153 protein-coding genes and 22 pseudogenes (1 of these 175 running past the window's edge) are annotated in these 105,716 nt (G+C 57.4%); 74 read left to right on the forward strand and 101 right to left on the reverse strand.

The annotated features are described in order from the left end of the window. Positions 1 to 1,347 precede the first annotated feature (1,347 nt). The 11 genes and pseudogenes from GKE73_RS00005 to GKE73_RS00055 all read right to left on the reverse strand — a co-directional run bounded on the left by GKE73_RS00005 (position 1,348) and on the right by GKE73_RS00055 (position 5,874). Positions 1,348 to 1,817, reverse strand: a pseudogene (locus GKE73_RS00005) (cyclic pyranopterin monophosphate synthase MoaC). 120 nt (positions 1,818 to 1,937) lie between these two features. After that, on the reverse strand, positions 1,938 to 2,075 hold the full coding sequence (locus GKE73_RS00010) for a hypothetical protein (RefSeq protein ID WP_230368585.1): 138 nt from the start codon (positions 2,073 to 2,075) through the stop codon (positions 1,938 to 1,940). A gap of 247 nt (positions 2,076 to 2,322) precedes the next feature. Continuing rightward, entirely contained in the window at positions 2,323 to 2,514 is a 192-nt protein-coding gene (locus GKE73_RS00015; RefSeq protein WP_230368586.1) for a hypothetical protein, read from the reverse strand. A gap of 13 nt (positions 2,515 to 2,527) precedes the next feature. Beyond that, a complete protein-coding gene (locus tag GKE73_RS00020; protein ID WP_312854525.1) occupies positions 2,528 to 2,614 on the reverse strand; it encodes a molybdenum cofactor biosynthesis protein MoaE in 87 nt (28 codons plus the stop codon). A gap of 328 nt (positions 2,615 to 2,942) precedes the next feature. Then, positions 2,943 to 3,164, reverse strand: a complete 222-nt coding sequence (locus GKE73_RS00025) for a MoaD/ThiS family protein (protein WP_230368587.1) — start codon at positions 3,162 to 3,164, stop codon at positions 2,943 to 2,945. Positions 3,165 to 3,535: 371 nt separating this feature from the next. After that, positions 3,536 to 4,306, reverse strand: a complete 771-nt coding sequence (locus GKE73_RS00030; RefSeq protein WP_230368588.1) for a molybdopterin-binding domain-containing protein — start codon at positions 4,304 to 4,306, stop codon at positions 3,536 to 3,538. Next, positions 4,303 to 4,440 (reverse strand): hypothetical protein, encoded by a 138-nt coding sequence (locus GKE73_RS00035; RefSeq protein WP_230368589.1) that lies wholly within the window; start codon positions 4,438 to 4,440, stop codon positions 4,303 to 4,305. The genes GKE73_RS00030 and GKE73_RS00035 overlap by 4 nt, the downstream gene beginning before the upstream one ends. A 38-nt stretch (positions 4,441 to 4,478) precedes the next feature. Further along, positions 4,479 to 4,925: a molybdopterin-guanine dinucleotide biosynthesis protein MobB gene (locus GKE73_RS00040; RefSeq protein WP_312854526.1), complete on the reverse strand. Its 447-nt coding sequence runs from the start codon at positions 4,923 to 4,925 to the stop codon at positions 4,479 to 4,481. Between the two features lie 15 nt (positions 4,926 to 4,940). Continuing rightward, complete coding sequence (locus GKE73_RS00045) at positions 4,941 to 5,309, reverse strand: GTP 3',8-cyclase MoaA family protein (protein WP_312854527.1); 369 nt, start codon at positions 5,307 to 5,309, stop codon at positions 4,941 to 4,943. Between the two features lie 68 nt (positions 5,310 to 5,377). Then, entirely contained in the window at positions 5,378 to 5,566 is a 189-nt protein-coding gene (locus tag GKE73_RS00050) for a hypothetical protein (RefSeq protein ID WP_230368590.1), read from the reverse strand. Positions 5,567 to 5,589: 23 nt separating this feature from the next. Next, positions 5,590 to 5,874, reverse strand: a complete 285-nt coding sequence (locus GKE73_RS00055) for a radical SAM protein (protein WP_230371363.1) — start codon at positions 5,872 to 5,874, stop codon at positions 5,590 to 5,592. A 586-nt stretch (positions 5,875 to 6,460) separates the two neighbouring features. On the opposite strand from GKE73_RS00055, the gene GKE73_RS25170 reads away from it, so the two are divergent. The 9 genes and pseudogenes from GKE73_RS25170 to GKE73_RS00090 all read left to right on the forward strand — a co-directional run bounded on the left by GKE73_RS25170 (position 6,461) and on the right by GKE73_RS00090 (position 9,959). Continuing rightward, a complete protein-coding gene (locus tag GKE73_RS25170; protein WP_376767400.1) occupies positions 6,461 to 6,616 on the forward strand; it encodes a hypothetical protein in 156 nt (51 codons plus the stop codon). Further along, positions 6,567 to 6,791, forward strand: coding sequence for a molybdate ABC transporter substrate-binding protein (locus tag GKE73_RS00060; protein WP_230368591.1), 225 nt, complete (start codon positions 6,567 to 6,569; stop codon positions 6,789 to 6,791). The genes GKE73_RS25170 and GKE73_RS00060 overlap by 50 nt, the downstream gene beginning before the upstream one ends. Positions 6,792 to 6,862: 71 nt before the next feature. Beyond that, the gene (locus GKE73_RS00065) at positions 6,863 to 7,000 is read left to right on the forward strand and encodes a hypothetical protein (protein ID WP_230368592.1); all 138 of its coding nucleotides are present in this window, start codon (positions 6,863 to 6,865) and stop codon (positions 6,998 to 7,000) included. A gap of 262 nt (positions 7,001 to 7,262) precedes the next feature. Further along, positions 7,263 to 7,840 (forward strand): annotated as a pseudogene (locus GKE73_RS25175) (molybdate ABC transporter permease subunit); the annotation flags it as partial. Between the two features lie 107 nt (positions 7,841 to 7,947). After that, positions 7,948 to 7,998, forward strand: a pseudogene (locus GKE73_RS24420) (hypothetical protein); the annotation flags it as partial. A 40-nt stretch (positions 7,999 to 8,038) separates the two neighbouring features. Beyond that, complete coding sequence (locus GKE73_RS00075; protein ID WP_280954649.1) at positions 8,039 to 8,587, forward strand: ABC transporter ATP-binding protein; 549 nt, start codon at positions 8,039 to 8,041, stop codon at positions 8,585 to 8,587. Next, a complete protein-coding gene (locus GKE73_RS00080; RefSeq protein WP_230368594.1) occupies positions 8,563 to 9,111 on the forward strand; it encodes a nitrogen fixation protein NifQ in 549 nt (182 codons plus the stop codon). Before GKE73_RS00075 ends, GKE73_RS00080 begins: the two co-directional genes overlap by 25 nt. Before the next feature lie 35 nt (positions 9,112 to 9,146). Further along, positions 9,147 to 9,677, forward strand: coding sequence for a LysR family transcriptional regulator (locus GKE73_RS00085; RefSeq protein WP_230368595.1), 531 nt, complete (start codon positions 9,147 to 9,149; stop codon positions 9,675 to 9,677). Between the two features lie 183 nt (positions 9,678 to 9,860). Continuing rightward, positions 9,861 to 9,959 (forward strand): TOBE domain-containing protein, encoded by a 99-nt coding sequence (locus GKE73_RS00090; RefSeq protein WP_230368596.1) that lies wholly within the window; start codon positions 9,861 to 9,863, stop codon positions 9,957 to 9,959. A gap of 35 nt (positions 9,960 to 9,994) precedes the next feature. On the opposite strand, the pseudogene GKE73_RS25180 reads toward GKE73_RS00090, so the two are convergent. Beyond that, a pseudogene (locus GKE73_RS25180) lies at positions 9,995 to 11,765 on the reverse strand (methyl-accepting chemotaxis protein); the annotation flags it as partial. 11 nt (positions 11,766 to 11,776) lie between these two features. Next, entirely contained in the window at positions 11,777 to 11,980 is a 204-nt protein-coding gene (locus GKE73_RS00105; protein WP_230368599.1) for a hypothetical protein, read from the reverse strand. 674 nt (positions 11,981 to 12,654) lie between these two features. On the opposite strand from GKE73_RS00105, the gene GKE73_RS00110 reads away from it, so the two are divergent. From GKE73_RS00110 to GKE73_RS00230, 25 genes are all read left to right on the forward strand, one after another. Then, the gene (locus GKE73_RS00110; RefSeq protein WP_230368600.1) at positions 12,655 to 12,897 is read left to right on the forward strand and encodes an ATP cone domain-containing protein; all 243 of its coding nucleotides are present in this window, start codon (positions 12,655 to 12,657) and stop codon (positions 12,895 to 12,897) included. Next, entirely contained in the window at positions 12,894 to 14,204 is a 1,311-nt protein-coding gene (locus GKE73_RS00115) for a ribonucleoside triphosphate reductase (RefSeq protein WP_230368601.1), read from the forward strand. Before GKE73_RS00110 ends, GKE73_RS00115 begins: the two co-directional genes overlap by 4 nt. 47 nt (positions 14,205 to 14,251) lie before the next feature. Further along, positions 14,252 to 14,674, forward strand: a complete 423-nt coding sequence (gene nrdD, locus GKE73_RS00120) for an anaerobic ribonucleoside-triphosphate reductase (protein WP_230368602.1) — start codon at positions 14,252 to 14,254, stop codon at positions 14,672 to 14,674. A gap of 17 nt (positions 14,675 to 14,691) precedes the next feature. Further along, the gene (gene nrdD, locus GKE73_RS00125) at positions 14,692 to 14,880 is read left to right on the forward strand and encodes an anaerobic ribonucleoside-triphosphate reductase (protein WP_230368603.1); all 189 of its coding nucleotides are present in this window, start codon (positions 14,692 to 14,694) and stop codon (positions 14,878 to 14,880) included. After that, positions 14,861 to 15,583 (forward strand): anaerobic ribonucleoside-triphosphate reductase activating protein, encoded by a 723-nt coding sequence (locus tag GKE73_RS00130; protein WP_230368604.1) that lies wholly within the window; start codon positions 14,861 to 14,863, stop codon positions 15,581 to 15,583. Before nrdD (GKE73_RS00125) ends, GKE73_RS00130 begins: the two co-directional genes overlap by 20 nt. A 218-nt stretch (positions 15,584 to 15,801) precedes the next feature. Continuing rightward, positions 15,802 to 16,533, forward strand: a complete 732-nt coding sequence (phnF, locus tag GKE73_RS00135) for a phosphonate metabolism transcriptional regulator PhnF (protein ID WP_230368605.1) — start codon at positions 15,802 to 15,804, stop codon at positions 16,531 to 16,533. Between the two features lie 132 nt (positions 16,534 to 16,665). Further along, the gene (locus GKE73_RS00140) at positions 16,666 to 16,935 is read left to right on the forward strand and encodes a hypothetical protein (RefSeq protein WP_230368606.1); all 270 of its coding nucleotides are present in this window, start codon (positions 16,666 to 16,668) and stop codon (positions 16,933 to 16,935) included. 9 nt (positions 16,936 to 16,944) lie between these two features. Next, a complete protein-coding gene (locus tag GKE73_RS00145) occupies positions 16,945 to 17,430 on the forward strand; it encodes an extracellular solute-binding protein (RefSeq protein ID WP_230368607.1) in 486 nt (161 codons plus the stop codon). Next, positions 17,427 to 17,678 carry a type 2 periplasmic-binding domain-containing protein gene (locus GKE73_RS00150; protein WP_230368608.1) on the forward strand — a complete coding sequence of 84 codons (252 nt, stop codon included), beginning with the start codon at positions 17,427 to 17,429 and terminating at the stop codon, positions 17,676 to 17,678. The genes GKE73_RS00145 and GKE73_RS00150 overlap by 4 nt, the downstream gene beginning before the upstream one ends. Before the next feature lie 75 nt (positions 17,679 to 17,753). Next, the gene (locus GKE73_RS00155; protein WP_230368609.1) at positions 17,754 to 17,963 is read left to right on the forward strand and encodes an HD domain-containing protein; all 210 of its coding nucleotides are present in this window, start codon (positions 17,754 to 17,756) and stop codon (positions 17,961 to 17,963) included. A 120-nt stretch (positions 17,964 to 18,083) separates the two neighbouring features. Beyond that, the gene (locus GKE73_RS00160; RefSeq protein ID WP_230368610.1) at positions 18,084 to 18,311 is read left to right on the forward strand and encodes a hypothetical protein; all 228 of its coding nucleotides are present in this window, start codon (positions 18,084 to 18,086) and stop codon (positions 18,309 to 18,311) included. A gap of 39 nt (positions 18,312 to 18,350) precedes the next feature. Then, the gene (locus GKE73_RS00165; RefSeq protein WP_230368611.1) at positions 18,351 to 19,136 is read left to right on the forward strand and encodes an ATP-binding cassette domain-containing protein; all 786 of its coding nucleotides are present in this window, start codon (positions 18,351 to 18,353) and stop codon (positions 19,134 to 19,136) included. A 33-nt stretch (positions 19,137 to 19,169) separates the two neighbouring features. Further along, positions 19,170 to 19,469, forward strand: a complete 300-nt coding sequence (locus tag GKE73_RS00170; RefSeq protein WP_230368612.1) for a hypothetical protein — start codon at positions 19,170 to 19,172, stop codon at positions 19,467 to 19,469. A gap of 38 nt (positions 19,470 to 19,507) precedes the next feature. Then, a complete protein-coding gene (locus tag GKE73_RS00175) occupies positions 19,508 to 19,858 on the forward strand; it encodes a hypothetical protein (RefSeq protein WP_230368613.1) in 351 nt (116 codons plus the stop codon). Continuing rightward, positions 19,777 to 20,721 (forward strand): ABC transporter permease subunit, encoded by a 945-nt coding sequence (locus GKE73_RS00180; protein WP_230368614.1) that lies wholly within the window; start codon positions 19,777 to 19,779, stop codon positions 20,719 to 20,721. Before GKE73_RS00175 ends, GKE73_RS00180 begins: the two co-directional genes overlap by 82 nt. Positions 20,722 to 20,729: 8 nt before the next feature. After that, positions 20,730 to 20,885 carry a hypothetical protein gene (locus GKE73_RS00185; RefSeq protein WP_230368615.1) on the forward strand — a complete coding sequence of 52 codons (156 nt, stop codon included), beginning with the start codon at positions 20,730 to 20,732 and terminating at the stop codon, positions 20,883 to 20,885. Positions 20,886 to 20,925: 40 nt separating this feature from the next. After that, positions 20,926 to 21,129: a hypothetical protein gene (locus GKE73_RS00190; RefSeq protein ID WP_230368616.1), complete on the forward strand. Its 204-nt coding sequence runs from the start codon at positions 20,926 to 20,928 to the stop codon at positions 21,127 to 21,129. A gap of 80 nt (positions 21,130 to 21,209) precedes the next feature. Then, positions 21,210 to 21,995: a 2-aminoethylphosphonate--pyruvate transaminase gene (locus GKE73_RS00195; protein WP_230368617.1), complete on the forward strand. Its 786-nt coding sequence runs from the start codon at positions 21,210 to 21,212 to the stop codon at positions 21,993 to 21,995. A gap of 63 nt (positions 21,996 to 22,058) precedes the next feature. Beyond that, positions 22,059 to 22,310 carry a hypothetical protein gene (locus GKE73_RS00200; RefSeq protein WP_230368618.1) on the forward strand — a complete coding sequence of 84 codons (252 nt, stop codon included), beginning with the start codon at positions 22,059 to 22,061 and terminating at the stop codon, positions 22,308 to 22,310. A gap of 11 nt (positions 22,311 to 22,321) precedes the next feature. Next, positions 22,322 to 22,831, forward strand: coding sequence for an HAD family hydrolase (locus GKE73_RS00205; RefSeq protein ID WP_230368619.1), 510 nt, complete (start codon positions 22,322 to 22,324; stop codon positions 22,829 to 22,831). After that, a complete protein-coding gene (locus GKE73_RS00210; protein ID WP_230368620.1) occupies positions 22,818 to 23,132 on the forward strand; it encodes a hypothetical protein in 315 nt (104 codons plus the stop codon). Before GKE73_RS00205 ends, GKE73_RS00210 begins: the two co-directional genes overlap by 14 nt. Then, on the forward strand, positions 23,129 to 23,389 hold the full coding sequence (locus tag GKE73_RS00215) for an FAD-dependent oxidoreductase (protein ID WP_230368621.1): 261 nt from the start codon (positions 23,129 to 23,131) through the stop codon (positions 23,387 to 23,389). Before GKE73_RS00210 ends, GKE73_RS00215 begins: the two co-directional genes overlap by 4 nt. Continuing rightward, complete coding sequence (locus GKE73_RS00220) at positions 23,383 to 23,841, forward strand: hypothetical protein (protein WP_230368622.1); 459 nt, start codon at positions 23,383 to 23,385, stop codon at positions 23,839 to 23,841. Before GKE73_RS00215 ends, GKE73_RS00220 begins: the two co-directional genes overlap by 7 nt. Continuing rightward, a complete protein-coding gene (locus GKE73_RS00225) occupies positions 23,829 to 24,149 on the forward strand; it encodes an FAD-binding oxidoreductase/lyase (RefSeq protein ID WP_230368623.1) in 321 nt (106 codons plus the stop codon). Before GKE73_RS00220 ends, GKE73_RS00225 begins: the two co-directional genes overlap by 13 nt. Beyond that, a complete protein-coding gene (locus GKE73_RS00230; RefSeq protein WP_230368624.1) occupies positions 24,142 to 24,510 on the forward strand; it encodes an FAD-dependent oxidoreductase in 369 nt (122 codons plus the stop codon). The genes GKE73_RS00225 and GKE73_RS00230 overlap by 8 nt, the downstream gene beginning before the upstream one ends. Before the next feature lie 189 nt (positions 24,511 to 24,699). On the opposite strand, the gene GKE73_RS00235 is transcribed toward GKE73_RS00230, so the two are convergent. The 28 genes and pseudogenes from GKE73_RS00235 to GKE73_RS00345 all read right to left on the reverse strand — a co-directional run bounded on the left by GKE73_RS00235 (position 24,700) and on the right by GKE73_RS00345 (position 39,952). Beyond that, positions 24,700 to 24,981 (reverse strand): Crp/Fnr family transcriptional regulator, encoded by a 282-nt coding sequence (locus GKE73_RS00235; protein WP_230368625.1) that lies wholly within the window; start codon positions 24,979 to 24,981, stop codon positions 24,700 to 24,702. Further along, complete coding sequence (locus tag GKE73_RS00240; protein ID WP_230368626.1) at positions 24,935 to 25,270, reverse strand: Crp/Fnr family transcriptional regulator; 336 nt, start codon at positions 25,268 to 25,270, stop codon at positions 24,935 to 24,937. The genes GKE73_RS00235 and GKE73_RS00240 overlap by 47 nt, the downstream gene beginning before the upstream one ends. A gap of 278 nt (positions 25,271 to 25,548) precedes the next feature. Beyond that, positions 25,549 to 26,040 (reverse strand): cytochrome D1 domain-containing protein, encoded by a 492-nt coding sequence (locus GKE73_RS21890; protein WP_312854317.1) that lies wholly within the window; start codon positions 26,038 to 26,040, stop codon positions 25,549 to 25,551. Further along, positions 25,947 to 26,402, reverse strand: a complete 456-nt coding sequence (locus tag GKE73_RS21895; RefSeq protein ID WP_312854318.1) for a cytochrome D1 domain-containing protein — start codon at positions 26,400 to 26,402, stop codon at positions 25,947 to 25,949. Before GKE73_RS21895 ends, GKE73_RS21890 begins: the two co-directional genes overlap by 94 nt. Next, entirely contained in the window at positions 26,338 to 26,649 is a 312-nt protein-coding gene (locus tag GKE73_RS21900) for a cytochrome D1 domain-containing protein (protein ID WP_280954650.1), read from the reverse strand. The genes GKE73_RS21895 and GKE73_RS21900 overlap by 65 nt, the downstream gene beginning before the upstream one ends. Beyond that, a complete protein-coding gene (locus GKE73_RS00250; RefSeq protein WP_230368627.1) occupies positions 26,630 to 27,091 on the reverse strand; it encodes a c-type cytochrome in 462 nt (153 codons plus the stop codon). Before GKE73_RS00250 ends, GKE73_RS21900 begins: the two co-directional genes overlap by 20 nt. Continuing rightward, entirely contained in the window at positions 27,088 to 27,879 is a 792-nt protein-coding gene (locus GKE73_RS00255; protein WP_230368628.1) for a hypothetical protein, read from the reverse strand. The genes GKE73_RS00250 and GKE73_RS00255 overlap by 4 nt, the downstream gene beginning before the upstream one ends. Then, positions 27,792 to 28,292: a radical SAM protein gene (locus tag GKE73_RS00260; RefSeq protein ID WP_230368629.1), complete on the reverse strand. Its 501-nt coding sequence runs from the start codon at positions 28,290 to 28,292 to the stop codon at positions 27,792 to 27,794. Before GKE73_RS00260 ends, GKE73_RS00255 begins: the two co-directional genes overlap by 88 nt. Positions 28,293 to 28,362: 70 nt before the next feature. Beyond that, positions 28,363 to 28,764, reverse strand: a complete 402-nt coding sequence (gene ahbB / locus GKE73_RS00265; RefSeq protein ID WP_230368630.1) for a siroheme decarboxylase subunit beta — start codon at positions 28,762 to 28,764, stop codon at positions 28,363 to 28,365. Between the two features lie 2 nt (positions 28,765 to 28,766). After that, positions 28,767 to 29,390 carry an Lrp/AsnC family transcriptional regulator gene (locus GKE73_RS00270; protein WP_230368631.1) on the reverse strand — a complete coding sequence of 208 codons (624 nt, stop codon included), beginning with the start codon at positions 29,388 to 29,390 and terminating at the stop codon, positions 28,767 to 28,769. Further along, positions 29,380 to 29,748 carry a siroheme decarboxylase subunit beta gene (gene ahbB / locus GKE73_RS00275; protein ID WP_230368632.1) on the reverse strand — a complete coding sequence of 123 codons (369 nt, stop codon included), beginning with the start codon at positions 29,746 to 29,748 and terminating at the stop codon, positions 29,380 to 29,382. The genes GKE73_RS00270 and ahbB (GKE73_RS00275) overlap by 11 nt, the downstream gene beginning before the upstream one ends. Further along, the gene (locus GKE73_RS00280; RefSeq protein ID WP_230368633.1) at positions 29,709 to 30,335 is read right to left on the reverse strand and encodes a hypothetical protein; all 627 of its coding nucleotides are present in this window, start codon (positions 30,333 to 30,335) and stop codon (positions 29,709 to 29,711) included. Before GKE73_RS00280 ends, ahbB (GKE73_RS00275) begins: the two co-directional genes overlap by 40 nt. A gap of 45 nt (positions 30,336 to 30,380) precedes the next feature. Then, complete coding sequence (locus tag GKE73_RS21905) at positions 30,381 to 30,827, reverse strand: cytochrome D1 domain-containing protein (RefSeq protein ID WP_280954651.1); 447 nt, start codon at positions 30,825 to 30,827, stop codon at positions 30,381 to 30,383. A gap of 101 nt (positions 30,828 to 30,928) precedes the next feature. Then, positions 30,929 to 31,657 (reverse strand): annotated as a pseudogene (locus GKE73_RS21910) (cytochrome D1 domain-containing protein); the annotation flags it as partial. Beyond that, positions 31,587 to 31,847 (reverse strand): c-type cytochrome, encoded by a 261-nt coding sequence (locus tag GKE73_RS00290; protein ID WP_280954652.1) that lies wholly within the window; start codon positions 31,845 to 31,847, stop codon positions 31,587 to 31,589. The pseudogene GKE73_RS21910 and the gene GKE73_RS00290, both read right to left, overlap by 71 nt. A gap of 8 nt (positions 31,848 to 31,855) precedes the next feature. Further along, on the reverse strand, positions 31,856 to 32,167 hold the full coding sequence (locus GKE73_RS00295) for a c-type cytochrome (protein ID WP_230368634.1): 312 nt from the start codon (positions 32,165 to 32,167) through the stop codon (positions 31,856 to 31,858). A gap of 49 nt (positions 32,168 to 32,216) precedes the next feature. Continuing rightward, positions 32,217 to 33,089, reverse strand: a complete 873-nt coding sequence (locus GKE73_RS21915; RefSeq protein WP_280954653.1) for a cytochrome D1 domain-containing protein — start codon at positions 33,087 to 33,089, stop codon at positions 32,217 to 32,219. A gap of 50 nt (positions 33,090 to 33,139) precedes the next feature. Further along, a complete protein-coding gene (locus GKE73_RS21920; protein WP_280954654.1) occupies positions 33,140 to 33,946 on the reverse strand; it encodes a nitrite reductase in 807 nt (268 codons plus the stop codon). 122 nt (positions 33,947 to 34,068) lie between these two features. Then, positions 34,069 to 34,272, reverse strand: coding sequence for a DUF3079 domain-containing protein (locus GKE73_RS00305; protein ID WP_230368635.1), 204 nt, complete (start codon positions 34,270 to 34,272; stop codon positions 34,069 to 34,071). Positions 34,273 to 34,424: 152 nt separating this feature from the next. Beyond that, positions 34,425 to 34,997 carry a nitric oxide reductase activation protein NorD gene (locus GKE73_RS00310; RefSeq protein ID WP_230368636.1) on the reverse strand — a complete coding sequence of 191 codons (573 nt, stop codon included), beginning with the start codon at positions 34,995 to 34,997 and terminating at the stop codon, positions 34,425 to 34,427. Next, positions 34,985 to 36,250, reverse strand: a complete 1,266-nt coding sequence (locus GKE73_RS00315; protein ID WP_230368637.1) for a hypothetical protein — start codon at positions 36,248 to 36,250, stop codon at positions 34,985 to 34,987. The genes GKE73_RS00310 and GKE73_RS00315 overlap by 13 nt, the downstream gene beginning before the upstream one ends. Positions 36,251 to 36,262: 12 nt before the next feature. After that, positions 36,263 to 37,066, reverse strand: a complete 804-nt coding sequence (locus GKE73_RS00320) for a CbbQ/NirQ/NorQ/GpvN family protein (protein ID WP_230368638.1) — start codon at positions 37,064 to 37,066, stop codon at positions 36,263 to 36,265. 9 nt (positions 37,067 to 37,075) lie between these two features. Beyond that, positions 37,076 to 37,399 (reverse strand): cytochrome C oxidase subunit IV family protein, encoded by a 324-nt coding sequence (locus tag GKE73_RS00325; RefSeq protein WP_230368639.1) that lies wholly within the window; start codon positions 37,397 to 37,399, stop codon positions 37,076 to 37,078. Positions 37,400 to 37,402: 3 nt separating this feature from the next. Continuing rightward, the gene (locus tag GKE73_RS00330) at positions 37,403 to 37,603 is read right to left on the reverse strand and encodes a cytochrome c oxidase subunit 3 (protein ID WP_230368640.1); all 201 of its coding nucleotides are present in this window, start codon (positions 37,601 to 37,603) and stop codon (positions 37,403 to 37,405) included. Between the two features lie 117 nt (positions 37,604 to 37,720). Then, on the reverse strand, positions 37,721 to 37,999 hold the full coding sequence (locus GKE73_RS00335; RefSeq protein WP_230368641.1) for a cytochrome c oxidase subunit 3 family protein: 279 nt from the start codon (positions 37,997 to 37,999) through the stop codon (positions 37,721 to 37,723). 65 nt (positions 38,000 to 38,064) lie between these two features. After that, entirely contained in the window at positions 38,065 to 38,457 is a 393-nt protein-coding gene (locus GKE73_RS21925; protein ID WP_312854319.1) for a cbb3-type cytochrome c oxidase subunit I, read from the reverse strand. Beyond that, positions 38,457 to 39,491 carry a cbb3-type cytochrome c oxidase subunit I gene (locus GKE73_RS00340; protein WP_280954656.1) on the reverse strand — a complete coding sequence of 345 codons (1,035 nt, stop codon included), beginning with the start codon at positions 39,489 to 39,491 and terminating at the stop codon, positions 38,457 to 38,459. The genes GKE73_RS21925 and GKE73_RS00340 overlap by 1 nt, the downstream gene beginning before the upstream one ends. 35 nt (positions 39,492 to 39,526) lie before the next feature. Beyond that, positions 39,527 to 39,952 carry a c-type cytochrome gene (locus GKE73_RS00345; RefSeq protein ID WP_230368642.1) on the reverse strand — a complete coding sequence of 142 codons (426 nt, stop codon included), beginning with the start codon at positions 39,950 to 39,952 and terminating at the stop codon, positions 39,527 to 39,529. A 156-nt stretch (positions 39,953 to 40,108) separates the two neighbouring features. Here GKE73_RS00345 and cobA point away from each other — a divergent pair, with 156 nt between their 5' ends. From cobA to GKE73_RS00415, 16 genes are all read left to right on the forward strand, one after another. Next, positions 40,109 to 40,999 (forward strand): uroporphyrinogen-III C-methyltransferase, encoded by an 891-nt coding sequence (gene cobA, locus GKE73_RS00350; protein WP_230368643.1) that lies wholly within the window; start codon positions 40,109 to 40,111, stop codon positions 40,997 to 40,999. Positions 41,000 to 41,021: 22 nt separating this feature from the next. After that, positions 41,022 to 41,450, forward strand: a complete 429-nt coding sequence (locus GKE73_RS00355) for a hemerythrin domain-containing protein (protein ID WP_230368644.1) — start codon at positions 41,022 to 41,024, stop codon at positions 41,448 to 41,450. Further along, positions 41,447 to 41,659 (forward strand): DUF2249 domain-containing protein, encoded by a 213-nt coding sequence (locus tag GKE73_RS00360; protein WP_230368645.1) that lies wholly within the window; start codon positions 41,447 to 41,449, stop codon positions 41,657 to 41,659. Before GKE73_RS00355 ends, GKE73_RS00360 begins: the two co-directional genes overlap by 4 nt. Further along, positions 41,656 to 43,023 carry a hypothetical protein gene (locus GKE73_RS00365; protein ID WP_230368646.1) on the forward strand — a complete coding sequence of 456 codons (1,368 nt, stop codon included), beginning with the start codon at positions 41,656 to 41,658 and terminating at the stop codon, positions 43,021 to 43,023. Before GKE73_RS00360 ends, GKE73_RS00365 begins: the two co-directional genes overlap by 4 nt. Before the next feature lie 5 nt (positions 43,024 to 43,028). Then, positions 43,029 to 43,379: an NnrS family protein gene (locus GKE73_RS21930; protein ID WP_280954657.1), complete on the forward strand. Its 351-nt coding sequence runs from the start codon at positions 43,029 to 43,031 to the stop codon at positions 43,377 to 43,379. Further along, positions 43,373 to 44,071 carry an NnrS family protein gene (locus GKE73_RS00370; protein WP_312854320.1) on the forward strand — a complete coding sequence of 233 codons (699 nt, stop codon included), beginning with the start codon at positions 43,373 to 43,375 and terminating at the stop codon, positions 44,069 to 44,071. Before GKE73_RS21930 ends, GKE73_RS00370 begins: the two co-directional genes overlap by 7 nt. Then, a complete protein-coding gene (locus GKE73_RS00375; protein WP_230368647.1) occupies positions 44,062 to 44,220 on the forward strand; it encodes a hypothetical protein in 159 nt (52 codons plus the stop codon). Before GKE73_RS00370 ends, GKE73_RS00375 begins: the two co-directional genes overlap by 10 nt. A 321-nt stretch (positions 44,221 to 44,541) precedes the next feature. After that, the gene (locus tag GKE73_RS26845) at positions 44,542 to 45,069 is read left to right on the forward strand and encodes a methyl-accepting chemotaxis protein (protein WP_280954658.1); all 528 of its coding nucleotides are present in this window, start codon (positions 44,542 to 44,544) and stop codon (positions 45,067 to 45,069) included. Continuing rightward, the gene (locus GKE73_RS00380) at positions 45,056 to 45,652 is read left to right on the forward strand and encodes a CZB domain-containing protein (RefSeq protein ID WP_312854321.1); all 597 of its coding nucleotides are present in this window, start codon (positions 45,056 to 45,058) and stop codon (positions 45,650 to 45,652) included. The genes GKE73_RS26845 and GKE73_RS00380 overlap by 14 nt, the downstream gene beginning before the upstream one ends. Next, positions 45,652 to 45,981 carry a protoglobin domain-containing protein gene (locus GKE73_RS21940; protein WP_280954660.1) on the forward strand — a complete coding sequence of 110 codons (330 nt, stop codon included), beginning with the start codon at positions 45,652 to 45,654 and terminating at the stop codon, positions 45,979 to 45,981. The genes GKE73_RS00380 and GKE73_RS21940 overlap by 1 nt, the downstream gene beginning before the upstream one ends. Continuing rightward, positions 45,968 to 46,498, forward strand: a complete 531-nt coding sequence (locus GKE73_RS00390; protein WP_280954661.1) for a protoglobin domain-containing protein — start codon at positions 45,968 to 45,970, stop codon at positions 46,496 to 46,498. The genes GKE73_RS21940 and GKE73_RS00390 overlap by 14 nt, the downstream gene beginning before the upstream one ends. 108 nt (positions 46,499 to 46,606) lie before the next feature. Beyond that, positions 46,607 to 47,875: a putative bifunctional diguanylate cyclase/phosphodiesterase gene (locus GKE73_RS24430; protein WP_312854529.1), complete on the forward strand. Its 1,269-nt coding sequence runs from the start codon at positions 46,607 to 46,609 to the stop codon at positions 47,873 to 47,875. Positions 47,876 to 48,147: 272 nt separating this feature from the next. Then, positions 48,148 to 48,588, forward strand: a complete 441-nt coding sequence (locus tag GKE73_RS00400) for a DUF488 family protein, N3 subclade (protein WP_230368648.1) — start codon at positions 48,148 to 48,150, stop codon at positions 48,586 to 48,588. 34 nt (positions 48,589 to 48,622) lie between these two features. Further along, positions 48,623 to 49,198: a MarR family winged helix-turn-helix transcriptional regulator gene (locus GKE73_RS00405; protein WP_230368649.1), complete on the forward strand. Its 576-nt coding sequence runs from the start codon at positions 48,623 to 48,625 to the stop codon at positions 49,196 to 49,198. Between the two features lie 222 nt (positions 49,199 to 49,420). Continuing rightward, positions 49,421 to 49,984 (forward strand): YIP1 family protein, encoded by a 564-nt coding sequence (locus GKE73_RS00410; RefSeq protein ID WP_230368650.1) that lies wholly within the window; start codon positions 49,421 to 49,423, stop codon positions 49,982 to 49,984. Between the two features lie 311 nt (positions 49,985 to 50,295). Continuing rightward, complete coding sequence (locus tag GKE73_RS00415) at positions 50,296 to 50,679, forward strand: putative zinc-binding protein (protein WP_230368651.1); 384 nt, start codon at positions 50,296 to 50,298, stop codon at positions 50,677 to 50,679. Positions 50,680 to 50,898: 219 nt separating this feature from the next. Here the strand turns inward: GKE73_RS00415 and GKE73_RS00420 are convergent, their stop codons facing one another. Next, positions 50,899 to 51,564, reverse strand: a complete 666-nt coding sequence (locus GKE73_RS00420) for a YiaD family glycine zipper/OmpA-like lipoprotein (RefSeq protein WP_230368652.1) — start codon at positions 51,562 to 51,564, stop codon at positions 50,899 to 50,901. 337 nt (positions 51,565 to 51,901) lie between these two features. Between GKE73_RS00420 and GKE73_RS00425 the strand changes: the two genes are divergently transcribed. From GKE73_RS00425 to GKE73_RS21965, 7 genes are all read left to right on the forward strand, one after another. Beyond that, positions 51,902 to 53,203, forward strand: coding sequence for a TolC family protein (locus GKE73_RS00425; RefSeq protein ID WP_230368653.1), 1,302 nt, complete (start codon positions 51,902 to 51,904; stop codon positions 53,201 to 53,203). Between the two features lie 146 nt (positions 53,204 to 53,349). Next, positions 53,350 to 53,607, forward strand: coding sequence for a biotin/lipoyl-binding protein (locus GKE73_RS00430; protein ID WP_245393806.1), 258 nt, complete (start codon positions 53,350 to 53,352; stop codon positions 53,605 to 53,607). Beyond that, entirely contained in the window at positions 53,582 to 54,472 is an 891-nt protein-coding gene (locus GKE73_RS00435; protein WP_230368654.1) for an efflux RND transporter periplasmic adaptor subunit, read from the forward strand. The genes GKE73_RS00430 and GKE73_RS00435 overlap by 26 nt, the downstream gene beginning before the upstream one ends. Before the next feature lie 2 nt (positions 54,473 to 54,474). Further along, a complete protein-coding gene (locus tag GKE73_RS21950; RefSeq protein ID WP_280954662.1) occupies positions 54,475 to 54,822 on the forward strand; it encodes an ABC transporter ATP-binding protein in 348 nt (115 codons plus the stop codon). Between the two features lie 2 nt (positions 54,823 to 54,824). Then, positions 54,825 to 55,208 carry an ABC transporter ATP-binding protein gene (locus tag GKE73_RS21955; RefSeq protein ID WP_312854322.1) on the forward strand — a complete coding sequence of 128 codons (384 nt, stop codon included), beginning with the start codon at positions 54,825 to 54,827 and terminating at the stop codon, positions 55,206 to 55,208. Beyond that, entirely contained in the window at positions 55,208 to 55,618 is a 411-nt protein-coding gene (locus GKE73_RS21960) for an ABC transporter permease (RefSeq protein WP_280955058.1), read from the forward strand. Before GKE73_RS21955 ends, GKE73_RS21960 begins: the two co-directional genes overlap by 1 nt. After that, entirely contained in the window at positions 55,518 to 56,426 is a 909-nt protein-coding gene (locus GKE73_RS21965) for an ABC transporter permease (RefSeq protein WP_280954663.1), read from the forward strand. Before GKE73_RS21960 ends, GKE73_RS21965 begins: the two co-directional genes overlap by 101 nt. A gap of 14 nt (positions 56,427 to 56,440) precedes the next feature. Here the strand turns inward: GKE73_RS21965 and GKE73_RS00455 are convergent, their stop codons facing one another. The 15 genes and pseudogenes from GKE73_RS00455 to GKE73_RS00520 form a co-directional block, all read right to left on the reverse strand. Then, a complete protein-coding gene (locus tag GKE73_RS00455; protein WP_230368655.1) occupies positions 56,441 to 56,800 on the reverse strand; it encodes a DUF3135 domain-containing protein in 360 nt (119 codons plus the stop codon). 43 nt (positions 56,801 to 56,843) lie between these two features. Further along, a pseudogene (gene fumC / locus GKE73_RS00460) lies at positions 56,844 to 58,230 on the reverse strand (class II fumarate hydratase). A gap of 87 nt (positions 58,231 to 58,317) precedes the next feature. Then, complete coding sequence (locus GKE73_RS00465) at positions 58,318 to 58,809, reverse strand: cation transporting ATPase C-terminal domain-containing protein (RefSeq protein ID WP_230368656.1); 492 nt, start codon at positions 58,807 to 58,809, stop codon at positions 58,318 to 58,320. Continuing rightward, a pseudogene (locus GKE73_RS00470) lies at positions 58,781 to 60,484 on the reverse strand (cation-translocating P-type ATPase). Before GKE73_RS00470 ends, GKE73_RS00465 begins: the two are co-directional and overlap by 29 nt. Beyond that, entirely contained in the window at positions 60,460 to 60,642 is a 183-nt protein-coding gene (locus tag GKE73_RS21970; RefSeq protein ID WP_312854324.1) for a P-type ATPase actuator domain-containing protein, read from the reverse strand. Before GKE73_RS21970 ends, GKE73_RS00470 begins: the two are co-directional and overlap by 25 nt. Positions 60,643 to 60,840: 198 nt before the next feature. Then, positions 60,841 to 60,993 (reverse strand): hypothetical protein, encoded by a 153-nt coding sequence (locus GKE73_RS00480; protein ID WP_230371540.1) that lies wholly within the window; start codon positions 60,991 to 60,993, stop codon positions 60,841 to 60,843. An 86-nt stretch (positions 60,994 to 61,079) separates the two neighbouring features. After that, positions 61,080 to 61,220, reverse strand: coding sequence for a hypothetical protein (locus GKE73_RS25185; protein WP_376767244.1), 141 nt, complete (start codon positions 61,218 to 61,220; stop codon positions 61,080 to 61,082). Further along, a complete protein-coding gene (locus tag GKE73_RS00485; RefSeq protein ID WP_512698910.1) occupies positions 61,174 to 62,478 on the reverse strand; it encodes a putative bifunctional diguanylate cyclase/phosphodiesterase in 1,305 nt (434 codons plus the stop codon). The genes GKE73_RS25185 and GKE73_RS00485 overlap by 47 nt, the downstream gene beginning before the upstream one ends. Next, positions 62,372 to 63,280: a membrane-associated sensor domain-containing protein gene (locus GKE73_RS00490; protein ID WP_230368659.1), complete on the reverse strand. Its 909-nt coding sequence runs from the start codon at positions 63,278 to 63,280 to the stop codon at positions 62,372 to 62,374. Before GKE73_RS00490 ends, GKE73_RS00485 begins: the two co-directional genes overlap by 107 nt. A 137-nt stretch (positions 63,281 to 63,417) precedes the next feature. Next, positions 63,418 to 64,080 (reverse strand): MFS transporter, encoded by a 663-nt coding sequence (locus GKE73_RS00495; RefSeq protein ID WP_230368660.1) that lies wholly within the window; start codon positions 64,078 to 64,080, stop codon positions 63,418 to 63,420. Then, complete coding sequence (locus GKE73_RS00500; protein WP_230368661.1) at positions 64,071 to 64,730, reverse strand: MFS transporter; 660 nt, start codon at positions 64,728 to 64,730, stop codon at positions 64,071 to 64,073. Before GKE73_RS00500 ends, GKE73_RS00495 begins: the two co-directional genes overlap by 10 nt. A 193-nt stretch (positions 64,731 to 64,923) precedes the next feature. Continuing rightward, positions 64,924 to 65,424: a BCAM0308 family protein gene (locus GKE73_RS00505; protein ID WP_230368662.1), complete on the reverse strand. Its 501-nt coding sequence runs from the start codon at positions 65,422 to 65,424 to the stop codon at positions 64,924 to 64,926. Between the two features lie 78 nt (positions 65,425 to 65,502). Then, a complete protein-coding gene (locus GKE73_RS00510) occupies positions 65,503 to 65,739 on the reverse strand; it encodes a hypothetical protein (RefSeq protein WP_230368663.1) in 237 nt (78 codons plus the stop codon). A gap of 1 nt (position 65,740) precedes the next feature. Further along, positions 65,741 to 66,832, reverse strand: coding sequence for a nicotinate phosphoribosyltransferase (locus GKE73_RS00515; RefSeq protein ID WP_230368664.1), 1,092 nt, complete (start codon positions 66,830 to 66,832; stop codon positions 65,741 to 65,743). A 2-nt stretch (positions 66,833 to 66,834) separates the two neighbouring features. Then, the gene (locus tag GKE73_RS00520) at positions 66,835 to 67,416 is read right to left on the reverse strand and encodes an isochorismatase family protein (protein ID WP_230368665.1); all 582 of its coding nucleotides are present in this window, start codon (positions 67,414 to 67,416) and stop codon (positions 66,835 to 66,837) included. A 256-nt stretch (positions 67,417 to 67,672) separates the two neighbouring features. On the opposite strand from GKE73_RS00520, the gene GKE73_RS00525 reads away from it, so the two are divergent. Then, positions 67,673 to 68,080 (forward strand): phasin family protein, encoded by a 408-nt coding sequence (locus tag GKE73_RS00525; protein WP_230368666.1) that lies wholly within the window; start codon positions 67,673 to 67,675, stop codon positions 68,078 to 68,080. A 132-nt stretch (positions 68,081 to 68,212) separates the two neighbouring features. On the opposite strand, the gene GKE73_RS00530 is transcribed toward GKE73_RS00525, so the two are convergent. The 21 genes and pseudogenes from GKE73_RS00530 to GKE73_RS00630 form a co-directional block, all read right to left on the reverse strand. Further along, a complete protein-coding gene (locus tag GKE73_RS00530) occupies positions 68,213 to 68,557 on the reverse strand; it encodes a 2Fe-2S iron-sulfur cluster-binding protein (RefSeq protein ID WP_230368667.1) in 345 nt (114 codons plus the stop codon). A gap of 27 nt (positions 68,558 to 68,584) precedes the next feature. Next, positions 68,585 to 68,842, reverse strand: a complete 258-nt coding sequence (locus GKE73_RS00535) for a uracil-DNA glycosylase family protein (protein WP_230368668.1) — start codon at positions 68,840 to 68,842, stop codon at positions 68,585 to 68,587. Then, the gene (locus GKE73_RS00540) at positions 68,826 to 69,080 is read right to left on the reverse strand and encodes a DNA-deoxyinosine glycosylase (protein WP_230368669.1); all 255 of its coding nucleotides are present in this window, start codon (positions 69,078 to 69,080) and stop codon (positions 68,826 to 68,828) included. The genes GKE73_RS00535 and GKE73_RS00540 overlap by 17 nt, the downstream gene beginning before the upstream one ends. Continuing rightward, a pseudogene (gene rnhB, locus GKE73_RS00545) lies at positions 69,073 to 69,669 on the reverse strand (ribonuclease HII). Before rnhB ends, GKE73_RS00540 begins: the two are co-directional and overlap by 8 nt. Continuing rightward, positions 69,660 to 70,823, reverse strand: a pseudogene (gene lpxB / locus GKE73_RS00550) (lipid-A-disaccharide synthase). The pseudogenes rnhB and lpxB overlap by 10 nt, the downstream one beginning before the upstream one ends. Before the next feature lie 14 nt (positions 70,824 to 70,837). Beyond that, positions 70,838 to 71,612: pseudogene (lpxA, locus tag GKE73_RS00555) on the reverse strand (acyl-ACP--UDP-N-acetylglucosamine O-acyltransferase). Positions 71,613 to 71,615: 3 nt separating this feature from the next. Continuing rightward, positions 71,616 to 72,067: pseudogene (gene fabZ / locus GKE73_RS00560) on the reverse strand (3-hydroxyacyl-ACP dehydratase FabZ). Next, positions 72,067 to 73,111: pseudogene (gene lpxD / locus GKE73_RS00565) on the reverse strand (UDP-3-O-(3-hydroxymyristoyl)glucosamine N-acyltransferase). Before lpxD ends, fabZ begins: the two co-directional pseudogenes overlap by 1 nt. 51 nt (positions 73,112 to 73,162) lie before the next feature. After that, positions 73,163 to 73,648, reverse strand: coding sequence for an OmpH/Skp family outer membrane protein (locus tag GKE73_RS00570; RefSeq protein ID WP_230368670.1), 486 nt, complete (start codon positions 73,646 to 73,648; stop codon positions 73,163 to 73,165). Between the two features lie 20 nt (positions 73,649 to 73,668). Further along, positions 73,669 to 75,959, reverse strand: a pseudogene (gene bamA, locus GKE73_RS00575) (outer membrane protein assembly factor BamA). Positions 75,960 to 75,968: 9 nt separating this feature from the next. Next, positions 75,969 to 76,649: an RIP metalloprotease RseP gene (gene rseP / locus GKE73_RS00580; protein ID WP_230368671.1), complete on the reverse strand. Its 681-nt coding sequence runs from the start codon at positions 76,647 to 76,649 to the stop codon at positions 75,969 to 75,971. Between the two features lie 32 nt (positions 76,650 to 76,681). Further along, positions 76,682 to 77,017, reverse strand: a complete 336-nt coding sequence (locus GKE73_RS00585) for a PDZ domain-containing protein (protein ID WP_230368672.1) — start codon at positions 77,015 to 77,017, stop codon at positions 76,682 to 76,684. Beyond that, a complete protein-coding gene (locus GKE73_RS00590; RefSeq protein ID WP_230368673.1) occupies positions 76,975 to 77,316 on the reverse strand; it encodes a site-2 protease family protein in 342 nt (113 codons plus the stop codon). The genes GKE73_RS00585 and GKE73_RS00590 overlap by 43 nt, the downstream gene beginning before the upstream one ends. Continuing rightward, positions 77,310 to 78,493, reverse strand: a pseudogene (gene ispC / locus GKE73_RS00595) (1-deoxy-D-xylulose-5-phosphate reductoisomerase). The gene GKE73_RS00590 and the pseudogene ispC overlap by 7 nt, the downstream one beginning before the upstream one ends. 15 nt (positions 78,494 to 78,508) lie before the next feature. Then, positions 78,509 to 79,318 (reverse strand): phosphatidate cytidylyltransferase, encoded by an 810-nt coding sequence (locus tag GKE73_RS00600; protein WP_230368674.1) that lies wholly within the window; start codon positions 79,316 to 79,318, stop codon positions 78,509 to 78,511. Between the two features lie 4 nt (positions 79,319 to 79,322). Then, positions 79,323 to 80,075, reverse strand: coding sequence for a polyprenyl diphosphate synthase (gene uppS, locus GKE73_RS00605; RefSeq protein ID WP_280954664.1), 753 nt, complete (start codon positions 80,073 to 80,075; stop codon positions 79,323 to 79,325). 13 nt (positions 80,076 to 80,088) lie between these two features. Further along, on the reverse strand, positions 80,089 to 80,646 hold the full coding sequence (frr, locus tag GKE73_RS00610; RefSeq protein WP_230368675.1) for a ribosome recycling factor: 558 nt from the start codon (positions 80,644 to 80,646) through the stop codon (positions 80,089 to 80,091). A gap of 80 nt (positions 80,647 to 80,726) precedes the next feature. Further along, positions 80,727 to 81,438 (reverse strand): annotated as a pseudogene (gene pyrH, locus GKE73_RS00615) (UMP kinase). 89 nt (positions 81,439 to 81,527) lie between these two features. Next, on the reverse strand, positions 81,528 to 82,394 hold the full coding sequence (gene tsf, locus GKE73_RS00620) for a translation elongation factor Ts (protein ID WP_230368676.1): 867 nt from the start codon (positions 82,392 to 82,394) through the stop codon (positions 81,528 to 81,530). Between the two features lie 68 nt (positions 82,395 to 82,462). Then, positions 82,463 to 83,195, reverse strand: a pseudogene (gene rpsB / locus GKE73_RS00625) (30S ribosomal protein S2). Positions 83,196 to 83,327: 132 nt separating this feature from the next. After that, positions 83,328 to 83,504: a hypothetical protein gene (locus GKE73_RS00630; protein ID WP_230371541.1), complete on the reverse strand. Its 177-nt coding sequence runs from the start codon at positions 83,502 to 83,504 to the stop codon at positions 83,328 to 83,330. A gap of 169 nt (positions 83,505 to 83,673) precedes the next feature. Here GKE73_RS00630 and GKE73_RS00635 point away from each other — a divergent pair, with 169 nt between their 5' ends. Then, positions 83,674 to 84,669 (forward strand): NAD(P)H-dependent flavin oxidoreductase, encoded by a 996-nt coding sequence (locus GKE73_RS00635; RefSeq protein ID WP_230368677.1) that lies wholly within the window; start codon positions 83,674 to 83,676, stop codon positions 84,667 to 84,669. Positions 84,670 to 84,813: 144 nt separating this feature from the next. Here GKE73_RS00635 and GKE73_RS00640 read toward each other — a convergent pair whose 3' ends face one another. After that, positions 84,814 to 84,963 (reverse strand): hypothetical protein, encoded by a 150-nt coding sequence (locus tag GKE73_RS00640; protein ID WP_230368678.1) that lies wholly within the window; start codon positions 84,961 to 84,963, stop codon positions 84,814 to 84,816. Positions 84,964 to 85,067: 104 nt separating this feature from the next. On the opposite strand from GKE73_RS00640, the pseudogene GKE73_RS00645 reads away from it, so the two are divergent. The 3 genes and pseudogenes from GKE73_RS00645 to GKE73_RS00655 all read left to right on the forward strand — a co-directional run. Next, positions 85,068 to 85,151 (forward strand): annotated as a pseudogene (locus GKE73_RS00645) (NAD(+) diphosphatase); the annotation flags it as partial. Positions 85,152 to 85,214: 63 nt separating this feature from the next. Beyond that, positions 85,215 to 85,424, forward strand: coding sequence for an NUDIX domain-containing protein (locus tag GKE73_RS00650; RefSeq protein WP_230371369.1), 210 nt, complete (start codon positions 85,215 to 85,217; stop codon positions 85,422 to 85,424). Further along, entirely contained in the window at positions 85,424 to 85,591 is a 168-nt protein-coding gene (locus tag GKE73_RS00655) for a hypothetical protein (RefSeq protein ID WP_230368679.1), read from the forward strand. Before GKE73_RS00650 ends, GKE73_RS00655 begins: the two co-directional genes overlap by 1 nt. 54 nt (positions 85,592 to 85,645) lie before the next feature. Here GKE73_RS00655 and GKE73_RS00660 read toward each other — a convergent pair whose 3' ends face one another. From GKE73_RS00660 to GKE73_RS24435, 6 genes and pseudogenes are all read right to left on the reverse strand, one after another. Then, on the reverse strand, positions 85,646 to 86,017 hold the full coding sequence (locus GKE73_RS00660) for an EamA family transporter (RefSeq protein ID WP_230368680.1): 372 nt from the start codon (positions 86,015 to 86,017) through the stop codon (positions 85,646 to 85,648). 21 nt (positions 86,018 to 86,038) lie between these two features. Then, complete coding sequence (locus tag GKE73_RS00665) at positions 86,039 to 86,230, reverse strand: hypothetical protein (protein ID WP_230368681.1); 192 nt, start codon at positions 86,228 to 86,230, stop codon at positions 86,039 to 86,041. 31 nt (positions 86,231 to 86,261) lie between these two features. Continuing rightward, positions 86,262 to 86,567: pseudogene (locus GKE73_RS25190) on the reverse strand (EamA family transporter); the annotation flags it as partial. Between the two features lie 157 nt (positions 86,568 to 86,724). Further along, on the reverse strand, positions 86,725 to 87,048 hold the full coding sequence (locus GKE73_RS00670; RefSeq protein WP_230368682.1) for a M20/M25/M40 family metallo-hydrolase: 324 nt from the start codon (positions 87,046 to 87,048) through the stop codon (positions 86,725 to 86,727). Next, the gene (locus GKE73_RS00675; RefSeq protein WP_230368683.1) at positions 87,011 to 87,736 is read right to left on the reverse strand and encodes a peptidase dimerization domain-containing protein; all 726 of its coding nucleotides are present in this window, start codon (positions 87,734 to 87,736) and stop codon (positions 87,011 to 87,013) included. The genes GKE73_RS00670 and GKE73_RS00675 overlap by 38 nt, the downstream gene beginning before the upstream one ends. Next, positions 87,675 to 88,181 carry a zinc-binding metallopeptidase family protein gene (locus GKE73_RS24435; protein ID WP_230368684.1) on the reverse strand — a complete coding sequence of 169 codons (507 nt, stop codon included), beginning with the start codon at positions 88,179 to 88,181 and terminating at the stop codon, positions 87,675 to 87,677. Before GKE73_RS24435 ends, GKE73_RS00675 begins: the two co-directional genes overlap by 62 nt. Before the next feature lie 242 nt (positions 88,182 to 88,423). On the opposite strand from GKE73_RS24435, the gene GKE73_RS00685 reads away from it, so the two are divergent. Both GKE73_RS00685 and GKE73_RS00690 read left to right on the forward strand, forming a co-directional pair. Then, positions 88,424 to 88,786, forward strand: a complete 363-nt coding sequence (locus GKE73_RS00685) for a hypothetical protein (RefSeq protein WP_230368685.1) — start codon at positions 88,424 to 88,426, stop codon at positions 88,784 to 88,786. Further along, positions 88,750 to 89,487, forward strand: coding sequence for an HD-GYP domain-containing protein (locus tag GKE73_RS00690; RefSeq protein ID WP_230368686.1), 738 nt, complete (start codon positions 88,750 to 88,752; stop codon positions 89,485 to 89,487). Before GKE73_RS00685 ends, GKE73_RS00690 begins: the two co-directional genes overlap by 37 nt. A gap of 106 nt (positions 89,488 to 89,593) precedes the next feature. On the opposite strand, the gene GKE73_RS00695 is transcribed toward GKE73_RS00690, so the two are convergent. Continuing rightward, positions 89,594 to 91,330, reverse strand: coding sequence for an ABCB family ABC transporter ATP-binding protein/permease (locus GKE73_RS00695; protein WP_230368687.1), 1,737 nt, complete (start codon positions 91,328 to 91,330; stop codon positions 89,594 to 89,596). A 136-nt stretch (positions 91,331 to 91,466) separates the two neighbouring features. Further along, entirely contained in the window at positions 91,467 to 91,844 is a 378-nt protein-coding gene (gene apaG / locus GKE73_RS00700; RefSeq protein ID WP_230368688.1) for a Co2+/Mg2+ efflux facilitator ApaG/CorD, read from the reverse strand. A gap of 143 nt (positions 91,845 to 91,987) precedes the next feature. Here apaG and rpe point away from each other — a divergent pair. The 8 genes and pseudogenes from rpe to GKE73_RS00735 all read left to right on the forward strand — a co-directional run bounded on the left by rpe (position 91,988) and on the right by GKE73_RS00735 (position 97,675). Then, positions 91,988 to 92,667: pseudogene (gene rpe, locus GKE73_RS00705) on the forward strand (ribulose-phosphate 3-epimerase). A gap of 1 nt (position 92,668) precedes the next feature. Beyond that, positions 92,669 to 92,869 (forward strand): annotated as a pseudogene (locus tag GKE73_RS21975) (SDR family NAD(P)-dependent oxidoreductase); the annotation flags it as partial. Positions 92,870 to 92,933: 64 nt separating this feature from the next. After that, on the forward strand, positions 92,934 to 93,419 hold the full coding sequence (locus GKE73_RS21980) for an SDR family NAD(P)-dependent oxidoreductase (protein WP_312854325.1): 486 nt from the start codon (positions 92,934 to 92,936) through the stop codon (positions 93,417 to 93,419). 30 nt (positions 93,420 to 93,449) lie between these two features. After that, positions 93,450 to 94,120 (forward strand): annotated as a pseudogene (locus GKE73_RS00715) (phosphoglycolate phosphatase). 134 nt (positions 94,121 to 94,254) lie between these two features. Beyond that, positions 94,255 to 95,716, forward strand: a pseudogene (gene trpE, locus GKE73_RS00720) (anthranilate synthase component I). A gap of 216 nt (positions 95,717 to 95,932) precedes the next feature. Further along, a complete protein-coding gene (locus tag GKE73_RS00725; protein ID WP_230368690.1) occupies positions 95,933 to 96,820 on the forward strand; it encodes a globin domain-containing protein in 888 nt (295 codons plus the stop codon). After that, on the forward strand, positions 96,774 to 97,148 hold the full coding sequence (locus tag GKE73_RS00730; protein ID WP_230368691.1) for a ferredoxin reductase domain-containing protein: 375 nt from the start codon (positions 96,774 to 96,776) through the stop codon (positions 97,146 to 97,148). The genes GKE73_RS00725 and GKE73_RS00730 overlap by 47 nt, the downstream gene beginning before the upstream one ends. Positions 97,149 to 97,237: 89 nt before the next feature. Next, entirely contained in the window at positions 97,238 to 97,675 is a 438-nt protein-coding gene (locus GKE73_RS00735; protein WP_230368692.1) for an RrF2 family transcriptional regulator, read from the forward strand. Positions 97,676 to 97,710: 35 nt separating this feature from the next. On the opposite strand, the gene rlmF is transcribed toward GKE73_RS00735, so the two are convergent. Continuing rightward, positions 97,711 to 98,763 (reverse strand): 23S rRNA (adenine(1618)-N(6))-methyltransferase RlmF, encoded by a 1,053-nt coding sequence (gene rlmF / locus GKE73_RS00740; RefSeq protein WP_230368693.1) that lies wholly within the window; start codon positions 98,761 to 98,763, stop codon positions 97,711 to 97,713. A 311-nt stretch (positions 98,764 to 99,074) separates the two neighbouring features. On the opposite strand from rlmF, the gene GKE73_RS00745 reads away from it, so the two are divergent. Together GKE73_RS00745 and GKE73_RS00750 are read left to right on the forward strand one after the other, a co-directional pair. After that, positions 99,075 to 99,359 carry a hypothetical protein gene (locus GKE73_RS00745; RefSeq protein WP_230368694.1) on the forward strand — a complete coding sequence of 95 codons (285 nt, stop codon included), beginning with the start codon at positions 99,075 to 99,077 and terminating at the stop codon, positions 99,357 to 99,359. 134 nt (positions 99,360 to 99,493) lie between these two features. Then, positions 99,494 to 99,685: a hypothetical protein gene (locus GKE73_RS00750; protein ID WP_230368695.1), complete on the forward strand. Its 192-nt coding sequence runs from the start codon at positions 99,494 to 99,496 to the stop codon at positions 99,683 to 99,685. A gap of 180 nt (positions 99,686 to 99,865) precedes the next feature. On the opposite strand, the gene GKE73_RS00755 is transcribed toward GKE73_RS00750, so the two are convergent. The 13 genes from GKE73_RS00755 to GKE73_RS00810 all read right to left on the reverse strand — a co-directional run. After that, positions 99,866 to 100,303 carry an ABC transporter permease gene (locus GKE73_RS00755; RefSeq protein WP_230368696.1) on the reverse strand — a complete coding sequence of 146 codons (438 nt, stop codon included), beginning with the start codon at positions 100,301 to 100,303 and terminating at the stop codon, positions 99,866 to 99,868. Continuing rightward, positions 100,210 to 100,944 carry a hypothetical protein gene (locus GKE73_RS00760; protein ID WP_230368697.1) on the reverse strand — a complete coding sequence of 245 codons (735 nt, stop codon included), beginning with the start codon at positions 100,942 to 100,944 and terminating at the stop codon, positions 100,210 to 100,212. Before GKE73_RS00760 ends, GKE73_RS00755 begins: the two co-directional genes overlap by 94 nt. After that, positions 100,941 to 101,993 carry an ABC transporter permease gene (locus tag GKE73_RS00765; RefSeq protein WP_230368698.1) on the reverse strand — a complete coding sequence of 351 codons (1,053 nt, stop codon included), beginning with the start codon at positions 101,991 to 101,993 and terminating at the stop codon, positions 100,941 to 100,943. Before GKE73_RS00765 ends, GKE73_RS00760 begins: the two co-directional genes overlap by 4 nt. A gap of 100 nt (positions 101,994 to 102,093) precedes the next feature. Further along, on the reverse strand, positions 102,094 to 102,399 hold the full coding sequence (locus GKE73_RS00770) for a hypothetical protein (protein ID WP_230368699.1): 306 nt from the start codon (positions 102,397 to 102,399) through the stop codon (positions 102,094 to 102,096). Between the two features lie 8 nt (positions 102,400 to 102,407). After that, positions 102,408 to 102,731, reverse strand: coding sequence for an ATP-binding cassette domain-containing protein (locus GKE73_RS21985; protein ID WP_312854530.1), 324 nt, complete (start codon positions 102,729 to 102,731; stop codon positions 102,408 to 102,410). 2 nt (positions 102,732 to 102,733) lie between these two features. Beyond that, entirely contained in the window at positions 102,734 to 102,976 is a 243-nt protein-coding gene (locus GKE73_RS21990) for an ATP-binding cassette domain-containing protein (protein ID WP_312854326.1), read from the reverse strand. A gap of 35 nt (positions 102,977 to 103,011) precedes the next feature. After that, on the reverse strand, positions 103,012 to 104,025 hold the full coding sequence (locus GKE73_RS00780; RefSeq protein WP_230368700.1) for an ABC transporter ATP-binding protein: 1,014 nt from the start codon (positions 104,023 to 104,025) through the stop codon (positions 103,012 to 103,014). A gap of 4 nt (positions 104,026 to 104,029) precedes the next feature. Next, complete coding sequence (locus GKE73_RS00785) at positions 104,030 to 104,221, reverse strand: hypothetical protein (RefSeq protein WP_230368701.1); 192 nt, start codon at positions 104,219 to 104,221, stop codon at positions 104,030 to 104,032. Continuing rightward, on the reverse strand, positions 104,218 to 104,397 hold the full coding sequence (locus tag GKE73_RS00790; RefSeq protein ID WP_230368702.1) for an HlyD family efflux transporter periplasmic adaptor subunit: 180 nt from the start codon (positions 104,395 to 104,397) through the stop codon (positions 104,218 to 104,220). Before GKE73_RS00790 ends, GKE73_RS00785 begins: the two co-directional genes overlap by 4 nt. Before the next feature lie 4 nt (positions 104,398 to 104,401). Next, the gene (locus tag GKE73_RS00795) at positions 104,402 to 104,806 is read right to left on the reverse strand and encodes an efflux RND transporter periplasmic adaptor subunit (RefSeq protein ID WP_230368703.1); all 405 of its coding nucleotides are present in this window, start codon (positions 104,804 to 104,806) and stop codon (positions 104,402 to 104,404) included. After that, a complete protein-coding gene (locus GKE73_RS00800; protein WP_230368704.1) occupies positions 104,713 to 104,946 on the reverse strand; it encodes a hypothetical protein in 234 nt (77 codons plus the stop codon). The genes GKE73_RS00795 and GKE73_RS00800 overlap by 94 nt, the downstream gene beginning before the upstream one ends. 13 nt (positions 104,947 to 104,959) lie before the next feature. Further along, positions 104,960 to 105,268 (reverse strand): TolC family protein, encoded by a 309-nt coding sequence (locus tag GKE73_RS00805; protein WP_230368705.1) that lies wholly within the window; start codon positions 105,266 to 105,268, stop codon positions 104,960 to 104,962. 96 nt (positions 105,269 to 105,364) lie between these two features. After that, on the reverse strand, positions 105,365 to 105,716 hold the final stretch of the coding sequence (locus tag GKE73_RS00810) for a TolC family protein (RefSeq protein ID WP_230368706.1). The gene runs 572 nt beyond the window's last position; 352 of the gene's 924 nt are visible here — the last part of the coding sequence; its start codon lies beyond the right edge, outside the window; its stop codon occupies positions 105,365 to 105,367.

The raw sequence follows: 105,716 nt of genomic DNA on the forward strand, positions 1-105,716 counted from the left end.
AGGTCGGCACTGCCTATTGCCTAACCAATCAGCCATCAGGGGAACGATGACCTACGCCAAAAAGTTCCCCCCGAAGACGTCGCTCACAAACACTTGGCTGGCGAGCCTCAGTGGAACAAGGCTATCTAAAAACGAAAAACGCGAAACAAGCGAGGCATAAGGGGAACAAGGGGGCGACGGATCCGCCATTCTGTAAGCACCCCTCGCTTATCAGATCTGAGCATAGTAAAGGCTATTCAGAAATGCACCAGAGTTTTGGCGGGAATTCAAACAAACCAACAAACAGCTTCTGAACTGGCCGATCAAATCGGGCTGGCGTGCGGCGACCGGGGAGGTGGTACTAGAGGGTAAAAGCTATCCACCCGCGGTTATTCGAAGACAAAAATCCCAACTCGGTTGAGATAAGATTCAAGACGGCGCCTCTGCACTACAGACTGAAGCGCCTGATGCCCCACTAGGCCACGCACCGAAGGCTTGTGAATAATTAGCAGAAATGAAAACAGCTACAAGCTGGGTATTTTTGGAATAAAACTTCCGTTCCCTATCAACTAAGCCGGGGCCGCCACTGCCGTTTTGGGACGAAACGCTGTAACAACCTCGGGGCGCGATTCTAGATACGGTCCTTCAAGCAGTTTGCACACAATGCACGAGCACGGCCGCAACCACCCTGCACAATCACCTTGCCATCAGCGTCTTTTACCCCTCCGGGGTTTCCTTGATCCGACTGGAGTTGGCCCGGCAGGGTTGAGAATCAGACAACGCCACCGTCCCCCCACCAGCGGCTCAAATTGCCGGATTTGGAACATAATGCAAACTGACTTGACGCATCTGCTCGCCAAAACTGGCATCACGCGATCTGCCACCGCCAGCGTGGCATCCGGTGTCACATCACGCATCGCTGGCCCGGTACCACCTTTTGTCAAGAACCAGATCTGCAAGCGCACTCATCAACCAGCTCAGTGTAGCCTCCAATTTCACTCTGTTCGTCGGCAATCAAGCGCTCAACAAACTCGCAAGGTTCAGTAGCGCGCCAGACAGCCACTCGCCATGTCCGGAATTCCTTGTCTTCATATACGCCGGGGGCTGGCGCGATCCGAGGTGGAGATGGGGAGGCCGATTTCCCGACAGAAGTCATGCATAGCGAGAACTCGTAAATGATAAATAGGGTTACGTGTGAAAATCGTACGAACTAGCCAGCTTTAAGCAAGTTGACCGAAGATACGTTTTACTGGCGATATTGGGCGGCAAAGGCTGAAACGCCATCGTTCTAATCGAAATTTGGCTTGTTGAGCGGCACGCTTGGGCATCACTATCGCCGCGCTAAGCGGTTGCCAACTGTTTAGTGAACTATTGGCGGATCATGGCATCAACCAACCAGTGCCCGGATTTGCCCCCAATTTTCTCCAGCAGACGCACCCCTTCCACCACCATTCCTTTATCCACGGCTTTGCACATATCGTAGATGGTCACAATGCGACCCGGACGGCAGTTAGTGCTTCCATTTCACACCCGGTCACACCAAAGGTGGATACAGTCACTTCGCAGTGTACGCAACTGGCGCTCTCATCCAGATTGAAGTCAACTTCGACGCCAGTCAGGGATAGCGGATACTTGGCGGCACCAGATCGGCAGTACGTTTTGGCCCCCATAATCGCGGCAACCCACGCAATACCTAACACATCCCCCTTTTTTGGTTGCCTGTAGCGATCTTCGCCAAGGTATCGGGTTTGCATCACAATCCGTCCGCCCGCACGCCAACCGTTGCGTCGGCGCCTTACCGCCAACGTTAACCATATGCGCATCGTAGAAAGCAGCATTAAAGTGCGTCAATGCCCGAGTAATTGCCGATCGTCTCGCCCATGGCACGTATATCCTCTGGGGGAATTCGGGTTTTCAAATAAATCGGCATTAAATTCCACCGGCATATGGCGCCCCCCTCACTCCAGCCATAATTGCAGAGCGCCATGACCTCCGGCCAGATAATCCCGCAAACCAGACAACAGGCCAATCCAGCAAACATACCGCCGGATGACTACGCCCACCACTAACCCGGCATACGCAGCCCGGGGCGCCATGGGCAACAGTGCCAGGACGCTCCAGGGTAGATCGGGCGGAAGCCGCGGCATCGCACGGAACCACCAGCAGCCACGGCGTTTTACGGGCACTCAATCCGCTTCAATACCGGCGAGCGGGCCGGGAATTCAGCGGTGCGATCTGGCGAAATTCGTGTCGCGTAGGCGGCATAGCGCTCCCAACGTTACGGTTGGCCGAAATCATCAACTCGGCTATCCGGTGTGTCTGGCGTACCATCAGAAGGCATCGCTACCCATACCACCGGCAAGGTAGGCCCGCCAGCGTCACCGGCCCCTTTATCGTCGCCCCCAAGCGTCTGTCCACCGGCCTGCAACCTGCAGCCAGAATCAGGCGCTGAGCGGCGGCGCTCATGACCAGTTCCCCGCGCAAGCGCGCCGCCGCATCACTCTCCTTGGCTTCAACCAGGCTTCCCCCACCCACTGCTTTCCTTTTCTCAGAACGAGATTTCGCTTTTCAGGTAATCCATGATGAACTGGTTGGCCGAAAACGCTGCGTCACGATGGGCGCTGACCATTAACACCAATACAATCAGGTGCGCACGAAAGCAAAGCGCCTACGCGGTGAATCCAGCGTCACCGCCGACAGAGCAGCCAGCGCTCACCAGCAAAGTGCAACGATGCCAGCGTCAGTTGCTTTTCGGATCGTGCCCGGATAAGTGTTCCGGCGTCGTGCTGGAGAGCCGCTGGCAGGCATCACGCACCAGTCCGGCAAAGGCAACAACTGCACCAGCTTCCGGGCGATTAGCTAGCTCGCTGTATTCATCCGGCCAGTGAGGAAATCACTTTCCTCACCACGCACGGATCCGAGACCTCCATTTCACCCCCGGTTACGAATTGGAAACGATGCTACTAGCCCAGGATCCACGTCTCCAGGGCTGTGCCATTGTTCTGATTGATCGCTGCACGGAACACGCCACGCCACCAAATTCCGCAGGCCCAATCACCGCCACGCTCAACCAGCATGGCAACGAGATCGGCCAGTGTTGCCCCATTGGGCAGCGCCAATACTTCTTCTCCGCTGCCCAGCACATCGCGCAAACGGGCAAAATCCAGTACACGGATCGACATCATCGTTTCTCCTTACCCAGCCCGGCCAACGGCTGAAAACGTACCGTTGATTCTCAACCGTTTCACCCACTGGCAACTCTACCGGTCCATCCGCCCACGCCAGCGAGGTCATCACCTGATCACCTGGTTGGGATGCGGCTGCAACCGCCCGTCATCATCCAGCTTTGCCCGCAGGAATTCCGTCGGTCGCTGACCTTTTCCGGTAAAACCAGCCGGAAGCTGCAAGACTTGCGGCATCCACCGCTGTTACCGCCACTGAGCCCAGTAGAAAGGCCGCACCACAGCATCAGGAAAGTCACCCAAGCTTGATACCGGTTGCCAGAGCAGACCGATAAAGTCGGCATTAGCGAATCTTCCACGCAAAAGTACCCGGTTTAATGGCGATCTTCCAGACGTGTACCATTCACCCAAGTACTTGCCACCGCCGCCTTCCCACGTGATCTTCCCTCACCCACCGACACCCCCACCGGTGAGTCATCGACGACATCATGGAGATTCCGCAGATGGGCCAGTTGATCACGTGTCGCGGCAAAATCATCCGCGACCAGCCCCGCAACCGTCAGCTCGCACCCCAGCCGCCGCAACAGGAGCCAGTCAGGGCGTAACGATTGCTGTTGTAAATCTGACCGGGCTGCAGGTTGGCCGGGTTCCGGCCAACTCGTTGCCGGTATTGAGCAAAGCCACTTTCGTGGCGTGTAAACAACAGACTTCTGCAAGCCCATGGATGCCAGCAGCGCCAGTGCCGCCGGGTTGAGTCGTTCCCCGCGGGGCGGCACGACGGCATCTTTGGCAATGTCTTCACCCATACGGCGGTATACTGCCCGGCGCAACAACGCAAGTTTATCGACATGCAGGGGTATCGCCTTCAACATGGCGAATTTTCCTGCATCTCCACCACATTGCAGCCCGCCGGTATCGGCGCTGCCAGTAAATGCGCACCCGGCATCCAACGGGCGCAACGGCGGGCATCCCCCGCGGCAATGCGCGCCACAACTGGCAGCACATGCGTCGCCACGTTTAAATCCAATCCCATTAAGCGCGTAGCCATCCATCGCGCTGTTGTCAAACCCGGGGACAGCCAACGGGGCAATCACGTCCGCTGCCAGCACCCGGCCATCCGGCTTCTTGTAGCGTGACCATTTCACTGCGAACAGGAGAGCGGGCGCAGCCAGCCAGGTTGGGCCAGTGCGGTATCAAAATCAATCATGATGTACGGTATCGATATTGAGGTGGCGGACAATGAACGCCGCCACAGGTTGATGTCATTCAGATCAAGCACGGATACGGCATCGGCCAATGTGTTTGTTGCCCAAGCGTTCACGGCATCTGATCTGCTGTCGCAAAGCCACTGCGATAATCCCACTGTCGTCCAGTGCGAGTAGCGGCTTGGCCGTTGCCCGCGCGCCATACCTCGATGCGATCAATGGCTTCCTTCTTGAAGCCTTCGATAAGATTTGATGTCGGCGGGGAGCCGGCCTTGCTAGCAGCTCCGGACAATACCGGCTCGGCCGCCTCGCGCAGGAGAGATGATGGCTCAGCAACAATAACCCCAAGGGTAGCGAGCATCACTTCCTTTGCCCCGGCATGGCGAAATCGAGCGCTGTCCCTTGGTGGGCGGCTCCATGGAACTGGAACGTGATGGGAGTGTTTGATGACATTTAACCTGCAGGCCCATGCCCGCCAGCACCAGCACAGGCAAAAGTTGCTCGATAAGCGTCTGTTTTCCCCGAACCGGACCAGCCACAGATACCCAGCACGGCAAATTGTGCATTGCCATCTTTAGCCCCGTTTGCGACATGAAACGGATAATCTTGCTGGCTGTTCGCGGAATTCATGGCGTTCCGGTTTGGGTTCAATCGCCTCACGGATCGCCGCATCCAGCTCGTGCGTTACTGAACCGTCGCGCAACAGCGGACGCAGCTCAAATTTTTGTTCCTGCCCCAAACACAGATAAAGCGTGCCATCAACAGACAGTCGTACGCGATTGCAGGTCGCACAGAAGTGCTGGGAAATCGGCGTGATAAAGCCATCTCCGATCGCCCGTCGCGGGTTTGCCAGTAGCGCGCCGGGCCACCACCCAGCTCTTCCACACAGGGGTTCCAGCTTGAAGCGTTCGACCAGTTGCGCCCGTACATTCTCCAGCGGCAGGTAGTGCGCATTACGTCCGGTATCGCCAACAGGGCATGGTTTCGATCAGCCGCAGAATGAAGCCTTCATCAAGGCAGAGACTGCGTCATGCGCTCGATTTCGTGATCATTCACGCCTTGCATGGCAACCATATTGAGCTTGATCGGACTCAGCCCGGCCTGTTTACCAGCCATGATCCCCGCCATGATGGCATCGAAGCTGTCGCGTCCGGTGATGTGATTGACGCAGGCCTTGTCGAGTGAATACCAGACTGACATTGACACGCGCGAGGCAGCTGCTTTTAGTGCAGGAGCATACTTACCCCCAATTGCGTCGCATTGGTGGATAACGACAGATCATGCACACCATCAATGGCAGCAAGGTTACCAACCAGATCGACGATATTTCTTCGCAGCAGCGGTTCGCCTCCAGTGAGGCGCACACGTGTCACGCCCATGCGTGCAAATGCCCCGACCACACGTTCCAGTTCGGCAAAGTTCAGCCAATCCGTTGGCTCGGCGTAACCATCAAACCCCTTGGGCAAACAGTAACTACAGCGCAGGTCGCAACGATCGGTTACGGACACGCGCAAATAGCTCACCTGACGACCAAAGCGATCGACTAATCGGGGTTAGTACATACAGAGTTGGGGTGGCACATTGTTCTATCCTCGCCCAGAGAATGTATTCCCAACGGTTTGTTTCGCCTATTAGTCGACGGAACTAGGGAAAAAGCCTGATGCGCAAGTAATTCTTTTGGACTAGTTTTTTTCAAGCACGAAGTTACCGTGTGCCGATCTTTCGCATCCATTGCAGGCAAAAGAGGAGGGCTGCTTAAAGTACTTTAGCTTATCAATAGACAACTACCCAATCGGCATCGGCGTCCATTTCAACAATCGCGTGAGTGCGGTCAGTTTTACAAGATGCCCGAAGGTAACTGCCGCCCCTTCGGCCAACTTCCTCGCTACTGGCACAGGTACTAGGCGGCATAGGAGTATTGAGTAGCGTTATGTAGGTGACTATATTGCGCTAAACGATGCCCACCACGGAGATGTCATGAAGTCCACGTCAAAAGTCATTGCGGGGTTTGCACTACTCATGGCAACGACTTTGCCGCCGCTGGCGATGTTACCGTTTCAGCCGCGGCCAGCGCTGACCAATGCCTTCAAGGATATGGCACAGTCATTCGAGGCACAGCATCCCGGAAGCAAGATCCATTTGAACTTTGGTGCCTCGGGGGCCTTGTTGCAGCAGATGTCCAAGGGGGCCACCCGTAGATGTGTTCGCCTCGGCAGGAAGGGACGATGGAGTCGCCAGGCCAGGGTTTGATCGCTGCCCTGCAACTGTCGATTTTGTGCGCAATGCGTTGGTACTGACCGTCCCCTCCGACAGCAAACTGGCCATCAAGACTCTCAAGGATCTGACCCAGCCGGGCGTGGTCAAGGTTGCCATTGGCAACCCCGCCAGCGTGCCGGTCGGTCGCTTACAGCCAGGCCGGCCTTGACAGCCGCCGGCTCTGGCCTGCCATCAACGCCAAAGCCATCCACACCCAAAACGTACGGCAGTCTCTAGACTGTGGCGCGCGGTGAAGTGGAAGCAGGCTTTGTTTACGCCACCGACGCAGCCATGATGCCGGGCAAGGTGAAAGTGGTCTTCACTGTGCCGCTCAAGGAGATCATCCGTTACCCGATCGCTGAAAGTTGCCCACAGTAGCAATGCAAAGGAAGCCAAGAGCTTCATTGACTATGTCTTGTTCCTGGGTCTGTAGCAAGGGGCAAGTGTGGCTTTCTGAAACCCTGAGCCCAGAAAGCCACGAACAGATGGGAATCGGTATGGATCCCTTTGGCCCTGTCATTAATGGTGGCAGTAGGGCTGGCACACTGCCATACCGCAACATGGTATTAGGCGTGGCCCCTTTGGCCCCTTGCATTAAGGCAAGTTCCCGATGTGAACCTGTTGGCGCTGCCGGGTTGGCATTGGCCAAGGGCAATTTCCCGGGCGCAATGTGCTGGCCCTGCTGACGCTGCCGATGGTGCTTCCCTACCGTGCTCGGCTACTACCTGCTGATTCTGCTGGGGCGCCGTAGTCCTTTTGGGGAGCCTGGTTGCTTGATGTGTTCGGCATCAACCTGATCTCTCACATGGCAAGGTGCCGTCATCGCCGCTGCAACGGTGGCATTTCTCCTCTGGTGTTACAAACCGGCACGCGCCGCGTTTGAGTCGGTGGATGGGCAACTGGAGCAAGCGGCCAGAGTTCTGGGGGTCAACGATATCGCCATCTTTTTCCGGGTAACCCCTGCCACTGGCGTGGCGCGGCATTCTGGCTGGCGTGCTACTGGCCTTTGCTCGGGCGCTGGGCGAGTTTGGGGCCACCCTGATGGTAGTAGCAGCATTCCGGGCAAAAACGCAGACGCTGTCGGTAGCCGTGTACGAAGCAGTTCAGGCAGGGCAGGATGATCTGGCCAACATGCTGGTCTACATTATCTCGGCCGTGTGCATCACGGTACTGTTAACGGCGGGCTATCTTGCGCCCGGTCACATGGTTCGACGTTGAGTGAGGCGGGTGATGCAGCTTGATATCGATATTTACAAGACGCTGTGCGCGGGCAAACGGCGTTTTAACCTGAACGTACAACTACAGTCGAGCAGCTTAAGCGTATTGTGATTTACGGGCCATCTGGCGCTGGAAAGAGCTTGACCCTGAAGGCAATTGCTGGCTTGCTCACCCCGGAGCGCGGTCATATCCGGCTCAATGGACACACGGTTTTTGACCACGCTGGCGGGGGTGAATCTGGCACCGCAAGCACGCCGGGTTGGCTACCTGTTTCAGGACTACGCGCTGTTTCCACATCTCAACGTGCGCCAGAACATTGCCTTTGGCCTGAGTCGACGCTGGTTTAATCCGTTGGCGCGAGAACGGCACGACAAGGTGGAATTCTGGATACGTGCCTTTGGTCTGGAAGCCATGGCACACCAGTTGCCGGATGATCTGTCTGGTGGCCAACGGCAACGTGTTGCACTGGCCAGAGCCATTGTGGCCGATCCGCAGGCACTGCTTCTGGATGAACCCTTTTCTGCACTCGACCCATCCCTGCGCCTCTCCATGCGTCAGGAACTGAGCGATTTGCAGCAGCACCTGCAAATTCCCATGGTGCTGATTACCCATGATCCGCAGGACGTACAAACCTTTGGTGACCATGTCATCGAACTGCGTGACGGTGAACTGGATAACCAGAGCCTGACATCCTGTTGCCAGAATATCGACGAGGCAGCGATATGCAACGACACATCCATCCGCTAAGTAGCCAGACTATTCCGGAAGATTGCCTTGCCAGCTTATTACAGCACAGCCGGCCGCCGTACTGCGCGGAGCCCGGGGATGGCAATCTGCCCCTGTTTACCTGGACCTTGGGACTTCCCCAGCAGCAATTGCTGACCATGTTGGCCGAACTATTTCCTGAACTGGCCAACGGTCTTGAACCGCTACCCAACACACAGTACGCACACTTGCTGGCCACCACTCCGGTTGAATTTGGTGACTTGGTCAGCATGCTCTGCGCCCGGTGCACCCCGACATCCGATAGCCGTTACAGCGAATGGCTAGCGCGGGTTTTGGCAGCCGCCAGCTTTGGGGATCGACGCTTGTGGGAAAACATGGAGCTGCGGAACAGGAAAGAATTGGATGACTTACTGGCCACGTGTTTCCTGCCGTTGTACCGGGATAATTCGGCCAACCTTGGATGGAAGCATTTCTTGTTGGCTGAACTGGCCAAGTCAAAAAAACCGGATGCGCCACATCCTACGCAAAATCAGCATGATGACTAATGCTTCCCCGGCTGGGTATACACAGGAATAAAAATATGGCGACCACTGACAAGCCAATCCAATTGCAGGGTTCAGTATGGATGACCGTCGACGGCCAGAATTTCGGCGGCGCTGACCGTATCGCGTTGCTCGCCAAAATCGCCGAATGTGGTTCCATCACGCAGGCAGCCAAGGCCGCCCGGATGAGCTACAAAGCCGCACGGGATGCCATCGATACCATGAACAACTTGGCGGGTGAGCCATTGGTGGAAAGGTTGACTGGCGGTAAAGGAGGCGGCGGCACCCGGCTGACACCGCGTGGCATGCAGCTGGTGGAAAACTTCCAGTCCATCCTGCACGAGCATCAGAATTTTGTTAGCCAGTTGGCGCAGCAGGCAGAAGCCACGGCCGACGACTACGTGTTAATCAGGAGAATGGCGATGAAAACCAGTGCACGCAATCAGTTCCTCGGCAAAGTGACCTCGGTCAAGATTGGCGCGGTGAATGATGAGATCGAACTGCAAACGGCCAGCGGCCAAACCATCGTGGCGATTGTCACGCATGAAAGCACCGAGGACTGGGACTGACACCGGGAGCGGAGGCCTTCGCGCTGATCAAGTCTTCTTCCATTGTCGTGGTAACCGATGAAGATGGCGCTCGTTTCTCCGCCCGCAACAAATTGAACGGCATCATTTCCCGGGTGCAACCCGGCGCGGTGGAACACCGAGGTCGTCATTGATTTGCCCGGTGGCGGCAGCATCGCCGCCGTTGTGACCAACAGCAGCTGCCATAGTCTGGAGTTGGCCGAAGGGAAAACCGCCTCGGCCATTTTCAAGGCATCCAGTGTGATCATTGCCGTACCGACTTAAGGCGCCGGATAACCAGCGCCCTCGCCAATCAGCAACTACACCTTGAAGACACCCACACTTTCACGCAATTTTTCCGACAGCTCATCCAGATCACTGGCGGCTCGACTATTGCCTTCTGCCGATTGGGTATTCGATTCGGTCATCTGGGCGATCTGTTCCACATTGACGGCAATCTGGCGAATTGCCGCATCCTGCTCCATCAGGGACAGTGAAATGCTGCTGACATTGCTGGCCACTGTACGTGAGCCTTCATCTATCTTGCGCAACGCTGCTTCGGAGCGTTCGGCCAACTCCAGATTGGATTCAGCACGGGTGTTCGCTTCTTGCATGGCATGCACGGAACTCCCGACTCCACTTTGAATGGTCTCAATAAGGTGGCCAATTTCACCGGTCGCTTGTGCGGTACGTTCGGCCAACTTACGCACCTCATCAGCCACCACGGCAAACCCACGGCCCTGCTCCCCGGCGCGCGCCGCCTCCAATGGCGGCATTGAGTGCCAACAAATTAGTTTGATCGGCAATATCTTTAATCACTTGCACAATGCCACCAATTTTTTGTGAACTGTCATCCAGTAACTGCACATTGCTACTGGATTGGCGGATCATTTGCGCGATGTTGTTAGTCTGGGCGATCATTTCACGCATCACCTCTAGCGCACGCTCGCTATCCTCACGGGCACGGGCAACTGTTGTGGCAGCCAACTGGGCGCTTGATGAGGTTTCACTGACGCTGACTGATGCCTGCTCCACGGCTGTGGCCACCGAACTGGCGGCATTAGCCTGCGTAACCGAGCTTTGACTCACCGCTTGACTGGACTCCGCCATGCCATGAGCCGCTCGGGTAAGCTGCTCGCTGGACTGTCTTACCCCATCAATAACCGTGCGGAACTTCTGCATCAAATGATTGAAGGCACTGGCCGCAGAGGCCACTTCCCTGACATCCGAAGAAGGGATGCTGCCGGTAAAATCATTGTTGACGATAGCGGCTTCGGCAAACGCGACCGTCGTACGCAAAGGCTTACTGATACTGCGGGCAACCCATAACGACACAACAAACGTGGCGCCAATGGCCAGAGCTCCTAACAACACGAAAGCAAGCAACGTATTCCGGCTATCATCTCGCAGTGCGTTGGCGGACGCGATGATATTGTTCGCAACTAATTTTTCTGTTTCATGCAGCGCGTTGATCTTGTCCGTCATGATCTTGAACCAGACGGTTGGGTCAATACCAAACCCTCCTTCGGCGGATTTCGCCATGAGCACACTACGCATCTGCAAGACATTTTGGGCAGGCTGCCCGGTCAAAACAGCTTCCAGAGAAGCCCGTTCCGCGGTGGCCGCCACGCCGTTAAAATCAGCCAGATGGGCGTCTTGTTGACCAATCCGGTTCAGCATGGCCTGTAATTGAGCGGGTTCTGCTTTATCAGTGGCAAAGATAACAGCACCGAGCGCGCGTTCCTGCGCGGCGTTTTCCTTGGCTCTTACAAAACTGATGTAGGCAATCAGCTTGTGCGACAGCGAAGCATCCTTGTTGTACTTCACACTGACGCCCATGGCATCCACCAATGCGGCGACGGCAGAACTGTAGATGGCCGTGCTATCCGTTTGCAACACGGAGAAATGATCAACTCGCTGCCGCAAACCAGCCAAATCACCCAGTTTGCCATTGACCGTTTGTATCGCACTTGCCAGATCCGGATAGATCTTGGCATCCAGCGTCGCTACATCCGCCTTGAAAGCGCGTATCTGCTCATCAGATTTGTGACGGGCAGTCGGCAAAAGATCGGCAAACTTCTGGCCGTGGGATTTAAGAAAGTTTAAGCAGTACTGCCTCGCTCCACCTGCAGGGCATGCACCAGATTACCAATTTTGACAGACAGGGCAATCAGCTCCCGGGTCTGCCCTGCGGACTGATAGGACTGCCACGCCTGCCACACCTGTATCCCGCTTGACAGGGTCAGCACCAGTAGCGGCACCAGAACCAGCAAGGCCAGCCGTTGCATGATGGTTGTATTCTTCATTTCCACTTTCCCCTGAAGGCTGATAAGCCCCAAAAACAACAACGGCATAGTTATACCGTTATTGATAGTCAGGTTCTATTAAATTTCAAGCTAGAAAAGACAGAATTACGGCCATTGGGAATATTTGCATTCCTGTGTAGACCGGCCATTACCCAGTGTTTTGCCGACTGGCAACAGATGTCAGCAAGTATTTCTATGTAGTGTTTGAATGATCTGGCTGCACGATAAAAAAAGAACCGCTCCATCTCGGAGCGGCTACACGTAGAACTTTCGAACACAGCCTTGGAGATCTGCGAATGTATGGTCCCACCACCATCAATCCGTAACAAGCTGGCCAGTTGACCTAGTTACAGTGAGTCATCCCTAGCCTGCCGGTTCCCTCAAGAGACTGAATTGCCTCAGGCAGCTACCTGTTAACAGCATCCCTGCCCCTCAAGTCACGCTCCAGTGGCACCCAAGGCAGAAAGAATTATTCAAAAAGCAGACGCCCATGCAGGCACTAGATATTGATTACAAATCATAGCAAAGCGGCACATATAGCACCTAAAAAACCTCGAGTACCAAATAAATTGATTCGCATCAAGTACGAGCCGCACGAAACAATCATAAGGTTACGTACAACATGTACCGCATAAAACAGACAATAAACACAACATATGGTTAAGAATAACCTCATGAACATCTCATCCAAACCGCTGCCACAACAGATATACAAACGCAACGGCTCCCTGCAAGCTTTTACACAAGACAAAATTACATCCGCCATCCTGCGCGCGGGGACGGCAACAGGAGAAGTTACGGCACAGCAGGCCAACGAGTTGACACGCACCATCCTGACCGAGCTCTGCCAAACCTTCGACAAAACCATCCCGCATGTCGAACAAGTCCGGGGATATGGTCGAAACCGCGCTGTTTGAAGCGGGCTATCGCAAGACACTGCGAGCATTCATCGTCTACCGCGAACAGCATCACACCCTGCGCGCCGACCGGCACACACTGGTCGACGTCGAATCGTCGATCAACGAGTACCTCAATCGCCGGGGACTGGCGCATCAACGCCAATGCCAATCAGGGTTATTCGCTTGGCGGACTGATACTGAACGTATCGGGCAAGATGATTGCCAACTATTGGCTCAGCCATGTCTATCCGCCCGAAATCGGCCGGGGCTCATCGGGATGCAGACTTCCATATTCACGATCTGGACATGCTCTCCGGCTACTGCGCGGGCTGGTCCCTGCGCACCCTGCTACACGAAGGCTTCAATGGCGTGTCAGGCAAGGTAGAGTCACAACCGCCGCGCCATCTTTCCAGTGCGATTGGGCAGATCGTCAACTTTCTCGGCACCATGCAAAACGAATGGTAGGCGCACGGGCGTTCAGTTCATTCGATACCTATATGGCGCCATTCATCCGCAAGGACCAGCTCGGCTATGCCGAAGTGCGTCAGGCCATGCAGGAGTTGATCTACAACCTCAACGTACCATCGCGCTGGGGGACTCAGACGCCATTCACCAATCTGACTTTCGACTGGGTTTGCCCGGAAGACCTGCGCGAGCAAGTACCCGTGATCGGGGGCGAAGACATGCCGTTCTGCTACGGCGACCTGCAAGTAGAAATGGATCTGATCAACCGCGCCTATATCGAGGTAATGATGGCTGGCGACGCAAAGGGGCGCGTGTTCACCTTCCCGATCCCAACCTACAACATCACACCCGACTTCGACTGGGAGAGCGGCAATGCGGTCAGACTATTCGAAATGACAGCCCGTTACGGGCTACCCTATTTTCAGAATTTCATCAACTCCGAACTCAAGCCGAACATGATCCGTTCCATGTGCTCGGAGCTACAGCTCGACTTACGCGAGCTGCTAAAGCGCGGCAATGGCCTGTTTGGCTCGGCAGAACAGACCGGCTCTCTCGGCGTGGTGACACTCAATTGCGCCCGGCTAGGTTACCGTTTCCGCGGCGACGAAACGGGACTCTTTGCCGAGCTCGATCGCCTGCTGGATTTCGCCCGGGTCAGCACGGAAATCAAGCGCAAGGTGATCCAGCACCACATGGACAATGGGCTATTCCCCTATACGCGCCGGTATCTCGGGACGTTGCGCAATCACTTCTCCACCATCGGCGTGAATGGGATCAACGAGATGATCCGCAATTTCTCTGCCGACGCTTATGACATTACCGACGAGCGAGGCCACGCTTTTTGCCGTCCGTTTGCTTGACCATGTACGTGCACAAATGCTGCGTTTCCGGGGAGGAAACCGGCCATATGTACAATCTGGAAGCCACCCCGGCTGAGGGTACGACCTACCGCTTTGCCAAGGAAGACCGCAAGCGTTACCCCGATATTCTGCAGGCTGGCTCCGATGACCAGCCCTACTACACCAACTCGTCACAACTGCCTGTCGGCTACACCGAAGACCCCTTCGAAGCACTGGAATTGCAGGACGAGCTACAACGCAAATACACCGGCGGCACAGTACTGCATTTGTATATGGAAGAGCCGGTATCGAGCCCCGGGGCGTGCCGTGAACTGGTCAAACGCGCACTCAGCCGTTTTTCCCTGCCCTACATCACCATCACCCCAACATTTTCAATCTGTCCGAAGCACGGCTATCTGGCTGGCAAGCATCCATTTTGTCCAAAATGCGATGCCGATCTGCTGGCCAAGAAACACCGTACAACCGCTTAATTAGCAAGGAGAAAAACATGTATCAGCAAACCGTAGCATCCAATCAGGCCGAACCACAGTTGTGTGACGCCGAACGTCAGCCGTGTGAAATCTGGACCCGTGTAATGGGCTATCACCGACCGGTCAGTTCGTTCAACATCGGGAAACAAGGTGAATTCAACGAGCGCATCAGCTTCAAGGAAGAGCGTGCCAAACTCAGCCACTGAGGCTAACGCGCTCTGTATCGGTGGCGTCACGCCGTTCTCTGCCACCGATTACCCGGGTAAGCTCAGCGCAGTTGTCTTTGTGCAAGGCTGCCCGTGGCGCTGCCACTACTGCCATAATCCTCATTTGCAGCCACGCGCGACTCGCCAACCCGTAGCATGGGCCCGGTTTTTCGACCTGCTGCAACGCCGAAGTGGCTTGATTGACGCGGTGGTATTCAGCGGCGGAGAGCCGACGCTCGACCCGGCGCTGCCAGCCGCCATGGCAGAGGTACGCCGGATGGGGTTTCTGGTCGGCCTGCACAGTGGCGGCATCTATCCGGCACGCTTCGCCGAGGCGTTGAAGCTGGCCGATTGGGTGGGTCTTGATATCAAGACCAACTTTGACGATTACGAAACGATCACCGCTGTGGCCGGTAGCGGAGCGCCTGCCCGCGAGGCGCTGACGATGCTGCTCGACAGCGGCGTCGCCTACGAATGCCGTACAACCTTGCATCCATCACTGCATACCGATGCTCAGGTGACAGAGCTAGCCCACAAAATAGCGGCCATGGGCGTCCGGCACTATGCATTGCAATGTTTCCGGATGGAGGGCACCAAGGACCATCAACTTGCGGGTCACTTGCCTGCGGATTATCCCGATACCGCTCTCATGGCACAGCTACGGCAGCTGTTTGATACGCTGATCGTGCGCAAAGCGGACTGAACGCTTCTCTCTCAAACGTCCTGAGGCACGGCGTCGGCTACTGTCAGCCTATTGCGCAGTACCGACGTCGCTTCACGGCAAAGTGCTGTGCATGGCATTGGGGGGCAAAGTCACTCAATTTGAAGAGGGTTGCCGAAAGCACAGAGGCAGTCGAAACGCTCTGCTGCTTGGCCCTTAAAAGTGCTATCTTTCGCGCATCCCTGTTCTCGCTCGCCAACATGACTGCCCGTATTACACGCCCTACCGGCATCCCGTTGTGGATGCAGATCGAAACCACTCTGAGCCGGGAAATTCTTTCCCGCAAGCTGACCGGCCGTCTACCCAACGAGCAGGCGTTAGCCGAGCGTTTCAGTGTCAACCGTCACACCGTGCGTCAGGCCATTCAGAGCCTGCAGCAGAAGGGGCTAATCCGTATAGAACGTGGGCGCGGCACATTTGTACAGGAAGAGATGATTGCCTATCGGCTGGGCAAGAGCAGTCGCTTCTCACACAGCCTGTCAGACCAGCATTTGGTCAGTGATGTTGATATCCAGTCCAGCCATTTCGAACCCGCCAGCGAGCCGGTGGCAAACCTGCTGCAGATCGCGCCGGGTAATCCTGTGCTACGTGTGGAATCACTGGACCTGGCTGATGGCAAGGTGGTGAGTGTTTGCACGCAATATTTCCCGCTTCCCCGCTTCGATGGCTTCATCGACATCTATCGCGCAAGCCGTAGCACCAGCGATGCCTTCAAAAATTTTGGCATTGCCAGTTTCCAGCGTGTATTGAGCCGCATCAGCGCCCGCTTGCCAAACCCGGAAGTTGCCGCTGCACTGCGGCAAGGTAAGCAACAGCCGGTCCTGTACATCGAAAGCGTGTACGCAGATACCAATGGAGCCCCCATCGAGTACGGCATCACCCGTTTTAGCGGCGATAGCGTACAGATTGAGGTCTTGCCAGAGGGGCTGTAAGGCAGTTGTCCATCGCCAAGCGGGGATCTTCAAAAAAATCTAGACATCTAGACGTCTAGATGTAAATAAGTTGTAACGTTAGCCGGATACAGTGCGCTTGTCCTTACAACCACCCGCAACGAGGCTATCGACATGCTGCCTATCCGCCCTCTTATCGCGACTGCCCTGTACACGGCCAGCTTTTACGCCGCCGCTGACACGACCCTTACCGTGTATACCGCTCTGGAAGCCGACCAACTCAAGGCTTATCAGCAGAAGTTTGAGAAGGAAAATCCAGGGCATCAAACTACGCTGGGTGCGCGACTCCACCGGCGTGATCACGGCCAAGCTGTTGGCCGAAAAATCCCGACCGCAAGCCGACGTGGTAATGGGAGTGGCAGCATCCTCGCTACTGGTGCTTGAGAAGAGGGCATGCTGCAGCCTTACGCACCGAAGAACGTAGCAAAGCTTTCCAAGAAGTATGTGGACAACAACACTCCGCCGCGTTGGGTGGGCATGGACGTATGGGGTGCTGCCATCTGCTTTAACACTGCGGAAGCAGCCAAGTTGGGGCTGAAAAAACCCGAGAGCTGGAAAGACCTCTTGAAGCCAGAATACAAGGGGAAGATCGTGATGCCGAACCCGGCCTCCAGTGGCACCGGCTATTTCGACGTAACGGCACGGCTACAGCTGTTCGGCGACAAAGCGGGCTGGGCCTACATGGACAAACTGCACCAGAATATTGCCCAGTACACCCACTCCGGTTCGAAACCGTGTAAGCAGGCAGCCGCTGGCGAGTTCCCCATCGGCATTTCGTTCGAATACCGTGCAGCCAAGCTGAAAGAAAGCGGTGCGCCGATTGATGTGGTGTTCCCGAAAGAAGGCTGGGCTGGGATCTGGAAGCCACGGCCATCATGAAAGGCACCAAAAATCTGGACGCCGCCCACAAGCTGGCTGACTGGTCTGCCTCGCAATCGGCCAATGAGCTTTACGAGAAGAACTTCGCCATCGTCGCCATGCACGGCATCGCCAAACCCAACCCTCTCATCCCGGCCAACTACGAACACCGTCTGGTCAAACAAGACCTGCGTTGGTCCGCGACCAACCGCGAACGTATCCTGACCGAGTGGACTCGCCGCTACGACGCCAAGTCTGAACCGAAGTAAACCGTCCGGCCCCTCCGTCTGAGCGCGGCGGGGCCGCGGCCTCGCAAGCGATGCGCCCCATGGCGGGAAATCATTATGATTCACCCCAAGATTGAATCGCTGGATGAACTGTTTGCCTTGATGGTCAACCGTGGTCAGACCCTGTACGGTGGCGAAACCGTCAGCCAGCTCGAACATGCTTTGCAAAGCGCTCTCGCCGCCGAGCGCGACGGCGCCAATGCCGCCTTGATCACGGCCGCCCTTCTGCATGACATCGGCCATATCGTTTGCCGAACAAAACGATGACGATGTGGCCCGTGGCCTCAATGATTGCCACGAAGCTTTGGCCGCACAGGTGTTGGCCGGACTATTTGCCGATGATGTACGGCAACCGATCCTGCTGCACGTCGCCGCCAAGCGCTACCTGTGCACCACCCAGCTTATTACGACACGCTGTCGGTCACCTCACGCCAGTCACTGGCCTTGCAAGGCGGGCCGATGTCTCTGGCAGAAGCCGAACGCTTCTCTAACCGGGCCTATGCGACAGAGGCGTTGGCATTGCGTCGCTACGATGACATGGCCAAAACGCCGGATCTGGTTACGCCACCACTAGAGCACTACCGAGCCATTGCCGCCACCGTGCTGAAAGCATGATCATGGACAGCCCCCACCTTTCTGCAACAAAAGCTGCAATTGGCCGAGCGTTCCCACTCAACGCCGCCTTACCTGCAACTCAGCGGAATCAGCAAACGCTTTGGACAGCAAATTGTGCTGGACTCGCTGAACCTTAATGTCAGCAAGGGCGAATTCGTCTGCCTGCTCGGCCCATCCGGTTGCGGTAAAACCACTCTATTGCGTCAGATCGCCGGGCTGGACCTGCCGGATGCCGGTTACATCCGCCAACACGACCGCGACATCACCCGCTGCGCCCCGGCAGAACGCGATTACGGCATCGTGTTCCAGAGCTACGCCTTGTTTCCTAATCTGAATGTGGCTGACAACATCGCCTACGGGCTGAAAGGCCGTAGCGAAGACAAGCGGCGACGGGTCAGCGAACTATTGGCACTGGTCGGACTGGACAGTATTTCCGCCAAATATCCGGCCCAGCTGTCCGGCGGGCAGCAACAACGTGTGGCCTTGGCGCGCGCGTTGGCCACCTCCCCAAGCTTGCTGTTGCTGGACGAGCCCTTGTCAGCGCTGGACGCCCGTGTGCGCGAGCACTTGCGTCGCGAGATTCGCGCGCTACAGCAGAAACTGGGCATCACTACCATTATGGTGACGCACGATCAGGAAGAGGCGTTGACCATGGCTGACCGGGTAATCGTGATGAACGGTGGCCGTATCGAGCAAAGCGGTTCGCCATTCGAGGTTTACCTTGAGCCTGCCAGCCGGTTTGTCGCCAGCTTTGTCGGCGGGGTAACTGGCTGCCGGTGCAGCTCAATAATGGAAATGGCGCGATGTTGGGCGAACACACCCTGACCCTGCCGTGCCCGCACGGACTGCAGGCCGGTGATGAGGCGGAGCTGTTTGTCCGTCCGGAGGATATCGAACTGCACCCGCCGGGGGGCCGCCGTTCCCCATGCCTCGTTGGCCGACATTACCAAGCTGGAGCTGCTCGGAGCGGTATACCGCGTTGGTCTGCATGTACCCGCACGGGGTTCGGCCAACGTAATGGCTGATCTGAGCCACGCCAAACTGATGCAACTCAACATCCGTCTGCAACAACGTGTGCCGGTGTCACTAAACCCGGCCGGGTGCGCGTATTCGCCCGGCAAGGGGGCGCGGCATGATCAGCCTTCTTCTACCTCGTAAGGCTGGCCAGAAGTCGGGACGAACGTATTGCGCTCGGGTTGAACTGGCTGTTGTTGCTACTGTTGCTGCTGGCGGTGCTGTTACCACTGGCGACCATCCTGAGCAAGGCGCTGACAGGCGATGATGGGCACTTTGTAAGCTTCTCCCAGATTACCCGGACGTTAGCTCAACCCGGCTTCGTCACCGCTTTGGCGGGCAGCCTGAAAGCGGCACTCGCTACCACACTGCTAGTGGTGCCACTGGCCTATGGTTATGCCTATGGGGCCTCACTCGTGTCGCACTGCCTCTGCGTGGGCTGTTCCGGTTATTGGCACTGCTTCCGCTGCTGGCACCATCGCTACTGCCCGGTATCTCGCTGGTTTATCTGTTTGGTAATCAGGGTCTGCTGAAGTCCTGGTTTCCCGACGGCGGCATTTATGGTTTCTTAGGCATTGTACTGGGCGAGGCCTTCTACACCTTTCCACACGCGCTGATGATCCTGCTGACAGCACTGGCCGTGGGTGACGCCAGACTGTACGAAGCGGCGCGCACGATGGGAGCCAGCAGGCTGCGCCAATTCCTGACCATCACACTGCCCGGCACCCGCTACGGTTTAGTGTCAGCGGCACTGGTGGTGTTTACTCTGGTCATCACCGACTTCGGTGTCGCCAAGGTAATCGGCGGCCAGTATCAGGTACTAGCGATTGAGGCCTACAAACAGGTGATTGGCCAGCAGAACTTTCCTCGCGGCGCCGTCATTGGCCTGATGCTGTTACTTCCGGCGTTACTGTCTTTTGCCATCGACCGTTGGTTGCAACGCCATCAACGTGGGCAGCTCTCGACGCGTGCCCAGCCGCTGACCCCGCTGCACCACATCGGGATTCGTCTGCTCGCGGTGGTGTTCTGTGCCACCGTGGCGCTCGCCCTGCTAGCGCTGCTGGGGACAGCAATCGCTGCGGCCTTTATGCAGCTGTGGCCCTACCAGCTTGGCTTCACCCTGCAACATTTCGATTTCGATATGGTAGACGGCGGGGGCTGGCTGGCGTTTGGCAACAGTCTGAAGATGGCGCTCTGGACGTCTTTGGCCGGGACAGTTTTGGTGTTTCTCGGAGCGTGGTGCAGCACCCGTCTGACCTCAGCCGGGCTAACCGGCCAGTTGCTGCACGCCATCGCCATGCTGCCGATGGCCGTGCCGGGCTTGGTACTGGGCTTGGGCTACATCTTTTTTTCAACGACCCCGCCAATCCGCTACATGGGCTATACGGCACGCTAGCGCTTTTGGTGTTGTGCTCGGTGGCGCACTTCTATACCACGGCCCACCTGACGGCGCGCACCGCACTGGCCCAAATGCCCCCGGAATTCGAGTCGGTGGCTGCCTCACTGAAGGTGCCACTATGGACCACCCTGTGGCGCGTCACGCTGCCAACCTGCCTGTAAGCCATCCACGGAAATCGCCCGCTATTTCTTCGTCTCGGCAATGACCACGGTGTCCGCCGTGATCTTCCTGTACACCCCGGACAGTGTGCTGGCCGCCGTGGCGGTACTGAACATGGACGACGCAGGCGATACCGCCGCCGCAGCCGCCATGGCGACGCTGATCGTGGCAAGTTCCGCCGCCGTTTGCCTGCTGTTCATGCTGCTGTCGCAGGGCCTGCTGCGCCATAGCCAGCGCTGGCGCTGACCCGATCTGACCCACACACCACCGGGCGACTTGCCCGGTTTATTTGAGCCCGACAAGACATCTAGATGACTGGAGATATCATGCGAGAACCCATCCTGTTGACCCCCGGCCCGCTAACCACTTCGTTAGCGACCAAGACCGCCATGCTCACCGATTGGGGCTCTTGGGACAGCCGTTTCAATGAACTGACCGCCAGCGTATGTCGTGACCTGCTGCAGATCGTCAACGGTGGCAACAGCCATGTCTGCGTACCGCAGCAAGGCTCCGGAACCTTTGCTGTCGAGGCAGCCATCGGCAATCTGGTGCCTCCCACCGGAAAGCTACTGGTGCTGGTGGGGGGCGCCTACGGCAAACGCATGGTACAAATCGCGCAATACCTGCACCGCGAAGTGGTGGTATACGAAACGGCTGACGATACCCCGCCATCAGCCGAAGTCGTCGCGAGGCGGCTTGAGAACGACCCGACAATCAGCCATGTCGGCCTGATCCACTGCGAAACCAGTACCGGCATCCTCAACCCCTTGGCTGAGATTGCCACGGTGGTGCGCGCCGCCGGGCGCAGGTTAATTGTCGATGCGATGTCGAGCTTTGGCGCACTGCCCATCGACGTGGCGGCACTCAATATCGATGCACTAATCGCCAGCAGCAATAAGTGTCTGGAAGGTGTGCCCGGCATGGGCTTCGTGATTACCAACCGCGATAGCCTGATGGCCAGTCGTGGCAATAGCCATTCGTTGGCGCTGGATCTTGTGGCGCAGTACGACTACCTGCAGGCAACCGGGCAATGGCGCTTCACCCCACCGACCCATGTCGTTGCCGCACTGCGCTCCGCACTTGACCAATACCTCGCCGAAGGTGGTCAGTAAGCGCGTCTGGCTCGCTATTCGGCCAACGCTGCACGCCTGCAACAGCACCTCACTAAAGCCGGATTGCAGCTCTTCCTGCCGCCTACGCTACAGGCTCCCATCATCCTGACCTTTCATGCACCAGCCCACCCGGACTACCAGTTCCAGACCTTCTACGAAGCGGTGCGAGAACGCGGCTTCGTGCTGTACCCCGGCAAGCTCACCAGTCAGGAAACCTTCCGCGTTGGCTGCATTGGCGCCATCGACATAGCGGAAATCGAACAGGCTTGCCACGCCATCGTCGATACCTTGCGCCAGCTTGGCTGGATCCAATAAGGAAATACCGCATGCAACGTTATCAACATCTGGAAGCCGTCATTTTTGACTGGGCTGGCACTGTGGTCGACTTCGGCTCTTTCGCGCCAACTCAGGTCCTGATCGACGTGTTTGCGGCCATTGGGGTGCCGGTGAGCATGGAAGAAGCCCGCGTACCAATGGGGCTGGCCAAGTGGGATCATATCCAGTCGCTTGGCCGACTACCCAGCGTGGCCGAACGCTGGCGCGCACGCTTTGGTCGCGACATGAACGACGCCGATGTGGACGAGTTGTACCAGCGCTTCATGCCGCTACAAGTGGAGCGTGTGGGTGAATACTCGGCACCGATTCCGGGCGCCATCGCCACCGTTAGGCAACTACGTGAACGCGGACTGAAGATCGGGAGCTGTTCCGGTTATCCACGCGTGGTGATGGACAAGCTGCTGCCGCTGGCCGCCGCGGCGGGCTACTCACCGGACCATACGGTGGCAACCGATGATCTAGCCGCTGGCGGCCGCCCCGGCCTGGATGGCTTTGGATAACGTGCTGGCGCTGGCGGTAAGCGACGTGCGCCATTGCGTAAAAGTGGACGACACTGCGCCCGGCATCAGCGAGGGCCTGCACGCCATGTGGACGGTTGGCCTGTCGGCCAGTGGTAATGCCGTCGGCCTCACGGCGGCAGAGTGGGCGGCACTTACCCCGGAACAGCAGGCACAGAAACGGCTACCCGCCACTGCCATGCTACAGGTCGCCGGTGCGCACTATGTCATCGACACCATCAACGAGCTCCCTGCCGTACTGGATAGCATCGAAGCACGCCTCGCCGCCGGTGAGCGTCCATGAACCAGTCGCCATTCTGGTTTGCCGAAGCGCTGGCGGCAGAAGATGTCCGGCCGCAGCCGCCGCTGCAAGGCGAGGAAGCTGCTGATGTATGCATCATCGGCGGCGGCTTCACCGGCTTGTGGACAGCCTTCCAGTGTCGGCAAGCCCGGCCAGACTGGCGCATCGTGCTACTGGAAAAGGCACATTGCGGTAACGGTGCTTCCGGCCGCAACGGTGGCTGCATGCTGACTGGTCGACCAAGTATCTGTCCTTGGTGAAGCTGTTTGGGGAAGCTGAAGCACAACGGCTGGTAGCGGCATCGGAACAAGCGGTCTTCGATATTGCCAACTTCTGCCTCGAACACGGCATTGATGCTGACCTTCGGCTGGGCGGGGCCGTCTACGCCGCCAGTAACCGTGCACAGCTTGGGTCGCTGGACGGCGTACTGGCCGCACTGGCAAAGGTTGGCCGAAACCGCTGGCAGCCGCTGGATGATGCCGCCACCCGTGCAGCGAGCGGTAGTCCCGCCATGCAGGCAGGATTTATCACCGATGCGGTAGAGCGGCTTGCAACCGGCCAAGCTGGTGCGCGGCTTGCTGCGGGTGGCACGGGCCATGGGGGTGACGGTGTACGAACAAAGTGCCATGACCCGGATTGCCGAGCACGGCAAGGTGGTCGTGGAAACGGCGCGGGGCCGGGTACTGGCCGACCAGGGCTGTGCTGGCATTGAATGCCGACATGCCACGTCAATTTCCGGCTTTGGGCAACACGGTGCTGCTGGTTTCATCCGACATGATCATCACTGAACCGGTACCAACACTAATGGCACAGATCGGGCTTGATCGCGGTCAGGCCGTATGTGACCTACGCACCTTCGTCCACTACTGGCGCAGCACCCCGGACGGGCGACTGATGTTGGGCAAGGGCGGCAATCGCATTGCTTTTGGCAACCGGCTTCATGATTACTTCGATGCTCCCAGCGCCTATCAGGGCCAACTACAGCATGCATTGGCACGCTTTTTTCCCGGCGATGGCTGATATTCCGGTCACACAAAGCTGGACCGGCGCCTCGGATCGATCGGCCACCGGCTTCCCCTTTTTCGGCCAACTACCGGGCCATCGCCGCGTATTCTACGGTATGGGTTATTCCGGCAACGGGGTCGTACAGAGCTATCTGGGCGGGCATATTCTTGCGTCACTGCTGCTAGAGCGTACTGATGAATGGCAAAGCTGCGGCCTAACACGAGGCCCGCTGCAACATTTCCCACCCGAACCGCTGCGCTGGTGCGGAGCCATGGCGGTACGCGGAGCAATCCTAAAGGGCTGGAACGCGCGCACGATGCAGCCAGAACACCAAGCTGGTGGGACCAACGAATCGCGGGGTTTGCCAGCATGGTAAGCAAGGCCGACTGAAATGGCGAGCGGATGGCCGGAAGCACCGCCGTCGCTTTTGTATGGAATGACAACAGACTCAAGCCACACCTAGCCAAGCGCCAAACGGCGACCGGCGACCGGCGACCGGCTGAACTTTAGCCGAGAAGCCCTCTGCCAGAGAGTCGCTGGCAGCGCTCGGTCACAAAGACTGACGTCAGCCAACCCTGCCACGCAAACGATCGGCATCCAGCAGCACGATTTCCCTGCCATTAACCTCAATCAGCCCGGATTCGGTCAGTTGGTGCAGCATGCGGGAAAAGGTTTCCGGTGTCAGATTGAGCCGCGAAGCGATCAGGTTCTTGTTAACAGGCAATGTCACAACGGGCAGCCCCGTTGCTTGCGGATCAACATTTTGCAGCAAGTAGCCCGTTACCCGCTGCAGCGAATTTTCAATGGAATAGCGCTCCACATCCCTGACCAAGCCATGCAGGCGCATCGACAGGCCCGCCAGAAGTAAGGGCAAATGCCGGGTCTCGCTCAATGGCCTGATAGATGGCTTGTGCGTCAACCTTTAACAGGAATCCATCTTCCAGAAACTGTGCCATGACCGGACAAGGGCGCCCGGGGAACATCACGGCTTCAGCAAAACTCTGCCCGGGGTGAACAATTTCCATCACCTTTTCGCTGCCCTGCGACGACGAAATAGCCAGTTTTATCCGGCCATACACCACCAGAAACATGCCGTCACAAGGGTCGCCTTTCTGGAACACGGTCTGGCCTTTCATCCCCCGCACTTCGTGCGTAAAGGCACCAGAGCCTGAATCTGCTCTTCAGACAGCTCCTGAAACAGCGGTTGATGACGCAAAAACGCAGGTATATCGACAGTAGGCATGGTAGTTTCCGTATTCCAGACCGGGTGGATAACCGGCAGAGCCATTTCCAACAGGCACATACCACCCATGCTGGCGAGCATAGGCTAATGACCATAGCGCCTCCATACGCACGAAGCATGGAGGCGGCTAGTTCGACCGGCGTAGTCTGGCAATCAAAACAGCCGACCCGGCTAGTGGCTGGTGCCTTCCGAACGATTCACCTTGTTGAAGACATTGTATTTGCCAATAGGCTTCATCATGGGCAAAGCCGCCACTTCGGCAAACGTTTGCGCATCCACCACAATCAGTTCACCGGGGTTTTGCATCACCGACACCAAGGCGTAGCGCCCGTCCCGGGTAAATTCCACATGCGCCGTGGTAAGGCCCGGCCGCAGCACCAGTTGTCGTGCCACGCTCATGGTGCGCTTATCAATGATAGTCAGCATATCCTTATGCGCACTCATCATCGAATCAGCCCAAGCGTACGGCGTGTTTTCATGGCTGCGCAGAAAAAACCCGGGGCCGGGCAAGTTGATGTTCTTCACCACCTGCCAGCTGTCCATATCAACAAAGGTGACCTGCCCTCCCTTCAGATTAGGCGTTGCCATATAGCGATGGCCACCCCGTTCAAAAGTGATGCCAGACCCCAGATGCGGCATGCCACCCAAGGCCAGATCACGCACCTTGCGATGGCTATCCGGGCTGATGACTTCGGCCCGGCCATCACGCGATGCACCCAGTACGTGACGGTATGCCGGATCAAAAAGAAATCGTCCAGCACCATATCCAGTGACGTAACTATCGGGTTGAGCGCGGCTGCCGCCGGGGCTTTGTCCGGATGCTGGCCGTGCGCCAAGCGTGGCCGGATCCTTTCGGCTGGCGTGTTATAGGGGATTTCCCACAACTCTGGCACATCTTTCAGCGCCACGATGAAGCTGTGCCGCGGTGCCGCCTCGTATACGGCCGAAACGCGTGACGGTTTACCCGTCTGGCTGACCACCGGATAGGTGCGAACGGGTTTCAGACCATGGGCATCCAGCAGCACCAGTGTTGCTTAAGCAGGTGTTGCCCGCCAGCACCCATTTGCCATCGTCCGATACCGCCAGATTGCGGGTGTTCAGCCCGACACGGATATCCGCCACTACTTGCAGGCTGTACAAATCATACTGAGTCACCCAGCCATCGCGGCTGGCAAAATAGACAAACCGGCCATCCGGCGAAAACTTGGGGCCGCCGTGCAGGGCGTAATGGCTGGCAAAACGGCTGATCGGCTTAAAAGTATCGCCATCCATGATGGTGACATGATGATCTCCGGCTTCCACCACCACAAAAAGGTTCATGGGGTTGGCCGAAAACACCGGCTTGGCAGGCAAGCGCGCTTCGTCCACCACCTGCTTGTGGCTGGCGAGCATGTCCGCCACCTGCCAGCGCGGCGGCTGGGCAGGTGGTGTATTCAGATAATAAAGCCAGTGACAGGATATCGGATTCGGCCAACTTGCCAGCAAAGCCCTGCATCTGCGTCGCCCGGCGACCATGGCGAATGGTGTCGGCAACCTCGGCCGGTTTAAGCCGGTCCGGGCTTTCCGGCAACAGAGTAAGCCCCATCCCGCCCATGCGGTCCACGCCATGACATTGCTGGCAGTTTTGCTGATACAAAGCAGCAGGATCGGCCAAGGATAACCGGGGCAACAGCGTCATGGCAGCGATCATGATCGTCAACAGCGGTGTTTTCATGCGCCCACCTCATCCAGCCATGTAGAAGGCACCGGTAAATCATCATGCCCCGGCATCCGGCTGATTTCCTCATCCGTGAGATAGCAGGCCGGATCAGCCGCCCAGAAATCGCCAGTCAACTCCAGGGCGCGCACCCGGGTATTACCGTTGCAAATAGCCAAGTGGAGGCAGGTGGCGCAGCGCCCGCCCACCGGCCGCGGGGATTGCTTCAGCCCGGCCATCAGCGGATGGGAAACATCCTGCCAGATGACCGAAAACGGCCGCTGCCGGACATTGCCCAGTTGTACTTTCCACCACATGGTGTCCGGATGCACATTGCCAAGGTTATCAATATTGGCCACGTTTACGCCGCTGGCATTGCCACCCCAGGGCTTCCAGCCGCTGCCGAAGCCCAGCCAGCAGCGCCGGATAATGCCGGGCGGCCCAATACAAAAGATAAACACCATCGGCATCATTGTTACCGGTGACAAATTCCTTGGCGGCTCCGGCGCGAATATGGCCGGGCACGACTCAATCAGCAAATCCATGGCCCAGCGTGTCCGGGCATGACGCACATCATCGGCGCGGTGCTTGTTGCCACGCCCGGCGTAGTTAAGGTGCGAGAAATAAAACTTTTCGATGCCCTCGTCTGCCACCAGCTGTAGCAAGGACGGCAAGTCATGCGCGTTGTCTTCGGTCATGGTGTAGCGTACGCCCACCTTCATCCCGGCCTGATGGGCCAGCCGCACGCCATGCAAGGCCAGATCGAAACTGCCATCCAGTAAGGCGGAAACGGTCGTGGGTGGCACCGATGCCATCCAGGGCTGATACCCACATAGTCAAAGCCGGTATCGGCCAGCTGGCGGACATTTTCCGCATTAATCAACGTGCCGTTGCTGGATAACCCGACATAAAACCCCATGTCGCGAGCACGTTTGCCAATGCGGAAAATATCCGGACGCAGCAGTGGTTCGCCACCGGAGAGAATCAGTACCGGCACGCCAAAGGCCGCCAGATCATCCATCACGGCAAAAACCTCATCGGTGGAGAGCTCCCCGGCGAAGTCCTTGTTGGCTGAAGTGGAGTAGCAATGTTGGCAGGTCAGGTTACAGCGACGGATCAGGTTCCAGATCACCACCGGTCCGCGCGCAGCGGCCCGCTCTGGCCGGGGCTGGCTGCCGCCCCGATGGAGGTATTGCAGATATTGGGTGAGACGCAACATGGTGGCACACCGGATTAATGACGATGGGCTGAGTGTGAGGCCCGGCCCGGCCATTTCTCCTTGATACCAATCAACCGAAACCGGCGCACTTGCCGCACTCAGATGCGCAAGCCGCTTTTTTCAGAATCTGCGTGGAAAACAGCACATCGCTGGCGCGACAAGCATCGCCCAGAAGCGCTTTGACGGGCTCCAACTGCGCCAGCACACTGGCTCGATCCGGCCCATGCAGCATGGCAAACAGGTTGTAAGGCCAGTGCGGCAAATGCCGTGGGCGCCGATAGCAATGGCTGACGACATCCAGCTGGCCAATCAGTTGACCAAGACGGTCAACCTGATCATCCGCCACATCAAACACCGCCATGCCATTGGCGCGATAGCCAATGCGGTAATGATTGGGGACCGCGCCAATGCGGCGAATAACCCCGCAATCCAGCATACCCTGCAAGCGATGCACTACCTCATCGGCGGTCATCTCTAGCTGCTGTGCCAATACTTGCCGGGGTCGCTCACCAGTGGCAGCCCGGCCTGCGTGGCACGCACCAGTTGATGATCGGCTTCCTCAAGATTTAGCGCCGGACCCGTTGCGACTGGCAACGCTGACCTTTCAATATTTCCCACTCGGGTCTGCCCACCGACAGCAAAGTGCATGCCGACAAAGTATTCACGCTCTTTGGGAAACTCATGTACTGGCAGGCCGGTTGCGGCTTCAATGGCAGCACAGGCCGCGTTAATTCCTGCTGCCGTGGCGGTAGCCAGTACAAACCACATGTTGAAGGCATGCTCGCGCCGATAATTGTGCGCCACCACCGGCAACGCATTGACGGTAGCCGCCACCTCGTCAAACCGCTCCTCCGGCACCATCAATGCTGCCAGCACAAAGCGCCCGCCCATACGCTCTATCTGGTACATCGGCCCAAACCGCGTCAACACTCCCTGCTTTAGCAACCCGGCCAGCCGGTGTAGGAGGATGCTTTCCGTCGTTTGCAAACTGGCGGCGGCCACGGCAAACGGCTTGGGCTGCAAGGGAAAGCCACCTTGCAGCTGCTCAATGATGCGGGTATCCAGCGCATCGGCCTGCCAGATTCCCTCAGCGGCCATAACGCGCCCCGCGCTGGGTATAACGTCGCAGGGATGGCAAGACCGCAGACGGCAGATGCTCCAGCTGGTGGCGTTGGCTAATGTCATCCAGATGCTGCTGCAACTGATCCTCCGTCTTGGCATGGATCATGCAAAACAGCTGATAGGGCCATTCCGGCAAACGCGCTGGTCGCTCGTAGCACAAGCTTACCGCGGCTTCTTCGGCCAACCTTAACGCCACGGCTTCACGTTGCGCCGGATCATCAATCTGCCAGACACACATGGCATTGGCTTTGTACCCCAGCTCGCGGTGGCTGACGACAAAGCCCAAGCGGCGAATCACGCCCTGTTTTTGCCAGTGCGCCAGCCGTTGCAGCACATCGTCCTCTTGCCAGCCGCAGGCTTTCGGCCCAACTGTTGGTAGGGCCGCTCCATCAGTGACAGTCCTGTCGACAGGGCCGACACCAGACGGCGTTCGCGCCAATTCAGCATCAGGCTGGGCGGTGGCGGTGACTTCGAACGGCTTTGGTCTCCATCCGGCAGAAAAGAAAAACCCAAATCAACATGGTATTCGCGCAGCAAAGGCAGGTTCAGCGGTTTGAGCCCGGTGGCAAGATAAATGCGGGAGAGAACCTGCGCCACTTCAGCCGCCGTCTCCGCCGCCACAACGAACCACAAATTGAAATGGTGTGCCCGCAGGTAGTTGTGATTGACTTCAACGTGGCTGCTGACAAAACTCGCCACGGATTCCAACCGCTCGGGCGGTACCGCCAGTGCGGCGAGAGTGCTGCTGCCCACCGTATTGGGAGCAAATATGCAGCCAAGGCGTGACAACACGCCAAGGCGGCGAGCCTGCTGCAACTGCCCGATCAGCTCCGCTTCATTCCAGTCGTCGGGACTGTCGTTTGCCAACTGCAAAAACGGCCGGGAAACCGGGGGAAAATCACGCTGGTAACCGTCCAGCAAACGTAAGGTACGTGGCGAAAGACTGCTGTGAATATCGCGATACATCTACATGCCCATTCTAGCGGCGCGCCAGCTGAAAAATATCCCCGAAGGCCCGCGCGCAGGTAATTCGCCCACCGTTTCCAGTGTAGTGGTATCCACCACAACCAGCTTGTCGTCATCGCGGCTGGACAACCACACCGCATCGCCACGCGCGGTAAATTCCATATGCAGGATGGCGCGCCCGGGATGCAGGGTTTTAATCACCCGCATGCTCGGCACATCAATGACTTGCACGACGCCATTATCCGGGAAGGCAAAATTGACCCATACCCGTTTGCCGGTGGGTTCGGCCATTACAAACACCGGCTGGCCCAATACCGGCACGCGGGCATGTTCTTTCCAGCTACGGTTATCAGCCACCAACACCTCATGACGGCCGATAGTAAGCAGAAAAGCGTAATCCCCCGCCATGGACCAACCACGCAGATGCGGCATTTTGTATACCGGCATGGCCTTCTGGCCGCGGCCATAGCCATCCAGAATGCGCCGCACGCCCTGTTCCGGGTGCCGGTATCCAGCAAAGCGAGGCCGTCTTCGCCATAAAGGCCAGCCAGATAATAGCGGCCATCGCTGCTGGCTAATCCGTCATACGGGCTTTTGCCAACATGTGGCGAGGTTTTTACGCTCGGTGAACGTGGATTACTCGCATCCACGATCCAGATTTCACCGCTATCAAAGAGTGAAAAGACAAAACGGTTACCGGGCAAGTCGGCAAGCCCCACCACGCGGGAGGGTTTACCATCCGCTCCTGCCGTCGTTTTCACTTCAGACAACAGCGTCAGAGTGTCGGCATCAAACAGCTTCACGCCGCCCGGTTCATAATTTTGCGCAGCGACAATGCGGCCATCGGAGGAAATGGCGCCGCCGATACTGTTGCTGGCCTGCTCTATCCGTTTAACCAGCCTGAAGGTCAGCAGATCGACCTTGCTGATCGCGCCATCCCGGCCAAACACATACGCATAGCGGGCATCACGCGAAAATACCACTGAGGCATGGGACAAATCGCCCAAGCCCTCTACCCGTGCCAGCATGTGACGGTGGCTGTTGTCCACCACTTGCACACTACCACTGGCGCGCTCTATCACAACGCCCAAGTCGCCGGTGCCACGCAAGGCAGGGCTCGCACAGCCTGCCAGCAATAAGACCAGCAAACTCAGGGCGTAGCGCCCTCTTTTAACCAGTGAACCAGCCATTGTGCTTCTTCTTCTGTCAAAAACGGCCGCCATGGCGGCATCGGTGTGCTGGACGGCCATTGAGTATGGTCGCGACCAGACTGTCATCCGGCTTTCCGGCCAGTGCCACAGGAGTCAGCGGGCTGCCAAGGCCACCCTTCAGGGTCAAACCGTGACAAGCACCGCAGTCCTGCCGGACCAGATGGCGCAGCCATGCGGCCCGCTCGGGTGGAGGCTGCACCACCTTGCTGTCAGCCTTGGCACAAGGCTCCCAACCAAGCAAGGCGGCGCAGAGCAACAGCCTTATTACTGGGTAAGAATCCATTGCACCATGGTCTTCAGGTCAGCGTCAGGCACTTGCGGATTCGCTGGCATAGGGATGGCACCAAAGCTGCCTGAACCACCCTTTTTCACCTTGTCCATCACTTTGGCCAGCACTTTCTGGCCTCTGTATTTGGCTGCCACCTCCTTATAAGCCGGGCCAACCACCTTGTGATCGACAGCGTGACAAGCCGGGCAGTTGTGTTGCTGCAGCAGCCCTTGCGGCGTTGCGGCCAGAGCTTCTCCAGAAAGAATAACCAGAGCAGACAGAGTTAAGGCAATACCGAATGTTTTCATGCTGATCTCCCGGTGGGCCAGAACGTGTCTGGCCCACGTTTCAGACTGGTCAGTAAATATCGTGCTGGGTGTTGTAGACGTTGAACTTGCCGGTAGGCGTGATCAGACGCGGGTCTTTGATAACCGCCTTGAGCTGGCGGGTCTTGTCATCGACCACCACAATGGCCGACTGCTTGTCCTTGGCACTCCATACCGAGAACCACACTTCGCTACCATCCTTGTTGTACTCCGGTTGCAATACACGCTTGGCACCATCGCCCAGGCCCGCCCATTTGGCGATCGGCAAGGAGACAAAGCCCTTGTCCAGATGCTTGATGTCAAACACGGCTACGCTCTGACTGAATGCCGTGTCCGGATTCAGCGCAGTATCTACCCACAGGTTATGCGATTTCGGATGGGTTTTGATAAACAATGATCCGCCACCCTGCCCCTTCAGCACACGCACCACTTTCCACGCCTGAGCCTTGTGCTTATCCGGGTCAGTGCCGATCAGGCTGATGCTGTCGTCACCAAGATGCCCAGTCGCCCATACCGGGCCAAACTGCGGATCTACAAAGTTGGCGCCACGCCCCGGATGCGGCGTTTTGCCCACGTCTACCAGCGCGGCCAGCTTGTCAAGCTTGGTATCCACCACAGCCACCTTGTTGGAGGCGTTGGCGGCAACCATGAAATAACGCCCGGTGGTGTCAAAGCCGCCGTCATGCAGGAATTTGGCCGCATCGATAGTGGTGGTCTTGAGGTTGGTGAGGTCGGAGTAGTCAACCATCATGATCTTGCCGGTTTCCTTGGCATTGATCACGAATTCGGGCTTGAAGTGGCTGGCCACAATGGATGCCACGCGCGGCTCCGGATGGTATTCGTTGTCAATCGTCATGCCGCGCGTGCCGACAATCTTCAGCGGCTTGAGGGTATTGCCTTCCATAATGACGTACTGCGGCGGCCAGTAAGCGCTAAGCTACGGCCAACTTGTCGTCAAATCCCTTGTATTTGGAGGTTTCTACCGAACGGGCTTCCAGGGCCGATGCGGATTTCCGCCACGGTGTCCGGCTTGGCCATCCACAGATCAATCAGGTTGATCTTGCCGTCGCGGCCAATCACATACAGATAACGGCCAGATTGCGACATGCGCGAGATATGTACGGCATAGCCGGTTTTGATGACATTGATAACCTGCTTGCTGCGGCCATCGATCAGGGCAATCTCACCGGCATCCCGCAAAGTGACAGAGAACAGATTGGCGACATCCGGGTTGTTTTCCTTGTGCTTGGGCCGTTTATTCGGCGGCACCAGCACCTTCCAGCTGGCCGACATCTGTTTGATGCCAAACTCAGGCGGCGTAGGCGGTTCCTGCTGGATATAACGCGCCATCAGGTCGACCTGAGCATCGCTCAATTCACCGGATGTACCCCAGTTGGGCATACCGGCCGGGGAGCCGTACTTGATGAAAGTCTTGAGATATTCCGTACCACGAGTCAGCGTGATGTCAGGCGTCAACGGTTTACCGGTGGCCCCTTTCCGCAATACCCCGTGACAGTAGGCGCAGCGTTCAAAATAGATCTGTTTGGCGCGTACAAATTCCGCCTCGGTCATGGGCGGTGCCTTGGGGTTGATATTCTGGTGCATAGGCTCATTAACCAGAGGAGAAGCAGCTCCCTGATATCTGGCCTCAGCGGCGGTTGTCGTGGTGGAGGGGGCATCCGCCGGGGCATTTATCACGGCCAGTGGCAATATGGCCAACAACGCACCCTTTGTCAGCAGGGACAGCCTCGGGGTCTTCATGGTAGGAACTCCAGCGTTACGGTAATCACAGGACAGGGGCATCATCATCCCCGCGGCATATCTGCTCCTTGATTCGTATCAACGCTTTCCGGCCCGGCAACAGCCGCCTTTCACCACGTCATTCAAGGCTTGTCCGGCAACGATACCGGGCTGTCTTCCAGCCCCCAATCGCCGTATTCATACCAGTCCTCTCCCAGTACTTCTACCGGGTGCTGGGTACGTCCGGAACCATTGCCGCACTGCAGGGAATCTGCCGGGCAATATTTGTCACAGCCCCAGCAGATACGCTCGGGGTGTGGCGGATTGATGGGAAATTTTTTGGCCATGATGGGATTGTTTCACTGCCTCCGGCCGCCAGCATGGATACAAATCAAGAAATTGCCCTTGCCACGTGGCAAAAAAATCCCGGCCGCCATCGGCCGGGAGCAGTAAAAACACCCTTGGAATACAGATCAGGAAAATCAACCTCAGGCAGGCATCAGCGAGTAAAACTGGCGTACAAGCGGGTCAATACCTGTGGCAGGGTTTGTGCCTGCTGCACCACCACATAACCACGATGACCAAACAGATGGGGCAGATAGTCGCTCCCTTCGCGGTCTACCGTCACGCAAAACGGCACCAGGCCATCACGACGGGCTTCCAGAATCGCCTGCCGGGTGTCTTCAATGCCATAACGCCCCTCGTAGTGATCCAGATCATTGGGCTTGCCATCCGAGATGATCAACAACAGGCGACGTTGCGCAGCCTGTTGCAACAAGATGCGGCTGCTTTGTCGAATGGCCGCACCCATACGGGTGTAATAACCGGGACGGATAGCCATGATGCGGCCGCGCGCGTTGTCATCGTAACGGTCGGCAAAGTCCTTCAAGACCTGCAAGCGCACCTCCTGCCGCCGGATGGACGAGAACCCGTACAGACCAAAACCATCACCACTGGCCGACAGGGCTTCGGCAAACAACAACAGGCTGTCGCGTATCACGTCGATTACCCGCCCCTCGCCTACCCAGCTCTCGGTGGAGAGCGACAAATCTGCCAGCGTCAGGCACGCCAAGCTACGTTCGCCCGGCGGCCGGGCTGGTATAACGGCGGCTCCGCCACTGCCGTACCACTGCGTTGCTCTGCCATAAAACGGATGACGCGGTCGATATCAATGTCCGGGCCACTGGCTTCGCCGCTGCGTCGGACGCGTTCCGGTGCCAGTGCCTGAAACTGGCGGCGGAGCCGTCGTGCCAGCGGTTGCAATCTGTCCGGCAAGGGCGAAGGATGGGCATCACGTGGCAGCATCGGCTTGATAATGCAATGGTCTTCCACCAATCGTTGCTGCTTCCAGTTCCATTCCGGCAACTTCAGCCCCTCGCCCAGCGGGCTGTCATCGTAAGCGGCAGCGGGCAGGTCAAGATCAAACTTCAGACGGCTGGATTTGGTATGGGCATCCTGCGTGATCGACAAGCGGTTCATGTCCTCGGCCGCTGCTTCACCGTTATTGTCATCATCCTCATCGGTGTGCCGGTTGACCTTGACGTATTCGTCCCGGGTAAACAGGCTTTCGGCGCGAAATACCAGCAACATGCCGTTTTTCCGCTCATCCTGCACCACGCGCTGGGCACGATAACGCCGGTGGCGGTGTTGCTGGTTCGGCCGCTTACCCTCGGGGTTTTGCGCCTCGTTCTGCGCGGCGTCGCCGGTCTGATCCACCGTCGGTGGCGTCGGGTGCAACCACAGCGGGACCGGCATCGGCGGCTGGAGAATGGCGGGCATCGGCAAGTTGGCCGAAGGTTGGCGCAGGATGGCCTGAATGGCACGTTCGACGGCAGCCTCGGCCTTGGGCAATCTGGCCGGATCTGGGCGCATGGGCAGCAAGCCGTCCACCAGTCGCTGATAAACCTGCGCCAGACCCGGCATGGCGGCGAGGCAAGCCGCCGTGGCCGCGCGGTTCCGTTCCAGCCAGTTGCCTTGTGTCGGCGCAGAGGCTGCCGGGGCAATCAGCCAGAAATACAATTGGCGATTCAGCGAGGCATCCGGATACAAATCCAGCTTGTCCGGCAGATAAAACGCCTGATTATCGCTCCACGCGAGTTCCACCCGGGTCCCGGTGCCAGCCAGTCGCTCAATCAACCGACGCCGAGCGCCATGCTCGGTCCCCACCGTCGAACGCAACACCAGTCTGCCCTCCCCACCCATGGCGCGAAAAAACAGCGGCGCCTGTCCGGCGATACTTTCCAGTGTCACCGCGGCCTTGGGGTAGCCCCGGTAAGCCGCACGGCGCACCAGCTTGTCCCACCAGCCCCCTACGATGTCTTCCATGGAGCGTCGCCTCTAGAGAGGAAACTGGGTATCGATCACCGCCAATAGCGCGGCAATGGTATCGGCTTCATCGCTCAATGGTTCGGCCAACGCTGTATGGCAGGCCAGACGCGGTGACATGCCCGACATCATCAGTTTGGCAGCGTATACCAGCAGGCGGGTACTGACCGATTCGTCCAGATCGTAGCCGGTAAGCCGTCGCAATTGCCCTGCCAGCGTGACCAATTGGCGGGCCCGGGTTTCAGAGATACCGGTTTCCTGCATCAGTACAGTCAGCTCCACCTCCGGCGACGGGAAGTCAAACGTCATGGCAACAAAGCGCTGACGGGTACTGGGCTTCAGGGTTTTCAGCACATGCTGATAGCCCGGGTTATACGACACCACCAACATGAAAGATGGCGGTGCCTCCAGCAATTCGCCAGTGCGTTCGATAGGCAAAATGCGGCGATCATCAGTGAGCGGGTGCAGGACCACGGTGGTGTCCTTGCGCGCTTCCACCACTTCATCCAGATAACAGATCCCGCCCTGACGAACCGCGCGGGTCAGCGGACCATCACACCAGATGGTCTGACCATCACCAATCAGGTGGCGACCGACCAGATCGGCGGCAGACAAATCGTCATGGCAAGAAACGGTAATCAGCGGCAAACCAAGCCGGGCGGCCATATGGGCAACAAAACGGGTCTTGCCACAACCGGTCGGGCCTTTGATCAGTACCGGCAATTGCTGCTGCGAGGCGGCTTCAAACAGGCGACATTCTTCGCCCTGAGCCTGATAAAACGGAGCAGTCACGGAGGTGGGAGCGGGGGCGTTCATGTTCAGGTCTCAGTAAAAACTCAAGATCAACAAACCCGTCACCAGCAGCAGCCAGCCATGTACCAGCAAGCGCAGCCAGCGCGGCGCATAGCGCAGACCCATATAGTGCTCGATCACGGTAAATCCCTTGATTCCAGCCAGCAACAACACCAGCGGAGCCAAAACTCCATGCCGTAGCGACAGGTTCTGTTCGGCCAACAATGCCGCCATCACGGTCAGGCCGCTGAGCCAGAGCCACAACAAAAATTGACGGGTAGAGGATGGATAGTTCATGAGCACAGCATAGGTCGCGCCCTGCCCGCCATCCTTGATACCGGATAAGGGTTTGACCATCGGCTAGCGCGCCACATAGACCAGCGCAAACAACACCAGCCACACCAGATCAACCATATGCCAGTAAGCCGCTGCCGTTTCCACGCCATCCATCCGACCCGGGCCATAGCGACCGTCACGCGACATCCACCACACTGCGGCCACAATCACCATGCCCAGCACCACATGCAGGAAATGGAACACCGTCAACGACAGGTAGAACATCCAGAAATCATTGCTGGACAGCGTAATGCCTAAGCCATGAACTTGCCAGCCAGTTCATACATCTTGCACAGCAAAAACCCGCCACCAAACACCATGGCCAGCAACAGTGACTGACGGCTAGGCACGTTGCCGGTTTTCGGCCAACCTTTTCACTGCGGCCACCATGCAGGCACTCCCCGCAATCAGCAGCAAGGTGTTGAGCGTGGGAAGCAGCAAGGCCAGATGCGACTGTCCTTCCGCAAACAACACCGGCTGACGCAGCCGATACACGCCGTACACCAGAAAAAACACGCCAAATACTGCCAATTCCGCCAGAATAAAACACCACATGGCCAGATCACCCGGCACATGGCGCTCAGGTAGCACCTCGGTTCCAGCCAGACTTTGCACGCTCATTTCGACCTCCAAAATCAAAGAGGCAGCCCGAAAGCCGCCTCATTCCAGACAATGTTTGCAGTTACTCAGCGTTCGCGCTTGCCGGTAACAAAGAAGCTGGAGACATAAGTCATCAGTCCGCTAAAGAAGCACAGGCCAAAGCCAAAGCGCGCCCAGTACATCGGCATGATCTGCTTTTGGGTTTCCATGAAAGACAGCGGCGTGCTGGACAGGCGTTGCAGCGAGACTTGCAGCACAGCGGCGGCCGTCAACGACAAGGTAATACCGACGATGGAGAGCGTCATCACCCAGAACGCCGTCTTTTCCAGCTTCTGCGCCAGCAGGCTGTTGGCTTCGCGGCCACGCAATAGCGGCATGGTGTAGGAAATCATGGTCAAGACCACCATGGCGTAAGCACCATAAAAAGCCATGTGCCCGTGTGCGGCGGTGAGCTGCGTGCCGTGCGTGTAGTAGTTCACTACCGACAACGTACCCGGGAAGCCCCATACGCCAGCACCCGGAAAGACATCACCCCAGTCCCGAGCGCCCACAAGGTGGCGGCCTGATTCGGGTGCTCACGACGGCGCCGTTTGACCATGTTGAAGGCAAACACCGTCATCATGAAGAAAGGAATAGGCTCCAGTGCCGAGAAGATCGAACCCAACAGCTGCCAGTAGCCCGGCGTACCGATCCAGAAATAATGGTGGCCCGTGCCGATGATGCCGGTAATCAGCGTCATGGCGATGATCAGATACAGCCATTTTTCGATGATTTCGCGGTCAACACCGGTCACCTTTACCAGCACGAAGGCCAGCATGGCACCCATGATCAGCTCCCACACCCCTTCCACCCACAGGTGAACCACCCACCACCAGAAGTACTTGTCCAGCACCAGGTTACTAGGGTTTACAAAGGAGAACAGGAAGAAAACCGCCAGCCCCCACAGCCCAAGCAGCATCACGATGCTGATGCTGGTCTTGCGACCGGACAGCAAGGTCATGGACAGGTTGAACAGGAAAGACAGCGCCACCAGCACAATACCCACCTTGGTGATCAGCGGCTGCTCGAGATAACCGCGCCCCATGGTGGGCAGCAAATCATTGCCGGTTAGGTGCGCCAGCACGTTATATGGCAAACCGAGGTAGCCAACGATGGTCAGCGCACCGGCAATCAGAAACACCCAGAAGGTGACAATCGCCAGTTTTGGGCTATACAGCTCACGCTCGCACTCTTCGGGGATCAGGTAATACCCGGCGCCCATAAAGCCGAACAGCAGCCAGACAATCAGCAGGTTGGTATGCACCATGCGGGCCGTACCAAACGACACAGCGGGAAACAGAAAGTCACCCTTGAAATACTGCAGGCCAATGATCAGGCCAAACAGGATCTGCCCGATAAACAGGCCAATCGCGGCCATAAAGTAGGGCTTGGCCACCGCTTGCGAGCGGTATTTTATCTGGTCACCTACTTCGGCCTTGCAAACGCGAAGCGATGCCATTGTTGCGTTACTCATGTGTGTTCTCCGGAAGCAATTGATCGCGTGACTGATCAGCCTTCGATATTGGGCGGCCAATTATTGGTATTGATCTGCGAGGTGTATTTCAGGAACGCCACCAGATCATCCAGTTGGGCATCGTTCAGATTAAATTGCGGCATCTGGCGACGACCCGGCGCATTGGTTGGCATCGCCTTCATCCAGCCCTTGATGAAATCCGGGCCACGGCGCACATAAACATTACCCAGCTCCGGCGCAAAGAATGCGCCCTCACCGATCAGTGTGTGGCAGCCCGCACAATTGCGTGTTTCCCAGATTTTCTTGCCACGAGCGACCTGCTCGTTCAGTTGCGCCTTGGCGTTATGGCTGGGCACAGCCATGGTCGTGTCCACGGTCAACCCGAGAAAAATCAGGAAAAAGAAAACCGACCCACCGTAAAAGATGTTGCGGGCCGTCGATTTGGTGAAGCTCGCGCTCATCACGTCCTCCTAAAGTGCTTGTACCGGCAAGCCCGGCACCTGCGGCGAAATGTACGGTTTTGGGCATTCCAATAGCATTGATTCGAATCAACGATTTCCAGCACCAAATATCCCTACACTCGGCGCATCTAATCCGTGGTCAGACCAGAGGTAAGCATGAACCGTCCATATCAAGTGCGGGACAAAGTCCCTGATCCGATTAGGGAAAATGCCGATGGCACAACTGGCTTCTTGCCCGGAAGCGTTGCACTGGTAGGCGCAGGGCCGGGAGATCCCGACCTGTTGACGCTACGTGCGGTGCAGCGTCTGCAACAGGCCGATGCCGTGCTGTACGACCACCTGCTGGATAGCCGCATCCTCGACCTGGCCCCGGCATCCGCCAGCCGAATTTGCGTGGGCAAACGAGCAAGCCGCCACACACTGCCGCAGGAAGACATCAACCAGTTATTGATACGGTTTGCCCAACAAGGCATGCGAGTGGTGCGACTAAAAGGTGGCGACCCACTGATGTTCGGGCGTGGAGGTGAAGAGCTGGAAGCGTTGGCCGAAGCCGGTATCCGCTGCGAGGTAGTGCCGGGGATCAGTGCCGCACTGGGCGCCGCCGCCAGCGCCGCGTTGCCACTCACCCATCGCCACTACGCCCAGAGCTGCAGTTTTGTGACCGGCCATCGCCGCGAAGGAAAAGAAGAACTGGACTGGGCTGGTTATTGCCATCCCGGACAGACCATCGTGGTTTACATGGGGCTGGGGCAGGCCGCAAACATTGCCAGCCAGTTGATGGCTAACGGAATAAGCGGCGACACCCCGATCGCCGTGGTCGAAAACGCCTGCTCCGACAAGCAGCGTTGCCTATGCGACACCTTGCAGAACCTGGCCGTACTGATCTCACAGCAGCAAGTTAGCTCGTGCGGCGTTACTGGTGATTGGTCATGTCGTCACCCTGCACCAGAAGCTGGTGTCCATGAAAACAGCCGCACAGGCAAGTTCTTGATTCGTATCATTCAAACGGGAACAACCTGCACCGCATACTGCAGCTTTACTTACTGACCCGCTTCAGAGGACTTTAGCCATGAACGCCATAGCACGCCTGACCCAGCAGCATCGTGACTGCGACGATATTCTTGCCTCTGCCGAACAGGCTGTTCGTAGCGGGAACTGGAACCGGGCCAGACAAATCTGTCAGGTCTTGAATGTCGAGATAGAACAACACTTTCAACTGGAAGAAGATCAGGTTTTCCCGGCATTTGAAGCGGCCACGGGTATTGATAGCGGGCCGACGGAGATGATGCGATGCGAGCACAACGAAATCCGCCAGCTCCTGCAAGACATGGCCGATGCAGTCAATGGGGAAGATGCCCGGGCATGGCTGGGTCACAGTGAAACCCTGCTCATCCTGACGCAGCAACACAACATGAAGGAAGAAAACATCCTATACCCGATGTGTAGCCAGCACATTGTCAATTTTGAACAGCTGGTGCCCTCTGGAGAATACGCATGAACCCCGTCGACCTGCGTCATCTGGTACCCCCGGAACCGATGGAAATCATTCTGGATGCGGCCGATCAGTTGCAAAGCGGCCAGACGCTGGGCTGGATTCTGCCCCACCATCCGACACCACTACTGCCGATGCTGACGGCACAAAACATCAACTATCGTTTCGAACTATCCGGCGATGGCGGGGTAATTCTTTACATCAACAAAGCATGAGTCAGGCCTGGCTTTCCTACGACAAGGCACCACCCGTGTGGTTGCCTGCCGTCTTTTTCGTGGCCACCCTGCTGTGGTTGCTGACGCTGGGCATGGTGCTGTTACCCGACAGCATCGAAACCGCCAACCGCTATCAACCACAGGTATTGGCCCTCACCCATGTTTTGGGACTGGGCGTACTGGGCAACATCATGGCCGGGGCCATCCTGCAAATGCTGGCCGTGGCCAGCGCCGTCCCCACACCACGCCCGAGACGCTTGCTGTTTAGCCTGTTCCTGCCGTGGCAAGCCGGGACAGGATTACTCGTTGGCGGCTTTCTGCACGATTTTTCACCCGTTGCCATGCTGACCGCGGCGATATTACTGAGTGCGGCAGTCATTCGGCTGGTTTGGCATGGATGGTATGGACTGGCACGCAGCCCTGCCCGCGATGCCACGAGTCAAGGCATTGCACTGGCGCTGGCGGCACTGTTTGTTACCGCACTGCTTGGGTTATCCATGGTGCTGACACTTACCGGCCAGCTGTCACTGCCCATCATGCCGCTGCTGCACAGCCATGTACTGTGGGCCGCGGTGGGCTGGCTGTTTCTGCTGCTACTGGCCGTCAGCCAGACTGGCATTCCAATGTTTCTTGTCACGCCACCTTACCCGGCACGGACCGCCCGATTAGCGATGGCCGTAGTGGTACTACTGGTAACGTGCACACTCGCCCTGTTCTTCTGGCCACGCGGGCTGCCACTGCCCGCCACCCTGTTGTTGATGGCTGTGGTGATGTATGCCGCCTTGTCATGGCGACTGTTGCGGCAAAGCCGTCGACAGGCCGATCCCGTTTGGTGGCAATGGCGGGTGGGCATGATTTGCCTGCTATTGGGTGGACTGAGCGCCTTGTTATGCACAGGGTTGGCCGAATGGCCCGGCCTGCCATTGTTGGCCGGACTGTGGTGGCTGGGCGGTGTAGGGCTGAGTGCCACGCTGGCAATGTTGGGCAAAATCGCGCCCTTTCTGTCCTGGCTGCATTTGAAACAGCAAAACCCACCGCGTGGTCTGTTGCCGTCCACTCATGGTTTTCTGGCGGAATCAGCCCAATTGCGTTTGCGCCATTTGCATCTGTTGTGGCTGCTGGCCGGGACGTTATGGTGCTGGCAGCCCTGGTCGCTTCCATATTCTGTTTGCGCTCATAACACTCATTCAGGCGGGCTATGCGCTTTATCTGGCCAGCAAAATCACGCAGCGTTATCAGGCCGTGAAACGTGCCATTCCCCGCTAATCACACATCTTTCGCGCTCGCCAGATTTTCTTGATACGAATCATTCCGTCCACAAGGTGCAGACACCGATACTAAACGCCCCCCACTTTCAAGGCTGATTATCATGCCTGACGCCCTCCCTCCTGCACTGCTACGTGCGCCGCACCGACTGGCCTTTTTGCTGGGCATGCTCAGTACGCTGTTGCTGTTCGCCGCGTGGTTTGCCGAACTGGCCTCCCGGCTTGGCCCTCACACCATCATCCCGGTGGTACCAGCGGTAATGGCACATGCCCTGCTGATGCTTTACGGTATTTTCCCGCTATTCATGACGGGCTTCATCTTCACCGCCGGGCCGCGCTGGCTTGGTACGCGCCCACCAAGCCGGATGCGCTATCTGTTGACCCCCGGTCTAATGGCTACCGGGGTGGTCGGGTGGTTGCTGGGTCTGGCCTTGGGCAAGGCCGGCTGGTGGTAATCCTGTTGTTGTACGGCCCGGGGTTTGCGAGCCTGACCTTTACCTTTGCCGGGCTGATCTGGCGCAGTCAGCAGAGTGATCGCCGACATGCCTTGATGGTGCTGGCGGCTTTTGGTGCAGGTCTTGCCGGTGTTGTCGCCGCCGGGGTCTGGTTATTCAGCGGTGAAACCAGTTATTGGCTGGCCATGCGCGATTTGGCCTTGTGGGGTTTTCTACTGCCTGTTTTTCTCACCGTCTGCCATCGTATGCTGCCGTTCTTTACGGGTAGCGCGATGCCAGAGGTCAAACAGTGGCGCCCCTACCTCTTGCTGATTGCCATGGTGGCTGGCAGCTGGCTGCATGGCATTCTGGTCATGACTCAACACACCAGCTTGCTAGCCGATTTGCCGCTGACTGTATTGTTTGGCTACACCAGTTGGCGCTGGGGCCTGTTGCCATCACGCAAGGTCAGGCTGCTTTGGATGCTGCACCTGTCTTTTGCCCGGCTGGCCGTAGCGTTCTTCCTCTACACCCCGGCCGGGCTGATGCCGTCGCTATCGCTGGGATTGGCCCCTCTGCATGCGGTCACCGTTGGCTTCTTCATGACCATGGTTATTGCTTTTGTCTCCCGGGTCACCACGGGGCATTCCGGCTTGCCACTGCAAGCACATGGCTGTGGCGTATTTATCTGGCGGTACATGTCGTGGCACTGACCCGAGTATTGGCTGACTTCCTCCCGCAATCATGGGTAAGCCATATGTATGCCGCCGTGGCATTTGGCGCACTGTTGGCTCTGCTAGGTTGGAGCTGGCGACTGGCTGGCCTCTACCTGAAACCGAGAGCGGATGGCAAGCCGGGTTGACCGACACAAGGTGCGTATCCTGTTTGTCTGGATGACTCCTGCCAGCATCCTGATACCTAAAGATTGCTGACGGCGCAGAGTCTTTTGCCATGCAGGCAGAACGGCGCCGACCGCAATCGGTACAACAACCTGATTACTTCCCACCGGCACCTACGCAAATACACAGGTTTGGTTTGTAGTGGAAGCCTTATTATTAAATATGTATAGTTAATACATGTTTATTGCGTGACATTTAGACGTTGCGTATTAGTCAAAATAGATTCTATAAATTCTTGAGTAAATGCATCAACATTTATTGATGCTCTCGTCCTCGGAGGCGTGATGTTTGGAAACAAGGCAAAAAAAGCACTGGCAGCTGCACAGCTAGATAACGCCCGACTCAAGGCACGGGCAGATGCCCTACAAGACGAACTCACTGCCACGCAAGAGCGTCTCGCCCAGCTGGAAAACCGGGCACAACAGGCCGCCTTGCACCAGACGCTGCTGGATGGCGTCGTTGGTAACCTGCCCAGCTTCGGGGAATCGCTTTCCGGCTTCCGCTTATCCTTCTCCGGTTTGTCCGAACAGCTTAGCGACGATGCGTCGATGGTACACACGGCCGCCAGTGAATCGGATGCCAACCGCGCTGCCTTCGAGAAGATTGCGGGCAACCTGCACGCCATGTTTGAGCGCATCAGCGTGGCAGGCAACAGCGTGGAAGGTTTGTCGCGCAGCGCCGGGGAAATCGGTGGCATCGTGCAACTTATCAAGGAAATCGCAGAACAGACCAACCTTCTGGCACTTAATGCAGCCATTGAAGCCGCCCGCGTTAAGCGAGGCAGGTCGCGGCTTCGCGGTGGTAGCAGATGAGGTACGCAAGCTGGCGGAACGCACGGCCAAGGCCACCACGGAAATCAGCACCTTGGTTGGCCGAATTCAGGAAGAAACCGGTCACGCCAAGTCCATCATGGACATCGGGGCCGAGGATGCCGCCAGTTACAGCGCAGAAAGCGAAGGGGCCATGCGCAGCATGCAGCATCTGCTGAGCTTGTCGCAACAGATGCAACAGAGCATTTCGTCCTCCGCCCGGCTGGCTAATGCCGAACTGGCCAACATCGAAGAGCTAACACTGAAACTCGAAGTCTACAAAGTACTACTCGGCCTTTCCGAGCTGCAGCCAAACGACCTGCCGGATGAAACCCAGTGCCGTCTCGGCCGTTGGTACTACGTTGGCGAAGGCAAGACTGAATTCTCCCGCCTGCCAGGGCTTCCGGGAAATGGAAGCCCCACACCGGGCCGTACACGATCAGGCCCGACGCGCCGTGGGATGCTATCGCAACCACGACTTGCCCGGCGCACTGGAAGCCCTGACCCGAATGGAGGAAGCGAATCTGACCGTGATTGCTTAAGCATGGAACGTATTTTGGCAGCCAGCACGGAACGGAGCGGCTGATGAGCAGCGCCTCTCTTCGGCCAACAGTCCGCGCTGAGGTTGATGGCATCGCTGCCGAAATGGGCATTGATGACAGCGAGCTTGAAGCCCGCAAGGCTTTCCTAGAACTCACCGAAGACGATGCTGAACATCTCAGGGCCATCCACAGCAAGCTGGAGGCAGCACAAAATGGTTTTGCCGACGGCTTTTATCAATACCTGCGTCGCTTGCCGGAACTTGCCGCACTACTTCCCGACGAGGCGACCGTCAGTCGCCTGAAAGAGGCGCATGGCCGTTATTTCGACAGCCTCACGGCCGGTGATTACGGCATGGCTTATGTCACTGGCTAAGCTACGTGTCGGCATGACGCATGCCCGCATCGGTTTGACACCGAAATGGTATGTCGGGGCTTTCCGCAAATATCTTTCCGACATGCTGCAGGCAATCTGGACGGCCGCCGAGGGAGACTTCGACACCTTCCAACAGGCCGCCAATGCCTTGATCAAGGTTGTCATGCTCGATCTCGGGCTTACCACGGACACCTATATCCATGCCGACAAACGGGCAATCGCTCTACGCGACCGTGCCATCGAATCCAGCGTCAACGGCGTGTTCATCGCTGCCGCAACGCCTCCGCACTACCCGCTAACCTATGTCAACGCGGCCTTCTCCCGCATTCTCGAGCAACCACAAGAAGCCGTAATCGGCCAGTCATGTCCGTGCATACGCGACGACAATAGCTTCGACGTTATCCGCACCGTCATCGCGGAAGGCCGGGACGGTTACACCATGCTCTCCCGTCAACGTCCCGATGGTTCGCTGCAATGGCTCGAACTGTTCCCGGCACCGGTACATGACGAGGCTTAGGCACCCTCAACTGTTACGTTGGGGTGATCAACGATGTCACCGCCCGCAAAGAGGCCGAGGCCCAGCTAGCCTATCTCGCGCACCACGATGCCCTGACCGGGCTACCCAATCGCATACGCTTCGACAACCACCTGCGCGAAATCCACGGAAAACAACGAAACGGACAAATGCTTCGCTCTGTGTTTTATCGATCTGGACCGCTTCAAACTGATCAACGACAGTCTGGGACACGGTACAGGTGATGCCGTCCTTGTCGAAGTGGCACGGCGACTACGTGGCGTTTACCGCAGCGAAGACACACTGGCGCGTCTGGCCAGTGATGAATTTGTTCTTCTTCTCGAAGATGCAACCGAAGCCACGGCGGCCGCTAACGTCGCAACTAGGGTGCTGGATGCACTGTTGCCTCCGGTTGTTGTCGACGGCCGCGAAATCGATGTCGGAGCCAGTCTAGGGTTGGCCTTTTATCCGGCGGATGGCGCCGATATCGAATCCTTGCTGAACAATGCCGATGCGGCGATGTATGCCGCCAAGGCAGCGGGACGCAATACCTTCCGTTTTTACGACGAAGCGATGAACCGGCACGCCATACAGCGTCTGGCACTGGAAAGTGACCTGCGTCGTGCCTTGGGCCGCAATCAGCTCGAACTGTTTTACCAGCCGCAGATTCGCACCATTGATAATGGTCTGGCTGGCGTCGAGGCGCTGATGCGCTGGCGACATCCAGAGCGCGGGCTGATCTCCCCCGTCGAGTTCATTCCAGTCGCTGAGGAGCTTGGCATTATTTCCGAACTAGGAAGATGGGCACTGCAGAAAGCGTCCCGACAGATAGTGGCATGGCGTCAGCAAGGACTGCCCGTCCCGCGCGTGGCAGTGAACCTGTCGCCCCGTCAATTTGACGCCCCCAATCTGGCTGATCGTATCGAGGAGATCATCACGGCGGCAGGCGCTGATAAAAGCTGGCTGGAACTGGAAATCACCGAATCCACCGCCATGCAGCAGCCGGAGCGGTTCATCCAGATCCTGCGTCAGTTACGCCAACGCGGGTTGCAAGTGGCAATGGATGATTTCGGCACCGGCCACTCCTCGCTGGCCATGTTATGTGCCATGCCGCTGAGCGTTCTCAAGCTGGATCGCAGCTTCGTCGAGCAGCTCCCAGACTCTGAAACTGACGTAGCCGTTGCCGGTGCGGTTGTCTCGCTGGCTCGCCAGCTACGCCCGGCGGTGGTCGCGGAAGGAGTGGAAACCCTCGCCCAGCAGCGCTGCCTCGCCAGTCTTGGATGTGACATGCTGCAAGGCTACCTCTACTCCCGTCCGCTGCCTGCGGCTGAATTTGAAACATGGGTTCGGAACCGTCTGGCAGAGCGATCGTCCACATAGTCAATCTCAGTCATGTTTGACCTGCCGTATCAAAGCCGCCGCTATTCATATCCGTGAGAAACGACTACCGCTAATCCATGTTCTGGCCACCATAGCAGGGCAAGCAGGTAGCCAATCACACATTACAAACCGCCAAAATACCAACCTGCCAGCCATGCAGGAAGTGATAGATGGCTGTTCTTGATCAATGATTTTCCAAATATATCGCTTTACGATATATTTGATTGGGCAGCGACTGGATGTGGTCCTGCCGGGCGTTCTAGGGAAATATCATGGTTACACGCTTTCAATTACTGTCCGTTGCCGACTACCGCCAGAGTCACAGCAACGTATTTCTTGTCAGCTCCAGCAGGCCCGCCGGTTTGTCCCGACGTAGCATCGCTCCTGCACACTGGCTACCGCGCGTAGCACCCGCCGAAGGACTGTTGGCATGGCTGCGACGAGATGAAAATCGTTGGCCATATTTTTGCGAAAGCTACTGGGCGGACCTTGCTGCCAACCCGGAACGCTGGCAGCCGCTGATCAACGCGGCGCAGCAGCACGGAGAAGTCTTGCTGCTGCACGATATCCCGATGGTAGAGGCCAATCCGTTTCTGGCGCTGGCACAGTTTCTGGACGCCCAGCTGGCAACCAATGACTGGCTAGCTAATGCAGCCATGCGGGTTTCACCAGCACACTACGCAACCGAGACCATCCACGAGCATGAATTGTGATACGGTAGCGCCGTTCTCTTGCCACCTCTCAGTCATGACCCAGCCTGCCCAGCTCCGCAAAGAAGATTTTCAGCGTTTGGCCGATTTTCGCTATCGGCTACGGCGATTTCTCCGGTTCAGTGAAGAGCTGGCACAGCAGCATGGTCTGACTCCACAGCAATATCAGGTGCTGCTACAGCTACGCGGTTATCCCGGACGCGACTGGGCGACCGTTGCAGAGTTAGCCGAGCGCCTGCAAACCCAGCACCACAGCGTCGTGGGATTGATCAGCCGTTGCGAAGCACTCGGCTTAGTGAAACGTACGCCGGGCCGGACCGACAAACGCTGTGTAGAAGTCAGCCTGCTACCGCTGGGTGAACAGCTGGTACAAGACATGGCACGCGCCCACCGTGACGAATTACGCATGCTGCGCCAGCTGGGGGCCTTTGACTCGTTAGAACGATTGCTACACGACGAGTCGGATAGCGAACTGCCGAGCACCCTGACCCCGCGGTTCGTATCCGCTTGGACACAGACCCAAGCAGCGGGCCATTTCATGGCTCTTTCCTTGCCGCATTGCCCTCTTGATGTCAGCGATTTAATTCCTTCGACTCAATTGTTCGACCCATAGCTATTGGCTTATACAAGCGCAATCAGCTGTGCTCAAGTGCTGCCCATCTTGCATAGCAAAAGCATCACCTGCGCGTTCGGCCAACTATGTCGAGAGTTTTGCTGTGCCAGAACATGTCGGCCATGACAAGGAAAGGCTCAATTGAAATGAGTTTGCTCTTGTAAATATATCGCAATGCGATATATTTACATTGCCACCCGCACTTTTTTCAGGAGAATCACCATGACTCCGCTTACACCGTTCCGTATGTTGTTTTCGTCTCAACACGGCTGGGAGGAACTGGCTACCCGCCATCCCGGCAGTAGTCGTGTTTATAGCCGGGTCGTGCTGCCTGCTTCGACTCTGGCTGCCGCCATGCTGCTGTACGCCTACCATGTCAATGGCTCAGCCTATACGACAGACCTTTCTACATTGCGCTGGGATGTGATGGTGCTGCTTTTTTGGTGTGCCTGCTGGGGTAGCGTGCACCTGATGGCTGGATTTATCCGCATGAGCGTGCATGCCGAGGCTCGCCCGCCGTATGCCGACTGCTACCGGCTGGCCGCGCTATCAGCATTGCCGATCTGGTTGTCCTCAATTGGTCTTCTGCTGCCGTGGCCGCTGTTCAACGCGGCACTGGGGGCAATGGGGCTGCTGGCTTCTGGACTACTGCTGTACCACGGACTGGATGCCTTATTCGAACACGACGACTCGGTACGAACCGAATCGCTGGCTTATACCGTCTTCAGTGTCGGGGCACTGGTATGGAGCCTGCTCGTAGCGCTGATCCTGCTGCCATTTCTGTAAAACGGCATGAAAACGGTTGTCTGCGGCGCTGATCAAGGATCACCAGCGCCGCATCAATCGTTTCAACGACACAGACTAAATAATTACCAATCTTCACAGCACATCCTTGCGCGACTTTATAGGCGATAAAACACCTATTTATCTCCCGTAAATTATCAATAACATGTTTAATCACGAATAGCAGGCGCCAATCAAAATTGGTAATTACGTACAAAAACGCAAAAGCAGGTACATCACACTCAACATTTGAAACGCGACCTTAGACATTAAAAGCCCAAAACAACTTGGAAATTCATTAAAACAGGTTTCACATGAAAAGCTCTTCACCTTTAATATACTCATGCTCGGGCTGCTCGAACGTCGCGCAGCTTGCTAATGATCTTGCGCTGGATCTTGATCAAAACGAACTTGCAGAAATGTCTTGTATTGTTGGCGTCGGAGGTGGGGTTGCGCCACTTGTCAGGCTTGCTCGCAGCGGAAGACCTGTCATCGTGCTTGATGGCTGCTCGTTGCAGTGCTCAAAAATGTGCCTGGACAAAGTCGGTGTAAAACCAGCCCCGGCAATGACATTCAATAAATTAGGTCTAAGAAAAAGGAAAGGAGAAAAGTATTTAGCGGAAGAATACGACGTTGCCAAAAATGAACTAATGCAGGCGTACAGAGAATTCATCTCAAATACTAATGATAGCAAATGAGTCAACATGGAAACATCGGTATATTTCCCACATTAATTAGCAGTTGTACAATAAAATTTTTAACTACTAACCCGGCAACCAAATACCAAACAGATCATACTGCGTAGCGCACCCGCCCCTCTCTTTTCAAAAGAAGTTGCTGGACAGGCAACTCCCTCTTGGCATCCAGATCAACCGACAACCCAGCACTGATTTGGCGCGGGCTGCCGGTTATCATCCTTAATGCGCCGCCTCACCCACAAAAATCTCGACCCGCCGATTACTTGCGCGGCCAGCAGCAGTGGAGTTATCGGCCACCGGATCAAGCGAGCCTCGACCGTCAATACTGATTCGACTACTTGCCACACCACGAGCCACAAGATAGTCCCGCGTGGCTTTGGCTCGATTCAACGAAAGCCGCTGGTTGGTGGCATCGCTTCCCGTGCTATCGGTATGGCCGATGATTCTCACGGTGCTTCGGGTATTCTGGTTAAGGGTGGTGGCGAAACGATCCAAGATGGGCCGCAAGTTTGACTTGATGTCATACCGCCCCGAATCAAACGACACATCGCTAGGAATATCCAGCTTGAGCTGATTGTCAGCGGTTTGGCTGACGCTCACGCCAGTTCCTTGGGTGGCCTGTTCCATCGCGGCTTTTTGTTGCTGCATGTGTTGAGACCACAGATAACCGCCGCCAGCCCCGAGTACCGCTCCAAGCGCTGCACCGGTTGCGGCACTTCGTCCGGTATGCCCACCAGCGGTCACGCCGCCGAGCAATGCCCCGGCAACCGCTCCGATCGCCGCCCCTGTTCCTGTATCGCGTTGGGTTTCATTCATGTTGGCGCAGCCAGACAGGCTGCCGGTAGCCACGGCGATGACCGTGAGGGATACAATGACCTTGTTCATGTGAGATCCTCCATCGCTATTTCGAACGCATCGCAGCCGGAGCAGGATAAGTGCTTGATTCATTGCCCGAGTTGCTGATTGCCTATTCGGCTATCTGATGATAGTGCATACAGGTAGCATTGCTCGGCCATCGGCGGGTGGATGAAGATAGGCTAACGCTTGGACTGACAAAATTTATCCCGCATTCAAAATAATTGGATGGTTGGCACATGAATTTTGACTAAATTGTCTTGGCACACAACGCGAAGCCAGTTCAAGATAATCATGGGCTGTCAGCCACTGCATCAATGGGCGACAACCGTCTCACTTAAAGCCATAGAATTGCCGGAGTTACCTCATGCTTCAGTTTTTAAGAGTGGCGCTACTGGCGTTGCTCTGTGCCGGTGCCGCCCGGGCGGCAACATGGAATGACCCGTTTTCGACGGAGCAAGGCATTACGGATAGCCGTCTTATCGGAAACCGGACTTCTGCCTGCCTGAAAATCAGGACATCCGGGCCATTCTCGTTAAGCGACATTGTGGAACGGACACTGTGCAACAACCCGCAAACCGCTAGTGCCCGGGCTGCGGCACGGGCTCAGGCTGCACAACTGGGCATCGCAAAATCCGCCTATCTGCCCACCGCTTCGGCAACGGTTAGCGGTAGCCGGGCGAGAAGCAGTTCTGACCTTGTTACTGGCCATGGCTATACAAACAGTTCGGATACTTCCTTGGGGCTGAACTATCTGCTTTACGATTTTGGGGCACGCGCGGCATCGCTGGAAAACGCCAAACAGTTACTAATTGCCGCCAACGCCGCACGGGACACCACGCTGCAAACCCTGTTTCTCACGGCAGTACAAGACTATTACGCGCTCTTTTCCGCACAGGAAAGCGTCAAGGCGTATCGCCAGTCGGAGGAATCTGCCGCGCAGAGCCCGGCGGTCGCTCAAGGCAAATTGATTGCTGGCGTTTCGACCAAAGCGGATGTTTTACAAGCGCAAACGGCGCTGTCGCAAGCCAGCTACAACCGCATCAAGGCCGAGGGCGATGTACAAAACGCACGGGGCCAATTGGCGGTACTGATGGCCCTTTCCCCCACGACACCGTTGGCGGTAACGCCACCGCGTTCGATCACTTTTGATGCCCGAACCGGAACCGATCTGGAAAAGCTCATTCAGGAAGCGCGGTCCAACCGCCCTGACCTTGTGGCCGCCAATGCTCAGGTTCGCGCAGCCCAAGCGGCGATTGATCTGGCTAACGCCCAAGGCAAACCCACCATCAGCCTTGGGGTGGCAACGGATTGGGCGTATTCGGAAGTCAATCAGCACAGTCATAACTCCAGCATTGGCGTCACACTGAGCGTGCCGATTTTTACCGGTTACAAGAGCACCTACTCGGTTCGTGCCGCTGAAGCGCAGCTGGATGCCCGCAAGGCAGAGCGCGACAACACGGCCAATCAGATCGCACTGGACGTCTGGAAGGCTTATCAGAACTTGTTGACCAACAATGCGGCAATGAAAACGGCCGATGATCTTGTGGCATCAGCCGAACAGTCAGAAAGCGTGGCGCGCGGGCGTTACAAAGCCGGGGTGGGCACCTTTGCCGATTTGCTGGCCGCGCAAAGCGCGTTGGCAACGGCCGGCCGCAAAACCGGGTAACCAGCCTTTACAACCTGTATACCTCGAAATTCTCTCTTGCACAGGCCATGGGTCAACTGGACTTTGGGCTTATTGATAACGGATCAGCACAATGAGCGTGTTCACTTCCAAAAAATTCATCATTCCGACCGTGATAGTGGCCGTTCTTGGTGCCATCGCCCTGGTCTGAGTGGAAGGGGCGCTCGATTCCGCCGGAACAGCGCTATACCTTTGTGACAGTCAACAAGGGCACCGTCAAACAAACCGTTTCGGCCAACGGTACGTTGAATCCGGTTACGTTGGTCAGCGTCGGCACGCAGGTGTCAGGCACCGTCAAACGCTATGCCGCTGATTTCAATGACAAGGTACGGGAAGGTCAGGTTTTACTGGAACTGGACGATGCGACATACCGTGCCCAGTGCTGAATCGAGCCAGGCGAGCGTCGCCAATGCCAAATCGGCGCTTGATCTGGCCAGCGCCAACGCCAAACGCATGCGCTCATTGTTTGATCAGGGATATGTCTCGCGGCAGGACCTTGATACGGCAACGCAGGCCTTCCGTTCGGCTCAGGCGCAACTCTCGGCGGCAGCGGCCAATCACCGGCGTGACCTGACCAATCTGGGATATACCGTGATCCGCTCTCCGGTATCTGGCGTGGTGGTAGCGCGGGAAGTGGATGTCGGGCAAACCGTCGCGGCTTCTTTCCAGACGCCGGAGCTTTACAAGATCGCCAAAGATTTGTCCAAGATGCAAATCAACACCAGTTTTGCCGAGGCGGACATTGGCGGCATCGCCAGTGGCATGAAAGCGACCTTCACGGTGGATGCCTATCCGGGCAAGCACTTTGTCGGCACGGTTTCTCAGGTGCGTTTACAGGCCACCACCACCAGCAATGTGGTGACGTATAACGTCGTGGTGAATGTCGATAACCCCGATCAAAAACTGCTGCCGGGCATGACGGCTTACGTCAACATTGTTTCCAAAGAAGCGCGAAATGTATTGCTGGTACCCAACTCGGCACTGCGTTTCAAACCGGCCAACGCCACGCTAAAGAAATCCGGCCCGAAATCGGCCAATGCCAAAGAAGGGCAACCGGGCACGGTGTATCTGCTCGGCAAGGATGGCGAGCCACAGCCAGTACCGGTCAGAGTCAACATTACCGATGGCAAGGTCACCGAACTGGTGGAGGGCAACCTGAAAGATGGCGATCGATTGATTACCGAGGATAACTCGCCCAAATCGGCCAGCACCGATGCGGGCAAGTCGGGCATGCGACTACGGATGTTCTAACCATGCCCCAAACAGTACTTTCGGTCCGCTCGCTGTATAAACAATACGACACGGCCATAGGCCCCGTGCCGGTGCTGAAAAATGTGAACCTTGAAATTGTTGAGGGAGAATTTGTCGCCATCATGGGGCCATCGGGTTCTGGCAAGTCGACATTCATGAACATTCTCGGCTGTCTGGACGAACCCACCCAAGGCACTTATGAGTTGGTCGGTGAGGACGTTTCCACCTTGAATGCAGATGAACTGGCACAGCATCGCAACCGCGTGATCGGATTTGTATTTCAGGGCTATAACCTGCTCCCGCGCGCCACCCTCGGTGATAACGTGGCCTTGCCGTTGATTTATGCTTAAGCGTGCCGAAAGAGATTCGCCAGCAACGGGCGGAGGAACTGTTGGCCAAGGTGGGACTCGGGCAAGCCAGCCAGCGCCTGCCCAATCAGATTTCCGGCGGGCAGCAGCAACGCGTGGCAATTGCGCGGGCGCTGGCCAATCAACCCAAACTGATTCTGGCGGATGAGCCCACCGGTAACCTCGACACCAAAACCAGCGATGAGATCATGTCGCTGTTCACCGAGATGAACCGGGACAGCGGCATCACCATTGTCCTCGTCACCCATGAGCCGGACATTGCCGAGTACGCCAAGCGGCTAGTGCGGTTCCGTGACGGGCAGATTGTCTACGACGGGCCTGTGACGGCAGGGTTGGCCGAACCGGGCCACACGAAGGAGCACGCTTGATGTTTGGGGCAATGTTACTGGAGGCCTGGGCCGCCATCGGCGCCAACCGTTTACGCTCCTTGCTGACCATGCTGGGCATGGTGATTGGCGTTGCCGCCGTCATTCTCATGCTGGCACTGGGCCGTGGCGCCCAGTTTACCGTCGAACAGGGTATCGCTTCGATGGGCTCCAATCTGTTCATGATTCTGTCTGGCGCGCCAACGCAAGGCGGGGTCAGAGGTGGAACCGGCGGCGCCCCCACGCTGACCCTTGCCGATAACGATGCCATTCTGGACACCCCGGGGAATTATCACCAGCGCCCCACTCTCCATGGGCAACAGCCAGCTGGTATATGGTGCCAACAACTGGTCAACCCAGGTGTTTGGTACTACGCCGTCTTATCTGGATGTCCGCAGCTGGAACCTGTCTGATGGCATCCCGTTTACCGATGCCGATCTGCGTTCCGCCAGCCGGGTGGTACTGCTGGGCCAGACCGTGGTCAAAAATCTGTTTGATACGGAAAACCCGGTGGGCAAAACCATTCGCATCAAGGGCAGCCCCTATACCGTTATCGGCGTACTGGGCGTCAAGGGGCAATCGCTTGACGGGCGCGATCAGGACGACACGGCGCTGATTCCGGTCACCACGGCCAATCGCAAGCTCTTTGGCGGCCAGTTTCCCAACTCGGTACGCGTGATCATGGCGCAGGCCGAATCAGCCCAATCCATGCCCAAAGTAGAAAACCGGCTCAACGAGCTGCTCCACCAACGCCATCATATCGGTCAGGGACAGGACGATGATTTCTCGGTTCGTAACCTGTCGGCGCTGGTGGAAACCGCTGCTTCCGCCACCAAAGTCCTCAGCCTGTTGCTGGGCGGGATTGCCTCGATCAGTTTGCTGGTTGGCGGAATTGGCATCATGAACATCATGCTGGTGTCCGTCACCGAGCGCACGCGTGAGATCGGCATCCGCGCCGCCATTGGCGCCCGGCGGCGCGACATCATGCTTCAGTTTCTGGCGGAAAGTGTGATTATCAGCGTGTTCGGCTGCTTTATCGGGGTGGTACTGGGAGTAAGCGGGGCGTGGTTGGTGCAACAAGCTACCGACATGACGGTAGTGGTCACCGGATTTTCCATTCTGATGTCGTTTGGCGTGGCGGCCAGTGTGGGTATCTTTTTCGGTTTTTATCCGGCACGCAAGGCCAGCCTGCTGAAACCGATTGACGCACTACGCCAGTAAGCCTGAGACAGCGATCAACGTGCCGGTCTGTCACGTGGCCGACGGGGCGCAAACACCAGCACTTTGGCTGAGTGTGTGCGCTCCTGTACGGTCAACGGCGTGCCTTCGTCAAACATCCGGTGCAAGCGCCCAAACGCCGTCCACATCAGGCGATTAGCCAGCACCATCGCATGTACGGGATTTTTGGCCGCGCGGCGAGTCAGTTCTATCAGGGTGAGCGTCTGTTCCAGCTTCAACCGGTTTCTGGGAGCAGCGGCTTCGACCTGTGCCTGCAAAAGCTGGCTGCGCAACGCCTCGAAGGCCAGCGGATTTTGGCGATATAACTCAACCAGACTGTTGAAGTCCGGCAAGAGGGGAGTAGGCAATTCGTCCATGATCGACGGCCTCCAAATCGTGACAAACCGTTTGCAAATGGCGTTACACCATCTTCCCCGGCTGCACCCATTGTGCAAACTGGGCTTCCGTGACATAGCCCAACGCCAGTGCCGCTGCCTGTAATGTGCTGCCGTCGTGATGGGCACGTTTGGCAATCTCGGCCGCACGGTCATAGCCGATGTGCGGACTCAGGGCGGTAACCAGCATCAGCGAGCGTTCGAGTAACTCGTTGATTCTTGGCTGATTGGCGATCATCCCCTGCACGCAGTATTGGTCAAAACTGGCGATGCCATCGGCCAACAGCCTGACGCTTTGCAAGAAGGCATGCGCCATCAAGGGTTTAAACACGTTGAGTTCGAAGTTGCCGGAGGCACCGGCCATGGTCAGCGCCACGTCATTACCAAACACCTGACAGCACAACATGGTGATGGCTTCACACTGCGTAGGATTGACCTTGCCGGGCATGATTGAACTCCCCGGTTCGTTTTCCGGAATGTGCAGCTCACCCAGCCCGCAGCGTGGCCCCGATGCCAGCCACCGAATATCATTGGCGATCTTCATCAACGCCGTCGCCAGCAACTTGAGCGCGCCGTGCATGGACACCAGCCCGTCATGCGCGGCCAGCGCGGCAAACTTGTTGGAGGCACTAGAAAAAGGCAGGCTGGTGTGGCTGGCCAGTTCCTCCGCCACACGTTGGCCGAACTCGGGATGCGTGTTGAGCCCGGTGCCCACGGCCGTACCGCCCACCGCCAGTTCGCACAGCAGCGGCAAGTTGGCCGAAATGGCTTGTTCGGCATGTTCCAGCTGCGCCACCCAGCCAGACACTTCCTGCCCCAGCGTCAGCGGCGTGGCATCCTGCAGATGAGTGCGCCCGATCTTGACGATGGAGGCAAAAGCCGCAGCCTTGATGGACAGGCTGGCCCGCAAGCGCAGTAGCGTGTTACTGCAACTGCTGGCTGATGGCCCGCGCCGCCGCCACGTACATGGCCGTGGGGAAAATATCGTTGGAAGACTGCCCCAGATTGACATGATCGTTGGGGTGCAGCAGGCGTTCGCTGCCCAATCCGCCGCCCAGTAGTTGCGAGGCACGGTTGGCCAGCACCTCGTTCATGTTCATATTGGTTTGCGTGCCGGAGCCGGTTTGCCACACCGACAGCGGAAACGCTCCGGCATGCTGACCAGCCAACACTTCATCCGCCGCCTGCACAATGGCTTCGACTTTATCCGCGTCCAGCAGCCCCAGTGCGCCATTGGTCAGCGCGCAGGCACGTTTTACCAAGGCCAACGCGTGCAGCAGCTCGCCGGGCATGCGCTCGGTCGAGATGTGAAAATGCAGTAGCGAGCGCTGGGTTTGCGCGCCCCACAGCGCACCGGATGCCACCTCGATCGGCCCAAAGGAATCCTGCTCTATCCTGAACGATGCTGCCATCTGCCACCTCCCCGCCGCTTGCCTGTGATCGGCTGCAGCTATTTCAGTGTAGTGGCTGAATCGGAGCAAGACAGGGTAAATCACCGCTCAGGATGACGTGGTGCCCGCCCAACGCCGCAGCAGTTGCTTGCGCCCTTCTTCCAGCACGCCTAGCGCCGGGGCAAACGGGACGACGACCAGCCAGATGCTGGCGGGTGGCGGGGCGGTGGCAAACAGCCGGTTGCCCCATGGGGTATAGACGATCAGCACAATCAACACCGCTTCCAGCATCAGGCCACTGAGCAGCAGGCGGTTTTCGCGCAAAGAGAATTGCCAGTGCCGGTAACGTGGGATGGCGGCAAACGAAGACATTGACCATCTGCGCCACGATGATGGCCAACCAGCAGGCCGCCGTCGCCTGATGATAGCCGTAAGCCGTATCGGCCAGCGCCGCGCCATAGTGCCAGCCCAGACTGGACAACACAAAAAGAAGGCCGTCATGGCGCTTAACGCCTCCAATCCACCAAGGAACAGGTAGGCCCGAGCCAGCAGGCTCCATGACAACAAGTGCTCACCGCGAGCGCGTGGAGGGCGACGCATGACGTCGCTGTGTGGCCGTTCCGCCCCCAGTGCCAGCGCCTACAGGCATGTTGGTGCCCAGATCAATCGACAGTATCTGCAGCACGGTGAGCGGCAAGGGAATCCGGAACAGCACAAACGCCAGATACGGCACGGCTTCGGGAATATTGGACGTCAGAATATAGGTCAGGAACTTGCGGATATTGTCATAAACCGCCCGCCCCTCCTCAATGGCGCTGACGATGGTGGCAAAGTGATCGTCCAGCAGCACGATGTCGGCGGCCTCGCGTGCCACGTCGGTGCCGGACAAGCCCATGGCGATGCCGATATCCGCCGTTTTCAGCGCGGGCGCATCATTCACCCCATCGCCGGTTACCGCCACCATCTCGCCCTTGCGCTGCAAGGCTTGGACCACTTGCATTTTCTGCTCGGCCGTCATGCGGGCAAACAGTATCTCCGGCGCATCCAGCGCCAGTTGCAGGCTGGCGGAGGTCATGTGCCGCACGTTATCACCGGTCAACAACACCGGAGCAGCACCACGGATCAGCCCGATTTCACGTGCCAGCGCCAGCGCGGTATGCGGGTGATCGCCCGTGACCATGATCACGCGCACGCCCGCCTCGTGACAGCGGCTCACTGCCTCGTGCACATCGGGACGCGGCGGGTCCTCCAGCCCAACCAGACCGCACAATTGCAGCTGATCTTCCTCGGCTACAAGGTTGGCCGAAAGCGGCTTCCACGCCAGCGCCAGTACGCGCAAGCCGCGGTCGGCCATATCTTCCTGCGCCTGCTGCAACCTGATCCGATCATCGGCAGCCAAGGGTTGCAGCTCTTGGCCGTTGAACCAGAACTGACAACGCGGCAACACGGTTTCCGGCGCACCTTTGCACCACAGCATGCCGCCGCCATCCGGCTGACGGGTCATCACCGACATGCGCCGCCGCTCGCTATCGAAAGCGATTTCACCCACATTGGGCCCAGCTGAAGGCAGATCACCGGCAAATTGCCACAGCGCCACCTCCATCGGGTCGCCAGCCTACTGGCCATCGGGGAATTTCAGGCTATGGCAATAGCGCGCCACCTGACGTAGTGGTAATTCGTCCGGATGCGGCCAGCGCTCGGCCGCCAGCCGGTGTTGCCCAGAGATGAACAGCTCGCGCACCGTCATGCAGTTCTGGGTCAGCGTGCCGGTTTTGTCGGTCAGGATGACCGTGGCACTTCCCAGTGTTTCTACCGCTGGCAGGTGGCGCACCAGCGCATTGCGCCGGGCCATGCGCTGTGTCGCCAGCGCCAGCGACAAGGTCACTGTGGGCAGCAGCCCCTCCGGCACGTTGGCCACGATGATGCCGATGGCAAACATGAAATTTGCCCAGAACGGCAGGCCGATGGCATGGCCAATGGCAAAAAACACCACCCCCAAGCTCAACGCCAGCGCCGCCACCAGGCGCGAAATCCGTTGAATCTCCTGCTGCAACGGCGAGGTGGTATCGCCAGCCGTCTGTGTCAGATGCGCGATACGGCCCAATTCGGTATGCATGCCGGTGGCGTAGACCACGGCACTGCATTCCCCCACCACAATCAGGGTGCCAGCCAGAAGGAGGTTGTGCGCCGACAGCGGCCCGCTAGCGGTATCGACATCCGGGTTCAGTAAGCGCAGGTGGGATTCGCCGGTCAGCGTGGCCAGATTGGCGCGCAACCCCCAACTTTCCAGCAGTCGACAATCAGTTTAAGCACCTTGGCACCTTCGGCCAACAGGATCACATCCCCCGGCACCAGCTCGGTCGCCAGCACCGTTTGCGTGCCACCTTCACGCCGCACTTCCACCTTTTGCGGCAGCAAGTGCTGCAACGCCACCAGCGCCTGTTCGGCGCGATAGGTTTGCCAAAAGAGAAAGCGCCATTGATGACAATGACGCCGACAATGGCCACCCCCAGCTGGAACATACCCTGCCCGGGCTCAAGGTTGGCCGAAACAAACGCTAGCACCGCCGCCAACCAGAGGATCAGAGCGAAGAAATGGGTGAACTCGCGCAACAGCAGCAACCACAGCGGATCACGCGGCAGCGCCTGTACCTGATTGCGGCCAAACTCCGCTTTGTAAGCGCCGCACCTCATCCGCGCACAAACCGGCCGGGCGGCTACCCAGGCTGGCCAGCGCGGCCTCCGGTGTTTGCTGCATGATGTTCATATCAGGATGGTTCAGCACAAACCTTGCTCCCGAAGATGATGGCAGGGCCAGCACAAGCCCCGCCCGGCACGCGCCATCAAGCGGTGGTCAGTGTCACCGGCCTGTTAGCACACGCAGCTAGTCTCAACATGGTTGGTCACAAAATCGGCAAAGGCTGCCGCTGGCATCGGGCGGGCAATGGCATAGCCCTGCACCTCATCACAGCCCATGCTTTGCAGTATGGCTTGTACCTGCTGGTTTTCCACGCCTTCGGCAATGGAGCGCAAGCCCAGTGCTACGCGCCAACTGGATGATCGTGCCGGTAATGGCGCTGCTGTCGGCATCGGAGGCCAGATCGCGGACAAAAGACTGGTCGATCTTCAGCTTGTCGACTTTCAGGCGCTTCAGATACGACAGGCTGGAATAACCCGTGCCGAAATCGTCGATCGACAGCTGTACCCCCAAAGCGCTCAGGCGCTGGGTAATGGCCAGAACCTTGGCCGTATTCTGGATCAGGATGGATTCAGTCAGCTCCAGCTCCAGATATTGCGGCGCCAGCCCAGACTGCTGCAGGGCTGCTTCAACACTGGCGACAATATCGCCACGCAAAAACTGCAGCGCAGAAAGATTCACCGCCACAACAAATGGCGGCAGACCCGCACGTTGCCAGCGAGCCGCTTGCTGGCAGGCACTGGCGATGACCCATTCGCCAATCGGCACAATCAGGCCACTTTCTTCGGCAATGGGAATAAACAGCCCGGGAGACAACATCCCTTGTTGCGGGTGCTGCCAGCGCAACAAGGCTTCTGCCCCCACCAGTAAGCCGCTGGCGAGATCAATCTGCGGCTGATAGTGCAACGCCAGTTCTTGCTGCGCCAAGGCAAGCCGCAGACCGTTTTCAATGTTCAGCCGCTCGGCAGCCTCGGCATTCATGCCTTCGTCAAAGAAACGATAGGTTGAGCGCCCTTCGGCCTTGGCACGGAACATGGCCATGTCGGCTTTTTTCAGCAAGGTATCAAAATCCGTGCCGTCGTCTGGATAAACCGCCACGCCCATGGAAACCGAGGTCGAAAGCTGGTGCCCTTCCAGCGCGAAAGGCCGCTGCAAGGATTCCATCAAATCATTCAAAACCGAGGCGGCCGCGTCAGCATGCGACAGATCCCCAAGAATCAGCAAAAACTCGTCCCCGCCCTCGCGGCTGAGGGTATCGCTGGCGCGCAACGACTGGGCAAAGCGCTGGGTCATGCCTTTGAGCAACTCATCGCCGACGGCATGACCAAGAGAGTCATTGACCGTTTTAAAACCATCGGCATCGACAAATACCAGCGCCAGACGGGAACGTGCACTGTTGGCATCCGCCGCTAGCGCCTGAAACTGCTGGCGTACCAGTACGCGATTGGGCAAGCCGGTGAGCGGATCATGGAACGCCGGGGAATTCGATATGCTGCTCGGCGCGCTGGCGCTCGGCCATTTCCACCTGCAAGCGCTGATAAGGCGCACGCACGCTGGAGACAAACACCGCACGGTAGATGTAGTAGTAGGCAATCACCTTGTAGCTATGCCCGGCCAGCGCCAAAACATCATTCACGTTGGAATACAACATGAAACAACATTCGGCCAACATCGACACCACGGTCGCGGCAAACAGATTGGCAACGTCGGCATTAGCGTGGCGCTGTTGCCGGACGTATAACAACCATGCCGCCAGCAACAGCAACAGCACAATGCCAACCTCGGCCATGATCTTGGCCGGTGTCAGACCATAGCCATCACGAAACATCGTCGGCCACAGTTCCGGATGCGCCAGTTCCGTGTAGTAAATCACCGCCGTGACGAGCAAGCTGGCCGCCAAAATCAGATAACGCGTCGCGGACCGCTGCAGTGGTTGGCATGAGCGCAACGCTACAATCAGCAAGGTAATGGCCGCCACATAACGGGCCGCCAACCAGAAGATGATCGCCTTGTCTTTGGACGCTGGCGTGATAAAAGCCGGCATGCCTTGGTACGACAGCATGTGGGCAAAGTCGATCAAGCCCACCGCCAGAAAGCCACACGCCAGAATGACGATAGTGCCGGGCTGGCTACGGCTACTGGCATGCCACGACACGGCAAACACCAGACACGCCACCACAATGGCAAAGGTTTCTTCAACAGTATGCGTCAGCAGGGGAAACAGGCTGGTGCCCTGACTGAGCCATGCCAACGACGGGGTCTGCCAAATCAAGAGAAAAACCAGTGCCAGCACTGCAAGCAGCCGCCACGGAATAGCGGAGCCTTCGGCCACAGGCCCGACAGCTTCCTTAACAGGTGACGACAATGTAGCCATGGCGATCTATGCAAAATAGGTTTAAAAACAGAGCAGCATTTTATGCCATTTGCACATTAAAGCCTAGAAAAGTCTTTCTTTCGGCCAACCTACCTAGGCTGGACGCCACAACCAACAGGTAGCAACGTCACCGCCAGTCACGCAGTTAGCCTGTCGCCGAGCACGGCACTCACGCGACGATGGATGCGCAGCACCATCACGGCCGCCAGCAAACTTAGCACGTTAGCAAACATCGTTGCCGCCGTGTAAGTGCCCAAGCTGTTACGCAACACACCACCCAGCAAGGCAGCAAACGCCGCGCCCAGTTGATGGCCCGCCACCACCCAGCCAAACACCACCGGTGCCTCCTGATGGCCAAACACATCATGCGTCAGGCGTACCGTGGGCGGCACGGTGGCCACCCAGTCCAGCCCGTAAAACAGCGCAAAAATCGGCAAGCCAAAGTAGCCAAGGCCAAAGGCGTAGGGCAGATAAATGAGCGCCAAACCACGCAAGCCGTAATAGCAGAACAACAGCACGCGGTTGTTATAGCGGTCCGACATCCAGCCCGACAGTGTCGTGCCCACCAGATCCAACGCCCCCATGGCGGCAAGAATGCTGGCACCGCCCAGAGCCGTTAAGCCGTAATCGCCGCACATGGCAATAAAGTGGGTACCGATATAGCCGTTGGTGGTGGCACCACAGACGAAGAAGCTGAAAAACAGCAACCAGAAATCACGCACTTTCACCGCCCGGCGTAACGCGCCAAAGGCGATTGCCAAAGGGTTTTGCTGGCTCAAGGCGGCATCGGCTAGGCGCATCGGCCGGTTCGCCGTAGCGCCGCAAGCCGATGGCGGCGGGTTTTTCCGGCAGAAGAAAGAACACCAACGGCAAAATCAGTACGATGCCTAGCCGCGACAGCCAGCACCACAGAACGCCAACCGAAGTGCTCGACAATAGCCGCCAGCAGCGGCAGGAACACCAGTTGCCCGGTGGCCGAGCTGGCGGTCAGCACGCCCATAGCCAGCCCGCGCCGCTGGATAAACCAGCGACTGACAATGGTTGCCCCCAGCGTCATGGCCGTTACCCCGGTGCCGCAACCAACAATCAGCCCCCAGATCAGCCACATCTGCCAGCTGTGCTGCATCAGGCTGGAGGCAGCCACCGCCGTGCCCAGCACGCCCAGCGCCAGCAATACCGTTTTACGTAGCCCAAAGCGCTGCATGGTCGCGGCAGCAAATGGCCCCATCAGGCCGAACAACGCCAGATTGATCGACAAGGCCAGCGAAATGGTGGAGCGGCTCCAGCCAAACGCCTGTTCCAACGGCACCATCATCACGCTGGGTGCCGCACGCGTACCGGCGGTGACCAACATGACCAGAAAAGTCACACCGATCACCACCCGGCATAGTGAAAACGCTGTCGGCTCCAGTTCACCAAGGCTTGCATGGCTTGTCTCGCTTGAATTCATACAAGCCGACGATTGTACCGGGCCAACCTGCGCTGGCAGTGATTTTTCTTGCGCCAACAGCCTGCCGCCGCATAAGCCATTCCCTGCCCTGATCAGTCGGCAAGCAAATGCCAGAGCACATCATGGCACTCACACGCAACCGACAGCGCCCTGCTTTTCGGCCAACCTCCCCGCCTCGGCGTAGGTCATATCGTCAACGCCACCAATGCACCCGCAACAGCTTTTCGGCGTCGTTGTAATGAAACTCCAGCTCGCCCTGATAGGCGTCATGCAACGCCTCACCCAGATTGCGCGCCAGATGAATGTCGGTGGTGGTCACCAAGGCGCCGTCGGGCGTGTCTTCAATGGCGATGATGCGTTCCTGCGGATGCTCGGCCTTGGCGTGCGATTCATGATGCTGCAACAGCGAAGTCACCTCATCGCGATGGCCCTGAAAAAATGGTCCTTCGATATGCACAAACCCCGCAGGGAAATGGTCACGAATGCGATGGCACGCCGCACACACCACCTCGGTGGCGTCAGCCGGGCGCTCTTTCCACTGCCAATGGCCAGCGTGATACACCGCACCACAATCCGGGCAAACCGCTGGCTCCGGTAGTTTGCGCTGCAGTTTGTAGCTATCGTGCTCACGTTCCGGGCGCAACTGATCGCGCCGAATGGACTGAAAACCAGCGGGAGGAATACGGGAAGTCATGTCAGCTCCTTGTGTCTCGTTACGCCAAATACAGCTCCAACCCTCAGATCACCAGCAGAATTCATCGGCCGCTCCGGCCTACACGTTTTGCAAATCAATCGCCAACGCCATATTCCACAGCGCCGATGACACCTCCACCCGATACGGGCATGCACTTTCCAGCTGGCGCAATACCGGTGGCAGCAAGGCCACTTGCGTGCGCGCGTAGTCGCGTACGCTTTGCAGCGACGGACTGGGACGCAAACGCCTACCATGGCGCATCACCGGCACCAGCAGCGGCTCCCCGGCCCGCTCGTCACCGTCCAGCACCAGCACATCACCCGCCGGTACCCTGCCTCATCCAAGCGGCGCAACACCTGCTTGCGTCCCGGCCAGTGGCCTTGCCTTCGGAACGTTTGCGACGCGGCCGCCCGGCGTATTCCTGCAGCTTGTAAGCGCAATCGAGATAAGGCTGATCGGCAGAGGTATTCATGCGTGTTCCCACGCCAAAACCATCAATCGGCGCACCCGCCAGCAACAAGGCGGCAATGGCGTCCTCATCCAGATTGCCACTGGCAAAAATCTTGACCGCGGCCAACGCGCCGTGATCAAGAATGGCGCGCACCTGCCGTGCGTGCTGACCCAAATCGCCGCTATCCAGCCGTACTGCCTGAATGGCAATGCCTTCCGGTGCCAGTTGACCAGCCGGGCGCACCAACGCACGCGCGGCGGCCTCGGTGTTGTAGGTGTCGATCAGCACGGTGCTGGCCGTGGGCTGCGAGCGAAGAAAATGGGCAAAAGCGGTGACTTCATCGTCATGGGTCTGCACAAACGAGTGCGCCATGGTGCCAAACAACGGTACGCCCCAGCGCATGCCAGCCAACACCGTGGCAGTGCCATCAAATCCGGCCAGATAACTGGCGCGCGCCGACAGCAACCCGGCTTCGGCGCCATGCGCACGGCGCAGGCCAAAATCCACCAGTAGCTTGTCTTGCGCGGCCTGCCGTACCCGTGCCGCCTTGGAAGCCACCAGCGTCTGGAATTGCAGCAGATTGATCAGGCGCGTTTCCACCAGTTGCGCCTCGCGCAGCGGGGCGATCACCCGCAGGATCGGCTCATCCGGAAAGAACACCGTCCCTTCCGGCATGGCATCCACCTGTCCGGTAAACCGCAAACCGGCCAGCGAATCGATGAACAACGGATGAAAACGCCCGCACCCCGCCAGCCACGACAGCTCCTGCTCACTAAAATGCAGGGTTTCCAGATAATCCAGCACCTGTTCCAGACCAGCCGCTACCAAAAAGTTACGTCGGGGCGGCAAGCGGCGCACAAAAAACTCAAATACCGCCGTGTCTTCCATGCCCAACTCGAAATAGGTCTGCAGCATGGTCAGCTGGTACAGGTCGGTTAACAGGGCTGCATTTTCCACACTCAGCCCTCAAGTAGCACGGCGCCAGCCGCCATCATCTGGGCGATGGCGCGTTTGCCATCCCCCGCCTGCACCTCCACCGCACGGACTCCATCCTGCAGCAGCACAACCCGATAACCATGTTGCAAGGCCGCCAGCACGGTTTCCAGCACGCAATAATCGGTGGCCAGCCCACCAACAAACAGTCGCGTCACCTCGGCGGCTTGCAACCGCTCGTGCAGATCAGTATGGGAAAAACCGGAGTAAGCCTCCGCATCGGGCACCGTCGCTTTGGAGATAATCTGCGTGCCTGATGGCCAATGTAACGAACCGGTCAGCCCGGCGCCGTGAGTACTCGCCACACAGTGCGGCGGCCATGGGCCACCCTGCGTCTGAAATGAACAGTGTTGTGCGGGATGCCAATCACGCGTAGCAAAAACCGGCAACCCGGCCGCGGCAAAACGCGCCAGCCATGCGTTGAGCACGGCAATCACCTGATCACCTGATGCCACCGCCGAGGCGCCACCGGGCAGAAAGTCGTTTTGCATATCCACCAGCAGCAGCGCATCGCCACGTTGCGGTGTCAACTCCAGCTGCCGAGACATGAAAACCACCTCCGTCATTAGGGGAACTCAAAATTCAGCGTAGGACACGGCTGAGAACTACGCCAGCAGATGGCAAAATGAGCTTACTATAAATTTCTTTTAGATACAGCAACTTAAAAATGGCCAATAAAACCGGAAACGGTAATTTTGTTAGCTTTGCCAATAACTTGGTTTTTCTATTGTTTAAGGACAATGCTTGCTATAACAAAAAAATATCCTCCACTTACCACCTTCAAGCATCGAGAAAGGCCTGATTATGTCGACCAGCAACGAGCAACTGAGCAAGTTTTCCCTGAATGGTTTTGAGTCAGCGCTACGCTTTGCCCAGATATCCTCGGATGGAACCGAACGGCTGGTTCGGCTCAATCTGGATGCCTCCAAGCAGACACTGGAACAACATGCCAAGGCGGTGAAGGAACTGGCACAAGCCAGCAACCCGCAGGAAGCCTTCAACCAACTCAATCAGCTAGCCGGGCAGTCTCTCACCAAGGCACTCGCCCATTCGCACAGCACCTATGAGATTTTTACCCGCACGCAGAGCGAGCTCTCCAAGTTGGCCGAAGAAAATCTGGGAGCCTTCAATAAATCGGTTAATCAGGTGATCGACACCATTGCCAAGGAAGCGGCAAGTGCCAGCAAGAAAATGGAATCGCCCAGCGCCTGATCGCCACATCGGCCAGTCGTTCCGCCCCGCCTCTGGCGGGGTTTGTTATGTCTGAAGCGGCCAGAACTGGCCAAACAGTGCGTTGAGTTCGCAGGGCAACTCAGCAAGGCAGGAAACAGAAAACGCACCAGCTCAGTCTTGCTGGCACAGCACCATCCAGTCCTCGTCACCCACCGTCAGGTGGCAAGCGAGGCGCCAGCGCTGGTACTGATCGGGCCAGTCTTCGCTGGCGGCCAAGGTGGAGTCGATCAACTTTTCGCGCAACAGGACATTGCGTTCTTTTCGGCCAACCTTGCACGCCTGATGCGCGCCGTCGTCCAGTCGCTGCACCTTGCAGGTTCCACAGGTGCCCTGACCACAGCGCCAGTGCAACGGCACCTCATGAAACCGGGCAACATCCAGCAGGTTATCACCCGCTTCGCAGGCAACGGTCGTCAAGGTTTGCTGATGTTGATCGACAAAACGGATAACGGGCATAACAGGTTTTCCAGAAAATCTGGCCAATCAAACCAGATAGGGACGCAAGCCCTGCCAGCGGGCCAGCTTTTGGGCAAAGGCCAAGGTATAAGCCGGGCTGGAGGATGGCAGTGCCAGCTTGATCAGGCCATTTTGCTGAATCGAATCGGCCGCGCGGTACGCCGTGGCGCCGTTAAAACCAATTGCTCGCAACTGCGGCAGTGCCGTCACCAGCGCCTGCACGTCATTGTGGCGTTGTTCACGGATCGCCGCATCCAGACTACCCTGCTTAGCGCGCCTCGGCAATCACATCCCATAACCCGACATGATGAGCGAGCAAACATTGCAGACGGCTGGGGTAGTCCAATGCCACCGGGTCTTCATCGAGAATTGCGCCCAGCAACTGCCAGAACTGATTACGCGGATGGGCGTAATACTGGGCGGCTTGCAATGAGGCTTCGCCCGGCAGCGACCCCAGAATCAGCACGCGCGTTGCAGCATTAACTACCGGCGGGAAACAGGTCTTTGGCGCATCCTCAGCCATTCAGAACAGCATTCCCTGCTGTCTGGCGAGCCGAGGCTTTGACCGGGCCAAAGGTCTTGCGATGGATCGGCAACACGCCGTACTGTTCGATCGCCGCCGGTGCTCGGCCGTGGGATAGCCCTTGTGGCGGGCAAAACCATAGGCCGGATAGTCCGCATCCGGGCAATCAATTCAGCATCGCGCGCGGTTTTCGCCAAAATGGAAGCCGCAGAAATTTCCTGCACCTTGGCATCGCCCTTGACGATGGCTTGTGCTTAAGCATGGCCAAGCCTTTGGGTACCCGGTTGCCGTCGATCAGGGCTTCGTCCGGCACGCAGGACAAACCGGCGATAGCCCGGCTCATGGCCAGCATGCTGGCCTGCAGTATATTGATCCGGTCAATCTCGTCCACGCTGGCACTGGCAATACTCCACGCCAGCGCGTACTGCTTGATCTGTTCGGCCAACTTGTCACGCTTGCTCTCGCTCAGCACCTTGGAGTCGGCCAAACCGGCAATCGGATGAGCCGGGTCGAGAATCACCGCGGCGGCAAAGACCGCCCCGGCCAACGGCCCCCTGCCCGCCTCGTCAACGCCACAGATCAATGACATCCAGCCACCTCCAGCACCGCCTTGGCGGCCAGATTGGCGGTGTCCTGCTGCAAGCTCTGATGCAATTCGAAAAACGCCTGCTCCATTTCCAGCCGTGCCTCAGCATCGGCATACAGACGCTTCACTTCTGCGGCCAGCTTGGGCGCCGTCGCCTCTTTTTGCAGCAACTCTGGCACCACCATGCGGCCACTCAATACATTGGGCAAACCCACATATGGCAAGCGAATCTTGCGCTTGACCAGCTGATACGTTAGCGCAGACAAGCGATAACTGATCACCATCGGCCGCTTGCACAAGGCGACCTCCAGCGTAGCGGTGCCACTGGTCACCAAGACCACATCGCTGGCGATCATCGCCATTTGCGCGTGGCCAAACAACCGGCGAATGGGCAGATCCAGCGCCTTGCACTGGCGCAGCTGGGTATCGAACAACTCCATGGTCGCGCGCGTGGCCAATGGCACCAGAAAGATGGCCGAAGGGTAATCCGCCAACAGCAGGCGAGCCGTTTCGATATATAACGGCCCCATGTATTCCAGCTCGCTCTGGCGGCTACCCGGCAGCAAGGCAAATACCGGAGCGGCTTGCGGCAGCCCCAGTTGTTCGCGCATTGCCTGCTTGTCGGGATGCATGGGAATTTCGCTCGCCAACGGGTGCCCGACGTAAGTCACCGGCACGCCAGCCTGTCGATACAACGCTTACTCCATCGGAAACAGGCACAGCATGTGGCTGACACTTTTGCCGATTTTTTGTACCCGCTCAGGCCGCCGGGCCCAGACTGACGGGCTGACATAATGCACGGTAGGAATACCGCCGCGTTTCAGATCGGCTTCCAGACCCAGATTGAAATCCGGCGCATCCACACCTATGAACACATCAGGCTTTTCGGCCAACAGCTGCTGCTTTAGCGTGCGCCGCAAGCGCAACAGCTCCGGCAGTTTTTTCAGCACCTCGGCATAACCGCGCACTGCCAATTTTTCCTGCGGAAACATCGAGGTAAAACCACGTGCTTCCATACGCGGGCCACCAATACCGGCAAACTCGATATCGGCATGGCGCTGTTGCAAGGCTTCCATCAAATGCGCGGCGAGCAGGTCGCCCGAGGCTTCGCCAGCCACCATGGCGACTTTCAACGCGCCTTTTCGTTTGAACAGCATGTCAGGCCTGATGATTAACGGATGATGCCGCGCTCGGACTGGGCAAAGAAACGTACAAACGGTTCCAGTTCGACATGCCCTGCCGCCGCTTCGGCCAACACAGCCGCTTTGGCCTCGTCATACGACAAGCCCGGCGATAGAGCGCCTTGTAAGCGTTGCGTACCCGGCGAATCTGCTCCGGCGTAAAGCCACGCCGCTTGAGACCTTCGGCATTGATGCCCGACGGCACCGCACGATTGCCATGTGCCATGACATAAGGCGGCACATCCTGAGCCACCGCGCTGGCAAAAGCCGTCATCGCATGCTCACCAATAATGGCAAACTGGTGCACGCTGGTGAAACCACCCAGAATCACCCAGTCACCAATGTGCACATGGCCGCCCAGCGTGGCGTTGTTGGCAAAAATGGTGTGGTTCCCCACCGGCAGTCATGCCCCAGATGGACATACGCCATGATCCAGTTGTCATTACCCAGACGCGTCACACCAACGTCCTGTGCCGTCCCGATATTGAAGGTACAGAACTCGCGGATGGTGTTGTTGTCACCAATTTCCAGCCGTGTCTGCTCACCGGCGTATTTCTTGTCCTGCGGAATCGCACCCAGCGAACAGAACTGGAAAATCCGGTTATTCTTGCCGATCCGGGTATGCCCCTCGATCACGACATGCGGCCCCACCCACGTGCCGCTATCGATGCTGACGTGTTCGCCGATGATGCTGTAGGCACCAATCTCAACGTCATCAGCGATCTGCGCCCCTTCGGCCACAATGGCTGTCGGATGAATCGCCATGGCTTACACCTCGCGCTTGGCACACATGATTTCAGCTTCGCAAGCAATCTGGCCATCGACCAGCGCCCGGGCAGCATATTTACCGATACCACGCTTGGAAGTGATCTGCTCCACTTCAAAAATCATCTGGTCGCCCGGCACTACCTGACGCTTGAAGCGGGCATTATCGATACCGACAAAGAAATACAATTCGTTTTCAGAACGCTCGCCCGGCTGCGAATCGCCAGAATACCCGCTGCCTGAGCCAGCGCTTCAATGATCAGCACGCCGGGCATGACCGGATACTGCTCGAAGTGGCCAACAAAAAACGGCTCATTGATCGTTACGTTCTTCAACGCCTTGATACGCGTATTGGCTTCAAATTCGGTCACACGGTCTACCAGCAAAAACGGGTAACGATGCGGCAGATAGCGCATGATTTCACGTACATCGATATTCACGGCATGTTCGGACATTACGAGTTTTCCTCAGTGTTCTTGAATGACTTCAGCTCACGTTCCAGCTCTTTGACGCGCTGAGCCAAATCGCCCAGATGACGAACGTGAACGGCGTTCGACAGCCATTCCTTCATGGTTTGCAGCGGATACGACGACGCATAGTTATCCGGCTGACGGATGGATTTTGACACCAGTGTGCCACCGCCGATGTGGGTACGATCGGCAACATCAATGTGGCCAACAAACATGGCCGCCCCACCGACCGTGCAATTGGCACCGATCTTGGTGCTACCTGCAATGCCGACACAGTTAAGCAATCGCGGTATGCGCGCCGATGTGTACGTTATGCGCTATCTGCACCAGGTTATCGATCTTGGCTCCCTTGCACACGACGGTGTCCGCCATGGCGCCACGGTCAACCGTGGTATTGGCACCGATTTCGACGTCATCTTCGATAACAGCCCGGCCGGTTTGCGGGATCTTGAACCAGTGATCCTTGTCCCACGCCAGCCCAAAGCCGTCGGCGCCGATCACCGTGCCGGAATGGATGCTGACGCGATGGCCAATCACACACTGCTGATAGATCGTGACATTGGGATAGAGCGTAACGTCATCGCCTAACGTGACATCATCACCAATCACCACGCCCGGCATCAGACGGCAGCGCTCGCCAATCACCACGCGCGCGCCGATGCTGACATGTTCACGAACCTCTGCCGAAGCCGCTACCTGCGCCCCTTCACCAATCACTGCCGTCGGATGAATGCCCCCCTTGGCCACGACCGGCGGGTGAAACAACGTTGCCACCCGGGCAAAATACAGGTACGGGTCAGGTGTCACGATCAAGGACACGGTTCCGGCCAACTCTTCGGCCAACTTGGGCGACACAATCACGGCGCTGGCGTGGCTGGTGTCCAGTTGTTTGCGATATTTGGCGCTCGCCAAAAAAGCGATGTCGCCCGGCAAGGCTGACTCGAGCGGAGCCAGGCGCGTCACGGTGACATCTTCGCCAACCAGCTCACCGCCCAGCTGAGCGGTTATATATGAAAGAGTATAAGACATCAAAAACAAAGCCGACCCGGGGTCGGCTTCTCCGGTAAAGATATAGCGGGCTTACTTTTCCAGTTCTTTCAACACTTTGGCGGTCAGATCAAACTTCGGATCGACATACACCGCCTCCTGCAAGATCAGGTCATAATGTTCGCGCTCGGCAATCTGCTTGATGGCACGGTTGGCGCGTTCCTGAATGGAAGCAAACTCTTCATTGCGCCGCTGGGTGAAGTCTTCGGAAAACTCGCGTGTCTTGGCGCGATAGTCACGATCCAGCGCCGCCAGTTCACGTTCGGAACGCTTGCGCTCATCCGAACTCAAGCCATTTTTAGCCAGCTTGCTTTCCAGATCGCGCGCGCGCGTTTCCATTTTTTTCAGATCGCCGCGGCGGCCGGAAAACTCCTTGTCCAGCTTATTCTGGATGGCAATGGTAAGCGCCGCCTCACGATACACCCGTTCGGTATTGATGAAGCCAAACTTGAAATCTGCCGCCTGAGTCTGAGCTGCCAGCAGGGCAACACCCACAATGCACCATTTCAATGGATTCATTGAGCAACCTTTTGTATCGTTTAGAAAACGGTTCCCAACTGGAACTGGAAGCGCTGCTGCTTGTCGCCCTCTTTCTTCTTGAGCGGATCAGCATAGCTGAACTTCATAGGGCCAACCGGCGACAACCAGGTCACCGCAAAACCGGCCGAATAACGCAACCCGTCACTGGCAGTACTGCCAATTTCACGGGTATCCCACAGCGTACCGGCATCAAAGAACAGGCTGGCACGAACCGATTTGTTGTCCTTCATGCCCGGGAACGGGAATAACAGTTCGGCGTTGGCCACCAGTTTGCGGGTACCACCCAGATAGTCACCATTGATGTCTTTCGGACCGATACTGCCGTTGTCATAACCGCGCACGGAACCCAAGCCACCAATATAGAAGTTCTGGAAGAACGGCAGACGAGAGCTCTTGCCGTAGCCGTTGGCGTAACCAGCTTCACCATTCAACATCAGGGTATAGGTCTTGGATAGCGGGAAGAACCACGACTGCTGATGCGTCAGACGATAGTATTCCAGATCGCCGCCAGGCAAACCGGCATCAGCGCCCACCTTGATCAAGGCACCGCGCGTTGGCCACAGTGCGCTATCGCGGGTATCACGTGCCCAGCTGACGCCCCCCAACAGGGTCTTGGTGGTACGTCCATACTGGTCGACAAAATCGATATAGCGCTGCGGGCTGTTATCGAAGGTTGTGATCTTGGTCTGCTCAACCCCAAGGCTGAAGTTGATGCGATCCACCTCGGTCACCGGCACGCCAAAGCGCACCGCTGCACCCGTGGTCGACGTTTTATAGGCAGAGGTATTGCTGGCATCCGGGTTATAAACGCGATGGTACAGGTCATAACCCCGAGGCTCACGCCATCCGGCGTGAAATACGGATCAGTAAACGACAGCGAGGCCGTCTTGTTTACCTTGCCGTTGGAAATACCAAAAGCCAGATATTTGCCCGAGCCAAAAATATTGCTCTGCGACACGTTGGCCGAAAGCTGGATACCTTCCCCCTGCACGAAGCCGACACCAGCGGAAATACTACCGGTCGGGCGTTCCTTCAGGTTGATGTTCATATCGACCTGATCGGCGGCATCGGGTACGGCCGGGGTTTCGATATTCACGTCTTCAAAATAGCCGAGCAGTTCTACCCGTTCTTTACTGCGCTTGATTTTGTCCGCACCGTATACGCCGCCTTCCAGCTGACGCAGTTCACGGCGGATCACTTCATCACGCGTCTTGGTATTCCCTGCCACGTTCACCCGGCGCACATAGGTCTTGCGGCCCGGGTCGAGGAAGAAGGTAAAAGCGACCGTCTGTTTTTCGCGGTCGATATCCGGCAGAACATTGACGTTGGCAAAGGCATAGCCATCATTACCCAGTGCGCTCGCTGATCGCCTTGACCGACTCATTGATCTTTTCGTTGTTAAACGTTTCACCCGGCTTGACCAGTACCAACTTGCGCAATTCGTCTTCGCGCACTTTCAGATCACCCGCCAGCTTGATGTCGGAGATCGTGAACTTCTTGCCTTCGTGCAGGTTGATCGTCAGGTAGATCTCTTCCTTGTCGGCGCTGATCGAGACCGGGTCGAGTCAATATTGAACTCAAGGTAACCCCGGTTCTGGTAAAACGCCTTGAGCTTTTCCAGATCGCCCGTCAGCTTTTGCTTGGAGTATTGGTCGTCTTTTGTGATCCAGGACATCCAGCCACCTTGTGTCAGGCTCATCTGATCACGCAAGTCGCTTTCGTCAAAGGCATGGGCGCCAACGATATGAATATCCTTGATCCGCGCAGTAATGCCTTCGCTGATATCCAGCGTTACGGCCACCCGGTTACGGTCCAGCTTGGTCACTTTGGGGCTAACGTCTACCGAATATTTACCTCGGCTGTAGTACTGACGCTTCAGCTCCTGCACGGCACCATCCAGCAAAGCCTGATCAAAGATGCGCGACTCGGCAAAGCCGTTGTCCTTGAGGGCCTTTTTCAACTGATCCTTGCTGAATTCCTTGGCACCGTTGATGTTGAGCTGGGTAATCACCGGGCGCTCAGCCACGGTGACAATCACCACGTCGCCACGCGACTCCACCCGCACATCATTGAAGAACCCGGTGGCAAATAATGCCTTGATGGATTCATGCGCCTTGTCATCGTTAAACGTATCGCCAACCTTGACCGGGAGGTAGTTGAAAACCGTACCCGGTTCAGTACGTTGCAGGCCTTCAACGCGAATATCCTTGATAACAAACGGATCAGCAGCCCAAGCGGATGCCATACCCGACAAACCCAGTACAGCTGCTGCAAGTAGTTTCAATTTCATAAGTACGTTTTAACCCCCAAATAGGCGGCTGATATCATTCAGCAAGGCAAAAGCCATCAACGAAGCCAACAATATAAAACCGATTTTTTGCCCAAACAGTTGAGCCTGTTCACTGACGGGCTTTCCTTTAACCAGCTCCGCGACATAATACATTAAGTGACCACCATCCAGCATCGGTATTGGCAACAGGTTGAGTATGCCAATACTGACGCTGATCAAAGCCAGAAATTCCAGATAGGCAATCAAGCCCCGGCGCGCGGTCTGCCCGGCCACACTGGCAATGGTCAGCGGGCCAGAAAGATTATCGACAGAGGCATTGCCAACCAGCATCCACCCCAGAAACTTCAAACTCATCCAGGCCGTATCAAATGTTTTGTTCACAGCCTGCTGACCCGCCTCCGCCATCCCACTGTGGTGAGTAACCGTCAGGTGTTTGATCCAGTCCGGATCAAGCGTCGGGGCAACACCAAGCTTGCCGGTCAACTCATTATCAGTACCTGCACCGCTAAGCCGTACTTTGATATCGAGCAATCGGTTTCCACGAGCGATGCGGGCCGTCACTTCCTTGCCGGGGCTATTATGGATCAACGACACCCAATCTTCCCAGCTGGACACCGGGCGCCCATCTGCGGTCAGTAGTCGATCACCCGGTTTGAGCCCGGCTTTTGCCGCGGGGCCACCATCTTCCACCGCACTCACCACCGGAAGGAAACGGGTGGGCATCAAACCGGGATTACCCCACGGCTGAACGCAACCAGGGCAGGCTCACCAAAGCGCGCGACACTGATCGAACGTACCACACGTTTTTTGCTTGCCGCTTCCACCTCCACCCGCACCGGGTGTTCAAGGTTGGCCGAAGCCTCCACAAACGCCATCCGGAGGTCCTGCCAGTTGGCCACCGGCTGGCCATTCACGGCCAACACGCGATCACCGGCAACGAAGCCAGCAGCCGCCGCCGGGGTTTGCGGCACCACGGTACCGACCAACGGCAACAACTGGGTTACTCCTTGGGCAATCACAATCCAATAAAACAGCGCCGCCAGAACAAGATTGGCCAACGGGAGTCCACAACAATCGCCATGCGTTTTAGCACTGGCTGATTATTAAAGGCCAAATGGCGCTCGTGGGCAGGCACCGGCCCCTCCCGCTCATCCAGCATGCGCACATAGCCGCCCAGCGGAATCGGGCACACCACCCACTCGGTTTGGCGACTGCGCCAGCGCAGCAATGGGCTACCAAAACCAATGGAAAAGCGCAGCACCTTAACGCCACACGCCCGAGCTACCCAGTAATGCCCCAGCTCATGGAAGATGACCAGCACCCCAATCGCGACCAGAAATGCCAGCGTTGTCAGCATGTTCCCACCATTTTACGCGCCACCTGCCGGGCCTCCATATCCACCGCCAGCAAATCATCCAGCGTATGGCTATCAGCGTGCCCCATGGCGGAGAGGGTTTCGTTCACCACCTTGGGGATATCGACGAAGCGAATGTCAGTATTGAGGAAAGCGGCCACGGCTATTTCATTGGCCGCATTCATGATCGCGCTTACGCATCGCCACCAGCCCGCAGGGCATCAAACGCAATGCCCAGACACGGGAAACGTTGCAGATCCGGCTGCTCAAAGGTCAACGCCTTACTGTTTGAAGAAATCCAGAGAATCCACGCCCGACTCTATACGCTCGGGCCACGACATGGCACAAGCAATTGGCGTACGCATATCCGGTGAGCCTAACTGGGCCACCACCGAGCCATCCTTATACTGCACCATCGAATGAATCACGCTTTGTGGATGGACAACTACATCAATCCGGTCAATCGGCGCATTAAACAGCCAACGTGCTTCAATAACCTCTAAACCTTTATTCATCAGCGAGGCAGAATCGACCGAAATTTTGCGCCCCATCACCCAATTCGGATGCTTACAGGCATCTGCCACCGTAACGTGAGGGAGCTTGTCGGCGGGCAAGGTCCGGAACGGGCCACCAGAGGCCGTCAGAATGATTTTACGAATACCCGAGGCATCCAGATCCCCGGCATAACCCGCCGGTAGTGACTGGAAAATGGCGTTGTGTTCGCTATCGACCGGCAACAGTGTGGCACCACCAGTACGTACCGCATCAATAAACAGGCGGCCCGCCACGACTAGGGATTCCTTGTTCGCCAGCAAGATGCGCTTACCAGCGCGCGCAGCAGCCATGGTGGATGGCAAACCGGCCGCACCAACAATCGCTGCCATCACCATATCGGTTTCGGGCAACGTTGCCACGGTCTCGAGCGCTGCCGCACCTGACAGAATCTCGGTCTGTACACCGGCTTGGGCCGGGGCTGCCGAATCGTGTTTGCCGCTGCCGCATCAGGGACAACAACATAGGCAGGATGAAAACGACTGGCCAACTCCACCAGCCGATCAAGCTGGCGGTAGGCGGTAAGCGCCACAACTTTATAACGATCGGGATGACGAGCCACCACATCGAGCGTATTGATGCCGATGCTACCGGTAGCCCCAAGAATGGTAATCCCTTGAGGTTTCATGATTGAGTCGATTCTTTAAAGACTTGCCAATACGCGTAGCGCATTGGTAACGGCTAGCACGGCAATCAGGCTATCGATCCGGTCATAAACGCCGCCATGCCCAGGCAACAACTGGCTACTGTCCTTGATTCCTGCCGAACGCTTGAACCAGGACTCCAGAAGGTCACCGGCAATACTCACCGCCGTCAACGGCAAGGCGACCAGCAATACTCCCCACCATGGCAGCGATACCGACAACCAGCCCAGCTGATTGACGAGCACGGTATATAGCATCACGCCCACCAAGGCACCGTAAACACCTTCCCAACTTTTACCCGGACTAATAGAGGGGGCCAGCTTGCGACGGCCAAATGCCTTGCCGGAGAAGTAAGCGGTAATATCCGCCACCCAGACCAAACCCATAATCGCCAGCAGATTCAATCCGGCGGCATTGCTTAGGCGTGCGGGCGTAGCTCCAGAAAAGCAAACCAGGGCGGGAAACATCAACACCCACCCCAGCAGCACAGCAAAACCTCCACGCGGGATCGCCCAGCGCTTAACCAACCAACATGGCGCGGCCAGCAGCCAGAAGGCCAGTGCCAGAGCATGCCCGGCCAACGGCATGGAATAATGCGCCGACCATAGAACACCTGCCAGCAGCGTAGAGCCGCCAAGGTACGACCATTTGGCAAGCTCACCAAAGCCAGCCATGCGCGAGAATTCCCACAGAGCCAGAACAACAATCAGCCGGGAAAAACCGGCCCAAGCATCGGGCGGAAAATAGAACAGTGCCGCCAACATTAGCGGCAGCAGCACCAAAGCAGTGAGAATGCGGGTTTTGAGCATGCGGTTATCCGTTGCGACGCAGGTGCGCAGGCAGCTGTTCGCTGGTACGACCAAAACGGCGTTCGCGACAGCGATATGAAGAGATCGCTTCGAGCAAGGCGTCACGATCAAAATCAGGCCAAAGCCGCTCGGTAAAATAGAGTTCCGCGTAGGCCAGTTGCCATAGCAGGAAATTACTGATGCGTTGCTCACCGCCTGTGCGGATAAACAAATCGGGTTCTGGCGCCCAAGGCATGGAAAGCCGGGCAGACAACTGCTCTTCGCTAATGGCCGTAGCGCCTTCGGCGATCAGGCTGTTTACGGCCTGCAGAATATCCCAGCGACCGCCATAATCAGCCGCGATACTCAGCACCAAGCCATCATTGCCCGCCGTTTTCTCCTCGGCCAGAGCAATCCGTTCGGCCAACGCCGGGGCAAAGCGTTCACGCGCACCAACAATTTTCAGACGAATATTGTTGTCGTGCAATCGATTGACTTCATGCCCCAGCGCACGGATGAAAAGGTCCATCAGAAAGGACACTTCGTCCTGAGGCCTACGCCAGTTCTCAGTCGAAAAGGCGAACAGCGTCAGGTACCCGACGCCCAATTCCTTGCAGGCCCGCACCACATTTCTGACAGCATCCAGCCCTTTTTTATGCCCTGCCACCCGCGGCAGAAAGCGCTTTTTGGCCCAGCGCCCATTACCATCCATGATGATGGCGATGTGGCTGGGCACATCCAGTACATCGGGCACGTCTTTGGTGGAGCTAGCAAACAAAACCGGGCTCTCCTTAAACCGCCAACAGGTCGGTTTCTTTGGCGGCCAATGCCTTGTCGATCTCAGCCGTATACTTGTCGGTCAGCTTCTGAATTTCATCCTGACCACGACGCTCATCGTCTTCAGTAATGGCCTTGTCTTTCAGCAGATTCTTGAAGTCAGTATTCGCGTCACGACGGATATTACGCACGGCAACACGGGCGTTTTCTGCTTCACCACGCACCACCTTGATCAGGTCCTTGCGGCGTTCCTCAGTCAGCATCGGCATCGGCACACGGATAATTTCGCCCATAGAGGCCGGATTGAGACCCAAATCAGAGTCACGAATCGCCTTCTCCACCTTGGCCAGCATCGGCTTTTCCCACGGCTGCACGCCAATGGTACGCGCGTCCAGCAAAGTAACATTAGCCACCTGACTGATAGGCACAGGGCTACCGTAATAATCCACCATGACGTGATCAAGAATACCCGTGTGGGCGCGTCCGGTACGGACTTTCAGCAAGTCGGTTTTGAATGCTTCCAATGACTTCTGCATTTTCAGTTCGGCCGACTTCTTGACGTCGTTAATCATGTCTGCTCCAGATTGAAACTTGGAAAAACAAGGCGGAAAGCGGCCGTTGCCGTTTCCGCCTTCAGCAATTCTTTTGAGGGTTAGCAGTGTACCAGCGTGCCTTCGTCTTCGCCAAGTACCACACGCTTGAGGGCGCCTTGAAAATGCTAAATACTTTTATGTTCAGACTCTGGTCACGACACAAGGCAAATGCAGTCGCATCCATCACCTTGAGGTTGCGAGAGATGGCCTCATCAAACGTCAGGGTTTGATAGCGGATCGCATCCGGATTTTTCTTGGGATCATCAGTGTAAACGCCATCAACCTTGGTGGCCTTGAGCATGATATCAACGTTCATTTCCATGCCACGCAAGGCCGCAGCGGTATCGGTAGTAAAGAACGGGTTACCAGTACCTGCAGCAAAAATGACTACTTTACCCTCTTCCAGATACTGCATGGCTTTGCCACGCACGTACGGCTCGGCAATCTGCTGCATGGTCAGCGCGGACTGCACGCGTGCGATCAGGCGCGGGTCATGGCATCTTTTAGTGCCGGGCATTCATCACCGTCGCCATCATACCCATGTAGTCAGCCGTTGCACGGTCCATACCGGACGCCGCTAGCTGCAACACCACGGAAAATATTGCCACCACCAATCACGACACCAACCTGCACCCCCATCTCCACGACCTCCTTGATCTGAGCAACGATCTGCTCGATGGTGGTACGGTTGATGCCGTAGCTATCATCCCCCATCAGGGCCTCTCCGGAGAGTTTTAGCAGAATACGTTTAAAGGAAGGAGTCTGGCTCATGGTAACCTCGGTTGGCTAATAGGATATTCAATTTGCAAAACGGCACCCTGCAAGCAGGGTGCCGTCTACCGGATCTAACGGATTAAAGCTTAGATCTTGGCTGCTGCTGCAACTTCCGCTGCATAGTCAACCACTTTCTTTTCAATGCCTTCGCCTACCACAAACATGGTAAAGGCGTTTACGGAAGCACCCTTTTCGGCCAACAGTTTTTCAACCGTTTGATCCGGGTTCTTCACGAACGGCTGACCCAGCAGGGTAACTTCAGCCGGGAACTTGTTCACACGGCCTTCTACCATCTTGGCAACGATGTCAGCCGGTTTACCGGATTCGGCAGCCTGTGCGGTGTAGATCTTGCGTTCGGTTTCCAGCGTTTCAGCCGGAACCTGGCTCTTGGAAACACAAATCGGCTTGGAGGCAGCGATATGCATGGCGATATCTTTGCCCAGCGCTTCGTCGCCATTCAGGTCAACCATCACGCCAATCTTGGAGCCGTGCAGATAAATAGCCAGCTGACCAGCAGTTTCGTAGCGAACGAAACGACGAATGGTCATGTTCTCACCCAGCTTGGCAATGGCAGCCTTGCGGATTTCTTCAATGGTTTGCCCGCCAACAGCAACAGCAGACAACGCTTCCACGTCTGCCGGATTAGCTTTGGCTACGCCTTCAGCAGCAGCCTTGGCCAACGCCGGGAAGGTGTCATCTTTGGCAACGAAGTCGGTTTCGCAGTTGATTTCAACCAGCGCGCCGATCTTACCTTCAACAAACGTAGCAATCACGCCTTCGGCAGCAGTGCGGCCAGCCAGCTTGGAAGCCTTGTTGCCAGACTTGATGCGCAGAATTTCTTCAGCCTTGGCAGCATCGCCTTCAGCTTCAACCAGTGCTTTCTTGCACTCCATCATGCCCATGCCGGTGGCAGCACGCAGATCGCCAACCATTTTTGCGGTAATTTCCGCCATTTGAAACTCCTGTTTGGGTTACGTAATTCAGTCAGGTCCAAAAAAGGGGCTTACGCCCCTTTGTCCGCTTACTCAGCCTGAGCAGTTTCTGCGGCAGCGACAATCTCTTGCAGAGATTGGGCACGGCCTTCCAGTACGGCGTCGGCGATGCCGCGTGCGTACAGGCGAATAGCGCGACTGGAGTCGTCGTTACCCGGAATTACGTAATCGATGCCATCCGGCGAGTTGTTGGTATCGACGATGCCGATTACCGGTACACCCAGCTTCTTGGCTTCAACGATGGTGCCTTTTTGGTAGCCAGTATCGATAACAAAGATGGCATCCGGCAGGCCCTTCATGTCCTTGATACCGCCCAGCGAGCGTTCCAGCTTTTCAACTTCGCGCTGCAGATCCAGCAGCTCTTTCTTGTTGTAGCCGGTTTCGCCAGCGCCTTCCAGAATGGCGCGCTTTTCTTCCAGTGCGTTTGATGGACTGCTTGACCGTTTTGTAGTTGGTCAGCATGCCGCCCAACCAACGGTGATCAACAAACGGCACACCTGCGCGGGTGGCTTCTTCACGGACGATCTCACGAGCCTGACGCTTGGTGCCAACAAACAGTACGGTACCCTTGTTGGCGGCCAGACGACGCACATATTCCTGAGCTTCTACGAACAGCGGCAGAGTCTTTTCCAGGTTGATGATGTGAATCTTGTTGCGGCTACCAAAAATGTACTGAGCCATTTTCGGGTTCCAGAAACGGGTCTGGTGGCCAAAGTGAACACCGGCCTCAAGCATTTGGCGCATGGTAACGTTGGTGGTCATGCAAAAACTCCTTAAAGGGTTAAGCCTCCATCCGCGCAGACAACTCTTCCGTGTTATTGGAATGAGCACCCTTTGGCGCGAATGTGCGTAATGTATTCCCTGCCCTATGCAAAGAACACGAAATTCTAGCATTTAAATCTGGCAAACCTCAAGAGCCGGAAGCCTGTTCGTCGCGTTCTTCTTCGCGCTAGGCGCTGGCGGCGCCGCCGCCAGCTGTGCCAGCAAGAATGTCGGAAGAAAGCCAAGAAAAAACAGGATGACCAGCGCCCGCACGATACTGTCCTGCGCAACGGCAAGCATCAGCACCACATATAACCAACCAATCAGGATTAGATACATAATGAATCAAACAACCGTTTTAATTTTACCGGAAACATGCTAACAATTGCAGACATTGTAAATCACAACTCAGACACTCCAGCATGAATACCTTTTTCACCACGGCGTTTGGCGTCAAACAACCCCGGTTTGCCCGGGCATGAGCTTCATTGCCACACCGGAACTGGTCGCAGCCGTTAGCAACGCCGGCGGGCTTGGCATTCTGGCTACCGGACCGCTATCGCCAACCCAAACGCGCGAGGCCATCCGGCGCATTCGCACACTCACCGATAAACCTTTTGGTATCGGTTGTACGCTGATGATGCCCGGCGCCAAAGAAAATGCTGAGGTTGCACTGCAAGAACAAGTGCCGGTAGTAAATTTCTCGCTTGGCAAAGGCGATTGGCTGGTACAACGTGCGCACGCTTATGGCGGCAAGGTCATCGCCACGGTAGTCACAGAGAAACATGCCATCTCTGCCGAAAAATCCGGCGTTGATGCATTATTGGTCACCGGCCATGAGGCTGCAGCACACGGGGGCGAAGTGACGTCACTGGTGTTGATTCCGGCGATACGCAAAGTTTGCTCGCTCCCCATTATCGCTGCTGGTGGCTTTGGCACCGGGTCGGGCTTGGTCGCCGCGCTGGCATTGGGCGCCGACGCTATCGCCATGGGGTCTCGCTTGGCCATGACGCGGGAGAGCCCGGTACACGCCCGCACCAAGGAAATGATTGGGCAACGCCACGTGGGTGACACCATTTATTCCAGAAATTTTGACGGCCTATGGTGCCGGGTCATGGACACTCCCACCGCCCGCCGCGCCACGCACCGCCCCGTCAACCTGTTTACCGCAGCCTGGCGCGCCATGCGTGTGGCGCATCAATTACGCCAACCCATAGCAAAGGTGGTATTGGGCAGCCTACTCAAGGAGCCACAGACCTTGCGGCAACTAGCGCTGTTTGGCGCCGCCACCGAAGCCATTCGGCTTGCTATCGAAGAAGGTAATCACGACAAAGGCGTGCAATTAATCGGCCAGGTTCAGGGACTGATTGACGACGTACCCACCGTACAAGAGCTATTTGACCGGCTACTGATCGAAGCAGCGCAGTGCACGCAGCAAGTGGTTACCAAGGTTGGCCGAAACGAAATCGGCTGACCGGCAAAGCAACACTCCGGGCAGAACAACCGAATGCCAAGACAATCCGCCAGAGTCAAAGGCCACACACATGTACGTACACTCCGGCACGACGTAAACTGACGTCTTTGCTGACAACCGTCGTGTCTTTTCATGCTATTTGACCTACCGGCCGCGCCGGAGCCACAGCTTGACAACCGCTGGTGCATTTTTGACGAACGCGGCTTGCTGTTTGTCGGCCGGGCTCTCCCCGGCAACGAGGCGGAACAGTGGCCGCTGGCCAATCGCCAGTTCATCGGCCAGTACGCCGCGCAAAATATTTTCATGGCGGATCTGATCGGCCCGGAGCCGACGGGAAGTGAATGGCTGCCGCTACGAGCCGCCTTGGCACACCAGCTTAAGCCGAACTGGCACCGGCGATGGTACGCGCGGTTCAGCTGCGTCAATTCCAGCGAACCCACCGGTTTTGTGGCCACTGCGCCACACCGCTTGCGCAACACTCGCACGATCAGGGTAAGTCCTGCCCCAGTTGCGGACAATTTTATTATCCGCGCCTGTCACCAGCGATGATGGTGGCCATCTATCGGGGCAAGGAATTGCTGCTGGCGCGCAGCCCACACTTCGCCCCCGGCGTGTATAGCGCACTGGCCGGGTTTGTCGAACCCGGCGAATCACTGGAAGACTGTGTCCACCGGGAAACACTGGAAGAAGTGGGCGTGCGGATCAGCCAGTTACGTTACGTCTGCTCACAATCCGGCCATTCCCCCATTCCCTGATGCTGGCTTTCACCGCCGAATATGCAGGCGGCGACATCGTGCCGCAGCAGGGCGAAATCGAGGATGCAGGCTGGTTTGCCATCGACCACCTACCACAAATTCCTCCGCCCATTTCCATTGCCTATCGACTGATCCAGCACACGGTCAACGTATTGCAGCAGCAATAAAAAACTACGGCACTCTCATCGAGGCTAGTGAGAGTGCCGTTCGATCTCATCCATTCAGGCTAGACGTCTTACACGCCAACGCTGCAATCCCAATTGCTGCCACGGCAGGTTACACACCGCCATCCCACTCAGAATCAGCAACAACGCCGACACCTGCAGCAATGAAATATGCTCACCCAGCCACCAGGTGGAAAGCAACGCACCAAACACCGGCACCAGATTAATGAACTGCCCGGCACGGTACGCACCCAGTTTTTTGATAGCCATATCATAGGCCAGCATGGCCAGCAGTGATGGGCCAACCGCGATATATAGCACCGATAGCCAGCCCTTACCCCCGACTTGATGCCACTGCCCTTGCACGCCTTCCATCAGTGCAAACGGCAGCAATGGCAGCAGGCCAATCAGCATCAACAGCCACAACAAAGCGAAGCGATTGACGCCAGCCTACAGGCGTTGAACAAACACGGTATAGAGTGCCCAGCACATCATGCCTGCCGCCACCCAGCCATCTCCGGGGTTGATCGCCAGGCCGACCCCATGGCCAACCAGTAGCCATACACCAAACAGCGAAACCACCAGGCCTGCCACATTGGGCCGAGTCAGCAAGCACTGACCAAGCCCGGCAGAAATCAGCATCACCCATGCTTAACAAGGCGGCATTCATCAACACGCCATTCGTGGCGCTGGTATGTCCAAGACCGATATAAACAAAGGTATTCGTCACACTGACTCCGGCGAATGCCAGCACCAGAACCGTGCGCTTGTGGCGCCATAACGGCGCAAGCTTTTGCCGCAAACCGGAGTAAACAAAGGGGGTGAGTACCAGCAGGGCAATTAACCAGCGCGCCAAGGCTAGCGTTACCGGCGGGAAATCCACCCGTGCTGATTTGCCCACTACGAAGTTGCCAGCCCAAAGCAAGGCTGCCAACAAGCTTACCAGATAAGGCCGCCATGCAGGAGAGAAGATTGTCATGTGTCGTTTCCGGTAGGAAATTTACTTGCCAAATCCCGGTTCTTTTGTGAAAAACCGGGCGAAATGGAGCGGTAGCTCCAAGACAATAGTCAGCAAAAACCATACCGGAAACAACCAAAACCCGGACAGACAGCGCCTTCCATCCGGATCCGTCACATCAAACTGCGGGCACAGCCGCCAAGACGGCAGTTAATAGCTGCCACGCCTTGGCAACGGAAGCAACCTCCACTCGCTCACCCGGTGCATGTGCGCCATGAATGGTCGGGCCGAACGACACCATATCCATCGCCGGGTATTTGGAACCAATGATGCCGCACTCCAGCCCGGCATGAATCACCTGCACGCGGGCAGGTTGGCCGAACTCGGCACAAAATACCTGCTGAAACAATGCCAGTAGCGGCGAGGCTGGATTGGGAGCCCAACCGGGGTAACCGCCTTCAAACTCAACAGTGAGGCTTAAGAAGCTGAAACAGGCCTTCAATTTCCCGAGCCAGCATCCAGGCACCGGAATCCAGCAGCGAACGCACCATCAGGTTGGCGAAGAATTGGTCATCACCCAATGTAACCACCCCCAGATTATTGGAGGTTTCCACTACGCCCAGCACCGATTGACTCATACGCTTTACGCCATGCGGCGCCGCGTGCAGCGCTGCAAACACAGCATGCTGATCAGCCGCCGACATCACCGTACTGGCAACAGCTGGCTGCATCCGCACAGAGACTGCCTCATCGACACCGGCCAACTCCTGCCGCAACACGTCTTCAAACTGCCGCAGATAGGATTCAACCAGCGCCGTGGCCGCTACGGGATAAGCAACGACAGCATGAGCCTCACGCGCCAAGGCATTGCGGGCGTTGCCGCCTTGAAAACCGGCCACACGCAAGCGGGTAAGCTGCTCCAGCTCACGAACCAGCCGTACCAGTAATTTGTTGGCATTGCCACGCTCGAGATGAATATCCACCCCGGAATGACCACCTCTCAGTCCCTTGACTTCCAGACGGCTGACGCAATACCCCTCGGGCACCGCTTCGCTGACATAGTGGTGACGGACATTGACATCCACCCCCGTGGCGCAGCCAAGATAGAACTCCCCCCATGCCTCGGTATCAAGATTGATCAGCAGCGAGCCTTGCAACCACCCGGCAGCCAGCCCCTGCGCACCGCCCATGCTCGGCTTCTTCATCCAGCGTCAACAGCACCTCAAGCGGACCATGCGGCACCTGCTCGCTCTCCAATACCGCCAAGGCCAAGGCCACGCCGATACCGTTATCTGCTCCCAGCGTGGTGTGCTCCGCCAGCAGCCAGCCCTCGCGCAAAACCGGTCGAATGGGATCACGAAAAAAATCATGGGCCACCTCGCCGTTGGCCTGACACACCATATCCAGATGGCCTTGCAACACCACGCCCGGGCGATTTTCATACCCCGGGGTGGCCGGTTTGCGGATGAGCAGGTTGCCCACGGCGTCCACATCTGTCTCCAACCCACTCAGTTCGGCCCAGCCTTTGAGGTAATCACGGACCACGGTCTCATGCTTGGATGGACGCGGCAGATCACACAAGGTCTGAAAGTGCTTCCAGACGAGACGAGGCTCCAGTTCGGCAATCACAGTCACAACAAAAAATCCTTAAATTTGAGTCACACACCGACACCCGCCCGTGACAGAAGTAAAGAAGAAACACACATGGCACACCAGACGCCCTCCCCAGCCGAAACAGCGACATACAGCGCCCCACTCTTGTTGCCAACGTCATTGTTTGATCCGGGTCAATACGCCAACTCCACGTCAGCCAATAATTCCCGCTTCGATAATAAAAACAAATATGTCTGATACATCAACCTGGAGAACACACCAAGATGCTCAAACCGATCGCAGCATCGGACGTGATCATTGGCAAACCCATCGAAGAGGCACTATACGACTCGGATGGTCGCCTGCTCCTCACCAAAGGAGCCGTTGCCAACAGCGAAATCAAAAACAAGCTGGTACAACGTGGTCACAAGGTGGTAACCCCCGGCGCTACGACGCTGGCCACCAAGCCAACACACTCGGCACCACCCAGTGATTCGATTTTTGCCACGACACAGCATGCCGCCCACACCTTAAGCATCATTCTGGATGACTTCCGGCCGGGCGACATACCACTGCTTTCACTGAACGCATTCAGTCGCTGGCAAAACGCTTGCTTCAGGCCTGTCAGACTGACCCGGAAGCGGTAATCGCCGCCATTCATCTGTTTCATGAAGGCGAATACACCATTCGCCACCATCTGTCCGTAGGCGTTGTCACCGCCTTGCTGGCACAGGCAGATGAGCGCATTAGCGAGGAAGAAGCCTTATTGCTGGTCTGCGCGGCCATCACTCACGATATTGGCATCATCCACGTTGCCAACAACGAAGCCAAGCTGAGCGATCAGCACAAGGCACTGATACAGCGCCACCCGGTTATGTCCAGTACTGCGCTACGCCAGGCTGGCGTGACCGAGCCGCTTTGGTTACAGACCGTCGAACAACATCACGAACGACTGGATGGTAGCGGTTATCCGCAGGGACTGTCTGGCTCGGCCATCGGTCTGCACAGCCGACTGCTGGCGGTAGCCGATGTGTACTGCGCCATGACCCGGCCACGCCCCTATCGCCCACGCGCCTACTTTGCCATGGCCGCCATGCGCGATCTGTATGTCGGCCAGTCGCAACAACTGGACCACGCGCTGATCCAGTTGCTGATCAAGACACTGGGGCTCACTCCGCCGGGGTCGCTGGTCAAGCTGAAAAACGGCGAAACCGCAGTGGTGAAAAAATGCAGCACCCAGTGGCACACCGTTAAGCTATGCGCTAATGACAGAAACCGGCACACCGATCATGCCGCCAGAACGGCGGGACACCCGCGACAAGCATCTGGCGATTGTCGGCCGGGTTGAGCCAGAAGATTGCCAGCACCTGCAAGCCCTGATTCGCTCGCTTTGGGCATGAGCCTTGGGCATGATATTCGGCCAACCCTGCCATGAACAACGAGCAGGGTTGGCACTAGGCGCTCACTGCCTCGGCATTCTCATCCGACACTTCTTGTTGCAGCGCCCACATTTCCGCATACCGTCCACCTTGTTCTACCAACTGGCGATGCGTTCCCTGCTCCAGCACCCGGCCGCCATCCATCACCACAATCTGCTGCGCATCAACAATGGTGGACAAGCGGTGGGCAATGATCAGCGTGGTACGGTTGGCCGAAATATCTGCCAGTTCATGCTGAATGGCTTTTTCGGTGCGTGAGTCCAGCGCGCTCGTTGCCTCGTCAAAAATCAGCACCGGCGGATTTTTCAGAATGGTGCGGGCAATCGCCACCCGCTGTTTTTCACCGCCAGAAAGTTTAAGCCCTCGTTCCCCCACCATGGTGTCGTAACCATCCGGCAGGCTCATCACGAAATCATGAATGTGGGCAGACTTGGCCGCTTCGATGATTTCCTCGCGATTCGCCTCGGGGCGACCATAAGCGATGTTGTAGTAGATGGTGTCGTTAAACAGCACGGTATCCTGCGGCACGATGCCGATGTGGGCACGCAGGCTATCTTGCGTCAGTTCGCGAATATCGGTGCCATTGATGCGGATGTGGCCACTGTTGACATCGTAAAAACGGAATAACAAGCGCGACAATGTCGACTTGCCTGCTCCGCTGGCGCCAACCACGGCCAGCGTGGTGCCCGCCGGAATCTCAAAACTGATGCCATGCAGAATCTGGCGATTGGTATCGTAGCCAAAATTGACATCTTCGAAGCGAATGGTAGCCGCACGCGTCGCCAGCGCCTTGGCTTGTGGCACGTCCGCCACTTCGGTACTGGCTTCCAGCAGCGTAAACATCCGTTCCATGTCGGCCAGCGAATGCTTGATTTCCCGGTAGACAAAGCCAAGAAAATGCAGCGGCGCCCACAACTGTGTCAGGTAAGTGGCAACCAGCACCACGTCACCTACCGTCATGGCATGCCGCACCACTCCGCGCGCCGCCAGCACCATGATCAGCGTTACCCCGACGGCAATGATGACGCCCTGCCCGGCATTGAGGAACGACAGCGATACCTGATTCTTGATGGCAGATTGTTCCCACGCGGCCAGGTTGCGATCATAACGGGTCGATTCGTAGTGCTCGTTATTGAAATATTTGACCGTTTCGTAGTTGATCAACGCGTCGATCGCCTTGGCATTGGCCTTGGAATCCAGCTCGTTCATGCTGCGCCGGAACACGGTGCGCCACTCGGTGATGGTTAGCGTGAAGATGACATAAGCCGCGATGGTGGCAAGCGTCACCACGGTAAACGACCAGTCGTAACGATGCAGCAAAATGCCCGCCACCAGTGCAATTTCCACCAGTGTCGGCAAGATATTGAACACGGTGAAGTTGAGCAGAAAGCCAATGCCGCGGGTGCCACGCTCGATATCGCGGCTCATGCCGCCAGTCTGGCGCTCAAGGTGAAACCGCAGTGACAGGCGGAACAGATGATCAAACACATTACGCGCCACTGTCCGCACCGCACCCTGAATCACCCGGGCAAAGATGGCGTCACGCAGCTCTCCCAAGACACTGGAGAGCAGGCGTGCCAGACCATAGCCCACCAGCGCCATCACCGGAATGGCCAGCAAGGTGGCTGGCACGGATAGCTGGTCGACAATATCTTTCAGATACAGCGGCACGGTAACACTTGCTACCTTGGCCAGAATCAAGCAGGTCATCGCCAGCAAGACACGCCACTTGAAGGCCCAAAGATAGGGCACCGGTGGTTTTCAGAGTCTTGGCATCGTTGCGATGGGTCGGCGCGGGGCCGGTATGGGTCATACGCATGGGGGATCGTTTCCAAGGTTGGCCGAAACCTGCGAGCCAACCACTGTGGGTGAACAACAAAAAATCAGATTAATGCAGAACGCGCGGAGCAACCAGCGTCATCTCCGGAATCTCGACGGTAAAACGTGTACCGTCATCGGCCAACATCTGGTAGCTACCTTTCATCGAGCCATACGGCGTGCGCAACTGGGTGCTACTGGTGTATTCGTAGGTTTGCCCCGGTTCCAGCCGTGGCTGTTCGCCCACCACGCCCATGCCGCGCACCTCCTGAACTTGCTGGTTGGCATCGCTGATGATCCAGTGGCGGCTGATCAGCTGTGCAGGCTGGTCGCCCGTATTGGTAAGACGGATGCGATAGCCAAACACATAAACATCCGCGGCGATATCCGAGTTTTCCGGCACATAAAACGGCTCGGCTTCAACCTGGATTTGATAAATGGCAGACATAGCGGTACCCCGTCACAAAAGTTGCCTAGGTTCAATTCTAACAAATCCCACCGCCCAGCCTGCGGGAAAGCGCGCGCAGGGCGTGGCACAAGCCGGGGCAAAGTCGGTACAATTCTGGCTTTGCCCCGTCACCCCCACCCGCCATGACCTACCGTATTGCCCCCAGTCTGCTGTCTGCCGATTTTGCCCGTTTGGGCGAAGAAGTTCGTGATGTCATCGCTGCTTAGCGCCGACATCATTCATTTCGACGTAATGGACAACCATTACGTGCCCAACCTGACCATCGGGCCGATGGTGTGTGAAGCCATCCGCCCCCACACCAGCGCGCCCATCGACGTACACCTGATGGTCAAGCCGGTGGACAGCCTGGTTCCGCTGTTTGCCAAGGTTTGGCGCCGACATCATCACCTTCCACCCGGAAGGCTCCGAACACATCGACCGCACGCTGGGCCTGATCAAGGAACAAGGTTGCAAAGCCGGTCTGGTATTCAACCCGGCAACGCCGCTACATTATCTGGACCACGTCATGGACAAGCTCGACATGGTGCTACTGATGTCGGTTAACCCGGGCTTTGGCGGGCAGAAATTCATCCCGCACACGCTAGAAAAACTGCGTGAAGCACGCCGTCGCATTGATAACTACACCGCACGTCATGGCGGCGAGATCTGGCTGGAAGTGGATGGTGGCGTCAAGGTTGACAATATCGCCGCCATTGCCGCCGCCGGTGCTGACACCTTTGTGGCCGGTTCCGCCATTTACGGCCAGCCGGATTACCAGCAAGTGATTGACGCCATGCGCGCCGAACTGGCCAAGGTAAAGTGAGATGAAAGGGGCCATCGTCACTGGTGCCTCGCGAGGTCTCGGCACGGCACTTAGCCAGCAATTGCTGGAACAGGGCTATCAGGTGGTGGGAATGGCCCGTCACGTCAGCCCGGCCATACAGACCTTGAGCAAGCTCTGGCCGGACGCCTTCCGCTTCCTGACCGTCAACCTGACAGACAGCCGCGGACTGCACGGGGTAATGGCCGAGGCGCTGGAGTGGCTGCATAACGCTGCCGAGCAGTTGCTGCTGATCAACAATGCTAAGCGTGGTAACCCCCATCGCGACAGCTGGCTACTACCCGGCCGAGCAGGTAGCGGAAGCCATTGCCGTCAATCTGACCGCACCAATGCTGCTGACCGATGCCTTTTTGCAGTTGAGCGAAGAGCTGAGCACGGATCGTCGCCTGCTCAACGTATCATCCGGTGCGGCAATCAAGGTCTATCCCGGCTGGGGAGTTTATGGCAGCACCAAGGCCGGGCTGGACCATTTCTGCCGCCATGTTGCCGCGGAACAGCAACAGCAAGTCAATCCGGCGCGCGTCGTGGCGCTCTACCCCGGCGTAGTGGATACCGAGATGCAGACCCGCATCCGCGCCAGCGACCCGGCTCAATTCCCCAACAAACCACGCTTTGATGCACTCAAACGCGAAGGCGGTCTCAGCCAGCCGGAAGATGCCGCACACGCTATCATCGGCTACCTGTTGTCGCCGCAGTTTGGCGATGCACCAGTGGTCGATCTGCGCAATTTGTAGGCATCCCCTTACTCGCCCTTCAGGACACCCATGAATTTCAAGAACATCAAGGCCGTGGCCTTTGACCTCGATGGCACACTCGTCAATTCCATCGCCGACCTGACCAATTCGGCCAACGCCATGCGCGCCTATCTGGAGCTGCTTAAGCGCTGTCGCAACAACGTCTGCAAGAACATGTCGGCGACGGCATCGCCAGCCTGGTGCATCGCGCCATCACCGACGAACGCGACGGCCGGGCCGAAGCCTCGCTATGGGAACGCGGCTACACCTTTTTCGTCCAGCACTACCATGCGCATCTGGCCGAACACACCCGCGCCTACCCCGGCGTTGAAGATGGACTCAGCCTGCTGCGGGTACTCAAATTACCGCTGGCCGTCATCACCAACAAATCGGTACGACTGGCCGTGCCGCTACTGGAACAGCTCGGCCTGCGAGAGCAGTTCAGCGTCATTCTGGGAGGCGACTCGTTGCCGGAGAAGAAACCGTCTGCCCTGCCGTTGCTGCATACCTGCGAAAACTTCGGCATCAAGCCGGAGGACTTGCTGATGGTGGGCGACTCGGCCAATGACATCAAAGCCGCCCGTCAGGCTGGCAGCCCGGTAATAGCCGTCAATTACGGTTACGCCCCAGCCGAAACGCTGGGCGCCGACCAGATCATCGGCAACCTTGCCGAACTGTACGATTTAATGAAAAATAACTGACTGTCACGGTCATTTCTTGCAAAGACGTAATCATCATGAAATTCCTGCCCTGTCCGGCCAGTTGGCGATGGCAATCCTGATCCATCCCCTGCATTGCATCCGTTTTTTCCATCTGGCCCAAAGGTAGGTCTTTCATGACACACGAAGAATTTGCACAGCTTGCGGCGCAAGGTTACAACCGCATCCCGGTGGTACTGGAACTGTTTGCCGATCTGGACACCCCGTTGTCGGTGTATCTCAAGCTGGCCAATCAGCCCTATTCCTATCTGCTGGAATCGGTAGTGGGCGGCGAGCGTTTCGGCCGCTACTCGTTTATCGGTCTGCCCGCCTCCACCCGCTTGCGTGTCACCGACCACGTTTTGCAAGTGGAACACGGCAACGAAGTGGTGGAACGCCACGAAGGTAATCCGTTAGCCTTTATCGAAGCCTTCCAGCGCCGCTTCAAAACCCCGAGCATTCCCGGCCTGCCACGCTTTACCGGCGGGCTGGTCGGCTACTTTGGCTACGATACCATCCGCTATATCGAGAAACGGTTGGCCGAAACCCGCAAGCCGGACCCGGTAGGCACTCCCGATATCCTGCTGATGCTGTCGGAAGACCGGCGGTAGTGGACAATCTGTCGGGCAAGCTCTATCTGATCACCTATGCCGACCCGGCGATCCCCAACGCCTTCCTCAAGGCCGAGGCCCGGCTGGCACAACTGCGTGCCAAATTGCGCGCACCGATCGACATTCCGCTGTCGCTGCCGTCACAGATCACCAAAGCGGTTTCGGAGTTCGGCGAGGAGGCATTCAAAGACGCCATCAAACGAAGCAAGCAATACATCGTCGACGGCGACATCATGCAGGTTGTACTGGCCCAACGACTGCAAATGTCATATAGCGACTCGCCGCTGTCGCTATATCGCGCTCTGCGCAGCCTGAACCCGTCGCCGTACATGTATCTGTATCACTTCGACGATTTCCATGTGGTTGGCTCGTCACCGGAAATTCTGGTACGGCGCGAGCAGGATACCGTCACAGTACGGCCAATTGCCGGTACCCGCCCACGCGGCAAGACGCGCGAGCAGGATGACGCGTTGGCCGAAGAACTGCTGGCCGACCCAAAAGAAATTGCCGAGCACGTCATGTTGATGGACCTTGGCCGTAACGACGTCGGCCGCGTTGCCCAGACCGGCACGGTCAACATCACCGAAAACATGATCATCGAGCGCTACTCGCACGTCATGCATATTGTTTCCAGTGTGGAAGGCAAGGTAGACGACTTGGTCTCGAATATCGCCGTGCTCAAGGCAGCCTTCCCGGCCGGAACGCTGTCTGGCGCCCCCAAGGTGCGAGCCATGGAAATCATCGACGAATTCGAGCCAACCAAGCGAGGCGTATACGGCGGCGCCGTGGGGTACCGGGTTTCAACGGAGACATGGACTTGGCCATTGCCATCCGCACCGCAGTACTTAAGGACAACATGCTCTACGTGCAAGCCGGTGCGGGCATTGTGGCCGATTCGGTGCCGGAAATGGAATGGCTGGAAACACAAAACAAAGCACGCGCCGTGGTGCGAGCGGCCGAACTGGTACAAAAAGGGCTGGATGCCTGATCAACCAGCAACATAAGCGGTTACGCAGGGCGCCTTCAAAGGCGCCCTGTTTTTTTGCCCGACACTAACATCCACGTATGGCAAAACAGCTGGTGACAGCACCCATCATAATATGTATTATATTTACATGTTCAAAAGTTTGTGATCACCCGTGTAGTCGGTTGCCCATGCACTCACCCATTAACATGTATTTTTAATATACCATAAGGACTCACCATGCTGGATTCCGCCACCCGCACCCTAGTCAAAGCCACCGTTCCCGTATTGAAAGAACACGGCGTCACGCTGACGACCCACTTCTACCGGCGCATGTTCCAACACAACCCGGAGCTGAAAAACATCTTCAATCAGGGACACCAACATTCTGGCCAGCAACAGCAAGCATTGGCGATGGCAGTTTTGGGTTATGCAGACAACATCGACGACCCATCGGTACTGACACCAGTACTCGGCCGCATTGCCCATAAACATGTCAGCCTTGGCATTCGCGCCGAGCATTACCCGATTGTCGGTAAGCACCTGCTGGCATCTATCCGCGAAGTACTGGGTGACGCGGCGAGCGATGAGCTGATCAACGCCTGGGCTGCCGCTTATGGCCAACTGGCCGACTTATTGATTGCCGAAGAGAACAAGCTGTACGCCACCGCAACTGTCGCTGAAGGTGGCTGGAGTGGCTGGCGTCCGTTCAAGGTTGGCCGAAAAGTCGTCGAGAGCGAAGAAATCACCTCGTTCTACCTCTACCCGGCTGATGGCGGCAAAGCTCCGACGTTCCGACCCGGCCAGTACATTAGCGTGCGCCAGTTCATTGCCGACTGGAACCTGGCGCAACTACGCCAGTACAGCCTGTCTGACGCGCCCAACGGCGAGTACCTGCGCATTTCGGTAAAACGTGAAGATAGCCGCGCGGGAGGCCCCCGCCAAGGTATCCAGCCAGCTGCATCAAACCCTGAACGAAGGCGACGTCATCAACATCAGCTATCCGTTTGGCGACTTCTTCTTGCACGAGGAACGCAATACCCCCGTTGTGCTAATCAGCGCAGGCGTCGGCCAGACACCGATGCAAGCGATGCTGCAGCACCTGATCAACAGCGGCAGCCAACGTAGCATCCGTTTCCTGCATGCCTCGCGCCACGGTGGCGTACACGCCATGAAAGCCCATACCCAGCAATTGGCCGAGCAGCATGACAATGTAAAAACCATGGTGTACTACGAAACGCCGCGCGCAGAGGATATCCAGGGCAAGGATTACGATCGGGCAGGCCGGATTGATCTGACACAAGTGGCTGCAGACATGCTACCGGCGGACGCCGATTACTACCTGTGTGGCCCGCTGGGGTTCATGCTGGCGCAGCGTGACAGCCTGCTGGAGCTGGGGATTGAGCGCAGCCGCATCCACTATGAAGTGTTTGGCTCGCATACCGTCGCCAGCTGATTGACGAACGGTAAACCGCGCTCAATTGTGTCGCACCGAAGAGGGGCGGTATCCTTCTCCCCTCTTCGTCTGCCTTAATGGCCAACACCATGCAACTTACCCGCTTTACCGACTTGGGGTTGCGCGTGCTGATGTACCTGACTCACCGCGAACACGACACCCCGGTCACCATTACCGAAATTGCCAACAATTTTGCCGTATCCCGCAATCATCTGGTCAAGGTGGTGCACTTCATGGGGCTGCAGGGCTGGATACGTACCACGCGTGGCAAGGGTGGCGGTCTGGCGCTGGCACATCCACCACAGGAATATCGCTTGGGCGATATCATCCAGCGAATGGAAGCACCGATTGACTTGATCGATTGTGCCGAACCGCCTTGTGCCCTGCGCAATGGCTGTCAGTTGAAGCTGGCGCTCAATACCGGTTTGGCTACTTTTTTTGAAACCATGAATCGCTACACCCTGCAGGACATCATCGCCTCTCCGACCGGTGAAGCCATTATTCAACTGCACCGTCAGGCACACTAAGAACACAAAGGTTGGCCGAATTCGGCCAACCTTTTTCATAACCTGACGACGACAGCCATTGGTCCAGTAACACACTGCGCAGACCCGCCAGCGCAATCAACTTCTTTTTTATCGTCTGATCGCTGCCGCCATTCCTGACGTTGTGGCAGGTCGAAAAAAGTCCAGGCAACCAGTCGACTTTGCTTTTGACCTTGCGCCATGTTGATGGTTTTGCTGTCGCGAACGCCAGCCTGCTGCAATGCCCGATAAACAGCGGGCAAGCTGGCTGCTTTGGCGATCAGGCTGGTAAACCACAGGCAATGAGCGGCAAACTGCCTTGAGCTTTCCATGATCATGCGGGTGACAAAACTCTCTTCACCACCGGGACACCACAATTCGGCATGTTGGCCGCCAAAATTCAGTGTCGGGCCCTTCTTTCCTGACTGAGCCTTGCCCAGATTCTTCCACTTCCGCTGCGTTCCGGCTGTCGCTTCGGCCATTGAGCCATGGAATGGTGGATTGCATAAAGTCAGGTCAAAATAGTCATCGCTACGAATGACGTTGTTGAACATGACGTTGGCCGAAGGCTGACGCCGTAGTTCAATCGCCAGTTCCAACCCGGCATTCGCCGCGAGGATGGCCTGAGCATTGGCCAATGCACCTTGATCAATATCGGCCCCGACAAAACTCCAACCATATTCGGCGTGACCGATCAACGGATAGACGCAGTTGGCACCGACGCCAATATCCAGCACACAGACGCCCGGCCCGCGCGGGATGATGCCGTTATGACTGCGCGCCAGCAAATCTGCCAAACAATGCAGGTAATCCGCGCGACCGGGAATGGGCGGGCACAGAGAGCCAGCCGGAATATCCCAGTCACGCACTCCATACATGGACTGCAACAAGGCCCGGTTGAGTAACTTGACCGCCACCGGGTCGGCAAAATTGATGGATGGATCACCGTACGGGTTGCTGACGACATGGGCGGCCAATTCCGGGCAGGCAGCACACAATGCGGCAAAATCGTAGCGCCCTTGATGGCGGTTACGCGGATGCAAACCGCTAGCAGGTTTTGCTGCCTTGGCAGCGGACGACTTGGCACGCATGTTACTTCCTGTTGAGACGAGCAGCGATGGTGGGGCAACGGGCTTGAAAGCCAGTCTTACCATCGTTTACGAGGGTATGAGACTTGCGCGGAATTTTAGCAGGATCAGGACGTCATCACGCGGGCGTAATGCCAAACACTCCACTACGCTGGAATAGCGCCCAGCACGAACTAGGGATTTCCCCTATACACCGACGAATAAAACGAATGTATGTTTTATGCTGAAATTCTGAATGAATTTCTGGCTCTTGACATTTGGCAAGACAGATATCCGCCCTTACATACCCGCCTGATGGCGGGCATTTTTTTGCGATGAACTACGCCGCATGCCCGCAGGGTTTCTCCGAGCGCTCCACGATCTCACTCTTGCGCAACTTCAAATCCAGTAGTTTGTGTATTTCAATTACCACCCCGGCGGTATGGACGGATAGCAGCACCGTGGCTGCCCTGGCGGGCGTGGTGTTCGCTGGGGTGCAGGGGGCCGTCGAAATCCACACCGATGATCGGGGAGATCAACTTCACCTTGTAAAACATGCTTGCCTTCCTTACGGCTTATCAAGCGGCGTACCTTACGCCAGCTGGGTGACAGTTGATTGACAGGACAGATTGTGCACGCTGGCGATTGCTCATTTAGTTCGTGTTCGTACTATTTTTGAACAGCGATGAACTATTGGAGTAAACTGTAGACATAGGATTAGTAGCTCCCTCTATCCATCGAACGAGGCACACACATGTCTTCAAGCATTGGTAGTATCTCTGGTCAACAATTTCAGGCTGCCGTGCGTTCGACCACGCCGCAGCAGGTGAAAACTGGCCGTGACAGTGACGGCGATAATGACAACAGCAAAGCTGGCGAAGTAGAGAAAAAAGCCAGACAACCGGTTTCTTCTACCGTTGGCACGCGCATCGACACCACCGCCTGATCAGGTTCAGGCGTGTCATGAAAATAGCCACCCTCATGGGTGGCTATTTTTTTGTGTCCGACGCAGAGCTAAAGCCTTATCGGAGCTGACTCAATCAAACTGTCGGCGGAACAGCACCAGACCGAAACCAAACACCAGCAAACCAATACCGGTCATGCTTCAGCAATCGACCCGGCCAAATCATGCCAGCCCTGCCCTTTGAGCAAGATGCCGAAGGCGATATCCAGATAATAATGCAGCGGTGAGATCAGCATCATCAGGCGCAGCCACGGCGGCATGGCTTCCGGCGGGGTCCAGGGCGCCGGACAAGAACAACATGGGCGCCAGAATCAGGATGGCCAGCATGCCGACTTGCGCCAGATTACGGGCGACAGTGGCGGCAAACAGGCCAAGCCCGGCGGTGGTAAAAACATAAAGCCCGCTGACGGCAAAGAACAAGGCCAGACTGCCTTTTACCGGTATGGCAAACAGCGGAATCAGCACCAGAAACAGGCTGAGCGCCACGCCGATGAGGATGACCCCCGTCATCGACACCACCTTGGGGAACATGATGCCGAACGGAGACAGCGGCGAAACGATGAGCTGCTCGACCGTGCCGCGTTCTTTCTCACGCACCATCGCCGCGGCTTAAGCAGCAACACGGCAAACACGGTGGCGATATTGAGGATTTCCGACAGGCCCATGAACCAGCTGTCTTCCTCGTTGGGATTGAACCACACCCGCACGTCGTTGCTGACAACCGGCAGGTTGGCCGAAGAACGATCACCAGCGACGCCGAGCCGCGTCATCGCCTGTTCCAGACCATAACTGCTGATGATCTGCTGCGCATAGCTGGTGGCGAGAAACCCCAGCACGGAATTGGTGGTATCCACCTGCATGGCCACCGGCGTTTGGCGCCCGGTTTCCGTGTTTTCGGCCAACCCGTGCGGGATGGACAGCAACAGCATGGCATTGCCCTGATCCAGCGCCGCCAAGCCAGCCTTGTCGTGCAGCACTTCACCGTCCACCCGGAAATACGGTTCGCGGAAACGGGCCACCAGTTCGCGCGAGGCTTCGGTGCGGTCGAGGTCTTGCACCAGCGTGGCGGCATGATTGAGTGACAACGACACACCGGATGCTGCGATAAAAATATCCACGGTAAAGGCGTAGACGATAAACCCGAGCAACACCCGGTCACGCCCCAGTTGCTTGAGTTCCTTGACCAGCATGACGGCAAAGCGCCGAATGGCCATCTGCCACCACAACAAGGTATTGCTCATGTTCTCGGCCTCTTGCTAAACAGCGCATAGCCAACGCCAAACAGCAGCGTCGCATAACCGGCCAGCACCGCCACCGGCGCCACAGCACCGTCCAGCCAACGCCTTTGAGGAAACAGCCGACCACAATGTCGGTGTAATACATCGCTTGGCATCAGGTGCGAGACCACTTTGGCGCCCTGCCCAAGCGAAGCAATCGGAATGATCAGGCCGGAATACAGCACGGCCGGAATCATGGTGACGATCATGGTGACAATCATGGCGGCAATCTGGGTGCGCACCATGATGGAAACCAACAGGCCAATACCGGTGGTGCACAACACGTACACCAGCGTGGCCAGCAGGAAAAAGCCGAAATCGCCCTTGAACGGCACGCGGTACAGCAAGGTGGCCAGCAGCCACAACCCAAGAATATTGACCGTGGAAATACCGACATACGGCGTCAGTTTGCCCACCAGAAATTCACCCCGGCTGACATTGGACGCATAGATATTGAAGATGGAGCCGTTTTCTTTCTCGCGCACCACACCAAGTGCGGTAAGAAACGGCGGCGACAGCATCAGGATCACCATGATGAGCTTGGGCGCCAACGACCAGATACTGGTCACGCTCTGGTTATACAGATACCGCGCTTCCAGCGTGATCGGCGTCAGCGCTGCCAGCACGTGCTCGCGGCTCATGCCGCTGGCGCGCGCCACGGCTTCGGCCAACGATGACAGGCTGAAGGCGGCGTTGATGGCACTGACATAGCCCTTGGTGGTCATGGCGCGGCTGGGGAACGTGCCGTCCACCAGCGTCTGGATATCGGCTTGGCGCCCGGCCGCCAGATCACGTCCAAAGCTGGGGGGAATCACCAGCACCACACGCGCCTCGCCACTGGCCACCAGCCGCGCGGCCGAGCTTTCATCCTGAGCGTAACCCTTGAACTGGAAATAGCGCGAGCCAATGAAACGGTAGGCGTATTCGCGGCTGGCAGCCGAGCGGTCATGATCCACCACGGCAAACGGGATGTTTTCCACATCCAGCGACAAGCCATAACCAAACAACACCATCAGCAGCGCTAAGCTACGACAAAGGCCAGCGAGAAAAACAGCCGGTCGCGGATGATTTCGCGCCATTCCTTGTAGGCAATGGCGGCAATACGTTGCAGATTCATGCCGCGCCCTTCCCGGCCTTGGCCGCTTCCAGCTGGGTTACCCGATGCACAAACACATCCTCCATCGCCATCGGCCGCTCCTGTACCTGAGCCTCAACGCCAAGCGACTGCAAGGTTTCGGCCAACCTTTGCGGCTCACGGGTGAGCACATGCAAAGTGCTGCCATACGGCGAAACACTGGCAAAGCCAGCCTGCTGCAACGGTTTGACCAGCGCCGCCGCATTGGCGGCGGTAACTTCGTACAGATTACCGGCTTCGGCCACCACGTCCTGTTTCATGCGCGCGGGGGAAGCATCGGCCACCACGCGGTTTAAGCAAACATCAGCGCCAGATGGTCGCAATGTTCGGCTTCGCTCATGTAATGGGTCGTCACCAGCATGGCGACGCCATCCACGCGCGACAGGTTAAACAGAATGTCCCAGAAGGCACGGCGGCCGAGCGGGTCGACCCCGGAGGTTGGTTCATCCAGAAACAGCACCCGCGGTTTGTGCACCAGAGCGCAACCAAGCGCCAGACGCTGGCGCAGGCCCATGGGCAAAGTGGCCGCCAGATCGTTTTCGTGCCCTTCCAGCCCGGCCATGCCGATGATCCACGCCAGCCGCTCGGCACGCGCCTTGCGGTCAAGACCATAGATGCTTAAGCATACAGGCGGATGTTTTCCACCACGGTCAGGTCAAGGTAGAGCGAAAACGCCTGCGACATGTAACCGATGCGCGACTTGATCAGCGCGCCCGCGTATTTCATGTCCGCCCCGGCCACCCGCCCCTCGCCACCGCTGGGTGGCAAAATGCCGGTCAGCATCTTGATGGCCGTGGTTTTGCCCGCGCCATTGGCACCGAGCAGGCCAAAAATTTCGCCCGGTTGCACAGTAAAACTCACATCCCCGACGGCAACGAAATCACCAAACCGCTTGGTCAGACCGCGCGCCTCGATGGCGGGCTCGTTGCCGTCAGCCAGTGGTGCCGAGGCGGCAGCAAGGTGGTACGTTCTTCTGCGCCCTGCTGCGCCATTAGTGCCACGAACACGTCTTCCAGTTCTGGCGTCAGCACATCCAGCCGTTGCACCACCAGCCCTTGCAACAGTTCCGTCAGACGCGCGCGGGCCTCGTTTTCGGCCAACCCTTGGGCAAACAGCCGGATATTCGGCCCCATCGCCTCGCACTGCGGGAAATGGGCAGACAAGCGCTGGATGGCATCCAGCTGCGGTGTCGCCTGACACTGCACGATGCTACCCGGCACGCGTTGCAGAATCTCAGCCGGTGTTCCCTCGGCCAGCAGGCGCCCGTCATGCAACAGGCTCATGCGGGTAAAGCGGCTGGCTTCGTCCATATAGGCGGTGGACACCAGCGCGGTCAGCCCCTGCTCGGCAATAAGCTCGGACAGAATGGCCCAGAAATCGCGGCGCGATACCGGATCTACACCGGTAGTCGGCTCATCCAGAATGATCAGATCCGGCGCATGGATCAGCGTGCACACCAGTCCGAGCTTTTGCTTCATGCCACCGGAGAGCTGCTTCATCGGCCGGTGGCGAAAAGCCGCCAGCCGGGTGATGGCCAGCAATTTCTCCTTGCGTGCCTCAGCTTCCGCCTTGGGCACCAGGCGCAGGCGGGCGAAGAAATCAACGTTTTCCTCGATGGACAAATCGCCGTACAGGTTTTGCCCCAAGCCTTGTGGCATCAGGCCGATACGGCCTTTCACCGCTTCGGCAGAGCGTTCGCTGTCGATAGGTTGGCCGAAAACCGTCAGTTCGCCCTGATCAAACGACAACACGCTTACCACGGCTTTCATGAAGCTGGATTTACCCGCGCCATCCGGCCCAATCAGGCCATACAGTTCGCCGCGCCGCACCGCGACATTGAGGCCGCGCACCGCATCATGGCGCGCGTAGCGTTTGACAAATCCGGTGGCGGAAATGACCTGTTCTGCCATGGCGTTACCAGCGCGGACGTTGCCATTCGACACCGTCTTTCCAGCGGATGACGGCATCGGCTGGCAAGCCCGGCGTCAGCTTGAAGCCCGGGTTGCTCTTGAGCGACAGCTTGACGGCGTACACCAGCTTGACGCGCTCGTCCGGCGTCTGTACCTCTTTCGGGGTAAATTCGGCGCGACTGGCAATATTGGTCACCGTGGCGTCAACCGGCTGATTGGGAAACGCATCGGTATACAGCCGTGCTTAAGCAAGCCCAGCCGGACCTTGCCGATCTGGTTTTCCGGCACGTACACCTTGAGGTAGAGCTTGTTGAGGTCAACGATGTCCAGCACGGCGCCACCGGCGGCCAGCACTTCACCGGGCTCGCGCAAGCGGCTAACCACAACACCATGCGGCTGGCGCCAGCAGGTTGAGTTCTTTCAGCACCGATCCGGCTTCCCGTTCCATCGCCTGCGCCTGACGGATTTGCTGCTCCGATTGCTCCAGCTGGGTGCGGGCGCTCACTGCGGCCAGTTGCATCTGTTCAGTGTGATAGCGATCGACCGAGCCACGCGCCAGCAAGTCGCTGTAACGCGCGGCGTCCTTGTTGGCCTGTGCCCCGGCCGCGGCGGCCCGTTCACGCTGGGCGCGTGCGGCTGACACCGCTGCCCGTGCGGCTTCCAGCTTGGCGGCGATTTCATCGGAAGTTAAACGCGCCACCACTTCGCCCGGTTTGACGGCATCGCCTTCATGCACGCGCACTTCCGCCAGACGGCCGGGATACTTGGTCGCCACCAGCATGCGGTCGCCTTCCAGCCTAAGCCATTGGCCTGAATCAGCCCTTCCGGCAAACCGCGATCGCGTGACTGCCACATGCCGTAACCGATGCCGCCAACGACGGCCAGCACCACCAGCCCCAGAATCAAACGTGTCTTTTGCATCAGGATTTCCGTTTCAGAGTTCGCCGGTGGCGCGTTTGAGTCGCACCACGGCCAAGGCATGGTCGTAGCGGGCGGTATACAGATTGCGCTGACTGTCTGCGCGGCGGGTTTCGGCCGCCAGAACCTCGGTCTGGTTCGCCAGGCCGTTACGATAGCGGTCACGCTGGATGGTCAGGTATTCGTTGGCCGAAGCCAGAGCGGTTTGTGCCACCTGCAGGCGCTCGGCAGCATCCACTTCCAGACTGACAGCACGCTGCACGTCCAGTTGCACCAGCGTGCGCGCGTCTTCACGCTGTTCTTTGACCGCTTCCGCCTCCGCCACCACACTGCCCGCCTTGGCGCGAGTCAGCCCGCTGTCAAACGGCGTCCGGTCACGCCCACACCGGCGGCGCCCAAGCCCTTGTTGACCAGATAGCGATTATCCAGATAGGTGTACGAGGCAAACACGCCCACTTGCGGCCCGGCTTCCGCCTTCACGCTTTTGGCCTTGGCCTCCAGCGAACTGGACCAAGCGGCCAGCGCCGCCAGTTCCGGCCGCTGGTTTTCGGCCAACCCGGTAAGTTGCGGCAGGCTGCGCCGTTCGCGCGGGTAATTCACCTCGGCGAGGCTCACCGGCTGACCAAACGGCTAAGCCCAGCAGGCGGTTGTAAGCCGCCCGCGCCACGCTCGCGGCCTGACCGGCGGCAATCAGCTTCTGCCGCGCATCGGCCACCGCTACATCAGCGCCCAGCACATCACCGCGCGCGACCAAACCTTTCTGATAGAAATTG

The organism is Paludibacterium denitrificans (assembly GCF_009707705.1).
GTDB classification, from domain to species: domain Bacteria; phylum Pseudomonadota; class Gammaproteobacteria; order Burkholderiales; family Chromobacteriaceae; genus Paludibacterium_A; species Paludibacterium_A denitrificans.

Excerpts from the sequence above, each read along its gene's own strand:
- GKE73_RS00010 (WP_230368585.1), bottom strand. The coding sequence starts at position 2,075 with ATGGCGCCCCGGGCTGCGTATGCCGGGTTAGTGGTGGGCGTAGTCATC.
- GKE73_RS00025 (WP_230368587.1), bottom strand. The coding sequence starts at position 3,164 with ATGATGTCGATCCGTGTACTGGATTTTGCCCGTTTGCGCGATGTGCTG.
- GKE73_RS00050 (WP_230368590.1), bottom strand. The coding sequence starts at position 5,566 with ATGTCAGTCTGGTATTCACTCGACAAGGCCTGCGTCAATCACATCACC.
- GKE73_RS25170 (WP_376767400.1), top strand. The coding sequence starts at position 6,461 with ATGGCACAGTCATTCGAGGCACAGCATCCCGGAAGCAAGATCCATTTG.
- GKE73_RS00075 (WP_280954649.1), top strand. The coding sequence starts at position 8,039 with ATGGACACACGGTTTTTGACCACGCTGGCGGGGGTGAATCTGGCACCG.
- GKE73_RS00080 (WP_230368594.1), top strand. The coding sequence starts at position 8,563 with ATGCAACGACACATCCATCCGCTAAGTAGCCAGACTATTCCGGAAGAT.
- GKE73_RS00085 (WP_230368595.1), top strand. The coding sequence starts at position 9,147 with ATGGCGACCACTGACAAGCCAATCCAATTGCAGGGTTCAGTATGGATG.
- GKE73_RS00105 (WP_230368599.1), bottom strand. The coding sequence starts at position 11,980 with ATGAAGAATACAACCATCATGCAACGGCTGGCCTTGCTGGTTCTGGTG.
- GKE73_RS00110 (WP_230368600.1), top strand. The coding sequence starts at position 12,655 with ATGAACATCTCATCCAAACCGCTGCCACAACAGATATACAAACGCAAC.
- nrdD (WP_230368602.1), top strand. The coding sequence starts at position 14,252 with ATGTACAATCTGGAAGCCACCCCGGCTGAGGGTACGACCTACCGCTTT.
- nrdD (WP_230368603.1), top strand. The coding sequence starts at position 14,692 with ATGTATCAGCAAACCGTAGCATCCAATCAGGCCGAACCACAGTTGTGT.
- phnF (WP_230368605.1), top strand. The coding sequence starts at position 15,802 with ATGACTGCCCGTATTACACGCCCTACCGGCATCCCGTTGTGGATGCAG.
- GKE73_RS00140 (WP_230368606.1), top strand. The coding sequence starts at position 16,666 with ATGCTGCCTATCCGCCCTCTTATCGCGACTGCCCTGTACACGGCCAGC.
- GKE73_RS00145 (WP_230368607.1), top strand. The coding sequence starts at position 16,945 with ATGCTGCAGCCTTACGCACCGAAGAACGTAGCAAAGCTTTCCAAGAAG.
- GKE73_RS00150 (WP_230368608.1), top strand. The coding sequence starts at position 17,427 with ATGAAAGGCACCAAAAATCTGGACGCCGCCCACAAGCTGGCTGACTGG.
- GKE73_RS00155 (WP_230368609.1), top strand. The coding sequence starts at position 17,754 with ATGATTCACCCCAAGATTGAATCGCTGGATGAACTGTTTGCCTTGATG.
- GKE73_RS00170 (WP_230368612.1), top strand. The coding sequence starts at position 19,170 with ATGAGGCGGAGCTGTTTGTCCGTCCGGAGGATATCGAACTGCACCCGC.
- GKE73_RS00190 (WP_230368616.1), top strand. The coding sequence starts at position 20,926 with ATGACCACGGTGTCCGCCGTGATCTTCCTGTACACCCCGGACAGTGTG.
- GKE73_RS00195 (WP_230368617.1), top strand. The coding sequence starts at position 21,210 with ATGCGAGAACCCATCCTGTTGACCCCCGGCCCGCTAACCACTTCGTTA.
- GKE73_RS00205 (WP_230368619.1), top strand. The coding sequence starts at position 22,322 with ATGCAACGTTATCAACATCTGGAAGCCGTCATTTTTGACTGGGCTGGC.
- GKE73_RS00210 (WP_230368620.1), top strand. The coding sequence starts at position 22,818 with ATGGCTTTGGATAACGTGCTGGCGCTGGCGGTAAGCGACGTGCGCCAT.
- GKE73_RS00215 (WP_230368621.1), top strand. The coding sequence starts at position 23,129 with ATGAACCAGTCGCCATTCTGGTTTGCCGAAGCGCTGGCGGCAGAAGAT.
- GKE73_RS00230 (WP_230368624.1), top strand. The coding sequence starts at position 24,142 with ATGGCTGATATTCCGGTCACACAAAGCTGGACCGGCGCCTCGGATCGA.
- GKE73_RS00235 (WP_230368625.1), bottom strand. The coding sequence starts at position 24,981 with ATGCGCCTGCATGGCTTGGTCAGGGATGTGGAGCGCTATTCCATTGAA.
- GKE73_RS00240 (WP_230368626.1), bottom strand. The coding sequence starts at position 25,270 with ATGAAAGGCCAGACCGTGTTCCAGAAAGGCGACCCTTGTGACGGCATG.
- GKE73_RS21900 (WP_280954650.1), bottom strand. The coding sequence starts at position 26,649 with ATGGATGGCGATACTTTTAAGCCGATCAGCCGTTTTGCCAGCCATTAC.
- GKE73_RS00250 (WP_230368627.1), bottom strand. The coding sequence starts at position 27,091 with ATGAAAACACCGCTGTTGACGATCATGATCGCTGCCATGACGCTGTTG.
- GKE73_RS00260 (WP_230368629.1), bottom strand. The coding sequence starts at position 28,292 with ATGTTGCGTCTCACCCAATATCTGCAATACCTCCATCGGGGCGGCAGC.
- ahbB (WP_230368630.1), bottom strand. The coding sequence starts at position 28,764 with ATGACCGCCGATGAGGTAGTGCATCGCTTGCAGGGTATGCTGGATTGC.
- GKE73_RS00270 (WP_230368631.1), bottom strand. The coding sequence starts at position 29,390 with ATGGCCGCTGAGGGAATCTGGCAGGCCGATGCGCTGGATACCCGCATC.
- GKE73_RS21905 (WP_280954651.1), bottom strand. The coding sequence starts at position 30,827 with ATGCCGGTATACAAAATGCCGCATCTGCGTGGTTGGTCCATGGCGGGG.
- GKE73_RS00295 (WP_230368634.1), bottom strand. The coding sequence starts at position 32,167 with ATGAAAACATTCGGTATTGCCTTAACTCTGTCTGCTCTGGTTATTCTT.
- GKE73_RS21915 (WP_280954653.1), bottom strand. The coding sequence starts at position 33,089 with ATGGAAGGCAATACCCTCAAGCCGCTGAAGATTGTCGGCACGCGCGGC.
- GKE73_RS21920 (WP_280954654.1), bottom strand. The coding sequence starts at position 33,946 with ATGAAGACCCCGAGGCTGTCCCTGCTGACAAAGGGTGCGTTGTTGGCC.
- GKE73_RS00305 (WP_230368635.1), bottom strand. The coding sequence starts at position 34,272 with ATGGCCAAAAAATTTCCCATCAATCCGCCACACCCCGAGCGTATCTGC.
- GKE73_RS00315 (WP_230368637.1), bottom strand. The coding sequence starts at position 36,250 with ATGGAAGACATCGTAGGGGGCTGGTGGGACAAGCTGGTGCGCCGTGCG.
- GKE73_RS00320 (WP_230368638.1), bottom strand. The coding sequence starts at position 37,066 with ATGAACGCCCCCGCTCCCACCTCCGTGACTGCTCCGTTTTATCAGGCT.
- GKE73_RS00325 (WP_230368639.1), bottom strand. The coding sequence starts at position 37,399 with ATGGTCAAACCCTTATCCGGTATCAAGGATGGCGGGCAGGGCGCGACC.
- GKE73_RS00330 (WP_230368640.1), bottom strand. The coding sequence starts at position 37,603 with ATGTTCTACCTGTCGTTGACGGTGTTCCATTTCCTGCATGTGGTGCTG.
- GKE73_RS00335 (WP_230368641.1), bottom strand. The coding sequence starts at position 37,999 with ATGAGCGTGCAAAGTCTGGCTGGAACCGAGGTGCTACCTGAGCGCCAT.
- GKE73_RS00340 (WP_280954656.1), bottom strand. The coding sequence starts at position 39,491 with ATGAGTAACGCAACAATGGCATCGCTTCGCGTTTGCAAGGCCGAAGTA.
- GKE73_RS00345 (WP_230368642.1), bottom strand. The coding sequence starts at position 39,952 with ATGAGCGCGAGCTTCACCAAATCGACGGCCCGCAACATCTTTTACGGT.
- cobA (WP_230368643.1), top strand. The coding sequence starts at position 40,109 with ATGAACCGTCCATATCAAGTGCGGGACAAAGTCCCTGATCCGATTAGG.
- GKE73_RS00355 (WP_230368644.1), top strand. The coding sequence starts at position 41,022 with ATGAACGCCATAGCACGCCTGACCCAGCAGCATCGTGACTGCGACGAT.
- GKE73_RS00360 (WP_230368645.1), top strand. The coding sequence starts at position 41,447 with ATGAACCCCGTCGACCTGCGTCATCTGGTACCCCCGGAACCGATGGAA.
- GKE73_RS00365 (WP_230368646.1), top strand. The coding sequence starts at position 41,656 with ATGAGTCAGGCCTGGCTTTCCTACGACAAGGCACCACCCGTGTGGTTG.
- GKE73_RS21930 (WP_280954657.1), top strand. The coding sequence starts at position 43,029 with ATGCCTGACGCCCTCCCTCCTGCACTGCTACGTGCGCCGCACCGACTG.
- GKE73_RS26845 (WP_280954658.1), top strand. The coding sequence starts at position 44,542 with ATGTTTGGAAACAAGGCAAAAAAAGCACTGGCAGCTGCACAGCTAGAT.
- GKE73_RS21940 (WP_280954660.1), top strand. The coding sequence starts at position 45,652 with ATGAGCAGCGCCTCTCTTCGGCCAACAGTCCGCGCTGAGGTTGATGGC.
- GKE73_RS00390 (WP_280954661.1), top strand. The coding sequence starts at position 45,968 with ATGTCACTGGCTAAGCTACGTGTCGGCATGACGCATGCCCGCATCGGT.
- GKE73_RS00400 (WP_230368648.1), top strand. The coding sequence starts at position 48,148 with ATGGTTACACGCTTTCAATTACTGTCCGTTGCCGACTACCGCCAGAGT.
- GKE73_RS00405 (WP_230368649.1), top strand. The coding sequence starts at position 48,623 with ATGACCCAGCCTGCCCAGCTCCGCAAAGAAGATTTTCAGCGTTTGGCC.
- GKE73_RS00410 (WP_230368650.1), top strand. The coding sequence starts at position 49,421 with ATGACTCCGCTTACACCGTTCCGTATGTTGTTTTCGTCTCAACACGGC.
- GKE73_RS00415 (WP_230368651.1), top strand. The coding sequence starts at position 50,296 with ATGAAAAGCTCTTCACCTTTAATATACTCATGCTCGGGCTGCTCGAAC.
- GKE73_RS00420 (WP_230368652.1), bottom strand. The coding sequence starts at position 51,564 with ATGAACAAGGTCATTGTATCCCTCACGGTCATCGCCGTGGCTACCGGC.
- GKE73_RS00425 (WP_230368653.1), top strand. The coding sequence starts at position 51,902 with ATGCTTCAGTTTTTAAGAGTGGCGCTACTGGCGTTGCTCTGTGCCGGT.
- GKE73_RS00435 (WP_230368654.1), top strand. The coding sequence starts at position 53,582 with ATGCGACATACCGTGCCCAGTGCTGAATCGAGCCAGGCGAGCGTCGCC.
- GKE73_RS21950 (WP_280954662.1), top strand. The coding sequence starts at position 54,475 with ATGCCCCAAACAGTACTTTCGGTCCGCTCGCTGTATAAACAATACGAC.
- GKE73_RS21960 (WP_280955058.1), top strand. The coding sequence starts at position 55,208 with ATGTTTGGGGCAATGTTACTGGAGGCCTGGGCCGCCATCGGCGCCAAC.
- GKE73_RS21965 (WP_280954663.1), top strand. The coding sequence starts at position 55,518 with ATGGGCAACAGCCAGCTGGTATATGGTGCCAACAACTGGTCAACCCAG.
- GKE73_RS00455 (WP_230368655.1), bottom strand. The coding sequence starts at position 56,800 with ATGGACGAATTGCCTACTCCCCTCTTGCCGGACTTCAACAGTCTGGTT.
- GKE73_RS00465 (WP_230368656.1), bottom strand. The coding sequence starts at position 58,809 with ATGCGTCGCCCTCCACGCGCTCGCGGTGAGCACTTGTTGTCATGGAGC.
- GKE73_RS00490 (WP_230368659.1), bottom strand. The coding sequence starts at position 63,280 with ATGGCTACATTGTCGTCACCTGTTAAGGAAGCTGTCGGGCCTGTGGCC.
- GKE73_RS00495 (WP_230368660.1), bottom strand. The coding sequence starts at position 64,080 with ATGCGCCTAGCCGATGCCGCCTTGAGCCAGCAAAACCCTTTGGCAATC.
- GKE73_RS00500 (WP_230368661.1), bottom strand. The coding sequence starts at position 64,730 with ATGAATTCAAGCGAGACAAGCCATGCAAGCCTTGGTGAACTGGAGCCG.
- GKE73_RS00505 (WP_230368662.1), bottom strand. The coding sequence starts at position 65,424 with ATGACTTCCCGTATTCCTCCCGCTGGTTTTCAGTCCATTCGGCGCGAT.
- GKE73_RS00520 (WP_230368665.1), bottom strand. The coding sequence starts at position 67,416 with ATGTCTCGGCAGCTGGAGTTGACACCGCAACGTGGCGATGCGCTGCTG.
- GKE73_RS00525 (WP_230368666.1), top strand. The coding sequence starts at position 67,673 with ATGTCGACCAGCAACGAGCAACTGAGCAAGTTTTCCCTGAATGGTTTT.
- GKE73_RS00530 (WP_230368667.1), bottom strand. The coding sequence starts at position 68,557 with ATGCCCGTTATCCGTTTTGTCGATCAACATCAGCAAACCTTGACGACC.
- GKE73_RS00540 (WP_230368669.1), bottom strand. The coding sequence starts at position 69,080 with ATGGCTGAGGATGCGCCAAAGACCTGTTTCCCGCCGGTAGTTAATGCT.
- GKE73_RS00570 (WP_230368670.1), bottom strand. The coding sequence starts at position 73,648 with ATGAATCCATTGAAATGGTGCATTGTGGGTGTTGCCCTGCTGGCAGCT.
- GKE73_RS00590 (WP_230368673.1), bottom strand. The coding sequence starts at position 77,316 with ATGCTGACAACGCTGGCATTTCTGGTCGCGATTGGGGTGCTGGTCATC.
- GKE73_RS00600 (WP_230368674.1), bottom strand. The coding sequence starts at position 79,318 with ATGCTCAAAACCCGCATTCTCACTGCTTTGGTGCTGCTGCCGCTAATG.
- frr (WP_230368675.1), bottom strand. The coding sequence starts at position 80,646 with ATGATTAACGACGTCAAGAAGTCGGCCGAACTGAAAATGCAGAAGTCA.
- tsf (WP_230368676.1), bottom strand. The coding sequence starts at position 82,394 with ATGGCGGAAATTACCGCAAAAATGGTTGGCGATCTGCGTGCTGCCACC.
- GKE73_RS00635 (WP_230368677.1), top strand. The coding sequence starts at position 83,674 with ATGAGCTTCATTGCCACACCGGAACTGGTCGCAGCCGTTAGCAACGCC.
- GKE73_RS00650 (WP_230371369.1), top strand. The coding sequence starts at position 85,215 with ATGATGGTGGCCATCTATCGGGGCAAGGAATTGCTGCTGGCGCGCAGC.
- GKE73_RS00655 (WP_230368679.1), top strand. The coding sequence starts at position 85,424 with ATGCTGGCTTTCACCGCCGAATATGCAGGCGGCGACATCGTGCCGCAG.
- GKE73_RS00665 (WP_230368681.1), bottom strand. The coding sequence starts at position 86,230 with ATGCTGATTTCTGCCGGGCTTGGTCAGTGCTTGCTGACTCGGCCCAAT.
- GKE73_RS00675 (WP_230368683.1), bottom strand. The coding sequence starts at position 87,736 with ATGGGCGGTGCGCAGGGGCTGGCTGCCGGGTGGTTGCAAGGCTCGCTG.
- GKE73_RS00685 (WP_230368685.1), top strand. The coding sequence starts at position 88,424 with ATGCTCAAACCGATCGCAGCATCGGACGTGATCATTGGCAAACCCATC.
- apaG (WP_230368688.1), bottom strand. The coding sequence starts at position 91,844 with ATGTCTGCCATTTATCAAATCCAGGTTGAAGCCGAGCCGTTTTATGTG.
- GKE73_RS00725 (WP_230368690.1), top strand. The coding sequence starts at position 95,933 with ATGCTGGATTCCGCCACCCGCACCCTAGTCAAAGCCACCGTTCCCGTA.
- GKE73_RS00730 (WP_230368691.1), top strand. The coding sequence starts at position 96,774 with ATGCAAGCGATGCTGCAGCACCTGATCAACAGCGGCAGCCAACGTAGC.
- GKE73_RS00735 (WP_230368692.1), top strand. The coding sequence starts at position 97,238 with ATGCAACTTACCCGCTTTACCGACTTGGGGTTGCGCGTGCTGATGTAC.
- rlmF (WP_230368693.1), bottom strand. The coding sequence starts at position 98,763 with ATGCGTGCCAAGTCGTCCGCTGCCAAGGCAGCAAAACCTGCTAGCGGT.
- GKE73_RS00745 (WP_230368694.1), top strand. The coding sequence starts at position 99,075 with ATGAACTACGCCGCATGCCCGCAGGGTTTCTCCGAGCGCTCCACGATC.
- GKE73_RS00750 (WP_230368695.1), top strand. The coding sequence starts at position 99,494 with ATGTCTTCAAGCATTGGTAGTATCTCTGGTCAACAATTTCAGGCTGCC.
- GKE73_RS00755 (WP_230368696.1), bottom strand. The coding sequence starts at position 100,303 with ATGGTGCGTGAGAAAGAACGCGGCACGGTCGAGCAGCTCATCGTTTCG.
- GKE73_RS00760 (WP_230368697.1), bottom strand. The coding sequence starts at position 100,944 with ATGAGCAATACCTTGTTGTGGTGGCAGATGGCCATTCGGCGCTTTGCC.
- GKE73_RS00765 (WP_230368698.1), bottom strand. The coding sequence starts at position 101,993 with ATGGTGTTGTTTGGTTATGGCTTGTCGCTGGATGTGGAAAACATCCCG.
- GKE73_RS00780 (WP_230368700.1), bottom strand. The coding sequence starts at position 104,025 with ATGGCAGAACAGGTCATTTCCGCCACCGGATTTGTCAAACGCTACGCG.
- GKE73_RS00795 (WP_230368703.1), bottom strand. The coding sequence starts at position 104,806 with ATGCTGGTGGCGACCAAGTATCCCGGCCGTCTGGCGGAAGTGCGCGTG.
- GKE73_RS00800 (WP_230368704.1), bottom strand. The coding sequence starts at position 104,946 with ATGCAAAAGACACGTTTGATTCTGGGGCTGGTGGTGCTGGCCGTCGTT.